Origin of the sequence: Providencia heimbachae ATCC 35613, assembly GCF_001655055.1 — a bacterium.
GTDB lineage: Bacteria > Pseudomonadota > Gammaproteobacteria > Enterobacterales > Enterobacteriaceae > Providencia > Providencia heimbachae.
Genome location: NZ_LXEW01000010.1, coordinates 1 through 115343, shown reverse-complemented (window position 1 = coordinate 115343; position 115343 = coordinate 1). Strand labels below are relative to the sequence as shown.

Below are 115343 nucleotides of genomic sequence, written 5' to 3'. Positions count from 1 at the left end.
GTAACCGCAGGCTTTAAACCTAAAAAGGGGCTATATAATAGCTATTCACAAAAAGAATTAGATCAACAAGCTAAAGTATTGCTACATGCTGCAGGCTATGGAGTACATAACCCATTAGAATTAACATTGCTGTATAACAGTTCTGAAAATCATCAAAAAATAGCGATTGCAGTTGCATCAATGTGGAAGAAAAAATTGGGTGTGCAGGTAAAACTGATTAACCAAGAATGGAAAACATATATCGACAGTCGTAATACGGGTAATTTCGATGTTATCCGTGCATCTTGGATAGGTGATTTTAACGAGCCTTCTACTTTTTTATCGTTATTAACATCACAACACAGTGGTAATATTCCTAAATTTAGTAGCCAGCAATACGATCAAATCCTTTCTTCTGCAAGCATTGAAACTAACGAAGAGCTGCGTAATAACTACTATAACCAAGCCGAAGCGTTAATTGCACAAAATGCACCAATAGCGCCAATTTATCAATACACCAATGCACGATTAATTAAGCCTTGGTTAAAAGGGTATCCGATAAATAACCCTGAAGATGTCGCATATAGCCACAGTTTTTATATTATTAAACATTAGGTAAAATCAGCCCGTACGTAGGTTTTGTATGGGCTTTTTTGTTGAAGACTAAGAATGAGGAGTTTAAATAAAGAAAAAAAACTCCTTCTACTGGAGAGAGAGAAGGAGGATCAAAAAGGAATAAACACTACATTGTTAATAATAGATAAGTCATAAATATTTTTTTGCTCGTTTGTGTCAATTTTTTCAATTTTTATAGCAAATATGGTGACTGGTGGCTCACTGTAGGGTTACGTTTTGCTATTATCTTTAGAATGCAGTATTGCGTTTTATATCAAACCTTTTCTTGAAGTTATTGCAATCTTTCTTTTATTCTACTAATAATAACTTATTGTTAATAAACGGGGATAACTGCATGGCGTTGGTTTACGGCTCGCTATTTCAAAATTCAAATCCGGTACATGCGTTTCAATTAATTGGCGATGGTGGATTACTTCCCATTGATGTGAATGCAAGCGCTTCGCAACAATCTCCATTTTGGTTGCACTATGATTATAAAAACCAAGATAGTTTCCAGTGGATCCAACAATCAGATTTATTTAACGATCAAGTTAAATCAGCACTTTCAGGTCATTCAGGACGCTGGCGTATTATTCGTGTTGGGGATGGTGTTTTATTAACATTACAGACCTTAAATACCAATGAGGGGCAACGACCTGAGCAATTAGTCGCATTTCGTGTTTTTATTAATAGTCGCATTATTATTTCTAGCCGCCATCGTAAAGTTAATTCACTAGACAGTGTTATTAATGATTTAAAAGAAGGTGTTGGTGCACAAAGTACAGGTGATTGGCTGGTTGAGGTGACTGATGCGATCACGGATGAAATAAGTGATTTCACGGATTCTTTGCATGAGCGCTTAATTGACCTCGAGGATTATATCTTACATGGTGAAATTCCTGAAAGAGGTGAATTAGCACTTCTTAGAAAACAAATTATTGTGGTTCGCCGCTACATGGCTCCTCAAAGGGATATGCTATCGCGATTAACTGCAGAGAAATTGTTATGGCTTGATGATACTGACAGGCGACGATTACAAGAAATATCAGATAGGTTAGGTCGCTGTATTGAAGATTTAGATGGATTTATTTCCAGAACGGCAATTATGTCAGATGAAATTACTAACATGATGACAGAAATGATGAATCGGCGAATTTATACCATGTCACTTATGGCGATGATATTTTTACCGACCACTTTTTTAACTGGGCTATTTGGCGTTAATTTAGGTGGTATCCCCGGAAATGAATTTAGGTTTGGGTTTAGTGCATTTTGTATTTTACTGGCGTGTTTGATTGGAACCGTATTTTGGTGGCTAAGAAAAAGTCGCTGGCTCTAAAATAGATGAGTTATTTACTATAACGGGAACTAGTTTGAGATAAATCAATAAAACTAATAGAGTTTTAAGGCACTATTAGTCCCGCAGGTGAATGCAACGTTGAGCGATGAACGTTGTGCTCCATAATTGTAGTTTTTCTCATATTGAGTTCTTATACAGAATAATTGACCACTGTAATGCCGATGTTAATTAACATCGGCTTTTTTTTTCTAAAAATTTGTGTTTGAATCCAGAATGGTGACAGTTTTGTTTATGCGTTTATAGCCCCCAACTGGAGGCATATATTTAGGTGTAACTGCATGAACTATATGAATAGATAAAATTATTTAACTTCGATTATATCGAGCCTTTGGGTATTGAAATCGGGTATGTCATCTTCATCTATTAAGCTTTGTGCTGGAAATTCCTCGCGATCAAAGGCAAGGTCACCACCATTAATGATATCATCACCATGTGAAATGTTTTTAAAATCAAACAGATTAATATCACAGAGATGTGATGGTACAACATTCTGGGTTGCACGAAACATCGTTTCTATCCGGCCAGGATAGCGCTTATCCCAATCACGGAGCATTTCTTTAATAACTTGACGTTGTAAATTTGGTTGTGAACCACAAAGATTACAAGGGATTATCGGAAACTCTTTGGCTTCGGCAAAGCGTTCAATATCTTTTTCGCGACAATAAGCGAGAGGGCGAATAACAATATGCTTACCATCATCACTCATTAATTTTGGTGGCATAGCTTTGAGTTTGCCGCCATAAAACATATTTAAAAACATTGTTTGTAAAATATCATCACGATGGTGGCCTAATGCAATTTTAGTTGCGCCAAGCTCCGTTGCTGTACGGTATAAAATACCACGGCGCAAACGAGAGCATAGAGAGCAGGTCGTTTTTCCTTCAGGAATAATTTCTTTTACAATACTGTAAGTATTCTCTTCAACAATTTTGTATTCGACACCTAATTGGTTCAGGTATTCAGGCAAAATATGCTCAGGGAAACCAGGTTGCTTCTGATCTAAATTCACTGCAATAAGCGAAAAAGTGATTGGTGCACTTTTTTGTAAGCTTTGTAGGATAGACAGCAAGGTATAACTATCCTTTCCGCCAGATAGGCAAACCATGATACGGTCGCCATCTTCAATCATATTGAAATCAGCAATCGCTTGTCCTACATCGCGGCGTATTCTTTTTTGCAGCTTATTTAAGTTGTATTGTTCTTTTTGAGCGTTCATCTATTAGGTATCGTTACTGTTTATTGTTTAACTTGCTGATAATAATTTAATTTTAACTTTATTCATCACTACTCATGACTTTTCTCTATCATCGAACTCATAGATAAATATCTTTCGTTATGAGCAATTAGAGCGAATAAACTAATGAATAAAGGTTAAAAAATATTTTCCGCAATACATCGAAAAAGAGGGACATAATACCAGAAGCTTAGGGGGTTCCGATACCCGTTACTTAAAAGAGGGTGATATAGCATTATTTTTTATTTGAAATTGCTTATATCAACATTAATATCAATGGGTTAATCATCGTGATGGTTTGTACTGTTGAGTTTATTTATGTTACTGCTTATCCTCTAAGATAAAGGAGAACCTATGCTTGCAATAAATCCTATTGATATTTTATCTTATACCTTGGCGAGTACCATAAAAATGGTGATTACGCCTATTGAGTCTATTTTTCAAAGTGGTGTGATCGGTGATATTATTTTTATTGCTTTAATTTCAATGAAATAAAACCTTTAATAGCCAAAAAGGGGAATCGAGGCTCACTTCTCAATTCCCCCTTTATCTAAAACGTTATTTCATCACAAAGTTTTTGTAATTGGTTGATAAGGCGGCCAACATGAAACCCGTCGCATACCGCATGGTGAACTTGAACGGCAAGTGGTAAGACAATTTTATCTTGCTCATAATGAAACTGACCCATTGTAAAAATAGGTGCAAAGTTTTTTGTGATATCAGCTATGTTGAGATTAAAGCTATCAAATACGACCCACGGTAATGAGGAAATATAGAAAATATTCTCTATTTGCTTAGGTTGTGGAGATAAGCTTAGGTTGTCTTTAAAAAGTGACATTTGCTGATTATAGTTTGCCATGAAGGTGCTTATATCATCGGAGTACTCACTCCATAGAGAAGAAAATGTTTCTGTATTCTGATGAAACAACGTAAAACTAGGGCTAACAACATCCCATAGGATCAGTTCCCCTTCTTTTTTGGCAAAACGAAATTCAGGGTATGAATTTACAATTTTAGATAGTAGATAGATAAGGGTCGGATAAAATGCATAGTCACTTGAATCTATGCGTTTTTTTAAAACTGTTATATCTAATTTTGTGGTTAAACTAAAACCACAATTAAGTTGAGCATCAAATAGTTGAAAATGCTCTTTGCGTTGCCATGTTTCGATATCAAATTTAATATAATTCATTTTTTAATCCCTTCTAATAATAAAAAAAATTTATTAGAAGGGTTTTCTTTCTGCTTTAGATAAAACCATATAGCCTCCACTCGTGTATGTTTACTTAGATTCAACGATTGTACGGATAGTTACCAATTTGTCTATTTATATACGCAATTCTAAGCTTAAAGTCTGATTTTGATGACATATAAGAATGTTGCTAAATAATGATAAGCTATAACCATTTGATCTTCATTATATAATATGTATCGAGTGAGTTCGATTGCCTCTCTAATTGTAATGCTTACTACTAGTATATGGAGGCTATTTCTATATTAACAGCAGGTGATTCTCGGTTGTTAAACTTGTTATACATAATATACAAAAGTAAATTTATATTATGAGTTATATTTTTCTGGGGATATATATACATCGAAACAAGTTTTTAAATCAATATTTAATATGTTAGCGAAAACAACAAGATGGTCGATATAAATTGAGAGAGTGCCGTCTTCATATTTGGAGTAGATACTTTCCGAAATGGATGCTTTTTTAGCCATTTCAGTGCTTGTTATATTGAGAGAGAGTCTTGCCGCTTTGATAAACTTACCCAGAGTCTCATTACTTAATTTTTTTTCGTCGTTCATAGTGTCAACTTCTAGTATTGAAATAAAAAAGGAATTATCATATATACAAATTTAGATTCAATGGGTAAAAGTCTGTAAATTCATCTTTTGAGCAACCAAATGTTAATTGATGTTATAAAGTATCAATTTACAATTCTAATGTGTTTAAAACAGTGTAATAAATTATTATAATGAGTAACTTTAGATTTTTATTATAATAAAAATTATTATTCAAACAAATACTTTTACCTAAAAAACACTAAATATAAATAATGTAGTATGTATAGTGAGCATCGAAAAATGTAATTTAAAAATCTATTGAACACGCAATATTTAAATCACAGGTGCTTATGTTAAAAATGATACCTACGTATAAACGACTAGATGTTTAATGCTATCTCTACAGCTTTTTGAGCATGGATAGCGGTTGTGTCGAATATATGAACAGAAGTATCTCTTTCACCGACGAGTAATGTTATCTCTGTACAACCAAGAATGATGCCTTCAGCACCTTGTTGAACGAGATTAGTCATTATCCTTTTATATTCTTTTTTTGAATTTTCGTTTATGTGCCCTAAACACAGTTCCTGATATATAACGTTATGGATAATTTTTCTATCTTCCGCATTAGGGGTTATTACAGTTAAACCAAATTTATCGGAGAGTCGTTCTTTGTAAAACGGCTGTTCCATCGTGAAGGCAGTACCAAGTAGACCCACTTTTTTAAACCCAGTGTTGACTATTTTCTCACCGGTTGCATCGGCTATGTGTAGTAAAGGAAGCTGTGTTTGAGACTCAATTTCATCTGCGACTTTATGCATAGTATTTGTGCATAAAACTAAAAAATCAGCCCCCGCTAATTTGATACTTATACCTGCATTTACTAAATACTTTGCGGCGAGATCCCATTGGTCATTAGACTGAAATTGTTCAATTTCTGCAAAATCAACGCTATATAAAATGATTCTTGCTGAATGTAAGCCTCCCAAGTATTTTTTTATACCTTCATTAATTTGTTGATAGTAGAGTTGGGTTGACTCCCAACTCATCCCTCCAATTAATCCTATTGTTTTCATGTTGTGGTCCAAAGTGATAATCGTGAATATTTTACTATACTGACTAATATTATAGAGGGTCAATATATTCCTCGTACTTCACGCTGTAAGGGAGCTGGCTGCGTAGATACTCAAATCATCGAGTTTATCCTAGCTTTCAAGCTATCTTTGTTTATCGTCTACCAGTAGCTCAAATTATTTTGAATATATAAATAATGATATAAAAAGCATCTAATATTCAATCAAAATAGGATGAGAAATGAGATATAAAATCAATGTTTTTGTGATTTAACAAATTGATTTTGTTGTTTTTTGTTGTTTTTTGGTCAGTGGGGAGTTTAAAAAGTAGATTTTAGTGTCTATAGCGTTATTATCAACACTTAGGATATATTATTATCAATAACTATTTTATGGCGACTATAAAAATGAATATATATAAAATCATCATTGCAATACTTATTTTTGGTGCTGCATTTTTATTAGGGGCGCTGTATATGAAGCCTTCCCAACTGAGTTTAGTCGAACAGGTAAAGAAAAATGTTAATGATGTCCTCGCTTATCCACAAGCAGCAAAATTCCAAAATATTGCTTATCATTTTTCAAAATACACCAATGATAATGGTAAAGTTGGTTACGTTTGTGGTGAGGTTTTTAGATATAAAAATGATAAACCTGATGGCTTTAAGCGCTTTATCGTCAAAGCTTACACCAATGATGAAGGACGAATGGATATTTCGATCCCATTTATTGAAGGCGGTACTGAAATATTATTACCAGAGCAAGTCAATTTAATATGGAATAAATACTGTTTAACACCTGAAGAAACAATAAATTGATATAGTGCGATTTATTTAATATTCATAGCCTTAAATGGGAGTTAACATGTTAATTCCTATTGCTTTTATAGTTAAATATATTTATATGTTTTATTAACTAAATTTAATTAGGTTTTATTTATACTTAATGTAAAAATATCTTTTAAAATTAACATCATCGATTTTCATTAAACATTGATTTTATCTCATTGTATCCTTTTTATTTTTTTAATGGATAAATGTTATGAATTAAATTTTTATATCTGATACACTATTTTTTTAAATATTTAGCCCTTACAGTCTGTATTGACTATTTTTTTGATATTCGAAATTTTGAATTTAAATTTTTTAGTTAAGGAGTCGATAATGGTAAGTAATAATAAAGCTCGTCGATTATTAGGAATGCCTTATAAGCAAAGCCGTTCAAAAAATAATATTCGAGTTTCATTAATTATGAAGGAAAATGCATCAGAGTTACCAGCGCATCTTCATGGTAATGCAATCGTTGCGGTACAGAAAAATAAAGCGACAGAGAAAAAAACATATCATTCAGTCACTGTATTCTACCCGGAATATGTCATTAGCTAGTTGAATGAATGTTAACCCTCTAGTCATTTCTAGAGGGTTATATAAACGTAATATGGGTAGAAATACAAATTTAGCTCCCGTCAATTATTCCTATCAGCACACCTCATCACAATTCGGATTTAGATAGAAAGCACGTATTTTTTGATAAGATAAAGTTATTACCAAATAAACTATAGTCATATTTAAAGCGACGCTATAATATTATCCATATGACAAAATTGGATCAAAGAATATAAATAAACAGGTATGTAGGATGAAATTTCAATATTGGATATTGTGCTGTTGTTTTATTGCCTTAACGGGTTGTTCTACTCAATTTAAAGCAGACGAAGAAACAAATCGCTTAAAATTTAGCATTCAGCAAGCTAATACCATCCCGATAAAAGACTCTGTAGAGACGCTTGCTGTCACTGATATGCTACCTGGCGATATTTTATTGTCATCTGCAACAGGACTCAATTCTTGGGGGATCCGCTTATTTAGTGTGAGTGGCGTGAGCCATGCATCAATATACTTAGGTTTAGGTGAAGTTGCCGAATCAGTTGGTAGTGGGGTTAGGATCATTCCACTGGATCAAGCAATTAGTGAGTCAAATAATATGGTAGTGTTAAGACAATCAGGACTAACCTCATTGCATGCAAGTAAGTTGCGTGAGTTTTCTGCGCAAAATGACGGTAATAAATATAATTATAAAGGTATTGTCATGATAGCGCCTTGGATGCTCACTAAGCGAGTTTGTGAGTTACCATTAATTGGTGAGACCGTCCGTAATTTTTGTCTTAAAACACTGGCTAAAGTGCAGTTGGGTGATGATATAGACCAGGCGAACGGATTCTTTTGTTCACAGTTTGTCTTAGATGCATACAAATATGCAGGTATGCCATTATTTGAAGGTAACTCCTCATGGATAACACCTGCTGATATTTTGCACATGAGAACGGGTGATGTACCTACATTTGAGCCAACACATCGACTGACATATATTGGTCATTTAAAAACGTGGAGCTTTAGTAGTGCTATACGTAAAAAATGATCCGCGCTAGATAAAAGGTGCGAAATGCCTTTTAATTGAGCCTGAAGAGCGGCACATATTTAATACCATACTGGCAATAAGCAAGAGTTGATTTATTTCCACTTGAGATACGTGGTTAAAATAGGGATGAAAGCTCAGTCACTCACTCAGAATAAGCGAAAAAAAAGGCCAACTTAAAAAGTTGGCCTGCTAAACTGGAAGCAATGTGAGCAATGTCGTTTGTGAAAAGCTTGAGTAATTTACTCAAGTATTCACCAAGTAAAAGATAACCATTCTCATTTAAGAAATCAACCCCTTTTTTTGTGTTTCTATTTTTTTTATCGAGACGAATGAGAATTTAATTTTGATTATTAATCAAGTGCTTGAGGTTTATTTTTTATATTTTGCTGATATTTTTTAAAAAAATATTTTAAATTTTTTCTATATTTATATTTTTCCATTCAAGAAATAGTAAAAGTCAGGTGAAAATGAGAAAACTACGCGTTGGTATTATTGGTTTAGGATCCATTGCTCAAAAAGCGTATCTACCTATACTTTGCAAAGAAGATAACTGGCAATTAGTTGGTGCATTTTCACCTAATCAATCAAAAGCTAAGCAAGTTTGTGATAGTTATCGGATCCGTTTGTTTACTGACATTAACGGGCTTGCTGGCCACTGCGACGCAATTTTTGTTCATAGCTCAACAGCGAGTCATTTTGAAATAGTAAAATCACTATTAATGCTCGGTATTCATGTCTATGTTGATAAACCACTCACTGAGACTATTGAACAGTCAGAGCAACTTATCACCTTAGCGATACAGCATAAATGTATGTTGATGGTCGGTTTTAATCGCCGTTTTTCTCCTTTTTATTGCGCGTTAAAACAGGATATTAACAACCTTTCTTCATTAAGGATGGATAAGCATCGTAGTGATAGTGTTGGACCAAAGGATGTACGTTTTACTTTACTCGATGATTATTTGCACGTTGTTGATACCGTACTTTGGCTTGCTGGACAAAAGGCTGAATTGATCAGTGGCAGTATTAGTGCAACAGAAAATAATGAATTGTTCTATGCTGAGCATCATTTAAAAATTAACAATGGTTGGATGACGACATCCATGCACCGTAAAGCAGGCTCTCAACAAGAACAGCTTATTGCGGTAGAAGAAGATACGATTTATCAAGTTACTAACATGAATCATTGGCGCAGCGAAAGTCAGCAGGGAATTATCGAAAGGCAGCCTTCAAGCTGGGATTCAATACTCGTCCAGCGCGGATTCGATGGTGCGATTCGTCATTTCATTGAGTCAGTCAGTAATAACACTCAGCCATTGGTGAGTGGGGAAGAGGTTCTTTCTGCACAAAGGCTGATAGAGAAAATGCTTTTACAAATTAAGTGATGTTAGGTTGAGTTAGTATTGAGTAGTAAAAAATAAAAATAGCCTATCATCTTGATAAATTCAATATTTTATATTTATGAGGTATTGCATGTTAAATTCACTTGATAACTCGGAAGTGCTATTTGTTGCGGGGTTTGGACCCATTACGCAAAACCAGCAGCAAAGTAGTGAATTTTATCTAAATATATTAGCTTTACCGTTGAAGCCAATGGAAGGTAATAGCCGTTATTTGACATGCGAGCAAGATCAATTAGGTGGCGTTAAACATTTTGCACTTTGGCCTTTAGATCAAGCGGCACTATCCTGTTTTTCTCATAATATATGGCCTGAAGATATAACTATTCCGCAGAGTTGGATTGAATTTGAGGTTTTTAATTTAGCGCGAAGTACTCAAAACTTTATTGATAAAGGGTATTCATTGTTGGTCGAAAATAGATTGGAACCCTGGGGGCAAACAGTCACACGTTTATTAAGCCCAGAGGGAATATTAGTCGGATTAACCGTTACGCCATGGTTAAGGGAATAGTGATTTACAATAGATTGAATCTAATTCGATAGCTAGAGAAACCTCAAAGTGAGGCATTAGTTAATAATTTATCGCTAGAGATCTCATTTATCTTTTGGAATGAGAGACATTTATGGCTAATTGTTTATAATTTTCTTGTTGATATTCATTTTTAACTTTTATCAGGAGGGGTTATGTATAAAACGATTCTGCTCCCTATAGATTTGACTGAAGAAGAATTAACAAGCAAGGCTGTACGCCATGCCGTTAATTTGGCAAAACAATCCGGTGCGAAAATACATCTAATCCATGTATTGCCCATTTCTTCTGCGATTATTAATGCCTATGCTCTGGGTTATATGGAAATAAAAGATAGAGCGACGGTGAAAGCCGAAGAAGACATGAAAATGCTAATGGATTCAATTGACTTACCACATGAAGATGTGAGTTATACCATTACGTTTGGCTCGCCTCGCGATGAAGTTATTAATACTGCGAAAGATATTAATGCAGATATTATTGTTATTGGTTCTCGTCGACCGAATATTACGACACATCTTCTAGGCTCTACTGCCGCAGGGATTGTTCGTTACGCGGCAACATCTGTTCTTGTGGTTCGTTAATTAATTTAGAGCGCCTGTATTGATACCGATACAGGCGTTTTTTAGAGCATTTAAAACATTACATATTCATTTTATTTCATGTAATAAGTTTTTTTTGTTAGTGATTAGGCGCTATTGAGTTATTTATGGAGAAATTTTCAAAAGAATTAATGCGAATTGAGCATTTTGTTCTTAGAGTTCTACGTTTTTATTGTTTAGCGTTATTGGTTTTTTTTCTTGGTCTGTTGCCTGGAATAATTGGTTTTTACTTTATTGAAGGGCACTCGGTAACGGAGTCAATGATTAATGCTTTATCTATGTTAAGTGGGCAAGCGATAGAACCCGCACCGATTACTCGAGGAGGACGTTTTTTTATCGCGATTTATGGCCTTTTCTTGCAAAGTGTTTTCATTATTAGCATTGGTTTGATTGTCACTCCGTTTATTCATCGTATATTGCATAAATGGCATCTAGAAGACAATTAGAGTCCATTTGATTTTTATTGTAATTCTCGACAGACTAGCCGTTTTTATGTCATTTAGTCACTTCTTTTAGTGAAGAAAATTAAAAATATTCACCCGCGAATCTCTTATTATCAAATCTAAAAATGAACAATGCGATGGTTTGATAAGAGGGACAACATTACTGAGAGGGCATCGTATGTATAAGACTATTTTGGTTCCCGTGGATATATCGGAAGATGTACTGACAGATAAAGCATTAAAACATGCAGTTTACTTAGCAAAAATGACTGATGCAACCATTCACTTATTCCATGCCGTTCCTGATGTTTCAAGATTTTCAATGAGTTATAGTTATCATTACGACCTGTTATCTTCTTTTGCTAAAAAGGCGATTGAGCGTTCTGAAGAGCAGCTTAAAGAAATTATCGACAAAATTGATTATCCATCGGATAAAATCTCATTTAAAGTTGAATTCGGTTCACCGAGGGATAAAGTATTGTCAGAAGCCGAGGATGTTGGCGCAGACTTAATTGTTGTGGGATCTCGTAATCCAAGTCTTTCTACCCATTTGTTGGGTTCAAATGCTTCAGGCATTGTCTCTTACGCCAAAATATCGGTGCTGGTAGTTCGATAAGATAAAGCCAATACAGCCTGAGGATCCAGGCTGTATTTTATCAATATGGGACAAGCAAAGTCGGGCTAATTATTTTTGTTCCACGGTGTCTTTTGCTTGTGCAATGGCTTTCAGCGCTTGGCTACAGGCTTGTTCTTGCGCATCTTCTGGATAACTGGCTAACGCTTTTTTCGCTTCTTCCAATTGTGATTTCATCATTGAAATTTGCTCTTCTGCATTAGGTTCATTCTTGTATTGATCTTCAGCTTGTTTAACGAGTTGGTTCATTTCTTGAAAATAAGTGTCACAGGTTTTGCCCGCATTGGCATTAAATGCAGCTACCGCTACAAATAGTCCACAGGCGATTGGAAGTATTTTTTTCATCGTATTTTCGCTTTAAGAAGTCATCATGTATTTAGGATAACATTCCATATTTAAAAAGGCATCACCAATAGATTATTAATGTTTTTACTGACAGTGATTTTCAGCATATTGGGAATATTCTGTTCTGCTGTAGCTATATTTTAAAATATATTGCGTGTGCGGATCCAATATGAAAGGTAATACAGACTGCCGCGCATTGAATAGCATATATTGCAAATTACAAATGATAATCATTCTTGACTGAAGGTAATGTTAAAGTGTACAGTCTGGTACACTTTTCGACTCAAGGATTTATCATGTTAAATAAAGTTATCGTTAATGTTCAAAATTGGCCTATTTGTACGATTAATTCATTTCCAGAAACTATGGATGAAACGCGTTTGTGGTTAGAGGAAATGGATCTTTTATTAGCAAAAAGGGAACAATTTGCATTAATTTATCCGCCCATGGCACCGAAAGGTAAACCGAGCGCTGAAGGTATGGAAGGGCGAAAATATGTTCGTCGTTGGTTAAAACATGCGAAGGAACCTATGATTGAATACTGTCGCGCAATGGTAATTACTTTACAGCCTGACGGCAGTGATAAAGATGACATGGAACGCTTAGCGCCATTATTATCTGCGTTATATGGTCCTGAGGTTTTTCTTGAAATTGATACAAAGATGGCGCAAGAGCGAGCACAATCACTGCTTGCTTAATGGTATTATGCGTTGCTTATTTTACGAATATAGCTAGCGATGATATCAACAGAAAGTGTAATTTGCTGTTTGATAAATTCATCGCTAGGCGTAAAGTCTTCAACGCAAAAAGTGGTAATAAATACATCAGCTTTAAGCATTTCCAAAAATCGTGATGAGATACTGAGTAACGTTTTTTCATCAACCTTGACTTCAGGTAATTTTGCCAACTTTTGTGCAAGAAGACGGTAGCTTTTAACGGGGCCTTGCTCAAAAAAGGCGTGGCTTATTTTGGGAAAGCGGTTGTATTCACCGAGAATTAACCGATAAAGTTGAATGGATTGCGGTTTAATCACATTAAGCAAAAAGCGTGAACCATAGAAAGACAATATAGATTCAATATTATGGAAGGTTGGCTCGCCAGTCTCAGGTTCTGCGAAAATATCGTCAATCATGTCAGCAATAACGGCTGCAAATAGGCCTTCTTTATCCCCGAAGTTTTTATATAGCGTTGAACGTGAACCACCTGCGCGTTCAATAATCATATCAAGTGTTGAGCCTTCAAAACCATATTGAAGAAATATTTCCGCCGCAGCGGTGATTAATGCTTTATTACGACGCTGGCCTTTAGGGGTTTTGGCGGCTAATGGACTACTCATTCAATATTAATCCTAGTATTTTTAGTTATAAAAAATAGACCCATCATACTTTAAACGGCATGAGTGTTAATGGTGTTCAACTGCGGGGGTCACTTAGTTTATCTAAGCTTCCTATCTATTTTTACTTGCTACTTATCGGTAACTCGAATTATTTTAGGTATATGCCGTTTACTTTATCAAAAAAATTTTAATAAAGGCATATGAATCGCTAATTTACCTGAAAGAGATCATCATCTAAGCTGTTATTTAGCTCTATGATGTTGAGTAGAGGTTACCATGTTTAAGTGAATAGCTGAACATCGTCAAATAGTGGGGGAATGATGAAAGGTGAAGTACTGGACGAGCCTAGGATTACTGGCGATGAATCTATTGATTTACAAAGAGAAATTACAAGGCTTTGTATTGAATGTGGTTTGTTGTTATTACAGCATGGAGCAGAAAGCATGCTGGTTGAACAATTGACAACACGCTTAGGGGTTGCCTTAGGTGCTAGCCAAGTTGATAGCGCAATTTCATCGAATTCACTCGTTTTAACGACCATTATTGATGGCCGCTGCCTTACATCGACACGTCGCATTATTGATAGGGGTATCAATATGCACGTTGTTACAGAGGTACAGCATGCGGTGATTTTAGCTGAACATCATTTGCTAGATCATAAGCAATTGAAAAAGAAACTGTCATCGATTAAACCATTGCGCTATCCAAGATGGCTAATGGTATTAATGGTCGCGCTATCTTGTGCTTGCTTTAGTCAACTTAATGGAGGTGGTTGGGACAGTGCTTTTATTACCTTTATTGCGAGTGGTTGTGCCATGTACATTAGGCAGGTATTGACCTCTCATCAAATGAATCCCTTGATCAATTTTTGTATCACGGCTTTTGTGGCCACTTCAGTTTCAGGCTTGTTATTAAAAATTCCCTATTTTGCTTTGACAGAATCTATTGCGATGGCAGCGAGTGTACTGCTTTTAGTCCCGGGTTTTCCGTTAATTAATGCAGTGGCAGATATGTTTAAAGGTCACGTTAATACCGGATTGGCACGTTGGGCGATGGCCAGTTTATTAACACTTGCAACCTGTATTGGCGTGGTATTGGCGATGGTGATCTGGAATTTGAGGGAGTGGGCATGAGTTTTCTATTGGCATTAATTGAAGATATGGTGCTTGCCGCGATCCCCGCCGTGGGATTTGCTATGGTATTTAATGTCCCGATAAGGGCTTTAAAATATTGTGCTTTATTGGGTGCAATAGGTCATGGTTCACGTATGGTGATGATGACATTAGGATTACATATCGAATGGGCGAGCTTTTTATCTGCGATATTAGTTGGAATGATTGGGATCCAATGGTCTCGCTGGTGGCTTGCTCATCCAAAGGTTTTCACTGTTGCTGCAGTTATTCCTATGTTCCCGGGAATAAGTGCATACGTGGCAATGATTTCAGTAGTTAAAATATCACATTTTGGTTATAGCCCTGAGTTAGTTGAAACATTAGTGACAAATTTCTTAACCGCTTCTTTTATTGTTGGTGCGTTATCTATTGGTATATCACTTCCTGGACTTTGGTTATATCGAAAAAGACCAAGTGTTTGATAATTTTCTATAAAATGGGTTATGTGATGATGAGGAATAGGCGGGTTAAGATATTACTATTTTAGCTAAGCAAAGTGACTAACTGTTTTTGTTAAATATAGAGATATTCTGATAACGAATTTAATTAGACAAAATAAAGCACACATTAATATCAAAAAAACTTATATTTCATTAAACTAGCGTGTATCTCTATAGCAAGTATCTTTGATGCTATACACTTTCGTGCCTCTGGTATGTATCTATAATTAAATTTTAGATGCAGTGGTTACGTGTTTGCTTTAATTGTTTGCTTTTTTTCTTATTAATGGTGTTATTTTGAAACAAATCAGCCTGTTTAAGTGCCAAATTTCGGTACTGTCTATTATATTGTTATTATTTTCTTTTTCGCTAAATGCAGCGCCTAATTCCTTCACCCAAGCCAAGACATTAAGTAAAAATGAGGTATATTTAGATCAACACCAACAAGGTGAGGGAACCTTATATTGTGGTTGTCAGTGGGAATGGGTTGGCAAAAGTGGCGGGCGAGTTGATTTAGCCTCTTGTGGTTATCAAACGCGTAAACAAGCAAGTCGAGCAGAAAGAATTGAGTGGGAACATATTGTTCCAGCATGGGTTTTTGGTCATCAAAGACAATGCTGGCAAAATGGGGGGCGCAAAAATTGTGTTTCTTCTGATCCGGTTTTCCAAAAAATGGAAGCGGATATGCACAATTTGGCGCCTTCTATTGGTGAAGTGAATGGCGACCGCAGTAACTTCAGCTTTGGGCAATTATCCTCGAATACACCCTACCCATATGGTATGTGCCGAAGTCGTGTCGATTTCAAACAAAAAATATTTGAACCACGAAATGAAGTAAAAGGTCAGGTGGCTCGGGTCTATTTTTATATGCATGATCGCTATAATCTATCGATGTCACGCCAGCAACAGCAGTTATTAATGGCGTGGAATAATCAATACCCCGCTAATGATTGGGAAATAAAACGTGATCAACGTATTGCCAAAGTCATGGGGCACCATAATCCGTTCGTTACCGGTGAAAGAAATTGGACGCTTGGCCATAAAAATAGTGGGGAAGGGGTCAGTAGCAAATTAGCACCTACATCCGCTAAAAGTACTCAATTAACCAAACCCTCTGAAATAAATTCACAGATAAAAGGGAATCGTAATTCGCTAAAATACCATTTAGCGCATTGCACTGGTTTTAAAACAACATCAAGTAAAAATGCGGTGATGTTTTCTAATGAGTCTGAAGCGCAATCTGCTGGATATACACTAGCAGGCAACTGTAAAGCGCAATAATCATGCTAAACCGTTATCGATTAATTATTAATCAATAACGGTTTTTTGTTTTGTACTGCTTTTTTAAAATGAAGTTTTAAGGCGGTTATCGAAAAATAGCACGTGAATTAAAAGTTAAAAAAATGTTGCATATAAAAAACAATTAGCGCTATATTATTTATTAGAATAGATAAACAACACAAACTGTCGGCGCGATTAAATGTAAATTTAAATAAAAACAGTTTGTCATGATAGTGTCACATAGATTCTTTAGTTTACGTATATTACGTTGTTAGGAGAAACTAATGGGAACTAGGTGTTTATTAAAGAATATACAAGACCGGTTATCACTCCATCATGGAATCATCATGATGAGATTGGTAACCGGTTTTTTCTTATCGGTGCTACAGACTATTTTCAGCCAAAATTCTGTGTTTTACCCTAAGAGCTTGAAGGGAGCTCCTCTCTGTTTTGAATAGTTCATCATTTGAATTGACATCACTGATACATGGAAGGGTTAATACTATGAGTAGACAGAAAGCTGCAACAAAAGAACGTCGTGAAACAAAACGTACATCACGTAAAGAGCGATCGGGTAGGTTTGATATGAATAATATCGCCTCTTTTGCTGAACTGACAGGCATTGAGCCTATCGGAATGGCAAAAGAACGTCGTGATGAAACGCCAATATTGCCACGTAATGAAGCCCAAAAACTCTATATTAATTCGATTAAACACAAGCAGCTGATCTTCGCCAATGGCGAGGCAGGTTGTGGTAAAACGTATATTAGTACTGCCTTGGCAGCGGATGCGTTGATCCATAAGGATATCAATAAAATTATTGTCACTCGGCCTGTTTTACAAGCTGAAGAAGACCTTGGCTTTTTGCCGGGGGATATGTCGGAAAAGTTCGCACCCTATTTTCGACCTGTATATGATGTGCTTGCTAAAAGGCTCGGTAGCTCATTCTTGCAGTATTGTTTACGGCCTGAAATTGCAAAAGTTGAAATTTCACCATTTGCTTATATGCGTGGCAGAACCTTTGAAAATGCGATCGTTATTTTAGATGAGGCTCAAAATGTGACTGTCACACAGATGAAAATGTTTTTAACTCGTTTGGGTGAGAATGTCACCGTGATTGTGAATGGTGATGTGACCCAGTGTGATTTACCCGAAGGTGTTCGTTCAGGCCTAGCTGATGCATTACAGCGCTTTAGCAGTGATGAAATGGTCTCGATGATTAACTTTACGATTGATGATTGTGTAAGATCACAACTGTGCCATAAAGCTTTACTCGCTTACAATAATTAATTGCATTATCACTGCCCCTAACTTCAGGATAGGGGCATATTTTTATCCTAATATTAATGATAGAGCATTTCGTGAACAATCTGTTCGTCAGTCAGAGAATAAGGATAATAAGTTGGCCAATTATCTAATTTCTCTAATAATTTTTCTTGCGATTCGTTCCCCATATAGAGATGAAAATGTCCCGATGGTTGAGGTTCAATAATATGGTCGCTGAATTGAATATATTTAGGGGCTTTTGAATTCGCATCTTGGCATTCAAATAAGTAGCGAACACCTTTTTTACCAGAGGCATAGTTAAGAATTTTGTATCCTGAATAAGCGTAGTGACAAGAATTGACGACGCCATTTTGGGTAAATTCAATGATATTATTTTCAATGCCGATCATATCAATATCGGTGGCATAACCTTTTTTATAGTATTCGCGATATTCGTCGACACTCTTATCTTTATTTTTCTGGGCTTTATGCTCGAGTACCGCATCAAGCTTTCCATTCAGTAACAGTGGGTTAATCGATTCCCAAACGCCTTGCCAGTCACTCAATTTTCTATCTTTCACCTCATTATCATTAAAGATCCCATTAGAAGCTTGAATGGCTTTTTCCGATTGTGGGTGAGAATGACTGTGGGAGCCATGGGCGAATAAGCTGAAACTGGCAAGGGCTAGAGTGATACTTAATGCCGTATTCAAAATAGTTTTCTTCTGCACTGTTATTTTTCCTATGCTTATTGAGTTTTATGTATCAACTAGGATGTTATAACATAACAAAATGGATTATGGGAAGTATTTTTTGAGTCGGGTTAGCAGCAGAGTTGAATAAATACAGGGAATTAATGGGAAGAAAATATAAAAATATTTAAATATATTAAGCTATTAAATTTTGAGAAGGTGTACAAAAGGAAAGAAACGGCCGAAGGGCTCAGCCGTTTAACGTAATATCAATGATTAATCGTCGGGGTTATCCATCACTTCATGGCGTTGATGATGATAGCCTTCTTCATCATAGCCGTGTCTCCAATAAGGGATAGCATAAATATCATCACGGCCAAATTCTTTTTCACGACGGATATAACGACGTAGATCGCGAATGATTTGATCTTCCCCAGCGATCCAAAATGCGGCATCGCTGCTCGGAATTTTCCACGATTTAAAGGTGCTAATTAATTCGGCTGTTTTATTTATATCACCACAAATCCAGATAACTTCAATGCCTTCTGGTTTAGTGAGTTTACGAATATCTTCTTGATTATCAAGGCGCAAAATAACCTTTCCCTGAGCATGTGCGGGCATCTTTTCTAATAGGGCAGCGATAGCAGGTAGAGAGCTTGAGTCTCCAGCCATAAAATAGTGCTGCCTAATCGGTAACAGTGGTTCAGGGCCGCCAGGATTAGTGATGCCCATCCAGTTACCCGGCTTAGCGTCACGGGCGAACAGATATGCAGGACCGCTTGCACCGCCATGCATGGCAAACTCAATATCAATTTCATTGATCTCAGGGCGGATTGCACGCACAGAATAAGTGCGGACAAAGGGACGCGGCTCATTTTCTGGCCAGCTGCGGCCTTTTTCAGTTAAGACAGGAAGAGCAGGCTTACTGATTAAATCAGGCGCTAAAAAAATTTTAAGGTGCCCGCCTTCACAATTATGAGGGTAATTGGCGAGGCGTTCACCGGTGAAGGTAATGCAGCGGATAGAGGGACTGATATCAGTAATCGATTTAACTTGAATGAGCTGTGGTGGCGCCGGGCGATATATATTTTTTTCAGCGGTGTTATCTGTAGCCACGGACGATCTCCTATGTTAATGATAATTTTATTATATGGTAACTGTTATCATTATCATAGCATGAATATAAATAGGGTATACCCCAAAATAATTCAGATAGCAGGGAAGGGATAAAGAAAAAATGCCGCATTAATAAGCTAACGCGGCATTAAAGATACAAGCATAGATAGTGGCGTTATTTGACCTTCATTCCTGCGGCTGTCATTAATAATTTAAACACAGAAGAGAACGCAAATAGGACTAAAACACTGCCTAACCAAATGGCGACCAACCAGCCTATTTTCTTCAACCAAGGGGATAGCGCAGTATTAAGCGCTACACTATCAGTGGTAGCCTTGGTCAGGGGTAATTTTTCCTCTGAAGACATAGTAACTCCAATAGGTATAAACCAAAATAACAGGAATGATGAATAATGCGCCGACTAGCATAAAGCCTAAGCTTTCTGGTGGCCCTGCTGCATCACGGAAGCTAATTGCAGGTGGAATAAGATTTGGCCAGATACTGATCCCAAGTCCAGTGAAACCAAGGAAAATCAAAAGTAGCGCCGCTAAGAAGGGAATACTGTCATGCAGTTGACGTTTAGCGCTCTTTAAAATCATCCAAGTGCAGCCCAATACCAATAATGGAACCGGTAAGAAGAAAAAGAGATTAGGTAATGAAAACCAACGCGTATAAATGGCATCGTTTACAATTGGTGTCCATAGGCTAATAGCTGCTATCACCGCAACCATGAGTAAGGTTAATGGGCGTAAAACACGATACATGGTGTGACGCAGATGTCCCTCGGTTTTCATGATCAACCAACCACAAGCGAGTAGGGCATAAGCCACAACCAGCCCTAAGCCACAAAAAAGCGGGAATGGAGAGAACCAGTCAAAATACCCGCCCATATAGACGCGGTTTTCAACATGAAAGCCTTGTATAAATGCACCGACGACAATACCTTGCATGAAGGTTGCAAAAATTGATCCCCAAATAAATGCATGATCCCAATGACGGCGATGAGATTCATCGGCTCTAAACCTAAACTCAAATGCAACGCCACGGAAAATCAAGGCTAACAGCATAAACGTCAGTGGAATAGAAAGGGCATCTAACACAATGGCATAAGCCAAAGGGAAAGCACCGAATAGGGCAGCACCACCAAGCACTAACCATGTTTCGTTACCGTCCCAAACGGGGGCAACACTATTCATCATTAAATCACGATCTTGACTATCTTTTAGAGCAGGATAAAGGATACCAATACCTAAATCGAAGCCATCCATGACAATGTACATCAGCATGCTAAATACGATAATGACGAACCATATGAGAGGTAAATCAATTCCCATGAGTTTGATCCTCCGTGATACCTTTACGAATTAATTTCATCATGTACATGTAACCAATACCAAAAACCCCCCCGTAGACAACAAAGAAGGCAATTAAGCTAATACTCATATGAATTTCGCCATGAGCACTGACAGCATCTGCGGTTCGTTGTAATCCGTAGACCGTCCAAGGTTGTCGTCCTATTTCGGTTGTAAACCATCCGGCTAAAATAGCGATAAGCCCTGATGGCGCCATTACAAACATAAAGCGCAAAAATGCTTTTGATTCGTAGAGATTTTTTCTATAGCGTAGCCAAAGGCTCCAGACGCCAGCGGCAATCATCAGTAACCCGAGCCCAACCATGACGCGGAATGACCAGAACACCATGAACACATTAGGTCTATCTTCTGGCGCAAACTCTTTTAACGCAGGAACTTGTTTATCAAGGCTATGAGTTAAAATTAAGCTTGCAAGATACGGTATTTTGATGGCGTACTCGGTTTTTTCAGCTTCTTGATTTGGAATACCGAAAAGAATGAGTGGAGTGGCTTCACCCGGTTTATTTTCCCAATGACCTTCCATTGCCGCCACTTTTGCGGGTTGATGTTTTAGGGTATTAAGCCCATGAGCATCACCAATAAGTGCCTGTACTGGCGCCAAAACAAGAATAAGCCACAGTGACATGGAGAACATTTTCTTCATGGCTGAGGACTTATTGCCTTTGAGTAAATGCCACGCTGCGGATGCACCAATGAAAAAGGCTGCGGCTAAGAAAGCGGCCGTTGTCATGTGGAACAATCGATAAGGGAAGGATGGGTTGAAGATAACCGCCAGCCAATCAACGGGTACGATCCGATTATCAACAATTTCGAACCCTTGTGGTGTTTGCATAAAGCTATTAGAGGCAAGGATCCAAAAGGTTGAAATAATTGTGCCGAGCGCAACCATACAAGTTGCAAAGAAATGCAGTTTTTCACCCACTCGATTCATACCAAATAGCATGACACCGAGGAAACCTGCCTCTAAGAAGAAGGCGGTGAGAACTTCATAAGTTAATAATGGTCCGGTAACGCTTCCAGCAAAATCAGAAAAGAAGCTCCAGTTAGTTCCAAATTGGTATGCCATAACCAAACCAGAAACCACGCCCATTCCGAAATTAACAGCGAAAACTTTTGACCAAAAATGGAACAGTTTTATATAGTCTGTATCACGAGTTTTAATCCATAAACCTTGAAGCACCGCTAAATAACTAGCAAGCCCAATAGTGATGGCTGGGAAGATAATATGGAACGAGACCGTAAACGCGAATTGTATACGGGCGAGTTCCAGCGCACTTAGTCCAAACATATTGACCCCTGAATGGTATCGATAATGTGCACGCGACATTTTAAGTTATTACGTCAACAGCTTAGGTGCTGATCCTTAGCTAAAATGGCAACTGCTTCCGCTAAATTACTCAGTTTTAGTAATCCAACTAAAAATGTTTTGTGCTTATAGTTAAAAAAAGTCAGGTGAATGTGTGGATAAGTAGAACATGAGAAGATAAACTATAATAGTAACAATTATTGAGATATTAACTATAACAGTTGAGGCGGCTATGACGAGATATGAACAGTTAGCAGCACAAATTCGTCAGCAAATTGAAGACAATATCTGGCAAGTTGGTGATAGATTACCTTCACTTAGGGAAAGTGTTAAACAATCAGGTCTGAGTTTAATGACCGTCGTGCAAGCTTACCAATTACTCGAAAGCCAAGGATGGGTCGCAGCGCGTCCGCAATCTGGGTATTACGTGGCAAATCGAAATAATGCGTTTGCTGCAGCAAAAGGGGGAAAAGGGCTACATTTAAATGAGAATGTAGAGATTAACGCCTCTATTTTTGGTGTACTACAAGCCTGTAAGGATCCAGATATTATCGCATTTGGCTCCGCATTTCCAGAACCTGCATTATTGGATGAGCCTAAATTAGGTAAATCCCTTGCATCTGTTGCTCGTCGATTAGCAAAATTTAATACAACGGCGAATTTGCCTCCGGGGAATGAACAGTTACGACGTAATATCGCGCAGCGTTATGCAACTCAAGGTATCCATGTCGCCCCTGATGAGATTGTTATTACCGCTGGAGCAATGGAGTCTCTCGTATTGAGCTTGCAATCGGTGACGCAGCCAGGGGATTGGGTTGTTATCGAATCCCCCGCGTTTTACGGTTCGCTACAAGCGATTGAACGCTTAAAACTTAAAGCTATTGCTATCAAAACAGACCCATTATTTGGTATTGACCTTGATGCATTAGAGGATATTGTCGATAAATACCCAATAAAAGCGTGTTGGTTAATGACTCACTATCAAAATCCATTGGGTGGAACGATGCCACCTGCAAATAAAAGACGTCTCGTGGATATTCTCAATAAACGTGATATTTCATTGATAGAAGATGACGTATATGGTGAGCTTTATTTTGGTAATAAACAGCCAATTCCAGCCAAGGCATTAGATAGTAAAGGAAATTTCTTCCATTGTTCCTCATTTTCTAAATGCTTAGCGCCGGGTTATCGGGTTGGCTGGGTTGCGGCAGGGCATCATGCCTCAAAAATTCAACATTTACAGATGATGAGCACCGTTTCTGCTAGCGTACCGACACAGTTAGCGATTGCTGAATATTTAACTCAAGGTGGTTACGACAATCATTTACGTAAATTACGTCAAACCATGGAACAGCGCCAACATCAAATGTTGGGAGCCATTGCGAAATATTTACCCTCGTCCGTTAAAGTGAATACCCCGAAAGGTGGCTATTTTCTTTGGTTGGAATTTGAGCCGTCGTTTAATGCATTACGTTTATATCAACTTGCATTAAAAGAGGGGATCAGTATTGCGCCAGGCAGTATGTTTTCGACAAGTGACCAGTTCAATCATGCTTTTCGCCTTAACGCCTCTTTTGCATGGAATGAACGCGTTGAGCAAGCAATGAAAACGTTAGGGCGCTTATGTCATTATTTAATCGACGAGAGGCGTGACTAGTCACATTATCATTGTAAATTCATTGCCTTGAAACATTAACTCTGAGAGTCTAAATATTAGGTAATATTACTCATGTAGAACTCAGGGGGAAATGTGAAAATAAAATGTTTTAATACAACTGAGTTGCCTGTTTTTGAATGGAGTGATGGTAGCGGTGCCAGCCAAGAAATTTTTTGCTGGCCCGTTGCATCCGATTATTCATTGCGAGCAAGTATTGCGACAATTAAACAGGATAGTTTCCTTAAACAGTATTCAGGCGGTGAGCGATTAGCTATCCTACTTGATAATAATGAGTTGAATATTATCACTGATGATAAATGCGGAGTGTACCGTTTAAAACAAGCCGGAGATTCAATTCAAATTGCCGCTCGTCAATACGCCAATATTAATGTTATACAGGCTCCTGCTAATTTACTGAGCTTTATTTTTCGTGCGGATCGCTGGATCGTGAAAAGTAATATTCTGACTGAAGCACAAAAACTGCCCATTAATCAGGCTGGCATGGTTTATGTGTTATCGGGTGAATGGAGTGTATCAGGTGGCAATTGTAATTTGATGCGGACTGGAGACGGAGGATGGTGGTTACCTGACATCGGGGAGGGAGAGCTAAAACCCCTTACTCGGGATAGCCAATTAATTTGGATTGAAATTATACCAAGTTAGCTAGTGGTATAACATACTATCGAAAGTCCCTTTCATTAAACGTCATATTCATCGTTTTGATAAGTATGCATGGATGCATACTATATTTATAGAAATAAACCTACTGTACTATTAAATTATAATTATAAATTTTGGCATTAAAACCATAATCATTTAATACACTAATATATGATAAAATTGAGTAGTTTTATTAATTGATTTTTTCATAAACCATTATGTCAATTTGTTCATTTCATTAATCATCGATTTATTTATGTTGCATTTTAAATAATTTTGAAAAACTATTTTACATATTGAAATATTAATTAAATTTTTACTTAAACAGTTGAAATAATCAGAGCAATTAAAGAGGTGTTTTTTGATCCTGAGCAATATCATTATATAACACTTCACTATACTGCTTATTAATCAAAGGTATGATACCCACCTTTAACCAAAAAAATATACCCGTCATATTTCAAAATATATTATATGGCAAAATTTTCACAGGTCACAGTTTGACTACATTAAATTGTGAATATACTGAAAATTGATGCTGGCGATATTTATCTATATCGAATTACTTCTATGAATGATAGGCATCATATCATTTATATTTAGCCATATATTATTCTATTACACATCTGCAAGTTTAAGGAGCGGCAGTGATCTATCCTATTACAGATAAAACTTTAGCTGCACTCAATAATGAACAATTTAAGCGTTATGCCATGCGTTACCTTAATATCGAACAACAAACGCAGCAGGCAATAATGGCATATGGTTTACGTTTTGAATCCCCCTTTGCACAGCAAAAAGAAATTAGTGAATTACATGAAAACGTTAAAGTATTAGGGGCAACTTTTTCTAATAATGGTAAAAGTATCCATACCAAATGGTTGTCAAGTGCCTGCATTCAATGTCGAACGGGTGAGGGAAGTTATACCACGTTTTTATCCTTAAAATGTCATCGTGATTGTTATTTTTGTTTTAATCCAAATCAAGAAAACTATGATGGTTTCCAACAGGAAATGCGCGATGCTAAGGGGGAAGTAGAAGCGATTGCCGAAGAAGGTTATCCCTTAACACATATTGCCCTTACGGGAGGCGAACCGTTATTATTTCGCCAAGATAGCATCGCTTTTTTTCAAGCAGTTCAACAAAAATTACCCCATGTTCATACTCGGCTATATACCGCAGGTGATCCCTTAGATAGAACCACCGCTTTGGCTTTAGCCGCTGCCGGATTACAAGAAATTCGCTTTAGTATCAAAATTGATGACCCCCAAGAGCGAATTGATAAGGTATTACACCGCATTGCATTAGCAAGAGAAATTTTCCCCCATGTTATGGTCGAAATGCCTGTGATCCCGGGTAGTGAATCACAAATGGAAAAATTGCTATTACAGCTAGATGATATTGGTATTGATGGTATCAATTTATTGGAGTTTTGTTTTCCTCTAACAAATAGTCAGGCTTACGCTGAACGTGGCTTTAGCTTAAAAAATCCACCTTATGAAGTGTATTATAACTATTGGTATGCAGGGGGATTAGCGGTTGCCGAGAGTGAAGTTGCGTGCTTACGCCTTTTAAAGTTCGCTTTAGAGAAAAAACTATCGATTGGCGTACATTATTGTTCTCTTGAAAATAAGCACACAGGGCAAGTATACCAAAGCAATGCTTTTGTTGAGACTTCGGAATATTATTGTTTTTCCTCGCAAGACTATTTTTACAAAAGTGCCAAAGTGTTTGGTGATGACTGCCAAAAAGTAGCAATAGCGCTGCAAACGGCAAATCACTCTTTTCATCAAGAATTAATTAATGGTTTTTTACAGTTTAATCCTGAATTCATTCCATCTTTAGCGTCCTTATCGAACCTACCGATTGCATTAACCTCACACATTGTTGAACCCGATGAGAAAGGCGAACCGCTCATTAAAGAAGTTCGTATTGAATTAACGACGCCTTCTGATTTTTCCCTTACTGACATCACTGGAGGTTCAAATGAACAGCGATAACCCTGAGTTAGATTACCTTTATGCCCGTCAATTTGCGTATGACGTATTACGTCGTTTGTTGATGGAAGAACCCACGGTTGAATTATTGATTTATCTACGAGATGAGGGGTTGTCTCTTTTTCCTGTTGATGGGGAATTGCCCGCAATAGAAGGGGCGATTACCGCGATGAAGCAAGATTTACAGACACGGGAATTGCAAGCAGGAACTGATGGGTTTGAAAATTTACATTGGGATTTTACCCGTTTATTTATTGGTCCTGATTCACCCCCAGCAGCCCCTTGGGAGTCTACCTATGTTTCTCGGGATAAATTGCTATTTCAACAATGTACTCTCGATGTAAAAACCTTTTATCAAAAAAATGGATTTAATTTACCGAAAGGCGATGTGGAAGCGGCTGATCATATTGGTTATGAGCTTGATTTTTTATGGAATTTAAGTGAAAGAGCGATTCAAATTTTTGAGAATGAATCCGAATTTAATGACCCTCTTTTTACGCTGTTACGCACATCGAATGACTTTATGGAAGCGCATTTACTGGCGTTCATCACTCCATTTTGCCGTGAGCTCAATAACCATGCGGAAACCGAATTTTACCGCCAATTGAGTACCTTACTTGAAGTGTTTCTAAGAAATGATGTCAAAAAAATAAATAAGCTATTGATTTTATAATAATAAAATAAAGAGGTAAGAGCAATGTCAGAAAGACACAAAGAAGGCTTAAGTCGTCGTTCATTTATAGCATGGACCTCGGCGGCATCGGCGATGGCCGCACTGCCGTTAAGTAAACGACTTTACGCTTCGACACCAACACCCGAAAAGTCGGCCGTAGATGCAGCAGCCAAAGGGCAATGGAAGCCTGTAGCATGTTGGCATAATTGCGGTGGACGCTGTGTGAATAAAGCACTAGTTGTTGAGGGAGTTGTCGTTAGGCAAAAAACGGATGACGTAGTTGCAGATACCCCTGATTTCCCGCAACAACGTGGTTGTCTACGTGGGCGTTCACAGCGTAAACAAGTATTTGGTGCTGACCGCTTAAAATATCCAATGAAGCGTAAAGGATGGGCGCCGGGCGGTGGAGATAAAAGCCTCCGTGGACGTGATCAATGGGTACGTATTAGTTGGGATGAAGCGCTGGATATCGTTGCGAATGAAACTAAACGCATTAAAGATAAATACAGCAATGAATCAATTTGGGTTACCGGTGGAAATGGCGTTGATTTCCAAAATGTGTTCGCTAAAGCAGGGGGCTATGTCGGTGATTGGGGTACCACATCTTGGGGAGCTTGGTTTGAAACCCCTGCACATTTAGGCTTACTTGAAGGTTTTTACACTTTCGGCACAAATGATCGTTTCGATATGCGTAATTCGCAGCTAATTGTGATGTGGGGTGCTAACCCTGCGTGGAGTAGCCCAGGCAGCCCAACATATAACTATTATCAAGCGAAAAAAGCGGGCGCACGTTTTATTAGTATTGATCCAAGCTATACGACAACGGCGGAATTGATGGATGCAGATTGGTATCCCATTAACCCCGGGACGGATCATGCCTTAGCTTTAGGTATCATGTCTGCCTTGTTAGAAATGGACAGTGCGGATAACCCTTTAATTGATTGGGAATTTTTACGCCGCTGTACAGTAGGTTTTGATGAAAACAACATGCCATCAGGCACTGATCCAAAAGGTAACTTCAAAGATTATTTATTAGGATCCTATACAGGTTCACCGAAAACACCCGAGTGGGCGGCCGAAATTTGCGGCATTTCTGCATCCGATATTCGTTCATTAGCCCGTCAAATTGGCGGAACTAATCGCGTTGCATTGTTAACGGGTTGGGCGCCAGCACGTGTTCATAATGGTGAAGGGTGGGTACAAGCTTTCTCAACACTGGGTTTCATGACTGGCCATATGGGGCGTTCAGGAAGAATGACAGGCGTTAGTTGCCACTTTGCTGCGGGTAATAACGGTACACGTTTAGTGATGGCCGGAGCCAGTGGATTACCTTCAGTGGCGAATCCTGTCAGTCTAAAAATCAACCATAACGAGCTTAATCGCGCATTGCTGGAGAAAAAATTTCGTCAGCGAGGTGTTGGTGATGTTGATGCAAATATCCAGATGATTTTCCATTCGTTTAACGCCACATTGCAAACCAGAGCCAATATTACCCAAGGTATTGAAGCTTATCGCAACGATGTTGAACTGATCGTCACAGCGGCCTATGTTCCGCATACCTGTGCGAAATATTCCGATATTGTGTTGCCAGTTACAACAGAATGGGAACGCGAAGGTACGATCCTCAATCCAAGCAACCGTGAAGTTATCATTGCAGCAGTGAATGTGACCCCACCACTGTATGAAGCAAGAAGCGATCAGTGGATCGCCAAAGAGCTAGGAAAACGTTTAGGTATAAATGTAGACGAAGTCTTCCCCATTTCTGAAAAACAACAATTTTTCAATAAACTGAACGGTGCAACAATTATTGGTGAAGATGGCAAAACCACAGAGCCATTACTGACAGTGACTCAAGCGGATATTGATGAATGGCAAGTGATAGGGAAGCCTCAACAAGGTCGTATTACGCTGAATGAATTTCTAACGGTTGGTAAATATCAAGTTAAGCGTACACGGGATGATAATTACGGCTACATTGCTTATGAAGACTTTATTCGCGACCCAATCGCTAATCCACGTCCGACACCAAGTGGTAAATTTGAAATTTATTGTGAAACGTTGGTTGAAAAGGCGGATGAATGTGGATGGACTAAGCTACCGCCAATTCCAGAATATATTCCTTCTGCCAATGGTTTTGAATCAAGTTTTAATGATTTTGCCAAGAAAGAAAAAGGGGATTACCCATTCCAAATTTATAACCCGCATTATTTACGTCGCTCTCACAGTACTCTGGATAATGTGCCTTGGTTACGCGAGCATTGGCCAAGCCCTATCTATATCAACGCTTCTGATGCAAAACGCCTCGATATTAAACAAGGTGAAACCGTACTAGTCACTAGCCCACAAGGCAAAATTGTGCGTCCTGCACTGATCACGCAAACTATGAAACCGGGTGTTGTTGCATTACCTCACGGTAGCTGGACAGATGTTGATGAAAAAACAGGGATTGATATGGCCGGTGCGGATAACACATTGACCATCCAAGTTGCGACGGGTCTAGGGACATCAGGCTGGAACACCATGCTATGTAACATTGAAAAATGGCAGGGTGAGCAGTTAGTTCCCGACGTTAAAATCCCACAACGGATCATCTTTTAAGGAGGCAATAAAAAATGGATAAACAAGTAGGTTTTTATATTAATGTTGCCACCTGTATAGGGTGTAAGACTTGTGTTGTGGCATGTAAGGACAAAAACGACCTTGAGGTCGGGCGTAATTTTCGTCGTGTATATGATGTTGAAGTTGGCGAATATCCGCGTCCACGTCGTTGGCATTTATCAATCGCTTGCAACCATTGTGATGACCCTCAATGTGTTAGTCATTGTCCTACCACGGCGATGCACAAACGTGAAGAGGATGGTGTTGTGCTGGTGGATCACGATAAATGTGTCGGTTGCCGTTACTGTACTTGGGCATGCCCATATGAAGCGCCACAGTTTGATGCCAGTATCGGTATGATGACGAAGTGTGATACTTGCATTGATTTGCGTGAGCAGGGTGGAAACCCAATGTGTGTTGACTCTTGCCCGATGCGAGCCATTGAGTTCGGTCTTATCAGTGAGTTGCGTGCAAAATATGGTACCAATGCAGACATTGCTGGATTACCAAGTTCAAGTATCACCAAACCGAACCTTGTTGTCGGCACAAAAGGATAAGGATAATTATCATGCATGAGTTTCCCTTGGTTATTTTTACCTTATTTATGCAGGCATCAGTAGGCTGTTTGTTAGTCTCATTGTTGTGTTACTTTCGCTTATTTGATGGTGTTAGTGAAAGTCAGGGCATCAAATGGCTAAAAGTCCCTGTTTTGATGAGTTTTATTTTAGGTTGTATCGGTCTATTAGGATCGCTTTTCCATATGGGTAATCCGTTGCACATGTTTTACACCATGCTACATGTCGCCACCTCGTGGATGAGTCGTGAAGTTTGGGCAACGGCTATTTATATGGGGCTACTTTTTCTAAGTGTGGCGATTTTGCTGTTAAAACAAAAAGCTAATGGCCCATTGTTAGTATTAAGCGCGATCGCAGGTTTAGTGTATATGTATGCGATGTCTGCACTGTATGCCAACACGTTATTTAACTTGTGGTCTGGTCTATTTACTTACGCCAGCTTCTTCGGTGCTGTCTTACTTGTCGGTGGCGTAGTTGCTGCACTATTACTGGTGACATCGTTACGAGCAGCGGGTGAAGAAGAGCGATTAAAACGCGTTGTTAAAATATCACTCGGCGTCGGCGTCATCGGTATTTTGTTGATGCTATTAGGTGCATTATCCTTACTGGGGCATGTTGGTGAACCCATCTATATGGGGATCACGCCACGTGAAATTCCAGAAGGGCTATTAACCTTAAGCATCACGCGTGTGGTATTAATTGCAGTAGGCATCTTATTTGTTGGCCGACTGTTATGTCAAAAAAGTGGTACAGCAGCAAATGCGACATTGGTGATGTCACTGGCAACACTGTGTATTTTTGTTGGTGAAGGGGTTGGCCGAGTTGTGTTTTTCTCAATCGGTGGCTAAGTCGTTTTATTAATAATTAATACGTGACCTAAAAATCTGGAAGTGAAAGCTTCCAGATTTTTTATCATACAATTATTTTGTTTTCTTCCTGAAGTTAATAAGAACGCCGCCAATAATTAGTCCGACCCCCATCAGTTGTAAAAGTAAATGCGTTGTCTGTACTTCATTAATTATATCAATCAAGAGGCTTGAAATCATTTGCCCACATATGGCTAAGACCGAAGTTAGCATGACGCCTAAAAGTGGCAAAACATAGCTATTGATGACGACAAAAAATGCTCCAATAATGCCGCCTACGAATGAAATTAATGGAATATTGATTAAATTGATGGATTGATAGTCTTTATAGGCAATGACGAAAAGCGTTAAAAATGCAAAGCCAACAATATGATTAATCATTGCGCTATAAAAAGCGTTGCGTTGTTGTGCTAGCTGGCCATTTAAAGTTCGGCTAGTGACAATACAGATACCATTAAATAGCGCAATGAGAATATAAAGTGTCATTTTAATTATTTCCCTATAATCAATAGTGTACTGCCGCTGATGAGCAACACACACATTAATATATCACTTGGTGTAATCGTGCGTTTAATAACCCCAAACCAGCCCATAATATCCACAAGTAAACTAAATAGAATTTGCCCTGTGATCATCAGAATAATACTGCCAGATAGTGCTAGTGGACTATTAACCGTTATTGCAGCGAGTAAAACGGTAAATGCACCAGGAATGCCACCTAAATACCAAATTAAATTGGTTTTCTTTTTATTCGTGAGGAAGGGCTGTTTTTTAAATTGATATAAGCAAAAAATAATAAATGAGAAAACAGCGCCCACAGCATGAGTGATCCAAGAAGCGGCAAGGGGGGTGGTAAAGCTTGCGAGATAGCTATTGCTCATAATCATCAAGGAGAGCAATCCTCCTGAAAAAAGCGCGAGTAGAGATAAAATATATTTATTATTCATGATGGTATGGGGATTTAAGTTGCATTTTAGTGTAGCTAAGGTATGCTTTTTTTTCTTTGCTTTCAAGAAAACACACTGTTTACTAATGGTAAACAATGAGGTGCAACATGACTGAGATGAATGTGTTTCCTGTATTAATAGCTGTTGCTGATAGCCTTAGTGTGACTAAAGCGGCGAAATCACTCAACATCACTAAATCAGCTGTTAGCAAAGCAATACAAGGAGTCGAAGATACACTCGGAGTCAAACTTTTCTATCGTACAACGCGCAGTATTAGCTTGACGGAAGTGGGGGGGATTTATATTGATTATATTCGTCAATCTTATCAATTAGCGGTAATGGCTGGTGACGCAGTGTCTAAATATAGTGATAAAGCCACCGGCATTATCAGAGTTTGCGCACCAATGTCTTTTGGTATACTGCATTTATCTAGAATGATCCCAGTATTTATGCAGCAATATCCTGATTTAGAGGTTGAGCTATTTTTTGATGATAAAGTGACGGACTTAATCGGTGAAGGTTATGACATTGCTGTACGTATTGGTGAGCTCCCAGATTCCTCATTAGTCGCCCGGCGCTTATCCCCGTGTCATAGTGGCTTATATGCGGCTAAAAATTATTTAGCGCAATATGAAAAACCGAAAAAGGCCTCAGAACTTAAAAACCATAACTGCCTCTCTTATTCATTTTATCAAGCCGGACAAGAATGGGTTTTTTATCATAAAGGTAAGAAATTTAGCCATATTCCTAAAGGTAATTTAAGAGTGAATAACAGCCAAGCATTAGTTCAAGCAGTAATTGGTGGGATCGGAATCGCGTTATTACCTCATTTTATTACGTCAATCGAAGATGTTGATAATCAATTAATCCCGCTACTCACTGATTATGAATTACCCGATCATAGTATTTATGCGGTTTATCCTGAAAAACAATATTTACCCAGAAAAGTTGCCATATTTGTTGAATTTTTACAAAAACAATTTGGGGAAGGGAGCGAGTATCAACAAAAAATAGAATTTCGCTAAGCTGCTGCAAAATATTAAATCCACGCGGCTAAAAATAACGACGTGGATTTTTATATTTTATATTGCGATTAATGTATAGGATTTAATATAGGCTTACACATTAAACAAGAAATTCAGTACATCACCATCTTTAACGATATATTCTTTACCTTCTGCGCGCATTTTACCGGCTTCTTTTGCACCTTGTTCACCGCGGTATTTAATAAAATCATCAAATGCGATTGTTTGGGCACGAATAAAGCCTTTTTCGAAATCAGTATGGATTTTACCTGCTGCTTGTGGCGCGGTTGCACCGACAGGGATAGTCCAAGCACGTACTTCTTTTACGCCAGCGGTAAAGTAAGTTTGTAAATTGAGTAATTCATAACCAGCACGAATAACGCGGTTTAAACCCGGTTCTTCGATACCTAAATCTGCCATAAATTCCTCACGATCGGCGTCGTCAAGCTCAGCAATATCAGATTCAATTGCTGCGCATACAGGAACAACGACAGAACCTTCCGCTTTAGCTATTTCATGAACCTTATCTAAATAAGGGTTATTTTCGAAGCCATCTTCACTGACGTTAGCAATATACATGGTTGGTTTCAGAGTTAAGAAGCTTAAATAGCGGATTGCCTCTTTATCTTCATCCGTTAAATCCAGTGAGCGAAGCATACCGGCTTGTTCTAAATGCGGTAGGCATTTTTCCAGCGCTTCTAATTCTGCTTTTGCGTCTTTATCGCCACCTTTAGCGCGTTTTTGTACGCGATGAATGGCGCGCTCGCAAGCTTCTAAGTCTGATAAAGCCAGTTCGGTATTGATAATTTCAATATCTGCTTCTGGGTCAACTTGGCCAGCAACGTGAATGATGTTGTCATCTTCAAAACAACGCACAACATGGCCAATGGCTTCAGTTTCACGAATATTCGTTAAAAATTGGTTACCGAGGCCTTCACCTTTGGATGCGCCTTTAACTAAACCGGCGATATCCACGAATTCCATTGTGGTTGGCAAAATACGCTGTGGCTTCACAATTTCAGCCAATTGATCAAGACGCGAGTCTGGCATTGGCACAACACCCGTGTTTGGTTCAATGGTACAAAAAGGGAAGTTGGCTGCTTCGATGCCGGCTTTGGTCAATGCATTAAAAAGTGTGGATTTACCCACGTTAGGCAGACCAACGATACCGCATTTAAAACCCATATGTCTCGATCCTTAATAGCAAGGTGCAGACAAATGCTGCGCCTGATGTTAGAAAATTGCCGCTGATTATACATAAAAAGTTGGTTTTGATGAAATGAAGTCTTAAACCGTGGCTTTAAAACTGTGTAAGCGGTTTATTGCTTTCTCCATGCCATCGACTAACAGGATGTCTGTGCAGCGTAATGCCTCGTCAATAGCTTCATCAATGAGCTTTTGTTCAGACATAGCGGGTTTGCCTAAAACAAAGCCAACAACTTTGTTTTTATCCCCTGGATGACCAATGCCAATACGTAAGCGGTAAAAGTTAGGGTTATTAGCAAATTTGCTTTGAATATCTTTCAGACCATTATGGCCGCCATTACTGCCGCCTAATTTCATTTTTGCCACGCCAGGCGCGAGATCAAGCTCATCGTGCGCAACTAATATTTCATCTGGATTGATACGATAAAAATTAGCCACCGCTGCAACTGATTTACCACTTAAATTCATAAAAGTGGTTGGTACGAGTAGGCGAACATCATTACCGCTGATATTAATGCGAGCGGTATAACCAAAAAATTTAGGTTCTTCTTTTAATGGTTGATTATGGCGGTCTGCCAGTAAGTCGACATACCATGCCCCTGCATTATGTCGAGTTTGTGCATATTCAGCACCTGGATTTGCAAGGCCAACAATTAATTTAATTTTGCTCACGGCTACGATTTCACTGTCAGTTTATGAAAATAATGCACTAGTTTACCTTGAGTACGTAGGGATGTACAAAATTGTCATTTATAAAATTTCACACGTTATAGTTATCATTAGAATTATTCGGATTTTATATAATTTGATGAAAAGCACTTTTTGAGTAGATTTACCGTCAAACTTCCTCTCTTGTGATAGCCATCGCAAAAAATTTTACTTAATGCACTATTATAGTGACATAAATACAAAGTTTTACCGAAGTTTTTTACAGTTGCTTGCTTATCAGTTTACCTGATATTGGAGGGAGTTATGAAACGTAAATTCGCTCATCTAGTTGGTAATGTATTAATGGGATTGGGACTTGTGTTGATGATTGGCAGCATTGGAATTAACTTATTTTCCCATGTTGTTAACTTTGGCCTCTCTGAACTAGTCACTAATGGTTCACTATTTGGCATTTTTATCGGTGCACTCGTTTGGCTGGTTGGTGCAAGAGTCGGTGGACGAGAAAAAGTGGCAGACCGTTATTGGCTTCTAAAACATCATTATCATTCACGTAATGATAACCACCGTTACCCATAAAACTTATTATAATTAATAAGTTTTATTATGAGTGTTGATAAGAGTGAAATTCGTAGAAACGAGTTCACTCTTATGTTTTATATATAAACTATTTTTCGCATCAATTAATTTGATAATCGTTCTATTATACGATTATTAATCTCCCGCTATTCGCTGTGCCTTCCCATTGACTCTGACTGTTTCCCTTGGCCGTAAAATATAAATTAATTTCGGTATATGCCGATTAATAGGGAAGCGAATTGTTTTTGAACGGTGGATGAGTATTAAATTTGGTTATCTTTTAATCGCCATAAATATAAAGCCCCTACCGTTGGATATCAACGGTAGGGGCGCTACATCTGCTATGACATTTCGTCGTGCATGAAGCAAACAGAAAATACGGGATACGAGCGATCCCGCATTCGATATTAGTGCTCGAACATCGCAGAGATCGACTCTTCATTACTGATACGGCGAATTGCTTCTGCCAGCATGCCTGAAAGGGTCAGGGTGCGAACATTGGTTAGCGCTTTGATTTCAGCAGAAAGAGGGATGGTGTCACAGACAATAACTTCATCAATAACTGAATTTTTGATGTTGTCTACAGCATTACCAGAGAAAATTGGGTGAGTAGCATAAGCAAATACGCGCTTCGCACCACGTTCTTTCAGTGCTTCAGCTGCTTTGCATAATGTGCCACCAGTATCTATCATATCGTCAACTAAGATGCAGTCGCGACCTGATACATCACCGATAATGTGCATCACTTGAGAAACGTTAGCACGAGGGCGACGTTTATCGATGATAGCCATATCCGTATCATTCAGGAGTTTAGCGATTGCTCTAGCACGAACGACGCCGCCGATGTCTGGCGATACAACGATTGGGTTTTCCAAGTTCTTCTGTAACATATCTTCAAGAAGAATCGGGCTACCGAATACGTTATCTACAGGAACATCAAAGAAGCCCTGAATTTGCTCTGCGTGTAAGTCGACGGTGAGAACACGGTCAACGCCTACACTCGAGAGAAAATCGGCAACAACTTTAGCGGTGATTGGTACACGGGCAGAACGTACGCGACGATCCTGTCTTGCATAACCGAAGTAAGGAATAACAGCGGTAATACGACCAGCAGATGCACGGCGCAGGGCATCGACCATAACAACCAGTTCCATCAGGTTGTCATTGGTTGGTGCACAGGTTGACTGGATGATAAAGATATCACCACCGCGAACATTTTCATTAATTTGAACACTGACTTCGCCGTCGCTAAAACGACCAACAGCCGCGTCTCCAAGATTAGTGTAAAGGCGGTTAGCAACACGTTGTGCTAGTTCCGGTATAGCGTTACCAGCAAAAAGCTTCATATCGGGCACGAGAAAAACCTCAGGCTTGCGTCCAGAGAGATATTGTTGACCAATAGCATTGATTAATAATGTCAGTGCTCATTGGTGCAATACACGGGTTATCCCAGCGCGGAATTTGTGCAATGGGGACTCATTGACCCCTTGGGCGATGAACCCTTGCACCCACGATGGGGCTTTATTTAACACCTTAAGGGCATCCGCTTGTGTTTCAAATTCAGAAAAAACACATGCGCCTGTTCCTGTTAGGCGAGACGGAGCGTATTGTAACAGCCAAGAAACAAGCTGTTCAACCTCACGAAAACGTTTTCTTGCAATTGTTTCGCAGTCATTAGCGTACGGAGCCAGTAATAATGCGGCTAAAGAGCGTTTTGGAGAATTTCGATTTAATTGTGGATCTGTGAAGATTGTCGGGGTTGAAATTTCAATTCCGGAGTGTGCAACTAAATACCAAATCTCTTTTGGCGATGCAGGGGTTAAAATTTCGCCAATTCCTTCAGCAAATGCAGCATGACCTCGAACAAACACGGGTACATCGGCACCCAGTACTTTTCCTAATTCTGCTAACACGTCATCTGAAACCTGAGTACCCCAGTGTTCATTTAGCGCAACAAGGGTTGTTGCTGCATTGGAAGAACCTCCGCCAATCCCACCGCCCATAGGGAGAATTTTTTGGATACTGATATCCGCCCCTAGATTACCTTCATAGCGCAGCGTGTGCCGGCAATAGTTTTGTAATAATTTGGCGGCTCGCAAAATGAGATTTTTTTCAGGTTCAACGCCTGTCATCTCAGTTAACAAATTGAGCTGATTATCTTGGCGGGTGGTGATGGTGATTTCATCGCCATAATCTAAAAACTGAAACAAGGTTTGTAATTCATGATAACCGTCAGGTCGTTGCCCCGTAATATACAGAAAAAGATTTAATTTCGCGGGAGAGGGCCAAGTCAAAGTCATTGTTTCAGTGTCCAGCTATCCATTTTTAATTTGATCAGACGGTCGCCTTGGCGTAATTCTAAGTGATTAGGTAGCATTGGTGAGGTTTTAGTGTCATAAGAAATATAGTTTAATTTCCATGTTTCACCATTTTGTTCAAAAGTGACCGTTTTCAATAAATGGTTTTCATCTAGCGTGAAATCTGTGGCGCGTCCTGGGGAACCGGTTAGCCAAGCCGTTAGGTCATCTAATGGAATTTCCATTCCAGTCAGCTGATAAATTAATTCATTTGGCACATCACTCATGTGAGTCTGGCCATCTTTAGTGGTTAATTTTGCTAAATCAGGCTCAACAGTCAATTCCAGTTCGCGGCTACCAAGTGGGTTGGTCAGTAAAAGACGATATTTTTCGGGGGTATATTGTTGCCAGAAAAATTTTGCATAGGTTTTAGTCTGCCCGCCATCATATACGAAAGAGCCCCGAGTTTGATAATCACGTAACCCAGAGAGTTCTTGCTGGTGGGTTTTCCATTGCGGGTCAGATGCAGACGCAGTGCCTTTAGTCGTTGTTTGCGAAGTCGTTACGCAAGCGGTTAAAAACACACATGAAAGTGGTAGCAAACGCAAAAAGCCACTGAGAGGACGACTGAATGATAAAGTTGGGAAAAGTTGCATATCAAGTCTCAAAATAGGATTCAGTGAAAACGCCGAACTAATGCAAATAATCATTAAAAACTGCGTTATTTACTGGATTAAGTGTGCCACTATTCACTTCAGTTTAACGTTTAATCACGGCTAGAAATATATTTTTGTGCGGTAATTAATGATAAATAGTGCGCTAACTCGATTAGTTTATCAATCAGATTGGTATTATTCATCTGCATTATTGAATATTGACCATTTGCTTTGTGTGCGAAATAATTGCATCCTTAATGCATCTTATTGTAATGAATAGTGATGTAATTAATAATTAGTTGATATACCCATGATATATCAAGTAAATCATGAATGGCGGGTTATCTTTCTGGTTATCTGAACCCTGTCTTGAATAATTTTCGGTATATGAATTAACAAAAAATACATTTTGTGTCCTATTTAACACTGAAAAACGGTCTAAATGGCAATTTTTTTCATTTATTTTTTGGTGTTGGTCATCTTTCTGGATGATAGCTGTTGGCTACCCGTAGAAAGAGGGGCACGGATCATCTACAATATAAGTATATAAACAACAATCGCGTCTATTTGTTATACACGAAACGTGGTTGATAAATAATTAGCAATGTGAGCAAGTCGTAGCGCAATGACCTTATTAGCACTAGGCATTAACCATAAAACAGCCCCTGTTGCTCTGCGTGAGCGGGTAACTTTTGGGCCAGAAAAAATTGACCATGCACTTGAGGAACTGCTTAAACAGCCTCAAGTAAGCGGTGGCGTTGTGCTGTCTACGTGTAATAGAACTGAGCTATATTTGAGCTTAGAATCGCAAGATAAAGCACAAGAACAGCTAGTTAAGTGGTTGTGTGAATTTCATGGTATAACGCCGAAAGATATACAACCAAGTCTCTATTGGCATCAAGATGATAGAGCGGTAAGTCACCTGATGCGAGTAGCCAGTGGGTTAGATTCTTTAGTGCTTGGTGAGCCTCAAATATTAGGACAAGTGAAAAAAGCGTTTGCGCTTTCGCAAGGAAATCATTCGTTATCCAGTGAATTAGAGCGTCTTTTTCAAAAATCATTTTCAGTCGCTAAACGGGTTCGAACTGAAACTGAAATTGGTGCAAATGCAGTTTCAGTTGCATTCGCGGCTTGTACATTAGCTAGGCAAATATTTGAATCACTCAAGCACTTAAATATTTTACTCGTCGGTGCGGGTGAAACTATCGAGCTCGTTGCTCGCCATTTACGAGAGCATGGCGTACAAAAAATGATGATCGCCAATCGTACTCGTGAGCGGGCTGAATTATTAGCGAATGAAGTGAATGCACAAGTTGTGTCATTATCTGATATCGATAACCGTTTATCAGAAGCGGACATTGTGATTAGCTCTACGGCTAGCCCTTTGCCAATTATCGGTAAAGGGATGGTTGAACGTGCGATGAAAGCACGTCGAAATAAACCGATGTTATTGATTGATATTGCAGTACCTCGTGATATCGAACAAGACGTCAATAAATTAAGAGATGTTTATCTCTATACTGTTGATGACCTTGAGTCTATTATTCAGCAGAACCTTGCTCAGCGCAAAGCGGCAGCGGTAGAAGCTGAATTTATTGTTGAGCAAGAAAGTAGTCACTTTATGGATTGGTTGCGCTCTCAAGCGGCAGTGTCTACAATTCGCGATTACAGAGAACAGGCTGAGGCAATTCGGGCGAGTATGACCGAAAAGGCGCTACTGGCAATAAGCCAAGGTGCAAATCCTGAGAAAGTGATTACGCAGCTATCGCAGCAACTAACTAATCGCCTGATCCACGCTCCAACCAAGTCTTTGCAAAAAGCAGCAGGGAATGGAGATATGGAGCGTCTCAATCTACTTAGGGACAGCTTAGGGCTGGACCATCAATAACCACTTTTCAATCATAGGTCTGATATAACGAATGAAGCCTTCTATTGTCGCAAAACTAGAAGCATTACAAGAACGCTACGAAGAAATTGAAGCGCACCTTGCTGATGCAGGTGTGATTGCTGATCAAGACCGTTTTCGTGCTTTATCAAAAGAATATTCACAACTTTCTGATGTGGCCAAATGCTTTACAGCATGGCGTGCGGTACAGGATGATATTGAAACAGCGGGTATGCTGTTAGATGATCCAGAAATGAAAGAAATGGCTCAAGAAGAGCTAAAAGATGCCAAAGCGCGCAATGAAGAGCTTGAACAGGAATTGCAACTGTTATTGCTACCTAAAGATCCCGACGATGAATATAACTGTTTCGTCGAAATTCGTGCGGGCGCGGGGGGGGATGAAGCTGCAATTTTTGCGGGTGATTTATTCCGCATGTACAGTCGCTATGCGGAAAATAACCGTTGGAGTGTTGAACTGATGAGCACCAGTGATGGTGAACACGGTGGCTTCAAAGAAGTTATTGCGAAAATTTCAGGTAATCATGTTTATGGCCGATTAAAATTTGAATCGGGCGGGCATCGTGTTCAACGTGTGCCAGAAACCGAATCCCAAGGTCGTATCCATACATCAGCTTGTACCATCGCGATTTTACCTGAGTTACCAGAGGCCGAATTGCCTGAGATCAGCCCAGCTGATTTACGTATTGATACATTCCGTTCATCGGGAGCAGGTGGTCAGCACGTTAACACCACTGACTCGGCGATCCGTATTACCCATATTCCAACGGGTATTGTTGTTGAGTGCCAAGACGAACGTTCTCAGCATAAAAATAAAGCCAAAGCGATGTCAGTGTTAGGCTCACGTATTCGTCAGGCTGAAATGGCTAAACGTCATGAGGCTGAAGCTTCAGAGCGTCGTAACCTGCTAGGTACAGGGGATCGTTCAGACCGTATTCGGACGTATAATTTCCCTCAAGGCCGTGTCACCGATCACCGTATTAACCTAACACTTTATCGTTTGGATGAAGTGATGGAAGGCAAATTAGACGCTTTAATTCAGCCTATCATCAACGAATACCAAGCAGACCAACTTTCTGCATTATCAGAGCAGGACTAATGCAATATAGTGAATGGCTAAAGCAGGCAGCAAAAAAACTGCCTGCCAGTGACAGTGCGAAACGGGATGTTGAAATCTTGTTGGAACATGTGACTGGGCGTAGCCGAACCTATGTTTTTGCTTTTGGTGAGACCGAACTTAGCCCAAGCGAATATCAGCAACTTGAGCTGTTATTACAACGCCGTGGGCTAGGGGAACCAATCGCTTACTTAACTGGTGAGCGCGAGTTTTGGTCGCTACCTCTCTATGTTTCGCCAGCAACACTTATCCCACGTCCAGACACTGAATGCTTAGTTGAACAAGCATTAACTCGATTACCATTACCTTTACATCAATACAGTTTACTTGACTTAGGGACGGGAACAGGGGCTATAGCATTAGCACTTGCATCTGAATTACCTAATAGTAATGTTATTGGTGTGGATTTTAGTATGGATGCAGTGGCTTTAGCGCAAAAAAATCAACAACGTTTGAATATTTCAAACGTACAATTTATGCAAAGTGACTGGTTTACTTCACTAACGATCCAACAATTTGATATGATTGTGAGTAATCCACCTTATATTGATGAACTTGATAGTCACTTGCATGAAGGTGATGTACGATTTGAACCTTCAACCGCATTAGTGGCAAAAGATCAAGGTTTATCTGACTTAACGCATATTGTGGCTGAGTCAAAAAAATATCTTAAAAATCAAGGGTGGTTACTTCTTGAACACGGCTGGCAACAAGGCTCAGCAGTTCGTGATTTATTGAAAAAACATGGGTACGCTCATATTGAGACTTGTCTCGATTACGGTGGGCGCGATAGAGTTTCCCTTGGTCAGTGGACTGGCTAAGTGAGTTAAAGCAGTGGAAAAGTAATGAAAACCATAGCGAATATTGAATTTAATACACTCCCGTTAAGTGAAGGCATCATGATGGTTTCTCAAAACATCCGCCATGATTTCCCGCTTATGAAAGTTCAAGCTCAATTAGATAGCTTAGTTTCAGCGGCGAAGGCCGCCATAGACCCACAAGCTGATAATGACTCAAGAATTGAACAACTTATCACACTATTTTATGACGAATGGTCATTTGGTGCAGCAGAAGGGATCTACTTCCTATCTGATATGTTGTGGCTAGACAAAGTATTGTCATCTAAACAGGGAACACCCGTATCCCTCGGTTCAATTTTCCTTTATATCTCCGAACAATTAGAGATTAATATCGATCCTGCTATTTTCCCAACGCAATTACTCTTTATTGCTGAGAAAAAAGATGGAACACAGTGGTTTATTAACCCAGTTAATGGTGAAACCTTATCATTGCATACACTCAGTATGTGGTTAAAAGGCACTGTCGACCCGTATTCAGAACTCTTCCACGATAAGCTTGAAGTCGCTGAAAATGGTGTCATTATTCGAAAAATTTTCGACACATTAAAAGCGGCTTTGATGGAAGAAAAGAAAATGGAATTAGCGCTAAAAGTGTGTGAAACATTGTTAACGCTTGATCCTGAAGACCCTTATGAAATTCGTGATCGTGGATTGATTTTAGCGCATTTAGACTGTAATCATGTTGCATTGAGCGATTTGAATTATTTTATTGAGCAATGCCCTGAGGATCCGGTTTCTGAAATGATTAAGATCCAAATCTATTCATTAGATAACTATCCGGTCGTGTTACATTAATTAACGCATAGACAGATGGCCTGTCTTGATATTAAAGGTAAGAGCATGCAACAGAAAGTAGTCAGTATCAGTGATATTAATGTCGCGAATAATTTGCCGTTTGTTTTATTTGGTGGAATGAACGTTCTTGAATCTCGTGATATGGCAATGAAAGTGTGTGAGCACTATGTCACTGTGACGCAAAAATTGGGCATTCCTTATGTATTTAAAGCCTCATTTGATAAAGCTAACCGTTCATCAATCAATTCTTACCGTGGTCCGGGACTGGAAGAAGGGCTGAAAATTTTTCAAGAATTAAAAAATACTTTTGGTGTAAAAATTATCACTGATGTGCATGAAGCTTCTCAAGCTCAGCCGGTATCTGAAGTTGTCGATGTTATTCAATTACCTGCATTTTTAGCTCGTCAAACGGATTTAGTCGCCGCAATGGCTAAAACAGATGCGGTGATTAATATCAAAAAACCTCAATTTATCAGCCCAGGTCAAATCGGTAATATCGTTGAGAAGTTTATCGAAGGCGGTAATGATAAAATTATTCTATGTGATCGTGGCGCAAACTTTGGTTATGACAACTTAGTCGTTGATATGCTTGGTTTTAATGTCATGATGCAAGCCTCTAAAGGCTGCCCAGTAATTTTTGATGTAACGCATTCACTGCAATGCCGCGACCCATTTGGCGCAGCATCTGGCGGTCGCCGTGCACAGGTTGCCGAGCTAGCAAGAGCGGGCATGGCTGTCGGTTTAGCGGGTCTATTCCTCGAGGCGCATCCGGATCCGGAAAATGCACGATGCGATGGCCCATCAGCCTTACCTCTTGATAAGCTTGAGCCATTCCTGCAACAAGTCAAAGCGATTGATGACTTAGTGAAAAATTTCCCTGAGTTAGATACTAGCCGTTAATTCAGGTTTCTATGCAATTAACTGAAGTTGTTTCCATGTTTGGCGCTGATCTTCAGCGCCGATATGGTGAGAAAATCTATAAAATAACCCTTCATGGCGGCTTTAACTGCCCGAACCGCGACGGCACATTGGGTCGCGGTGGCTGCACATTTTGTAATGTCGCCTCTTTCACAGATGAAAGCCAATCATCCCAAACAATAAGCCAACAAATTAATAGCCAAATTGCTCGAATTTCTCGGGCTAAACGTTACTTGGCTTACTTTCAAGCCTATACCAGCACCTATGCAGAAGTACACCTGTTAAAACAACTCTATGAAGAAGCATTGCAACAGGCTGACATTGTTGGCTTATGTGTTGGAACACGGCCTGATTGCGTCCCAGACGCTGTTTTAACGCTATTAAGCCACTATCGTGAACTCGGTTATGAGATCTGGCTTGAGCTTGGTTTGCAAAGTGCTCATGATAAAACACTGCATCGTATTAATCGAGGTCACGGTTTTGAGGCTTATCAAGCTACCACCCAAAAAGCTCGCAGCTTAGGCCTTAAGGTATGCACCCATCTAATTTGTGGGTTGCCCGGTGAAGATGCCGCGATGAATATGCAAACGTTAGATAAAGTACTGGAGTGTGGTACTGATGGGATTAAATTGCACCCTCTTCACATCGTAGAGGGAAGTGTTATGGCCAAAAGTTGGCGAGCAGGTCGATTAGATACGTTAACTTTAGATACCTATACGCGAATTGCTGGGGAAATGGTGCGTCACACGCCAACCGAAATCGTTTACCATCGCATTAGTGCTAGTGCGAGAAAACCGACACTGTTAGCCCCTCAATGGTGTGAAAACCATTGGATAGGTATGAATCATCTATATCAGTATTTTTTACAGTTTGGTGGGCAAGGTTCCGCACTGCTATAAACCATCGCAATCGATAATGATAAAGCGAAAAAATTAATGAAAATTGCTTGCGGAAAAGGCAAGCAAGATGGCAATGAAATGTATTGCTTTTAAGAATAAAAAAATACCGCCACAAAATAGTTATGTGGCGGCTTATTTATGAGTCACGCTTTTTACTTACCAAGCTTATTAAGTTCTTCCAAAGCGCTATCCATTGAATTATGGAATGTTAACACGCCATCAATGGGTGTCATTCTTGCTCTAGCGAGTGTTTTTAAAGGTTGGAATGGAATATCACACACCACGATATGGGTGTCTTTACGCACTGCATCAATAAATTTCTGAAATGCCTCTAAGCCACCAGCATCAAGAACAGGCACAGCATCCCATTGCATTACAATGGTTTCATAGCCTTCACTTTTAAGTCGGAGTTCTTCAAAAATACGTTCTGCTGCCGCAAAGAATAGCGGGCCATTAATTCTTACCACTAAACGCTTTTTATCTTCATCTGTTTCTGCGAGCTTAGTTGAACGTGTCATATTAGCAATGCGGCGCATAAACAGTAATGAAGCTAATACTATGCCGACCGTAATCGCGATAACCATATCAAAGAGCACAGTAAGTGACATGCAAAGCACAAGTACAATGATGTCGTCTTTAGGGGCGCGTTTGATCAGATAAACTACTTTGCCTGCGGCGCTCATGTTCCATGCCACAATTAACAGTAGGGCGGACATAGCCGCTAAAGGTAAATAGGAAAGCATTGGGGCTAAGACTAATAAAGTGAGCAAAACGAGAATTGAGTGAATAACCGCTGAGATAGGTGAGGTTGCTCCCGCACGTACGTTTGCAGCGGAACGGGCAATAGCCGCAGTGGCGGTGATCCCACCAAAAAAAGGCGCAGCAATATTACCGATACCTTGGCCAATCAATTCGCTATTGGAATGATGCTTTTTACCGGTCATATTATCGAGAACGACAGCACATAGAAGTGATTCGATTGCTCCTAATACCGCCATAGAAAAGGCAGCAGGCATTAAGGCCGTGATCATAGCCCAACTAATAGGCGCGCTACCAGGCAGCTCCCAAGGTAAAATGAATTGAGGTAAAATTGGCGGGATACCGCTACCTTCAGTGCCATTAGGTAATAAGTAGCTAAATTCTGAACCAATAGTTGCCACTTGCATGTCGAACAAAGAAAGTACCCACATTACCAAAGTACCAACCACTAACGCAGGTAAGTGACCCGGTAACTTTAATTTTAATTTAGGCCAAAATATCAATACCAATAAGGTAGATAAACCAATCAGTGTATCGCTATATTGAAAGGTCGGAAAAGTGTTGCCTATCGCAATGATTTTATCGACATAATTTTCAGGCACATGCGCCATTTGCAAACCAAAGAAATCTTTAATTTGCATCGTTGCAATGGTAATCGCGATACCCGATGTAAAGCCAAGCGTGACAGAAACAGGAATATATTCGATAAATTTACCGAAGCGTGCAAAACCCATGGCGAGTAAGATAACCCCCGACATAAGGGTCGCTACGAGTAAGCCACTTAATCCGAACTGCTGAGAAACTGGATATAAGATCACCACAAAAGCGGCGGTTGGCCCCGAAACGCTATAACGCGATCCCCCTGTTATGGCGATGATAATACCGGCAATTGCGGCAGTATACAGGCCATATTGAGGTGGAACACCACTGGCAATTGCCAGCGCCATCGCCAGCGGGATCGCAATGATACCCACGGTGATACCAGCAATTAGATCCTTGATAAAACGAGGAAAAGTATATTTTTCCTTCCAACATGAATCAATTAGCGCACTAAAAGGGCGCAATCTATTAATTTTTTTTGTACTCATTGTACCCTACCAAAATAACAGGGTGAAAATAAACGAAATCAAGCATATGAGAATACGCTTATCGGATTAAAAAAAATCTGTCATGAATCAATGAAAGTTTAATTATCATAACGTTTTCAATTACAAAAGTAAAAAACCCAGATTATTCGCTCAGTTTTCTTAACGTAGTGTGATTTTACGGTTAAAGTTCTAATTTGTTATTTTAAACAATGAGTTAAAAAAATATAAAAAGATATTTCTTTTTATTGAAATAAGATTTCATTTTGCTAAATTTAATCTTTAAATGATTAAAAGGAGAAAATAGCAATAGAAAATAATAGCCATACCCAAAGTGAAACGACAGAAAACAAAGCATTATTAAATAAATTTTTGGTGCCAAACCAGCATTGTTCTATGTTTTTATTTGTTTGTTTTTTAGGGAAAAAATAAAGCATGGCTTGATCAAATGCTTGAACATTACCTTGACGATAAATAAGTCTAAAAAAATGATTATCTAACCATAGTCGATAAATATAATATTGGTTAATAATAAATATCAGTGCGCCAATGAATAAATAAAACCGATTAGAAAAACCGCAGATAAATAATATAAATTGGCAAATAAAGGCCAATAAAGCACCAAGTACAAAATAACGCCAACTTGAAGTTAAAATAATAATCACATCGCCATGACTTTTATCGTTTAAAGGACTCATGAGATAACTCTCTTGGTATGAAATTGCTGATACCAAATATTTAATTGCTCAACCGTCGCTGAATTTAACACAACTTGCGGTCTGGCTTGCTCCACAATTGTAATTGCTTCGGTAATATTATTGGCTGTTCCATTATGTACTAACCATGCAACCGCCACGGTTGCACTTCGTGAATAACCAAGCTTGCAATGGATATACACTGCGCCACTTTGCGCTAATTCATCCATTGTATGTACTGATCGTTCAATGTCATCGGCACTTAGTGGTAACAAATCAATTTGCGGTTGGCTACGATAATTAAGCGCTTTACTGTAAGAATTGCGAGGCCATTCGCAAGTCATGTCGAAAACGGCTTTTGCTTGCAAGGGATAAAGCGGGCGTCCTCCCAAAACAATTTGTGCGTTCACAATACTGGGTTGCTGACAATGCTTGGCAAAGTAATGATAGGTTCCCCAAGCAATTAGACGATAGGGTAGCAATAAGATGGCAGCGGAAGGGGATAATGTGCCGTCAGGGGTCTTTTGAAAGACGGAAGCGCCAGCACCTAAATAACCAATGGTAACGAATAATAAGGCGATAGCTGGCCATAATAAAAGCCAAGCAGCGCCTTGTATAATAAAGGCAAGTGCAAAGCAGATAAGCGAACCTAGTCCGTAGTTTTTGCTCATTTTAAAACTACGACGGCTCCCAGTATAATGCCATTGCCAACGCGTTTTAATGGGAAGCAGGTAACTAATGAGTATTCCTACAGCGAAACCGGTAATAACGTCAATAACATGGTGCTGCCATGTTGTTAAGACAGAAACTAATATGAGGATTGACCAACTATGCAGTAGCCAACGCCATTTATTGGGGGTATGAGCACGAAAGCGAAGCCATAAGAGCCACAATAAAATAATATGTAAAGAAGGCGCTTGGTTAAACGGCAAATCAAACAGCTCAAGACGATTGAACATCCAACCCATGATGCCGTCAGTTTCTGGGCGAGGGAAACTAAACTTTAAAGGGAATAATAAAAATCCAGCGCAAGCCACAAGAGAGGCGGCAATTAAACGTAAACCATGGATAAATTGTTCACGGCGAGTTGTACAAATAAATAAAGATAACCCATAAAAGAGGTCAATGCTCCAATAGGGAATGATAGTCCAAGGTAAAAATGGGATTAAGTGCTCCCAAGAAAAAACAATAGAAGGCACGTTAAGCAAGGTGGCACTGTAATTGTTGACTTGCCCATAGGTCAGAAAGAAAAAAGGCGCTAGAAATACCAACCAAACAAAACCAAATAGCCAGATTTGGCGACGAGGTGAAGGTAGCTCTGGGTGATGGGTGGCCGTCATAGTGCTTGTTATATCCCTTTAGAACGATAATGTTATCGTAAGGATAGCCAATTAACTTAATACGTTAATGTTATCCATAATCTGAAGCTATGCGCGAATTAATCCAACAACATAAGTGGTTTAATGACAAGAAGCAACTGACGCAGTGGATTGGTGGTGAGTTCGTCACCATCAATCAGCCTATCCTCGTCATTCTTCGTGTCACAGGTTTGTTGACTACGTTCAGCTAGCCAAATCACCGAGCTTAACTATATTTCTGGACTATCTGTGTTGGTTAATTACCCGCAACTTGAATTATTCTGAGTGTATAGTGTGAAAAGAAGGAAAGCGATAGCCTTCCTCCTCAATTAAATTAACGGCGTCTAGCGATAGATACACTAAAGATACCCCAGTTATCAATAGATTGATTAAGCTTTTCAAATCCGGCATCTGCAACTAAAGCATCCATTTCGCCTTGGCTACGGCACCGCATCACCCAAGCTTGGCCACCTTGATGGCTCGGTAATACACGGGCTATCATTTCAACTTGGGGGTGCCAAGGCTGGCAGGTATAAATCAGTAATCCGCCCGATGGAATGGCGCGTGATAGTCCATCTAGAGAAGCTTTAATCAAATCGTTGCTTGGAAATAATTCATACAGCCCACTGACGATCCCCAATGTTGGGGAAGGCGTTACAGCAGCTAAGTCATCGGCATCAAAGGCATTACCTTCTTCAAAGCGAATTTTACCTTCCAGAAAACGCTCTTTAATATGTAATCGACCTTGTTCCACATTAACAGGACTGTAATCACGCAGTAATACAGATTGCACCTTGCCGTAATCATTAATGGCATCAAAAATATAACGTCCTTGTCCTGCCGCGATATCCATAATGTGAACCGGCTGCCCATTATCGGTTAAATCTCGTATTCCTTGGCGGATAATATTTTCGATATTTACTTTACGTTGGCGTATGCCTTGCCAGCCTATGCTGTTGAGATATTGCCTATCAATAATGCGTCCAAATAACCCCTTTCCTTGTGCTTTATCCCGATAGACATAATCAAGGGTTGAGCCAGAATCAAAACCTTTATCGTAACCAATATTAATCCCTTCAGAGGCTTTACCAAGAGTACTCATCGACTTGCTCATAATTTTGTAAGCAAGGTTTTTAGGGCACCAAGTCGGCAGAGGAGTATTTAATGTTCTAAATGTATCCGCACTAACGCTCCAGGTATCTTCAAATTGATAATCATGTTGATATAGTGGTAAGTCAAAGAGCTTACCAATAAATTCACGGATCATTCCGATAGGGATCTGACGATTTTTTTCCCCTAAAGTATCGTGATAAAACCCGGGTAAAACGTGTTTTTCTTTGATTGACGTGTTGAGTCTTTCATAAAATTGGTGCTGTGGCTTGTGATGTACCACATGGTCGCTACCTGAAATAAATAGCTGGGTAGGTAACGTAATTGCGCCTGCATCAGCCACGACTCTATCCGCAGTTTTATATAGGTCGAGTAGGATGTTAACGGCAATAGGCCGCGTGATCAGTGGGTCACGATTAAATGAATCGATGCGTTTTTCATCATGGGTCAGAAACTTGGCTTTAACATAGGAGTTCACATAGAACAGCCCCCGGATTTTCTGCATCAGCGCTAAACCACTGCGGGCAAATGGCACATAAAGTTTGACTTTAAATGCAGGGGAAGCCAAAACCATACCGCGGATTTTTGGGGCATAATCATGAACCCATGCAGAGACCAACACCGCCCCCACACTTTGGCCAATAACAATAATGTTTTCTAATGGGATCTGATACTGGGCTGAAACATAGTGAACGAATTCATCAACATCATGAATCGACGTGCCAAGAGACGGGCTATATCCCCGAGGTCCTTCATTTTCACCGTGTCCTCGGGCATCCCAAGCGAACATGGCGAAATCGGGTAAATCCAATTCATCAACTAAATGCGCAACACGCCCTGAATGTTCGTGACCACGATGAAATAGAATTATCGCTTTATTAGTGGTTTCTTCCGTCGGCCAATAACGATAAAAAAGTGAGGTATGGTCGCTTGTCGTAAAATGAGCGCTAACGACGGGGCGTTGTGTCAAATAGTCTGCCTGAACGTTCATAATTATTCCTTATTATTATCCGGTATCGTGCTTAGCTCATTGAGGGCACGACGGATACGGTTGTAACAGGTATAAAATAACAACAGAGAAAGCACAGCAAAAAGATAGCTTAGCCAATTAGAAGTTGCTAATTGTGGGAAAAGGGAAACGCATAACCCCAAAGCACCAAAAATAAAAGCGCGATCACTTTTCCCAATAGGCCCATCATACCGTCTTGAAGCGCCAATCGCTTGAGCGATAACGCCAATAAACTCCGTTAACATGGCGAGGAATAAAATGAGCAAAATCCACCAAAAGGCTTGAGGGAAGATCAAAACAAAGGGCAGATACAAGGCGGTATCAGAAATAACGTCGCCTAACTCATTCAATATCGCGCCAAAATGGCTTTTTTGGTTATGTTCACGGGCTAACATACCATCAATAGCATTGAGTGCCATGCGGATAAACAGCACAAAGGGAAGTAAAATAAATACGTGTGGATGAGGGATAAAGAACAACAAGACGCCAATAAATACAGATAAAAACAGCGCAGCTAACGTCACTTGATTAGCGGTGACTCCGGCCTTAAAAAGCGTATAAACAATAGGGCGAAGTAGATCTTGAAATTTAGGTTTCAGATCGTAAATTGTCATTTAGTTATCCTTACTTATTACTAAAATCAATATGCAGATTTGTGATATATCAATACGCTAATATTAGTAAGCCACAATAAGACCTGTCCTAAGTTATACTCATCATACTTCGAGCCGCAGGGTTGTTGGCTACGCGCATTCGCCCTAGTCACATACTTGTGTATGCTCCTCGGGTCTCATTGACTCGCCGCCTACCTGCAACTCGAATTATTTTGAGTATACTCATCATACTTCAAGCTGACGGGGTTGTTGGCTGAACTCAGCAACTCGATTTATTTTAAGTATTTGCGTCAGGCTTCAAGTTATAGGGTTGTTGATATCTTGGCACACTTGCCATAGGCATTCTCTAAACCACATATGAGATAAGTCGTTATTCATTCTTGGGTGCCAAAGAAGTGAAATACTCAAAGTTGCCATAGCAAAGGGTAATTGAAAAGTATGCAATGATTGTTTAAAGAGGGAATGGCGGATTTGACGGGTAAATCTCTCTGGTACGATGGCAATTAATTGACTTTGACTGGCGATGGTCATGGCAGTTGAAAATCCACTTACATTTATGATTGCAGATTTACTGAGCCCTGTAAGGGAATTAACACAACTACCTTGTGACTGCGGTGATAATGGCGACTGCCTTTGAACGCCGACAAAGTCATACTGACTTAATAAGTCTAATGTGATTTGTTGCTGGGTAATTGGGTGTTCTTTATGGCAAACAGCAATAAAATAGTCATTAAATAATAATCGACTCATCATTTCGATATCCGTATTATCACCAATAACACCTATCTCTGCGTCAATATCACCTTGTTTGAGTTGTTGAGTATGCTTTATTTCTTTGCTTATGATACGCAACGAAACATTTGGGGCTTGCTGTCGCATTAATGATAACAAGGCAGTGCCATAATTTTCAGCAAATCCTACTGAAGCACGTAAAGTAAATTGCTTAGCTAAATTAGCTAAGTCAATATTTTTTGGTGCAACAAAGACATGCTCAAGCTGATAAACCAATTGGGTGACCTGATCTTTAATGCTAACTGCATAAGGAGTCAGAACCATTGTTCTACCCGATTTTATCAATAATGGATCTTGCAGTGATACGCGCAACCTTGTCAGTGCTCGACTCATTGCGGATACGCTGAGGTTAGATCGCTTGGCTGCTTTCGTTACATTACATTCAATCAATAACGAATCTAGCAGGACGATAAGATTTAGATCGATGTTTAACACATTTATCTCGCTGAATAAGTAGTCTATAGTCTATACCCGTAATTCTTCAAGTTGCTTTACGCTTTGCAAAATACGTATATAAAAGTATCAGTACTATGGCTATCATCATTAAAGCTGCACTGACTGAGAAGGTCAATTGAAAACCATTGACGACACTTTGGGAAGAGACTTTTTCGCTTAATGTGTTACCTGCCGCGTAAGCAAATAATGTAGTCATTAAAGCCGCACCATTTATTAAGCCTAAATTACGCGATAAATTAATAATACCCGCGAGTAATGCTTTTTGGCTAGAATCAATATCGAAAAGAATGGCTTTATTATTGGCGGCTTGAAACGCAGCATAGCCAGATGTAATAAGAATAGTAAAAAGAATATAAAGCGCGACAGATAAGTGTTGGGCTAAATAAGCTAACAAAGTAAAGCCGGAGACCATGCAAGTAAGTGCATAAATAATAACGTTGTTAGCGCCTATTTTATCGACTAATTTCCCTGCAGGTAATCCTAAGCAGGCCGCAGCAATAGGGCCACATGACATAACCATTCCCATTTGCCATGGTGCTAATTCAAGTGTTTTTAGCAAATAAAATGGACCAATAACCAGTGTTGTCATCATGACGGTTGCAACAAGTAAACTCAATGTTGAGCCAATTAATAAAGCCGGTTGTTTGAGTAAAGTAATAGAAAGTGCGGGGTGTGTGCTTTGTTTTTCAATGATGACGAATGTAATAATCCCAATCAATGCAAGTACCATAAATACATAGCTGTATTGTCCCCAATTCACAAGACTAAATACATAAACAGCAATAGTGATGGTCAGAACGAAAATACCGAGAAAATCGATTGGCTTCCGTGGGTTTTTTGGTAACGGATTTTTAGGGATAAGACTGAATACCAGAAATAGAGCAATAGCGGCAATGGGGATGTTAATTAAGAAAATAGCTTGCCAACCCCAAAGGTTAATTAAGAATCCACCTAACGTAGGTCCCGTCGCTGTGCCTATTGCTGATAGAGAACCAATTAAACCCATCGCAAATCCCGCTTTATTTTTTGCATTTAATCCGGCAATCAATGCCATGGTTGAGTTCATCATTCCCGCAGCCGCAACGCCTTGCACAATGCGATACCCGATCAACCAATTAATCGAAGGTGAAAACCCACACAAGATTGATGAGAATAAAAAAAGGGATAATGAGCTGAGCAAAATAACGCGTAAATCAACCCTATCGGCCAGACTGCCAGTCATAATTGCCGCGCTTGTTAATGTGACGAGATAAGCCACAATCACCCACTGTACTTGCGTAAATGTCGTATCAAAAGGCAACATTAAAGAAGGTACAGCGATATTGGTAATACTGGTACTTAAAGAAGCGAGAAATATAGGTAAAGCAAGTGCCAGTATATAGTATTTTGGTAAATTGAACTTAGCCATAACGAAGCTCCTAATAAAAACTAAGAGCATGTTAATTGAGTGATTTAATCGTGAGAAGTGGCGTTATCCGCACAATAGCATTGCATTAAACGCTATTTACTTTTAATTCTACAAACAAATTGGGTTATTTTGAGTATAGATAGTATCCATTTTAAGATTATTTTTTTTATGTATATTAGCTCGCATTCTTTTGAATTGACTTGGTGTCATGGTGGTCATTTCTTTAAACTTACGACAAAAAGCACTGTGATCAGCATAAGCACATTTTATTGAGATCTCGGTAATCGAATAATTTTCTTCTAGTAATTCAATGGCATGTTCTAATCGTTTTTTCTGAATATATTGCTGAGGGGTAATCTGAAAAACGGCTTTAAATTGGCGATTTAATTGTGAAAGGGATAAACCTGAAATATCTGCGAGGGTAGTAATTTTAATTGCGCTATCAAAATGCTCACTAATAAAGCGTTCAACTTTGCTCAATTGATTATTTAATTTTTGGCTAACAGATTTTTCATCTTGCAAATCCACAGAAATACCAGCAACACCGATAACTTGGTTACGTGTATTAAAAATAGGTACTTTAGTGGTTAAACACCAGCCCAACATGCCTGCTTTATAAAGGTGCAACTCGAGTTTATTAATAACACTGATTTTTTTCTGCATCACTAAGTAATCTTGTGAGCTATAACTTTGTCCTAAATCGACATGAAAAATATCTTCTGCACTTTTTCCGATGACCTCAGTGACGGTGTCAATTTTACAGCGTTTTGCTAAGTTTTCATTGGCCAGAAGATATTTAGCCCGCCTATCTTTTACAAAAAAAGTCACATTTGGTAAGGCATTAATTAAGGGCATGACTAGCCCAAGATGATTAAGAAAAGTATTAATATTATCAACGGGAAACAACATATTTTCCTGACTAATCAACAACAATTTATTTAAATTGATCATGTTGTTCTCCAGAACATTAAACTTTTTTTGTGCGTTGTCTGAAATATTTTTAGATTATGCAGAAAAGCGCATAAGTTAATGGGAAAGATATCAAGAGTTATTAACAAAAATCAAGCATTCTGTTAACAAATAAGTTGATAGGGGTGTTTAAATGCAAGGGAAATATAAAAAAATTGAGGTTATAGATTCACATACCGCAGGAGAACCAACGCGTTTAGTCATAAATGGTTTTCCTGAACTCGGTGGATTGAGTATGGCTTCACGTTTAGGCATTTTACGCACTCAATATGATCAGTGGCGCTGTACCACCATACTTGAACCAAGAGGAAATGATATTCTTGTAGGCGCATTATTGTGCCAACCACAAAATCCTAAAGCTGCCGCAGGGGTTATTTTCTTCAATAATGAAGGTTATTTAGGCATGTGTGGTCACGGCACTATTGGTTTAATCGCCTCACTGCATTTTTTAGGGCACATCACTTACGGTGAACATATTATTGAAACACCGGTAGGGAATGTCACCGCCCATTTGCATGAAGATGATAGTGTCAGTATTCAAAATGTTTATTCATATCGTTACCGGAAAGCTGTTCAAGTTGATGTTCCTGAGATAGGTATCATTGTTGGTGATATCGCTTGGGGGGGAAACTGGTTTTTTCTCGTTGAAAATTCACCACTAGCGATTCAATACCGTGATACTAAAGCATTGACAGAGTTATGTTTAAAAATTAAACAGGCTTTAGTTAAACAAGGTATTTTGGGTAAAGATGGGCAAGAAATTGACCATATCGAATTATTTGGTTCGCATTCAACTGCGGATAGCCAAAGTTTCGTGTTATGTCCCGGCGGTGCGTATGACCGTTCGCCTTGTGGAACAGGAACCAGTGCAAAACTTGCCTGTCTAGCGGCAGATAATAAATTAGCCGCCGGAGAAATCTGGCATCAAGCCAGCGTAATTGGTAGTCAATTTCAAGCAAGTTATCAACAAGTCGATGCAAATGGCATCATTCCTACCATTCGTGGCACTGCCTATATTTGTGGTCAAAACACCTTATTAATCGATGAAAAAGACCCATTTCGTTTTGGGATCACAGTCGCGTGAGGTGCCATCATGGATAGAAAATACCCTGTAGTGGTGATCGGTGGAGGCATTGTCGGACTAAGCATTGCTCTTACCGTCCAAGCGGACGGCACAGATGTGTTACTGATTGACAAAAATGATATTGGGTCAGGTGCTTCGTTTGGGAATGCAGGGCATATTGCGACAGAGCAAGTATTTCCCGTGGCAGATCCTTCCATTTTAAAATCGATACCCGGTATGCTTCTCGACCCGCTTGGTGCATTGCGCTTAGATTGGCGCTATTTGCTACCGTTAACGCCTTGGTTACTAAAATTATTAGGCAACATGCGCCATAAGCCATTTACGCACATTCACCGTGCGTTGATCACACTTAATCGAGCATCATTAGATTCATGGCAGTCGTTCAGTAAAAAATGGCAACTCAATAATTTAGTTAAGATTACTGGCTCACTGTTGGTTGCCGAGAAAAATCAAACCTTAGATAAATTAAGCCAACATGGGGAATACCTCAACAGTATTGGTGTACAAAACCAATTACTTTCACAGTCACAACTTTTGAACCGTGAACCTGAGCTTGCAAGTAATCAACTTGGCGGGCTTTTCTATCCCAATACTGGCCATGTTGTTGATCTAGCCTCGCTACATCTTCGATTAGAACAGGCATTTCGCCAATTAGGTGGTGAGGTTTTAACTCACTGCGAAGTAACGGCAATTACCACGCAATCAAGTGATAAATCCACAGTAACGACCACATTAGGGAAAATTGAAGCTAAAAAAGTCGTGATTGCAGGGGGGGCTTTTTCTAAATCATTAGTGAGGATGGTAAGCCGTATTAATGTTCCCCTTGAAACAGAGCGGGGTTATCACCTGATGCTACCGAAGGAGATGGGACGATTAAATGTGCCAGTATCGAGTATGGATCGACGTTTTATTATGACGCCCATGAATGGCGGATTACGTCTTGCCGGTACGGTTGAGTATGCCGGATTAAAACGTCCTCCTAATATGCAACGCGCACGTCAATTCCTTCCACTGGCTAACCCAATGCTCAATAAGGCGCTTGATAGTCATCAAGCTAGTGAATGGATGGGGTTTCGTCCAACCACTGCGGATTCATTACCAGTAATTGATAAAAAAGGGCCTTATATTTTTGCCTTCGGCCATCAGCATCTCGGTTTAACCCAAGCGATTGTTACCGCGGATATTGTTAATGATCTTATTCAAGAGCAACCGACTATTGTTGATTGTTCACCGTTTTCCATCGAGCGATTTTTGTAGTTTTTAAGGAGAATTTCAATGAATTTTCATGGCATTTTAGTCCCAATCGTTACACCGTTCCATAATGACTTATCCCTAAATATCATTGCGCTAGCAGATTTAACCGAAAAACTGATTGATAAGGGGGTAACCGGCTTAGTGGTCTGTGGCACGACGGGCGAATATTACGCCTTAAGTGAAGATGAGCGTAAAACGGTGTTAACCACCGTTAGCAAAATCGCGAAGGGGCGTGTGACCTTGATTGCTGGGATCAACGATCTTTCAACTGAAGGGGCGATTAAACGGGCTGAGCAGGCAAAAGCCTTGGGTTATGAAGGGCTGATGTTATCGCCACCCGCTTATAGTTTACCCGACCAGCAAGGGGTGTATGCCCATTATGAAAAAGTGGCATCAGCGACTGATTTACCTATCATCATGTATAACTTTCCTGCACGTATTGGCATTGAAATTGAATATGAAACAGTTGTGAAACTGGCAAAAATCAAAAATATCGTCGCTATCAAAGAAAGTAGTGGCGACTTTAGCCGCGCACTGCATTTACTGCAAACTCCATTCGACGATTTTGAAGTGATTTGCGGTTGTGATGACCAACCGTTGGACTTTTTCTTTTGGGGTACAAAAAGTTGGATTGCAGGAGCTGGAAACGTGTTCCCAGCTGAGCAAGTGGCTATTTTCAATGCCACACAACAAGAGGATTGGGGTAAAGCCAAGCAAATTATGAATGAGATTTATCCCGCAATTTATTCGATGGAGTCAGGTAATTATAACCAAAAAGCCAAAGCGGGTTGCCTTAAAGGCACATTTAACGTGGGCCCGGTTCGTTTGCCGTTATCAAACATGGCAGAGCAAGAGCGCAATGCGTTTCTTTCACTGATAAAGCCGTGAGGAATACGCCAATGAAAATGCGTAAAGAGCAAGTCTTTGAACGGGCAAAAAAAGGGCAGTTGTGGGCGGGTAATTTAATCGCAAATTATCCAGAGAATTCAGACAAACTTGAAAATCGCACGCCCATCGATAATAGCCTTATTGGCTATATCGCTGATGGGTGTGCAGCAGATATCAATGCGGCAGTAAAGGTTGCAAGAGCCACCTTTAAAGACGGAAGTTGGAGTGGGTTATCACCTCAAGAGCGTAAGCTGGTGATGTTGAAGTGGGCGCAATTAATTGACACACATAGTGAAGAGCTTGCGGCTCTTGACTGTATCGATGCAGGAAAACCGATCACTGAATGCTTAAATACGGATCTACCTGCGACAATTGAAACTTTTTATTGGTACGCCGAAGCTATCGATAAATTATTTGGCAAAGTAGCACCGACTAGCCAGCAAGAACTGGGGTTAATTGTTCATGAACCCATTGGCGTGGTGGGTGCGGTATTACCTTGGAATTTCCCTGCTCAAATGTTTGCATGGAAAGTAGCTCCCGCTTTGGCGGTTGGTAATTCTGTCATTGTAAAACCCGCAGAATTGACCTCACTGAGTGCATATCGCCTTGTCGAGTTGGCTTATGAAGCAGGTATTCCTAAAGGGGCACTTAGCTTGGTGTGTGGATTAGGTGAAAAAGTTGGGGAGGCTCTTGGACGCCATGATGATGTCGATGTGGTCTCTTTTACAGGATCAACTGATGTTGGCCGCCTATTTTTGAAATATTCCGCAGAAAGTAATTTAAAAGAGATCGTTCTTGAGTGTGGTGGTAAAAGCCCTCAATTGGTCTTCGATGATGCGGATATCGATGCCGCAGTACCTCACATTATGGCTGCGGCATTTTGGAATATGAGTGAAAACTGCAGCTGTGGTTCCCGCCTTATTGTGCATGAAAGCATACAACAACCATTACTTGAAAAGTTAACGCATGCAGTTAAAGCGTGGAAAGTGGGCAACCCAACAGATCCTGAAGTTTCTATTGGCCCCATGGTGGAAAAAGCACACTTCGACAAAGTGAAGTCTTTTTTAGATATAACCCAAAAAGAAGGTGGTCGGTTAGTTACGGGTGGAAAAATCCATAGCGAGCTTGGTTCTGGTTGGTACATTGAACCAACCATATTCGAGGGAATTACCCCGAAAATGTCTTTATTTCAACAAGAGGTTTTTGGTCCAATTTTAGCGGTCACTACATTCAAAACGGATGATGAAGCCGTTGAACTTGCCAATGATACTCATTACGGGTTAGCAGCATCATTCTATAGCCAAAATATTCATCGTGTTATGAATATCGCTCGTCGTATTAACGCAGGAACAGTATCGGTAAATGGATTTAGTGAAGGGAATATCGCCACGCCGTTTGGTGGTTTTCGTCAATCCGGTTTTGGCGGTAAAGATAATGGGTTAGAGGCGTTTGAACAGTATACCCAAATAAAAGTTATCTGGTTTGTACATCATTAATCAACATTGAACTGAGCGCTAATCGAGGCTCAGTTTTTTTACCCTGCAAACACAAAATAAACAATTACAATAACGAAGGAGTACAAAATGGAAGCCATCGTTAATACACTCGTTGGTTACATCTGGGGTAATGCTTTAGTTGTATTATCGCTAGGTGTCGGGCTTTATTTCACATTAGCGACGCGGGGTGTACAGTTTCGCTATCTTATTAAAATGGTCTGCCTATTAAAGGAAAATAAAGCCTCTAAAGAGGGAATATCCTCATTTCAAGCCTTTTGTTTGGCATTATCTGGGCGTGTGGGGGTTGGTAATATTGCGGGTGTGGCAACGGCAATAGCGGCAGGAGGACCCGGTGCGATTTTCTGGATGGTGGTGATGGGGTTACTTGGTGGAGCAAGCGCTTTTATTGAGTCAACACTGGCCCAAATCTATAAACAACGTGCGGATGGTCAATATCGTGGTGGCTCTCCTTATTATATTGAAAAAGGATTAAAGCTTAAGCCTTTCGCTATCATTGTTGCTGCCGTCATTTGTTTATCATATGGTGTGCTCGTGCCGGGTATTCAAGCGAATACCATCGCTGATTCGTTCCAAACCTCGTTCAATATGCCACCGATGGTCACAGGTGCTATTGTGACAGTGTTAATGGCATGGTTGATTTTTGGTGGCGTAAAGCGCATTGCCAGTGCCGCTGATAAAATTGTGCCGCTAATGGCAATCGCTTATATCGTGATGATGGTGATTATATTAGGTAGCCATTGGGAAAAAGTGCCTGCGATGTTTAGCTTGATATTTCGCAGTGCAATGGGAATGGACGCCGTATTTGGTGGAATAGTTGGAACGGCGGTGTCATGGGGTGTTCGTCGCGCGGTATTTTCCAATGTGGCGGGAGCGGGTGAAGCGACATTCAGCTCCGCGGCGGCAGAAGTGAGCCATCCAGTCAAACAAGGCCTTATTCAAGCGTTTTCCATCTATATTGATACCTTAGTTGTCTGCACCGCATCGGGGCTAATGATCTTGGTCACCAATATGTACAACGTATTCCCTGATGGCTCGGCAACGGCATTAGTTGAGTATGTACCCGGTGTTGCAGCCGGAACCGCATGGACACAAATGGCAGTATCAACGGTATTTACCTCTGCGGGCTCAGGGTTTGTATCGCTAGCCGTGTTCTTGTTCGCATTTACCACGCTGATGGCTTATTACTACATCGCAGAAACCACTATTGTCTATCTTGATCGTAAACTTGCCTACCCCGTATTAACGTTAATTCTTAAGTTTGTTTTTTTAGGGATTATTTTTATGGGCAGTGTGCAATCGGTCAGTATCATGTGGGGGTTAGGGGATATAGGTTTTGGTAGTATGAGTTACTTAAATCTAATTGCGATTGTATTTCTAACCAGACCAGCACTTCGAGCACTCAAGGATTATGAACGGCAGGAAAAGCTCGGTGTTGACCCTGTATTTGACCCAAGAGTTGCAGGCATTGAAAATGCAGAATTATGGGAAGAAATTAGTCAAGAATACCATCAACGCGGTAGCGGTGTTGTTGAGGAAATAAGTGAGGATAAACGGATTTTAATCACAAAAGAAGAGAATAAGAGTTAGAAAAAATGGCGGTGAGAGAGGGGTTCGAACCCTCGATACGTTCTCACGTATACACACTTTCCAGGCGTGCTCCTTCAGCCACTCGGACACCTCACCGTTTTTTCTAAATCTGTTGTAGAACCAATATAAAACTAGCACTGCAACGGGGCGCTACTATAGGGAAAAGAGCGCCTTTCGTCAACTCCCTATTTATCATTTTTCCTGTTTTTGTCGCTGCTTAGCGAAATATAAATCAATTTGGTTATTATCTAATCTGAGTTGGCGATTAAGTCATCTTAGCCGCCTGCGATTAAATCGAAAATTCTTGGTTTTCGATAAATTCAAACTTCAAGTCATTCTTGCAAAATACGTTATCTACTTAACAGAATACCGATTCAGCGGCTGCTAGTTCGTTGTATTAACTTGAAAATGAGCGCCTTTCAGCACACTCTGTTAGAAACCTAGGAGGAGTTGCCATGAATATTTTATTTTACCATCCATTTTTTGATGCCAATCAGTGGATTGAAGGCATGCGCGCAAGATTACCCAACGTGAATATTCGGCAGTGGGAGAAAGGGGATAATCAACCTGCTGACTACGCAATGGTTTGGTTGCCGCCTTATGAGTGCTTAGCAGGTAGAAAAGATTTGAAAGGTATTTTTGCATTAGGTGCGGGTGTTGATGCGATTTTAAAACAAGAACAGGATAAACCCGGCACATTACCAGCAGGTGTCCCGCTAATGCGCTTAGAAGACACCGGGATGGCAATCCAAATGGAAGAATATGCAGCGGCAAAAGTTTTATATTATTTTCGCCGAATGGATGAATACCGCCAATTACAGTCACAGCGCCAATGGAAACCATTACCCGCTTACCAACATGACCAGTTTGTGGTTGGAATTATGGGCGCAGGCGCATTGGGACAAGCAGTAGCTAAGCGTTTAGTGAGCTTTGGTTTTCATGTCAGAACGTGGAGCCGCTCTGAAAAACAAATCGATAATGTGAAAAGCTATTTTGGTCGTGACCAATTATCAGATTTTTTATCGGGGACTCGAGTTATCATCAACTTGCTGCCAAGTACGCCTGAAACTAGCGGAATTTTAAACCAACAATTATTTAGCCAATTACAGCCAAACGCTTACATTATCAATCTAGCACGCGGTGCCCATCTGATTGAGCAAGACTTATTGTCTGCGTTAGAAATAGGGCAAGTAGCAGGGGCGTCATTAGACGTGTTTGCCAACGAACCGTTATCGCAAATGCACCCATTCTGGACGCACCCGCGTATTGCAATAACACCACATGTGGCAGCCTTTACTATGCCAACAGCGGCGATGGATATGATTGCGAGTAATATTCAGCGTATAGAGAGCAATCAACAGCCTAAAGGCGTTGTCGATCTGGCTCGTGGCTACTGATTAGCAGCCTTATTTAAGTCGTAGGGGCGGTGGCTGCGCTTAGCGACCTCAAGTTACATATTTATGTATGTTCCTTGGGGTAGCTTCATTTGCAGCCTTACCTATAGCGTAAATTGTTTTAGCTAATAACAACATAATTATCATCTGCAACAACTTTCTCATCTCCTAATCAGATACGCGTTACTGTTTTTTCGGTATACTTGGGTTAATAATCTTAGTTATTCGAGAGTGATAACTGAGTTACTGAAAAATAGGGATGGGTAAATGAACGAATTTTCAATCGTCTGTCGTATTTTAGGCACATTATTTCAGCGCTCACCGGATGATGCGCTGGTAAAACCGCTATTAGATATGATTGCACAAGATAAGTTAAAAGCATCATGGCCAATTGAGCAGGATGAACTCTGGTCGCGTATGGCTGCCTCTCTTGATCTCAAAGCCATTACAGCAGACTATCAAACACTGTTTGGTGGCGTGGAACCAACAGTCTCAATGCGTGCTAATCACTATGATGCTGACATTACTGAACCTGAAATCCGTGAATTTTTAACGTTAAGAGCTATGCCGCTAACCGATGCACATGCAGATACATTTGGTGCTTTGTTATTGGCCGCATCATGGTTAGAAGACCAAGCCGCAGAAGATGAAACAGCGGCTCAAGAAGAACTTTTTGATAGCTATATTTTAAGTTGGTGTGGTGCCTTCTTAGGAAAAGTCGAAGCTCATGCGACCACGGCGTTTTATCGTACATTGGCGCAAATTGCACGTGATGCCGTCATTGTATTACGTGATGAATTGGACTCGGAAGCGGAATGATTATGATTTGGTGACGTTGTCACGTCTGTATTCCGTATCAATGAGAGACGTAATTTCAAATAAAAAATAAGGCAACAGACGCGTAAACCTGTTGCCTTTTGTGCTTTTATCAATCGAAATAATTTATGGTGGGCGTTAATCAATGAGTGGTATGACCAATTTTCCCGGCTTAATTTCCAATCCTTTGGCGAATTTTTTAGCCGTTGCTTCCGCAGCACCATTATCAGGGTTCAATACGTAGACAGGCTGAGTCTCAAAGAAAGTCTCAAGAGAACTGTTTAAATAAGGGATAACGGCAGACATTGCAGTATCCATATTTTCAGGGATCACCGTATATTTGCTGATATTCAGTTCTTTTAAGTAAATTGAGCCAGTTTTAGCATCGAATATTGGGCGAGCGGTTAAGGTTAATTCAATTTTGGCATCGGCTTTACCAATTAACGAATCAAGTTTCACGGTTGCTTCACCATTTAATGAAACCTTGCCCGGTTCACTGCGACCAATTTGTGATTTTAAATTAGCGAGTTGTATATCTGCGTCGGCAAAGCCAGTAATGCCAATATTATGTTCATACTTCACTTTGTTCGCAAGATACTGATTAATTTGCGACTCGCTGATGCTAAAATCGGTTAATTGACTACAGCCTGCAACCAGCGTGAGCATGCCAACTATTGTCGCTAATAAAAACTTTTTCATAATGACTCCTTTTACAGTAACTTCGCTAGTTTAGCTTATTACTGTTCACTCAACTACTGCCCACTCAACATTGCCGTTTCTATTTTTTTGCGGTTAAACTGTTTATGTAACGCCCACAGTGTAATAAACCCGATGATGCCGAGTAAAAACCAAGGTAATTGAGGAAGGTTCCATTGATGGCCGATATCATACATCCAACCACCGCCAGTGTAGCCTACCGCGCCACCAAGGGCTAAGCCAAGACGGCTAAAGCCCATATAGCTGCCTCTGGCTCTAGGATCGGCTAATGAGGCGCTCAACGTTTCCCGTGCCGGGTCGGCGGTGATAGTACCTAAATAAAATAAACAGATAAGCGCAAATAAAGTATTGAGCGAAGTTGTCATGCCAATCGGAAACATGCTTAGGCTCATTAAAAATAAGCCTGCCATTAAACGTTGTTCTAAGCGGAAATGTTTTTCGCTCCAACGGGCGATAGGATAAAGAAGCGTAAGGGAAATAGCGGCCTCAATGGCATACATCCATTTTACTGCAGTAGGGGTGCCCGCCAGCTCGTTTACTACAATCGGGAACATCAACATGACTTGCACAGATAGCATAAAGTAACCCGCTAACGTCACTACATAAGTCACAAAACGCTTATCTTTAAGAACGCGAGTCATACCTTCTTTTATTGGCGCTCTGACGGTTGAAATACGGTATGCCGGTAATAACCACGCGTTACAAATCGCTGCAATAATAAAAACAAAAGCACCTGCCCAACAAACATAATGAAAATCATACTGTAATAACCAGCTACCAATTAGGGCACCAATAACCGCCCCCGCACTATCTTGCATCAACAATAAAGAATAGAAACGACCACGCTCATAAGGGCGGGTTAATTTAATCACTAAGGCTGTTCTGGGTGGGTCGAAGAGGGTTCCACCAAGTGCGGAAAGAATACAAGAAAGCCATAAAACCCAAGGGTCATGAGCCATCGCCATCACAGCAAACCCACTAGCTCTTAATAGCATACCAATAACAATCATCGGTTTAGCGCCAAATCGGTCAGCGATCGCCCCGCCAAAAATACCTAAACCTTGTTGCACAAATTGCCTCAACCCTAAAGCAAATCCGACAACAACTGCAGCCCAACCAAGTTGATCAACAAAGCGAATGGAAATTAAAGGGAAGACGACAAAAAAGCCAAGCACAACTAACATGTTGTCGAGTAATAAAAAATATTTACCAAGGCTTCTTGCCCGTGATACCTGTGCCATCACACACCCTATTAAAATATAACAAAGAAGGAGGGGGGTCTTACGATTTGTTATTAATGATATCAGGAGTGTATAGAGTTGATTGATGATATTTTTTTATCGTGATATCGGTATTTGCCGATGCATTTTAATTTGAAGTACTCAGTCTATAAATTGAATTAATTAGAGGAGAAATATACGTTATACTTCAAGCTTCAATTGTCTTGCTGATACAAATAGGAATTAAGGGCTAAGGATGTTTGGTTATCGAACAAATGGACCTAAAGTGCGTCTTGTTACTGAAAGAATGATTGTCCGTTTAGCCTATGAGCGTGATAATTATCGGTTGGCTGATTATTACAGTGCTAATAAAGAGTTTTTAATACCTTGGGAACCCATTCGTGATAATTCACATTTTCAACCTGCGGGTTGGAATAATCGTCTTCATCTGATGGGGGAAATGCATCGACAAGGCAGTGCATTTCATTTTCTATTGCTCGATAGTGACGAAAATGAAGTGATTGGCGTTGCTAACTTTAGCAATGTCATTCGTGGTGCATTCAATGCATGTTACTTAGGTTATTCATTAGGGCAAAAATGGCAGGGGCAAGGCTTGATGTATGAAGCACTGGTTCAAGCTAATCGCTATATGCAAAAAAACCAAGGAATGCATCGAATTATGGCTAATTATATGCCCCATAATTTACGTAGCGGTAATTTATTAACCCGCCTAGGTTTTGAGCGTGAAGGTTATGCAAAGCAATACTTACAAATTAATGGCGAGTGGCGCGACCATGTATTGACTGCTTTAACTGATTCGACGTGGAAGCCGTCTAAAGTTTAAATACCTAAACTCTTAATTTACCTTTCAATCGTAGTCAGTGATGCGCTGCGCTGTTAAACTGCTACGATTGTTTTCTTTTAGTCTATCAATCATGAATTTATTAAAATCGCTGGCAGCGGTAAGCTCCATGACCATGATGTCTCGTGTGCTGGGCTTTATCCGTGATGCTATTATTGCCCGAGTGTTTGGGGCGGGTGCTGCGGCAGATGCCTTTTTTGTTGCCTTTAAATTACCCAACTTACTGCGTCGAATATTTGCAGAAGGGGCCTTTTCCCAAGCTTTTGTACCAATACTTGCTGAATACAAAAACCAGCAGGGGGAAGAGGCGACACGCACCTTTGTTGCTTATATCGCAGGAATGCTGACACTGATACTGGCGATAGTCACGGTAGCCGGTATGATTGCCGCGCCGTGGATAATTTATGTCACTGCACCCGGTTTTACGACAGATGCCGATAAATTTACGCTAACTACCGATCTGCTTCGCGTCACATTCCCTTATATTTTCTTGATTTCATTGGTATCCCTCGCTGGGGCGATCCTTAACACTTGGAATCGTTTTTCTGTTCCGGCCTTTGCACCGACGTTATTGAACGTCAGCATGATCCTCTTTGCTGCATTTGCCGCACCGTATTTCGATCCGCCAATTATGTCATTGGCTTGGGCCGTATTGGTGGGGGGTGTCCTACAGCTTGTTTATCAATTACCCTATCTGAAAAAAGTGGGAATGTTAGTTTTACCCCGTCTTTCATTTCGCAATAGTGGTGTATGGCGAGTGATGCGGATGATGGGGCCTGCGATTATCGGGGTGTCGGTGGCACAAATTTCACTGATTATTAATACGATTTTCGCCTCATTTTTGCAATCGGGTTCCGTCTCGTGGATGTACTATGCTGATAGGCTAATGGAATTACCTTCAGGGGTTCTTGGCGTTGCACTCGGTACCATATTACTGCCTTCTCTAGCGAAAAGTTTTACCAGTGGTAACCATCAAGAGTATCGTCATTTGATGGATTGGGGGTTGCGCTTGTGTCTACTGTTGGCATTGCCTTGCGCTGTTGGGTTGGCGATTTTATCTGAGGCCTTAACGGTTTCATTATTCCAGTATGGTAATTTTACTGCCCATGATTCATTAATGACGCAATATGCGTTGATGGCTTACTGTGTTGGTTTAACAGGCATGATCTTAGTGAAAATTTTGGCGCCCGGTTTTTATTCACGCCAAGATATTAGAACACCCGTAAAAATAGCGATCGTGACATTAATTTTAACCCAGTTAATGAACTTGGCATTTATTGGACCATTGCAGCATGCGGGGCTGGCCTTATCGATAGGTATTGCCGCCTGCTTTAATGCTGGCGTCCTTTACTGGCAATTACGCAAACAAGATATCTTCCAACCGCTAGCAGGCTGGCGAGGGTTTATCTTTAAGATGCTCGTTGCGCTGGTGGTCATGATTGCCGTGCTATTTGGTGTATTACACTTTATGCCAGAGTGGGAACAAGGGAATATGCTAATGCGGATGCTACGCTTAATGGCTGTCGTCATTGCGGGTGCAGGAAGTTATTTCGCAGCATTATTTGTTCTCGGTTTTCGTCCTCGTGACTTTATGAAACGCAGTATTGCATAAGCAGTCTATTGCGTGTTCTTAATTAATCAGAAAGCTCAATACTAATGATATTGGGCTTTTTTGTTTGTTCTCATATTACTAATGTTATTTTCAAATTATTAGAGTATTATTTAATTAATCATTTTTGTTAATTATATTAGATTAAAAGGAATGCTCATGAAAAGAAAGATTTTATTTTTATTTTCCGCGGTTTTTATAGGTAATTTTGGGTATCAAATAATAGAGCTATCCAGAGATCCTTCGTTTAGTATTGCTGTGAAAATGAATAATATATTTTTGGTTATTTCAATGTTGTTTTTTGCATATATTGTTTTTTTTATGAAGAGCGCAGCGGTTGAAAAAACATTGGAAGGATATTATTCTTCTTTTAATCTAAAGTGCTTATCGATAAAAGAATATTCCTTTGACTCTTTGTTTTGTTGGCTGTTTTTTGCTTACTTTCATTACCACTTACTAACGTTTGCTGGTGCTTTAATATTTCCAATTTTATATTCATTCCCTATTATTATGGAAAGGTTAACTATTGACTTGGTCTACAATATAGACATTTTATATAGTTGGATTGTAAGAATATTATTACTCTATCCATTGCCATTTATTTTTATTAATATATTAAAAAATAAAAAATAACTTTTTTCTTAGAGGTCAATAATTTTTCTGTGAAACAGTTTCATATTAAATATCCTTTAATTTTTCCTTTAGGAAAGTAGGATAGTTCAATATATTCTATTTTCAATTCGAAAATATCATTGATGAGGTTCTATTTAGTTACCTAAATAGGATCTGTTTTCTTAGTTAATTGCCAAGCGCAATAAAAAACAGCCCACCTAAGTGAGCTGTTAGTTAAATCTAATCAAATAAATTACATTCTTTCTACGGTTTCAATGCCCAGTGTTTCAAGGCCGGTTTTCAATGTTTTTTGCGTTAGTAGTGCGAGTTTTAAGCGACTTTGACGTTGTTCTTCATTTTCTGCTGACAAGATAGGGCAATGCTCATAGAAGCCAGAAAATAGGCCTGCGAGTTCATATAAGTATGCACACATAACATGTGGCGTCCCCTCACGAGCGACAGTCAATATGGTTTCTTCAAATTGCATTAAACGTGTTGCTAGTGCGATTTCACGTGGGTCTTGTAGTGAGATTGGCAACGTAAGGTCTGATTCAGTCACATTGGCTTTTTTGAAGATAGAAGCCACACGGGTATATGCATATTGCATATACGGTGCGGTGTTACCTTCGAAAGCGAGCATGTTATCCCAATCAAAAATGTAATCAGTCGTTCTATTCTTTGATAAATCCGCGTATTTTACCGCACCGATCCCGACAACATTTGCCACGTTCACTAGCTCATCTTCCGTCATATCAGGATTTTTTGTACGAATAAGGTTTTGGGCGCGTTCGATGGCTTCATCAAGTAGATCAGAAAGGCGGACAGTGCCACCTGAGCGGGTCTTAAACGGTTTACCATCTTTACCTAACATCATGCCAAACATATGATGTTCAAGCACCATGGTTTCAGGGATATAACCCGCTTTACGCACGATGGTCCATGCTTGCATCAAATGCTGATGTTGACGTGAGTCGATATAATACAGCGAACGGTCGGCATGCAGAGTTTCATAGCGGTACTTAGCACAGGCAATATCGGTGGTGGTATAGAGGAAGCCACCATCTTTTTTCTGAACGATAACGCCCATTGGTTCGCCTTCCTTGTTCTTGAATTCATCAAGGAAAACAACGGTTGCACCTTCACTTTCGACAGCAAGACCTTTGGCTTTAAGGTCAGCAACAATCCCCGGTAACATACTGTTATACAGGCTTTCACCCATCACATCGTCTTCCGTCAATGTGACGTTTAAGCGGCGATAGGTTTCTTGATTTTGCTGCATGGTAATATCGACCAGTTTACGCCACATTTTACGGCAGTATTCATCACCGGATTGTAGCTTAACCACGTAACCACGAGCACGAAGTGCAAATTCTTCATCTTGGTCGTAATGTTTTTTTGCTTCGCGATAAAACTCTTCGAGGTCGGCAAGTGCCATATCGCTCGCATCTTCATTTTGTACTTTTTCAAGATACGCAATGAGCATGCCAAATTGTGTTCCCCAGTCACCGACGTGGTTTGCACGGATCACTTTGTGACCAATAAACTCTTGAGTACGCGCCGCAGCATCACCAATAATTGTTGAGCGCAAATGCCCAACATGCATTTGTTTGGCAACGTTTGGAGCAGAATAATCAATAACAATGGTTTCTTGTTTTACAGGTGCTACACCTAAGCGTGGGCAAACTAACGCTTTTTCTGTGTGCTCAGCAATCCATGTTGGCTCAAGGAATATATTAATAAAGCCAGGACCCGCGATTTCAACTTTAGTTGCGATGCCTTCAAGATCTAAATGGCTAACAATTTGCTCGGCCAACTGCCTAGGAGGTATCCCCATTTTTTTAGCAGCGCCCATGACACCATTAGCTTGATAGTCGCCAAACTGGGCTTTAGCTGATTGGCGCACGAGTGCATCGCTGCCTTCTGGAGCTCCCGCTGCTAGCATTGCAGCACTAATTTTATCTGAAAGAATAGCCTGAATATTCACCGGATTACCTTAAATAACGAACATAGTTACCGCATTGTGCCATCACAAGCGTAGAACTAAAAGGAAGAAGAGAAAATCGGCAGGTTTTATACCATATTTTGGGGTGGTCGTGCTACAGTCAGCGTGTTTGTTTTCCCCTTTATTATCACGGCTAACTCGAATTATTTTGGGTATAGGTTGTTATTTAAAAGAGTAATTTTAATGATTAATTTTGTAGAAATCCCAGAGTTGCAAGATTTGTGGCATGATCTACCTGAATTTGAAAAAAAACTTCAGTCCATGGCCAAAGAGTTAAACCTTTCTTTAACGGATTATCAAATTGATCATATCTCGGTACGTTGTCATCATCTTGCCACCGCATTGAGATGGCACAATGGCTTAATACAATGTGCGAATCTGATCTCTGATAATCAGATAAATGGCAGGCCGATTCGCCTCTATGAGCTTAGACAAGCGATACAAGTGGCAGGGCAAAATATCTTTATTATTGAACTGCCTTTCCCAAAAGGTAAAATTTACCCCCAAGAAAGTTGGGAACATATTGAAATGGTTATTGATGTACTGCCAAGTGCATTGGAAGAAACGGCAAGAAAATTATTACCAGACTTGCTTCCTCAAGGTTTTAGCATAAAAGTGAGTCAGCCTAAAGGCCAGCAAGAAAGACTTTCTAATCCTACATTGGCAGTGACAAATGGCATAATCACTCTTAAATACCACCCATTTTCGCTAAAAAACATAATTGAAAGTGAAAAATAAGTGATGCGATTAACGTTATTGATAATTGCTCGCAAGAAACTGCTCATGGTGTGATATCTATCAGGTAACATTTATCAATAAGTGGCATTATTAATTTGAGTGTTAACGAATAACATCTTTTCCCTATATAGAGCATAGGGTTTTAATCGCATTAGCGTTATTACCATTTTGGAGGTGAACATGGCAAAGTTAGAAATTTGCTGTTTTGGAATCGAATGTGCCCAAGTGGCTCAAGAATATGGGGCAGATCGTATTGAACTTTGCTCTGGGGCTGCCGATGGTGGCTTAACGCCAAGTTATGGTTATTTGAAACTGGCAAAAGAGAAACTTCATATTCCAGTTCATCCAATTATTCGTCCCCGCGGTGGTGATTTTTGCTATGACATGAGCGAATTCGATGTTATTCGTGAAGACTTAATCATGATTAAAGAAATGGGTTTTCCGGGAGCGGTTATTGGCATTCTTGATAAAGAAGGGCGAATTAATCTTGAAAGAATGCAGGTACTGATGGAAATCGCAAAAGGAATGAATATTACATTCCACCGGGCTTTCGATATGTGTATTAACCCGTTATTAGCCTTAGAGCAATTAAAGGCACTGGGTGTCGCACGCATTTTAACGTCCGGTCAGCAACAAAGTGCTGAGTTGGGCTTACCACTGCTAAAAGAATTGCAAGAAAAAAGTCATGAAATTGGTGGCCCACAAATTATGGCTGGTGCAGGTGTGCGTTTGGCAAATTTAAGTAAGTTTATGGAAATAGGGCTGCTCGAAGTACACAGCTCGGCGGGTAAAACCGTACCATCAACGATGAATTATCGAAAAGTCGGTGTGACGATGGCATCAAACAGTGAGACCGATGAATTCACGCATTATTGTGTCGATGGCCCGACAGTGGAAGCGATGAAAGACTTTATCTCGATCACCGAAAAAGTATCAGCATAATACAAATTGAATGTCGTTAAGGGAGGCGAAGTGCCTCCCTTAATTTTTAGGGTTTACGTGCTACTAAAATGGCACGTAGAGGAGCAGGGTAGCCTTCGATGGTTTTAGTGAGATCATTAGGATCAAGAAATTCAGCTAACGATTCTGTTTTCATCCATTGGGTGCGACGCTGTTCTTCGAGTGATGTTGCTGCTTGATCAACGATACGCACATCAACAAAACCACATTTTTCTAACCAGACTTTAAGCATCTTGGCGGATGGAATAAAGTAAACGTTTCGCATTTGGGCATAGCGATCACCGGGCAGTAGGCATTGGAACTCATCCCCTTCAATCACCAAACTTTCTAACACTAATTCACCGTCACTCACCAATTGGTTTTTAAGCTGCCAAAGATGATCGAGCGGTGAACGTCGATGATAAAGTACACCCATAGAAAATACAGTATCAAATGCATTAAGTACGGGTAATTGCTCAATACCTAAAGGTAATAAATGAGCTCGTTGGTCATCGCCTAGCAATTTTCTGACAGCTTCGAATTGACATAAAAACAGTTCAGTGGGGTCGATACCAACAACAAACTTGGCTTTTTCACCCAACATGCGCCACATGTGATAACCGCTACCGCAGCCAACATCTAACACATAACGGTCTTTTAGTGACGAGATATGCGGCAATACGCGATCCCATTTCCAATCAGAACGCCATTCTGTATCAATATTCACGCCATACAGAGAAAATGGCCCTTTACGCCACGGCATCAACTGTTCAAGTATATTATTAAGGCAACGTGTTTCTCCCGATGTTAGTTCAGGTTCACGGGTTGCGGTAACACTGTTTTTTAAATCTAAATGTGTTGGTGTCATCGATGGCAGGTTATCAAGCATTTTTTCCCATGATGAGAAGCCGCCATGCAAGCCTTTTTTCTTCCAATCCGTCAGTTGAGCAGGCAAGGTGTCAAGCCAGTGGCTTAAAGGCCCTACTGCAATTTGTTGGTAGAAACGGCCGAAATCGATCATAATTGACCCTCTTTTAATGCTAATAATGAGCCAAAATTAAAACATTGAAACCAGACTTCACAATGGGTGAATCCAGCATTATTCAAGCGTGACTTATGGGCTTCGACGGTGTCGGTTAACATCACATTTTCAAGCATGCTGCGTTTTTGGCTGATTTCTAATTCACTATAGCCATTAGCGCGTTTGAAATCGTGATGCATGTTGAACAGTAATTCACCAATCTTATTATCTTGAAAGTTAAATTTTTCAGAAAGTACCAAGATGCCGCCAGGGTTAAGACCTTGATATATTTTGTTCAACAGAAGCTGACGATCATCAGGATTGAGAAATTGTAATGTGAAGTTAAGAACCACCATGGAGGCATTTTCGATATGAATATCCCGAATATCACCTTCAATCACCTCAACCGGAGTCTCCGCTTTATAGGCATCAAGATGGCGACGACAGCGTTCAACCATCGCGGGTGAATTATCAACAGCAATAATTTGGCAATTTTCTGCGGTTAAATTACGTCTGACTGAGAGCGTTGCTGCTCCAAGTGAACATCCAAGATCATAAACTTGGCTATTAGGCGTCACAAAACGCCCCGCAAGCATACCGATCATCGTAATAATATTTGAATAACCCGGCACGGAGCGTTGGATCATATCGGGGAAAACTTCGGCAACTTTTTCATCGAATTGCCAATCACCAAGATTAGCGATTGGAGCAGAAAAGAGGCTATCGGTGTGTTTAGAATCCTGACTTGACATAAGATCTGTATTAATTAAGAAAACAAAAGTAGTGGGGAATTGTAGCAGAAACAAAGGCAACCTGAAATCAATCTGTACTGACTTGAGCAGAAAAGTCGCCGACACTTAAAAAGTGCCGTAGCAAAATTAAAGATTGAATGAAAAAATTTGGATCCAAGGCAAATAATAGGTATTAGCGATAACCATTAATGCCATAGCGAGGTAGGTTGCTACCATACCCGAACGGCGGTAGGTGTAATCATGATTTTTGAGGCCATAAGAATGCAGTAAACGGCCGGCAATCAAAATGATACCACAAATATGGATCATCCAAACTTGCGCGCCATTCATCTCCATTAACAATAATAAAACTAAGGAAATAGGGATGTATTCAATTGCATTACCGTGGACTCGAATTGCCGTTTGTAATTCATAAAAGCCACCGTCACCATAAGAGATACGGTACTCACTTCTGAGTTTCACGACATTTAACGATAATCTAAGCAGTAGTAGGGCACCAAGTACAGCATACAACGAGCTGACCATTTTTTACTCCACTATCAAATAAAACAGATCAAGAAAATGATTAAACATATAAATTTTTATAATGAATGTTGGTGATGATTGATAAAGTGTAAATCGTAACAAGCAGATCTACAAATCAAATCATACAATTTTAAGGTTTATATTGGTAACTTATTGGATTAACCCATCTTGTTTAAGTTTTGCTAACACTTTAATGGCTGTTGTTGAGCAACGTGATAGGTCATTACTATCAATCCAAGCGAGTTCCGCAATTTCGGCAGCGGGTGTTGGTATCCCGTCATAATTTGCAAAATAGCATCGGATACGGACTTTCGTTCCATCTTGTTTACCATCAGCAAGGTCAATAAACTCACCATAAAAATGAATTGAATCAACATCAAGATTAAGAGTGAGTTCTTCTTCTATTTCGCGACATAATGCTTGCTCGTCACTTTCCCCTTGCTCGCGTTTACCACCAGGAATGTAAAAAAGCGTTTTATTATGGGAACGAACCATAGCAACTTTATCATGAGATAAAGTAATCAATCCAAGTTTATCAATAATTGTCGTATTCATAATTTGATGCCCCTTGCCATAATCGCGTTAGAACAAAAGGATATTATTCATTAGTCGCGATGGCAATGCTATATAGCATAATAATAGAGAGCAAACGAAGTTCATTTATTCTCTATTATTACCAAAATTTTAGTGAAAATTATTTCTTTTCGATGATTTTTACCAATTCATACCGCATGCTTGGGGCGTCAGCTGGTGGATTAGGGACATCAAATTGCTTCACTTCTAATACGTAATTATAACCAGGCTCATAATCAAAGCCTTGAATTGAACCATAAAAGAATTGCCAGTCAGCCGATGGGCTTTCTTTTATTTTCATGCACTTCATTGGCGCAACGCCGACGCAATCAGCGAGTGAGGAATCGACATAGAAAGTTTTACTATTATCGGCAGGTTTCATTGTTTGGCATCCTGCAAGCAGCAACAACATTGATGTGGCGATTAAATACTTTTTCATTAATAATCCTTTGGTTACTGTTGTTTTAACATGTCATAAAAGGGATTATAGCAAACTGAAAACGGTAACGATTCTGAAAGCGTAAATAGGTGGTTTATAAGCCTAATTTTTAGCCGAAAAAATCGAAATAGCCTGATATTTTTTATATTTACACCAATAAAGGGAGGGGGCTCATACTTAATCAACTAAATTAGGTGAAATAAATCCTTGTGTGAATATGTACTTCATTCTCTGAGTCCCTTAAAATCATACCCGTCATATTTCAATTTTTAGGGGTGTTGGCTGCGCTCAGTCACCCGAATCACATACTTATGTATGCTCATCGGGATGGCGCTTCTCTTGCCGCCTACCTAAAATTTGAACTATATAGGGTATATACCCGTCGTATTCAATTTTTAGGGGTGTTGGCTGTGCCCAATACCTGAAACTTGAAATAATTCGAGTATAAAAATTTCTGTTGATATAAAGTCAATGAAAACGTGATTAAAAACAAAATGATTTAGGCTTTATGCTGAATAGGTAACTATTTGTCTAACAGAATTTCCGGTATAATGTCTGCCTTTTTGACATTCTGAATTTTCAGCTCAATGTTCAGCAAGATGCCAAATTTCCGCAGCAAGCAAATGCACAACAAGCTGAGTAAAAGGATATTGTATGCGTACTAATTATTGTGGGCAGTTAAACATTGCTCATGAAGGCCAAATGGTCACTCTTTGTGGATGGGTAAACCGCCGTCGTGATTTGGGTGGTTTGATTTTTATCGATATGCGTGACCGTGAAGGCATCGTTCAAGTTTTCTTCGATCCTGAGCGTAAAGACATATTTGTAAAAGCGTCAGAACTGCGTAATGAGTTCTGCATCCAAATCACAGGAACAGTACGCGCTCGCCCAGATAGCCAGAAAAATAAAGATATGGCGACGGGGGAAATTGAAATCTTTGCTGAAGATCTCCACGTATTCAATAAATCTGAGCCTCTACCGCTCGATAGCAACCAAATTAATACAGAAGAGCGCCGCTTAAAGTATCGCTATCTTGATTTGCGTCGCCCTGAAATGTCCGAACGTTTACGTACCCGTGCAAGAGTTACCAGCTTTGTACGTAACTTTATGGATACTGAAGGGTTTGTCGACGTTGAAACACCAATGTTAACCAAAGCGACTCCCGAAGGTGCGCGTGACTACTTAGTGCCAAGCCGTGTTCATAAAGGTAAATTTTACGCACTGCCGCAATCGCCTCAGTTGTTTAAACAACTTCTGATGATGTCTGGGTTTGACCGTTATTATCAAATAGTAAAATGCTTCCGTGATGAAGATTTACGTGCTGACCGTCAACCTGAATTTACCCAGATAGACGTTGAAACCTCTTTTATGACCGCGGAACAAGTTCGTGAAGTGATGGAACGAATGATCCGTCAGCTTTGGATTGATGTTAAAGACGTCGATTTAGGCAATTTCCCAATTATGACCTTTGCAGAAGCAATGCGTCGTTATGGTTCAGACAAACCTGACCTACGTAATCCGATGGAATTAGTGGATGTTGCAGATATCGTTAAAAATGTCGAATTTGCCGTATTTGCAGGCCCTGCGAATGACCCTAAAGGCCGTGTTGCGGCGCTGAAAGTGCCTGGCGGTGCAGCAATGACCCGTAAGCAAATTGATGATTATGGGCAATTTGTTGGTATTTATGGCGCTAAAGGCTTAGCGTGGATGAAAGTCAACGAGCGAGCAAAAGGCCTTGAAGGCATTCAAAGCCCGGTGGCTAAATTCCTAAATGAAGAGATTATCGAGCAACTGCTTAGCCGTACTGAAGCCGCAGATGGTGACATTATCCTCTTCGGCGCGGGTAATAAAAATGTAGTGACTGATTCAATGGGTGCATTACGCTTAAAAGTTGGTCGTGATTTTGAAATTACCAATTTAAATAGCTGGCAGCCACTTTGGGTCATTGATTTCCCAATGTTTGAAGAGAATGGGGAAGGCGGCTTAACTGCGATGCACCATCCATTCACCTCGCCAAAAGATTTCTTGCCAGAAGATTTAAAGCAAAAACCTGAAGAAGCCGTAGCCAATGCTTACGATATGGTGATTAACGGTTATGAAGTCGGTGGTGGCTCTGTCCGTATTCATCGCAGCGAAATGCAACAAACGGTGTTTGGCATATTGGGTATTAATGAAGAAGACCAACGCGAAAAATTTGGTTTCCTTCTTGATGCACTTAAATACGGTACACCGCCACATGCAGGTTTAGCATTTGGTCTTGACCGTTTAGTGATGTTATTGACGGGTACAGATAACATTCGTGATGTTATTGCTTTCCCTAAAACGACAGCCGCTGCATGCTTAATGACTGATGCGCCAAGTTTTGCTAACCCTGCGTCATTGGCAGAACTAGCTATCGCTGTTGTTGCTAAAGAAAAAGAAGAGTAAGCACTCATAATATGAAAAATTATAAGCGCCCTGAATCGGTATTAGTCATTATTATGGCTGAAGATAGTGGTCGGGTGCTTATGATGCGGCGCAAAGATGACCCAGACTTTTGGCAATCGGTTACCGGAAGTCTGGAACTTCATGAAAAAGCATATGCAACCGCTTTTCGCGAAATCAAAGAAGAGACTGGGTTTACCCCACAAAAAAATCAATTACAGGATTTGTCTCGCAGTGTCATTTTTGAAATTTTCCCGCATTTCAGGCATCGTTATGCACCGGATGTTACTCATTGTAAGGAACATTGGTTTAAAATGGTGCTCAGTAAAGAACAAACGCCATTACTGACCGAACACTCTGATTTTCGTTGGATGCGACCCAAAGAGGCGGCAGATTTAACCAAATCATGGAGCAACAGTCAGGCTATTTTAGAATTTGCTGTTTAATTATTTTATTGACGTTTTTGGAGATATTTCATGGCAGGTCATAGTAAATGGGCCAATACCAAACACCGTAAAGCGGCACAAGATGCTAAGCGCGGTAAAATTTTTACTAAAATCATTCGTGAGCTAGTGACAGCTGCACGTTTAGGCGGTGGCGATCCAGCCACTAACCCACGCTTGCGTGCGGCTATCGATAAAGCATTATCAAACAACATGACTCGCGACACCTTAAACCGGGCTATCGCACGTGGTGTAGGTAATGATGAAAACGATAATATGGAAACCATCATTTATGAAGGTTATGGACCAGGCGGTACAGCTGTAATGGTTGAATGCTTAAGCGACAACCGTAACCGTACTGTATCTGAAGTACGCCATGCTTTTACTAAAACCGGTGGTAACCTAGGTACTGATGGTTCTGTATCTTATCTTTTCACTAAACGTGGCGTAATTACTTATGCGCCGGGTGTTGATGAAGATGCATTGATGGACGCAGCGCTTGAAGCGGGCGCAGAAGATGTTGAAACTTATGACGATGGTGCGATTGATGTTTACACCACGTTTGAAACATTTGGTGCGGTTAAAGATGCGCTCGATGCTGCCGGTTTTAGCAGCGATGCCGCTGAAGTGTCGATGATCCCGTCAATAACGGCAGAACTTGATGCGGAAACAGCCCCAAAATTAATGCGTCTTATCGACATGTTAGAAGATTCTGATGATGTTCAAGAAGTTTACCATAATGGTGATATTTCTGATGAAGTGGCAGAGCTATTATAGTCATACTGCTTGCTAGCAATCAGAGCATCTGCGTAGAGAAAGCGGGCTGATGACAGTCTGTTTTCTCTAACGCCTTCCAACGAATATTCCTTTTTATTCATCTGCTTTATATCACTACGGCAAATATTCTCGCTTATTCATTCATATCCCTTTGGTTACGGTGAGTTAATCGTGATGATTAGGGTTTATCGTTGGCGATATGTTGTGATACCAATTAGATACAGCTAAGATGACATGATAAATAATAAAAGGCATCAATAGGTTTCATATGGCGATTATTTTAGGTATTGACCCAGGCTCTCGGGTAACGGGCTATGGTGTTATTCGCCAACAAGGTAGGCAGCTACTTTATATGGGGAGTGGTTGTATTCGTACCCAAGTTGATGATTTACCAAGCCGTCTGCAACGTATTTATGCGGGGGTCTCGGAAATTATCACGCAATACCAACCGGATGTGTTGTCAATAGAACAAGTTTTTATGGCGAAAAATGCGGATTCTGCACTTAAATTAGGGCAGGCTCGTGGGGTAGCAATTGTGGCTGCCGCGAATCAAAATATTCCGGTATTTGAATACGCAGCGCGTCAAGTTAAACAAACGGTGGTTGGGACTGGCGCCGCAGAGAAAAGCCAAGTACAACATATGGTTAAATCCCTATTAAAGCTTTCCGCTAATCCACAATCTGATGCGGCTGATGCATTGGCAATTGCCATCACTCATTGCCATTTCAATCAAAATCTTCTCAGAGTCGGTGATCCGCGCTTGATATTGACGCGAGGACGTTTAAGATAATGGCTGGATATGCATCCAGCTATTTTTGTGGTATAAACAGCACTATTGATAACTGTGGGCTAAAATAGCCTTAAGTCAGATTTTAACTGAGGGCATCAGCGTGATTGGTCGTTTACGTGGCATAGTATTAGAAAAGCAACCACCAATAGTGTTATTAGAGCTACAAGGTGTTGGTTATGAAGTTCATATGCCAATGACTTGCTTCTATGAGTTACCTGATATTGGTCAAGAAGCGATAGTATTCACTCATTTCGTCGTGCGGGAAGACGCGCAATTACTGTATGGCTTCAATGATAAACAAGAGCGAGCGTTGTTTAAAGAGCTGATTAAAGTCAACGGTGTTGGTCCAAAATTAGCATTGGCTATTCTATCAGGCATGTCGGCACAACAATTTGTGTCTGCAATTGAAAATGAAGCTATTGCCTCTTTAGTTAAATTACCAGGAATTGGCAAAAAGACAGCTGAACGCTTAGTTGTTGAAATGAAAGACCGCTTTAAAGGTTTAAATGGTGATCTGTTTAATCAAACCAGCGATATCAACTTACCGGATGTAAACAATAGAGTCCCGAGCTCAGCGGATATAGAAGCCGAAGCGGCAGCAGCATTGATAGCGCTAGGTTATAAGCCACAAGAAGCTAGCCGCATGGTTAGTAAAGTGGCTAAACCGGGTAGTGATTCAGAGACATTAATTCGTGATGCTTTACGTGCCGCACTTTAATACAGTGCCTTGATTGCAGCATCTTGATTGAGAGATAAAACGATGATTGAAGCAGATCGCCTGATTTCCGCAGAAATTTTACATAGCGAAGAAGAAGCGATTGATCGTGCGATCAGACCAAAACTGCTCAAAGAGTATATTGGGCAGCCGCAGGTTAAAGAGCAAATGGAAATATTCATTCAAGCGACGAAAATGCGCGGAGATGCTCTTGACCATTTGTTGATTTTCGGTCCTCCAGGGCTGGGTAAAACCACGTTAGCGGGTATCGTTGCTAATGAACTGGGTGTTAATTTACGTACAACGTCTGGGCCTGTTTTAGAAAAAGCGGGCGATTTGGCGGCGATGTTAACAAACTTAGAGCCCCACGATGTATTGTTTATCGATGAAATCCATCGATTATCGCCTGTTGTTGAGGAAATACTCTATCCTGCAATGGAAGATTACCAACTCGATATTATGATTGGTGAAGGGCCTGCTGCTCGCTCGATTAAAATAGATTTGCCACCTTTCACTCTAATTGGTGCAACCACAAGAGCGGGTTCATTAACATCACCATTAAGAGACCGGTTTGGTATTGTGCAACGACTCGAATTTTATCAAGTTGATGATTTGCAACATATTGTTAAGCGTAGTGCCCAGTATATGGGGCTTGATATTACGGATGAAGGCGCATTACAAGTCGCGATGCGCTCTCGAGGCACACCAAGGATCACTAACCGTTTATTACGTCGAGTTCGTGATTTTGCACAGGTTAAAGGTGACGGTTCTATCGATGAAACGATGGCGAATAAAGCGCTGGATATGTTAAACGTCGATGCAGCTGGCTTTGATTATATGGATCGCAAATTATTAGTCGCCATCATCGATAAATTTATGGGTGGTCCTGTTGGGGTGGATAACCTTGCAGCCGCTATCGGTGAAGAGCGTGAAACAATTGAAGATGTACTAGAGCCTTATTTGATTCAACAAGGGTTTATTCAACGTACACCGCGCGGTAGAATGGCCACTGCACACGCTTATTTGCATTTTGGTTTAACACCAAAAGAAATATAATTACTATTAACAAAAAACGCCCTATTTCATTGGATTGAATAGGGCGTTTTTTGTTGAAGCCAGACATGTTTTTATACGTTGATATTAATTTTTTGCTTTAGCAAATAAACTCAATACAAATAATACTGCGGAAACAAGGACGACCGAAGGCCCAGCCGGAGTATCATAAAAGGCTGAAAAAGTAAGGCCACCAGTGACTGATAACATACCAATGAATACCGCGATACAAGCCATTTGCTCTGGTATTCTTGCAAAACGACGTGCTGTCGCAGCGGGTATGATCAGCAGCGATGTGATAATTAATGCGCCGACAAATTTCATTGCGATACCAATAGTTAACGCAGTGACGAGCATGAGCAATAAACGTAGCCTTTGAATATTAATACCATCGACAAAAGCTAGCTCAGAACTCACTGTGATCGATAAAAGTGCTCGCCAACGATAAAAAAGCAACCCGCAAACGACAACAACGCCAATCAATATAGTGATAATATCTTCATAAGTGACGGAGAGTAGGTCACCGAATAAATATGCCATTAAATCAACACGGACATTGGCCATTAAACTCACTACAACTAAACCGAGGGATAAAGAGCTGTGAGCCATAATACCAAGTAGGGTATCGACAGCGAGTTGTGGGCGTTTTTCTAGCCAAACTAAAATAAGAGCTAATAGCAAAGTAACGGCAATAACCGCATAAAATGGGTTGATATTTAATAGCAAACCAAATGCGACACCTAATAAAGACGCGTGAGCAAGGGTATCGCCGAAATAGGACATACGGCGCCAAACAACAAATGATCCTAAAGGCCCGGCGGCGATAGCTAATAACATACCCGCTATCCAACCTGGCAATAATAATTCAATCATGTTTGCAGTCCTTGCTGTGCTGGTGTGGCGCGATAACATTACCTTCTAAATCGTGTTGATGGTTGTGCTGGTGGCGATAAACGCCCAACTGCTGGGCGCCTCGATAGCCAAACATAGCCACAAATTCAGGATGATTAGAAACAGCATCGGGAGTACCAGAGCAACAAATATGGCCATTGATACACAGGACTTTATCGGTTTTTGCCATGACCAGATGTAAATCATGTGAAACCATCAACACCGCGCAACCAAGTTCTGTTCTAAGTTGATTAATTAAGTCATAAAGGGCAACTTGGCCTGTGATGTCAACGCCTTGAGCGGGTTCATCAAGCACTAATAAATCAGGTTTATTGAGCAGGGCACGGGCGAGTAAAACACGTTGTGTTTCACCACCTGATAATTTTTGCATTGGCTGGTCAATTAGATGGGTTGCTTTCACTCGTTCAAGTGCAGGCAATAGATGCGTTGAGCGTACCCCAATTTTTAACATCATAAATCGTTTAACGGTTAAAGGCAGAGTGGTATCTAAATGCAGCTTCTGCGGCACATAGCCAACAGACAGCTTGGAAGCTCTTTTAATTGTGCCTGATGTTGGCTCCAATAAACCTAAAACAACGCGGACAATCGTTGATTTTCCAGCACCATTTGGTCCCAATAACGTCACGATATCACCTTTATTTAATTCAAAAGTGACATCTTTGAGAACTTGTTTTGCGCCAAAGGAAACGGATATTTTATTTAAATTTAGTAATGGTTGCATGTTAAAAACATCTTGCAGAATTCATGTTGTGTTATATTATAACATTTCAACATTAAAATCACGGAAAAAAGACTGCTATGATACATAAATCGAAACACATTGCCCGTAAATTCCTTTTAGGGGCAGTGGCGACCTCAATTTTAACTGCAACTATGGCCTCAACCGCCAGTGCAGATGTTGTTACATCGCTTCGTCCATTAGCATTTATCGCAGCAGGCATCGCGGATGGCGTAACAGAGACAACCGTTTTATTGCCAGATGGTGCATCGCCTCATGATTATGCGCTAAAACCCTCTGATTTGAAAAAAATCAAACAAGCAGACTTATTTATATGGGTTGGCCCTGAGATGGAAATGTTTTTACAGAAGCCTATCAATACATTAGAGCAGAATAAACGCCTAGCATTGGCAGAGCAACCAAATATTAAGACACTCCTCATGGCTGATGCTGAGGGGCATGAAGAGGGGCACTCAGATACTGATGGCGCTAACCATGATGAGGATCACGAACATCATCACCATGGTGAGTATAATATGCATATTTGGCTGTCCCCAGAGATTGCAAATTTGGCAGCACTGGACATTTATGAACGGTTACTAGCGCTTTATCCTGATCAAAAAGATAAGCTGGACGTAAACCTTCGTAAATTCAAAGAAAATATGGCGCAAAATGACAAGAATATTGTTAATATTTTAGAGCCAGCCAAAAACAAGGGTTATTTCGTTTTTCACGATGCTTATGGCTACTTTGAAAAACATTATCAATTGGCTCCGTTGGGGCATTTTACGATAAACCCAGAAATTCAGCCTGGTGCGCAGAAATTACATCAAATACGAACTCAACTGGTTGAGCACAAAGCGCAATGCGTTTTTGCTGAGCCACAATTTAGGCCCGCAGTTATAGAAAGCGTAGCACGAAATACGGGAGTCAAAATGGGTACTCTCGACCCACTAGGTAGTGGGCTGGCAATTGGACCAGATAGCTATATGCAGTTTTTGACACAACTGTCGAAACAATACGCGAGCTGCCTGAATTAGGAATAGAAGGAATTTTTTAAGTGCAGCAAATGGCTAAGGGCTTAACTCAGGTATATGGTAGCCTGTCTAGAACCCACAAAATTGTACTCAGTACGCTCACAGTAGCGACTCTGGCCGTCGCAATATGGCGGCCAGTTCACATCCCAATAACCACCGAAAATGAGGGTATCCCTGATACTATCATTCCTCTTTCATTATTACCTGCGACCGATGCTACTGACGATATTATTCAAGATAGTAGCGAACAATTACCGGATGAGGGTGTTGTTGATACTGATGCGGCCGAAGGTGATGTTGCACCTTTGCCTCATGAATATGTGGTTGCAAGTGGTGATAACCTAACAACTATTTTAACGCAATTTGGTATCGAACCGGGCGATGTTGCGACGTTATCGAACCAGCATAAAGCGTTACGTAATATGAAAATTGGTCAAGCTCTGAATTGGACCTTAACAGATCAAGGTGAATTAGAGTCATTAACTTGGGAAGTTTCTCGCCGTGAAACACGAGTATTTAATCGTGTCGGGGCAACAAACAAGTTTGAGGAAGTGAAAGAGATTCGCTCTGGTGAGTGGACTAACAGTGTAATGAAAGGCACTGTAGATGGCTCATTTGCGCAAAGCACTAATAAAGCAGGGTTAACTCGTAATGAAGGCCGAGAAGTTATTAAAGCACTTCAATGGCAAGTTGACTTCAAAAAATTAAAGAAGGGCGATAAGTTTAGCGTATTAATGAGTCGTGAAATGCTGAACGGGCGAAATGAGCAAAGCCAATTGGTAGGTGTTCGTTTGCAAACAAATGGTAAAAATTATTATGCCTTCCGTGCTGAAGATGGCCGTTATTATGACAGCGAAGGTAATGGGCTAGAACGTGGATTCATGCGTTCCCCTACAACAAAACAATTTAGAGTTTCCTCACAATTCAATCCACGCCGAGTAAACCCAGTAACAGGAAGAGTTGCACCGCATAAAGGTGTTGATTTTGCCATGCCAGTAGGCACACCTGTTCTTGCTGTAGGAGATGGTGAGGTGATTGTCTCGAAATATAGCGGCGCAGCTGGAAACTTTATTGCTATTCGCCATGGGCGTCAATACACCACGCGTTACATGCATTTACGCCAATTACTCGTTAAGCCGGGTCAAAAAGTGAAACGTGGAGACCGTATTGCACTTTCAGGTAATACAGGACGTTCTACAGGGCCACATCTCCATTTTGAAATGTGGGTAAATCAACAAGCGGTAAACCCACTGACCGCAAAATTACCAAGCTCTGGTGGCTTAACAGGTAAAGAGCGTAAAGAGTACCTAGCGGTGGTAAAAGAAACCAAACCGCAGCTCAAACTGTAATCATTTAATATTTATTTTTATATAATAGGCAGGTACTTGTATCTGCCTGTTTTCTTTGTAATGCTTCCGAAAATTACTATTATAGGCTATAAAAGATAGCCACTATTTACTTGAGTACAGCATGAATAAAGATAAAGACACTGATAGCAAAAAAGGTTACGTGCCAACATTTCATAAATCTTACCTACTTCCTAAATATTGGGGCGTTTGGGCAGGCGCCGCTATTTTTGCTGGATTAGCGTATATTCCTGTGAAAATTCGCGACCCAATGCTTGCCAAAATGGGTAAATGGGTAGGCCGGATAGCTAAGAGTGCTCGCCGTCGCGCTAAAATAAATTTACTTTATTGTTTTCCAGAGCTCACTGAAAATGAAAGAGAACAGTTAATTGATAGAATGTTTGAAACAGCACCTCAATCATTTGTGATGCTGGCAGAGCTCTGTATTCGTGGTTCACAAAGAACGCTTGATCGAACTCAATGGCATAACGAAGAAATTATTGAAAAGCTCAAACAACAGCAAAGTAATGTTATTTTTATGGTTCCCCATGGCTGGGCTGTTGATGCACCCGCTATGTTGCTTGCTGCCAAGGGACAAAAAATGGCAGCAATGTTTCATCATCAAAAAAACCCGGTCGCAGACTATTTATGGAATAAAGCACGTTATCATTTCGGTGGGCGTCTGCATTCGAGAGAAGCAGGAATTAAGCCATTTATTGCATCAGTTAGGCAAGGTTACTGGGGATTTTACCTTCCAGACCAAGATCATGGTGCGGAACATAGTGAGTTTGTCGATTTTTTTGCCACATATAAAGCAACGCTGCCTGCAATAGGTCGTTTGATGAAAGTTTGTAAGGCAAAAGTCGTTCCTTTATTCCCAGTTTATGATCATAAAACGCATCAACTGCATATTTATATCCGTGAACCTATGGATGATATTGATGATAAAGATGATGAATATATAGCAAGGCGTATGAATGAGGAGTTGGAGTATCTTGTTAGGCCAAATCCTGAACAATATACTTGGATCCTTAAATTACTAAAAACACGCAAGGAAGGGGAAACCGAACCTTATCAGCGTAAAGATCTTTATCGTTAATTCTTGGTTATAACGGTACATCATTCAAGGCTCCTCAAAATTGAACTGCACCCTTTTAAGTTAGATGCTCAGTCTGGCCGAAAGGGTGTTTTTTTATATGTAAAGAACCGATAAAAACCGCTGAAATGAATAAGAGTGATATCTCAGCCTGCTCATCAGGGCAACCAGATTCAAAAAATAGGCATGGAAAGTGCTAATTATTTCGACAAAAATCTAAAATAATAAAATTTAATATTTATGTCATTATTTAATTAAATGACTTAATTAATTGATATTAAAGCATTTAATTGAATTTTCCGATCTCAATTAAGCTTGGTTTTTATATGGATATTACCGATTAAATGAATTTAAAAGGTAGATAATTGAAAGAAAAGAGCAAAAAAATTTACCTATTTGACGAATTGATAACACTTTAAGCTGTTATAGTTATTAGTTATATTTGTTAGATGTGGGTATTATTTCAATGGTAAACAAATTAAGTCGTTAATGAATCGCTAGCCGTCACTGTATATCTCAACAAAATGTTAAGTAATCTTGTCATAAATAGATTGGAATTTTAAATCTACTTTGAGGGTTTAATAACCAAATGATAATAAAATAATTTACCTTAAGGTAACATTAAGTTACACATGGTTTCATATATTAACATCTTACTCTCATTTGGCGTATTTAGGATAAGCTACATTGAAAAGATTTAGCAGGAATAGCTAAAATTGAAGTCAATAGTATATTAGTCTTAAGCTACAGGTTAAACCACATTAAAAACAATAAAATTAAACTTCATTTATTTCTAATATAACAGTGTATAAATTCAACCTCACCGGATTATGTGGTGTAATAATTCATTTTTGCGTTGAATAGCAATTTATAATTGTATTATTTATTTCATCTTAAAAAAGCCTGTAAATTTATTAATATTTTTATTTTTATTTAACTTGTAATTTACTGACTTTTTTATTTTTATTTTTATTTTTACAGTTAAATTTTCACTTAAAAATTAATTAATAATTATTTTTGTTTTTATTGTTACATATAATTTATTTAAATATAAAATAAAGCAATTTATCTTTTCGTTTTTATTTTTACATATTGGCACGGATCATTTAACTCACTTGTGTTTTATCTGGTATTATTTAATGGTCTAAGATAATAGTTGATACTATATTAATTTTTATAATGTAGAAATGACTAACTTAAATAAATTTAAACATATGCATATAAAATAGACATTAAGTAAATGTACTTATTAACGAAGCTTAAATAAGTTGCTATATTTTTTATTAAATAATAAAAGTATGTCCAGGATAACACTTGGAGAATTTATGGAAAAAACACGTACCACATTAGATCAATGGATAACGTTACAGGCAGTCGTTGATTGTGGTGGTTTTGCTCAAGCAGCAGAAGTTTTGCACAGGACTCAATCATCAATTAGCTATACTATTAGTAAGTTAGAGCAAGTTTTGGAAATTGAAATATTTTCATTAGAAAAGCGTCGTGCGGTATTAACTCAACAAGGCGAGCAATTATTAGAATTATCTAGGGAGGTGACAGATAAAGCCATTTTATTAGAAACAAAGGCTAAATCACTGAATAACAAAGAAAATAATAAAATAAAGATTATTATTGACTCACTGTACCAAACTGATGACTTGTTAGGTAAGCTTGGAAGCTTCGTTAAAGCCAGGAAAGATTATGACATTGATTTAAATAGAGTTTGTTTGAGTAAGGCTGACATTTTTACATTAAAAGAATATGATCTACTGATTACACATCATAATATTGAATCATTGAATCCCATTTTTTTAGAAAAAGTTGAAGGGATACTCGTTACAAATCCAGGGCATAAGCTACAAAGTTATGATCAAAGTAACGTATTGAATAATCTAGAAAAAACCACACAAATTGTTTTGAGTACGTCCATAAGGGATATGATTAAAAGCATTCAAACGATAAGCGTTGCAAATGTTGAAACCGCAATTAGATTAACTGAAAATTCAGTTGGATACACCTGGTTGCCAAAAAATTTAATAAATAGAGAATTGAATAATAATTCATTAAAAGAGCTGAAAACTCCAAATAATAATGTTCATTATAATTTCTATATGTATTTGAATAAAAATTCAATAGTAAGTGATATTTTGAAAGATTACCTCATAGACAATAAGTGAATTAAAAAATAAATCATTAAAAAAATAATAAAAATCAAACATAAAATATTTCGATATAAATTAAAAAAATTCAATGTAACCATTTGTTAACTTAACTAAAGGTAAATGTTATATTTCTTTCGCACACAAAACATGAGCATGTATTATTCATGGGTGTACCAATTAATAATTAAAAAACTATTTTATAGGAACCATTATGAGTATTTTAAAAAAATCCCTAACAATGTTAGGGATTACTTTAGCTGTGACAGCTGCACCAACTGTTTTTGCTTCGGGCACAATTGAGTTTACTGGGGAAATAACGGATCAAGCATGTACAGTTGATAGTAATTCTAAAAATCTTAATGTAGATCTTGGAAAAGTATCATCAAAAAGTTTAGCGGCACAAGGTGAAGTTGCAGGTCTAAAAGACTTTTCAATTAAATTAATTGATTGCCCTGCTAATTCAAAGGTAACGGTAAGATTTGGAGGCTCTCGTGATATTACTGATCGCGATATTCTTGCAATCAATCAAATTACTGGCTCAGCAACAAACGTAGGTATCGCGTTATATGAAAAAGATGCGGTTACGCCAATCAAACTTTATGAAGATTCTAAAGACGTCACGTTTACAGGCGCTACTGTAGATTTAGATTATGTTGCTCGTTATAAAGCAACAGGTGCTGCGACTGCTGGTTTAGCAAACAGCAGTGCTGTTTATAGCATTCAGTACCAATAAAAGCTTGAGGGTAACCACGTTACCCTCTCTTTCTCTTCCTCGTTATGGCTGTACTATGAAAAGAATATTTATTTCATCCTTTTTTCTTTTACTCTTTTTCTCTAATTTATCTCATGCATCTGGAATAAGTGTAGGAGGTACTCGTTTTGTCTATGAAGAAAACAAACGTGAAATTGATATTCCTATTTTCAATGGTGATAAAGAAAAACCATTTTTAATACAGAGCTGGGTTTCTCCATTTGAAGGAGAAGGGAAAGCGCCATTTATTGCAACACCACCCTTGTTTAGAATAGAGCCAGATAGTAATGGTTCAGCGCGTATTTCGTTTATAGGCGAACCGATGGGCTCTAACCAAGAGAAACTGTATTTACTCAATATAAAATCAATCCCCCCTAAAGATGACAGTATCGAAAATGAATTACAAATAATTATAAATTCTCAGTTTAAATTATTTTTGAGGTCAAAAGACATTGAGTCATTTGATTTTGAAAAAGTTCAGCTTGTTAAAAATGAAAATGGGATAATGATTAATAATCAAACACCCTATCATTTATCAATTAAAGATATATTAATTGATGGAAAAAGTGTCAAGGGTATTGGCTTAATTTATCCGCATAAAAATGATTATATTCTTAAACGAAATACTAATAATGATAATTCAATAGTTGTCCAATTTATCAACGATTATGGCGCTATTATTGAGAAAAAAACTAAGTAAGAGTATAAAAAATGTCAGTGTCTTGCTTTAAAAATAACCGAATATATTCAAAGACCTTCATTGCGGTTTGCGTTGTATTGTATACAAATAGCGCAAACTCTGATGATGTATTTGATATTAATGCAATTAATACAGGAATAGAAAGTCAAGTTGCTGATGTTAATAGCTTGGATTATCTTTCCCATTCAGGAGGACAACTTCCTGGAGTTTATTATGTTGATGTTTATATAAATAATAAAAAAGTGGATAACCAAAGTATTTCATTTAGTTTTAATAAGCAAACTAAAAAGCTTGTTCCAGAAATTACAAAAAAAATGCTATTAGACTGGGGCGTAAAAAACGCCGCAACGGCAGATTTTAGCGAAAAATCAAATGATGATGTAATTGATGATATTGGATCGTTGATTGTAGGGGCAAAATATCATTATGATTTCTCATTTAATCGTTTAGAAATCAGCATTCCACAAATAGGCTTAGAAAATTATAGCCGTGGTTATGTTGAACCGAGTGAATGGGATGACGGTATTAATGCGGCATTTGTTAATTATACTCTAAGACATAATAAATATTGGTATAAAGATAGAGATGATAATGACAATACTTTCGTTGGCTTAAGAAGTGGTCTTAATTTTGACGCGTGGCGTTTACGTAACCATAGCACTTATAGTCGAGTTACGGGAGAAACGCATTGGAATAACTTACAAACGTATTTAGAACGTGATATTCGGTCATTAAAAAGTCACCTAACATTAGGCGAAACTTCATCTGATAATGGGGTTATGGAAAGTAACCCTTATCGTGGAATTAAATTAGCCTCCGATGAGAGTATGTTACCTCAGAGCCAGCGGGGTTTTGCGCCTGTTGTGACGGGGATCGCCCAGACAAATGCAGTCGTTACGATTAGGCAAAATGGTAGCATAATTTATCAAACAACGGTTCCGCCTGGGGAATTTGCGATTAACGATCTTTATCCAACCTCTTATAGCGGCAATTTGGATGTTACGATCGAAGAGTCTAATGGGACAACGCGCTCTTTTGTACAACCTTTTTCTGCAGTCCCGATGATGCAACGTGCTGGTTCACTAAAATACAGTTTAGATGTTGGTAAATATAACGTTGAAAGTGCTCGTCGGAAGCCTAATTTTGCACAAGCATCGGCAATTTATGGTCTACCTTATAATTTGTCTATTTACGGTGGTTTTTTAGTTTCAAAAGATTATCAAGCCTATACCGTTGGAACGGGGATTAACTTAGGGAATATTGGCGCGATTTCGACCGATGTAACACAAGCCTCAACCGAATTAATTGATAAAAAAAAGGAAGATGGGCAGTCCTATCGTATTCAATATTCAAAATATTTACCGGGGACGGGGACTTCATTCTCATTAGCATCATACCGTTATTCAACAGAAGGTTATTATGATTTTTCTGCATCAAACGATAATTGGTATGACATGGGCAGAAAAAAACAACAATTCCAAGCATCGGTATCGCAATCTCTTAATGATATTGGCTATTTGTCGGTTAATGGTTATCAACAATATTATTGGGATAAGAGCGGGGCTGATAAGAATTTAACCTTAAGTTTTAGCTCCCACTATAAGGCGATGAATTACAGCATTTCGTATTCATATACCAAACAAGAGCAAGAAAGAACCAATGATGAAATGTTGTCTTTGAATTTGAGTATTCCATTTGATTTAGGGCAAAAAAATAACTGGGTAAATTATAGCTATAACACTAGCCGAAATGGTGACTCTATCAGCTCAATGAGCCTCAATGGTACCCGATTAGATGATAATAACTTGCAGTATGATATTACCCAAAGGTACAACCATAGCCGTAAAGAGTACAGTAATTCTGTTAGCGCCAATTATATAGCTTCATCAGGGGAATATAATGCGGGCTATAATTATGACCCTCGTTATCACTCTGTAAATATTGGTGCAACGGGTGCTTTATTATTACATTCGGAAGGCGTTACGGCTGCGAGGTCTATTTATGACTCTGCAGTATTAGTCAAAGCTGAAAATATTGATAATTTAAAAGTTAATAATGCTCAGTCGCTGTATACCGATTCTTCTGGTTATGCAGTTATTCCGACGGTAACACGTTATGAGCGAAATAAAGTCAGTGTAGATACAGCCACCCTGACAGGAAATAATGATGTTACGTTGAGTACAACAACGGTTGTTCCCACTCAAGGAGCTATTGTCTTGGCTGATTTTCAGGCTAAACGAGGTGCTCGGTTATTACTAAAACTTCTTCATGGCGATAAACCCATTGCTTTTGGTTCTCAGGTTTCTGTATTCGTGAATGAAAAACTCGCAACGAGTGGAATTGTAGCAAATGATGGTGAAGTTTATTTAAGTGGTGTTCCTGAACAAAGCGTTATTACAGTTAAATGGGGCTTAAGAGATGAACAGCAATGCCAGCTACCATTAATGCTTTCGCTGGAAACGGATAAAATTCAATTTATTGAACGAACGTGCGAATAATAGGAACTGTCATGAACAAAATATTTTTTATTAGCTGTGTATCGACACTTTTATATTCGCAGCCGACTTTAGCTGAATATCGAGCTGAATTTACAACTAAAACGGTTTCGGTTCCAGCAACTATCTATGTACCAAGAACGGCACCATTAAATACGCTTTTATATACGGCTGATTTAGGAACATTCACACCATGGGTTTGGTGGAATGTAACCGGAACGACTGAAGTGGGGATTTATTTGCCTCAGATGTCAGGTAATGAAATAAAGATCCCTGGCGGAGGGTTTGTAAAAGAAATTAATAGCTCAGGGGTCGGTTTTGCTTTATATGGTTCGGTGAATACCCCTTGCTCTGCAAGTGCCTATGCCGATGGTGTGAACACAAAGGATGGGAATATTAGTAATCGACTTATTTGTAGTTCAAATCAAAGCTCAGCTCATTATTCGGTGACACTAAAAGCAGCATTTTATAAAATTGGAAACAATGTTAAAACGCAGACATTACCTAGTACTAGAGCAGCGATGCTAATTTTATATAATAATGGGTTCATCACATCAGATAGTTACGGGAATATTGAGCCTAATGTTTGGATGGGGCCTATAAATGTTGTATCAAGTGGCTGTGATGTCAAAAATAAAACCATTAATGTCCCTTTTGGCAAAGTAAACAAATCTACTTTTGCTGGGGTTGGTTCAACCAGCCCTGATAGCAAACAAAATTTTAATATTGAATTAGATTGCGACCCAATATCACCGATTAAAATTACGTTTGTTGGCACTGCGGACGCGAGTCAAACGCCAGGAACAATTGCATTAAATAACCCTGATGATGTTAATAGCGCGAGTGGGTATGGTATTCAAGTAAAATATAACAACCAGCCTATTAAGTTGAACCAGTTAATACCAATTGTGCAATCAAATAATTCGGGTCAGTATAGTATTCCACTCGAAGCCGCCTATATTCAAACCGCATCAGGGACAAAGGCAGGCAAGGCAAATGGCACTTTACAATTTAATATGCAGTACCATTAATTTTTGCCGTAATTCTATTTAGAGAGAAGATAGAAAAGGGAGCCATAATCGGCTCCCTTTATTATCACGTAAATAAAGTGATTATAGGTTATTCAACTTCAAGAATACGGCAGGTATTCGTGCTACCTACGGTGCCCATTAAGTCACCTTGAGTGACGAGCACGATGTCGCCGCTCATTAAATACCCATTATCGCGTAAGCGCGTTACGGCTTCATTTGCAGCGGCAATACCATCGGTATGTGTACTACAAAATACAGGGGTAACACCACGATAAAGTGAGCATTGGTTTAAGGTTTTTTCATGACGGGACATGGCGAAGATGGGTAGACCAGAACTAATACGTGACATCATACGCGCTGTACGACCAGATTCTGTCATTGCAATGATAGCTTTCACCCCTTTTAGGTGATTAGCGGCATACATTGTTGACATCGCAATCGCTTCTTCCGGACTTGTAAATTCAGCATCTAAACGGTGCTTAGAGACATTAAGGCCTGGCATTTTTTCTGCACCAAAGCAAACTTGAGCCATGGCAGCAACGGTTTCAGCGGGGTATTGTCCCGCAGCCGTTTCGGCAGAGAGCATAACGGCATCGGTACCATCCAGTACGGCGTTTGCTACGTCCATCACTTCAGCACGCGTTGGCATTGGGTTTGTGATCATCGACTCCATCATTTGAGTCGCAGTGATCACTACACGGTTTAGCTGACGTGAGCGGCGGATAAGCTTTTTCTGTACAGCAACTAATTCTGGATCGCCAATTTCAACACCTAAGTCACCACGAGCAACCATGACAACATCTGATGCCATAATCACTTCGTCCATCACTTCGTCGCTAGCAACGGCTTCTGCACGCTCAACTTTTGCGACAATTTGGCATTCACAGCCAGCATCACGAGCCAAGCGACGAGCGTAATCAAGATCTTCACCTGAACGCGGGAAAGAGACCGCTAAGTAATCAACACCAATTTTTGCTGCAGTTTTAATGTCTTCTTTATCTTTTTCGGTCAACGCTTCAGCAGAAAGACCACCGCCTAATTTGTTAATGCCTTTATTATTCGATAGCTGACCACCGACCGTAACTTCGGTAAATACTTGAAGACCTTTCACTTCACGGACTTTTAATTGAACTCGGCCGTCATCAAGTAGCAAAATATCACCTGGCACGACATCAGCAGGTAAGCCTTTATAGTCGATACCCACTTTTTGTTGGTCGCCTTCACCTTTGCCTAATGTGGCATCTAAAGTGAATTTGTCACCAATATTCAGGAAAACTTTACCGTCTTTAAAGGTTGAAACACGAATTTTTGGACCTTGTAAATCACCGAGAACGGCAACATGGCGTCCTAAACGAGCGGCAATTTCACGCACTTTATTAGCGCGGGCAATATGGTCTTCTGGCGTTCCGTGGGAGAAATTAAGGCGGACAACGTTAGCGCCAGCATTGATAATTTTCTCAAGGTTATTATCGCGATCAGTAGCTGGACCTAGGGTTGTAACAATTTTAGTTCTTCTAAGCCGTCTAGACATGTATTACTCCATTGACCTGTAATGGTGTTGATAAAAGGATGAAACCGTTTCATCCCATTTCGAAACCTGTTTACTGCAAATAGGGGTGCTGACACGAGCACAGCTATTATATACTGCTAATTTCTTAATGCTATCAGGTCTGTAAAAGTATTAAAGGCCGGATAAGTAAAGAAAGTGGCTTTGCGATGAAAATTTTCTGTCAGGTATTATCAAACCGCGAATCGCGTAATGCTTCTTTGACGCGTTTCAAGTTATCTCTAAATTTTTCGCCTCTTCGTAAAGTAAATCCAGTTGTTAGCACATCAATGACGGCTAATTGTGCTAGGCGAGACACCATTGGCATATACATATCCGTATCTTCAGGTACATCGATAATAATAGATAGACTCGCTTCTTGTGATAGGGGCGAGTTTTCTGAAGTGATGGCAATGACGGAGGCATCATTTTCTCGAGCAAGGCGAGCCATATCCACCAATGCTTTGGTCCGGCCTGTATGCGAAATCAATACGATAACATCCCCATCACTACTATTGATGCAGCTCATGCGTTGCATGACAATATCATCGAAATAAATGACAGGAATATTAAAACGAAAGAATTTATTCATTGCATCATGAGCCACCGCAGCAGAGGCTCCAAAGCCAAAAAAACTTATTTTTCGTGCTTGGGTGAGTAAATCGACGGCACGGTTGATGGCGCTAATATCGAGGGTATGTTTTACATTATCTAAGCCTGCCATTGCAGATTCGAAAATTTTATGGGTATAAGTATTAACCGTATCGGTTTCTTCCACATGACGATTCACATAAGGCGTACCATTTGCCAAATTTTGTGCTAGGCGCAGCTTAAAATCAGGAAACCCTTTTGTGTCCATTTTACGGCAGAAACGATTGACTGTGGGCTCACTGACTTCCGCTAATTGTGCCAATGTTGCAATGCTGAGATGGATAGCGCGTTGTGGCATCCCTAAAATGACTTCGGCCACTTTTTTTTCCGATTTACTTAAGAAATCGAGACTGGTTTTCATTTGTTCTAATATATTCATATAACGAAAGTGCCTATTTCATCGAAAGGAGAAATTTTTCTGCCATCACGATATCCTGTCATTAATGTATTGATTATTCGTTATGGGGCAGTAACTGAATTCAAAATATACTATGTGTGCGTTGTAACTTACCTAAATGTCGGTGGGAAATAGCTATTTTTTTATGAAAGTTTGACCCGTATCTAACTTTCATGACGGTAAGCAGATAACCTATTTTGTGGTTTTATTACAAATGCTGGCTCCATTCAGTCTATACTCAACAATAAGAATTGAATGATTTGAAATATAAACAGGCGAAATAACTGATGACCTGTTGTTTTTTTCAGCATAAAAACTGTGATCAGCATCATCAACATTTACTGAGCACTTGCAAAAAGGTACATTAGCGGAACAAAAGGTTACTTTTTAACAAAATTATAATAAGAGCCTATCCCATTAGGCTACTTTAATACGCTATATTGACTAACTAACAGCTCGAAACCTTGTTTTGCACTAAGGTGCACGGTTTCTTTCTATTACTAATATCTAATTTAGCTATCATATTCAGCCTAATGGGATAGGCTCTAAGTTCCGCAAATTGAGGAGAACCAATATGGCGGTAAACAATGCTGCTCAAGCTTGTGACTTGATTATTTTCGGCACCAAGGGAGACCTTGCTCGTCGTAAATTGCTTCCTTCTTTATACCAATTAGAAAAAGCAGGCTATATCCACCCTGATACACGCATTATTGGTGTGGGTCGAGCGCAGTGGAGCCAGAGCGATTATGTTGAATTCGTTAAAAATGCACTCAATGAATTTTTAAAAGAGCAACTCGACTCAACCCTTTGGGAAAAATTAAGCGCACGCTTGGATTTCTGTAACTTAGATGTCAATGAAACTGAAAACTTTGTTCGTCTTGGTGAAATGCTGAAACAGGATTGCCATCCTGCGATTCACTATTTTGCAATGCCGCCAAATACTTTCGGTGCAGTTTGTCATGGGCTTGGTCATGCAAAACTAAATAAAAAGCCAAACCGTGTCGTCATGGAAAAACCGCTCGGAACGGATTTAGCCTCTTCTCAAGAAATTAATAATGAAGTGGCTAAATACTTCGATGAAAGCCAAGTTTACCGTATTGACCACTATCTCGGTAAAGAAACAGTGTTAAATCTATTAGCATTACGTTTTGCTAATTCCCTGTTTATTAATAACTGGGACAACCGTACGATTGATCATGTACAAATCACGGTTGCAGAAGAAGTGGGGATTGAAGGGCGTTGGGGCTATTTCGACCAAGCTGGCCAAATGCGCGATATGATACAAAACCACTTATTACAAATTTTGACCATGATTGCCATGTCACCGCCTGCGGATTTGACCACTGACCGTATTCGTGATGAAAAGGTAAAAGTACTACGCTCACTGCGTCGCATTGATCATACTAACGTGCGTGAAAAGGCGGTTCGTGGCCAGTACACAGCTGGTTTTGTACAGGGTAAAAAAGTACCGGGCTATCTTGAGGAAGAAGGGGCTAACAAGCAGAGCATGACAGAATCTTTTGTTGCTTTGCGAGTTGATATTGATGACTGGCGCTGGGCAGGTGTTCCATTCTACCTGCGTACAGGGAAACGCCTGCCAGCAAAATGCTCTGAAGTCGTCGTCTATTTTAAAAAGCCTGCTTTGAATATTTTCTCTGAAAGTTATCAGGATTTGCCGCAAAATAAATTAACCATCCGCTTGCAGCCTGATGAAGGAATTGACATCGAGATTATGAATAAAGCACCGGGGCTTGATCATAAGCACCGCTTGCAAACCACTAAACTCGACTTAAGTTTCTCTGAAACGTTTAATCAAACTCATCTTGCCGATGCCTACGAGCGTTTGTTACTTGAGGCGATGCGCGGTATTCAAGCACTGTTTGTGCGTCGTGATGAAGTCGAAGAAGCATGGAAATTCGTCGACTCTATTATGGAAGCATGGGCGATGGATAACGATGCACCAAAACCGTATCAAGCCGGTACATGGGGGCCAATTGCTTCTGTTGCCATGATTGCCAGAGATGGCCGAGCTTGGAATGAGTTTGAGTAATTTATTGCAGTGCACTAGCATTTAATTGCACAAGCATATAACGCAATATATACCCCAATGTAGAATGATAACATTGGGGTATTTTTTTATTTAGATGACTAACTCGCTGCGTCCCGTTGCCGCCATATGAATAATCCCTTGCTCGATGCGTAAGCAAGCCATTTTAGCTGCATCAGGCACAGATAAACCCGCAAGGAGTTGAGCGGTTAATTCTGCACCAAATAAATCGCCAGTTCCTTTTGGGGTGACGGGATAACGTTTGTGGCGAATAACAGCTACATCATGATGAGTGACGCAAACCACTTCAATGCTGTCATCATCAGGCTGAAATGCACTGGTAATAATGACCCACTGAGTATTGCCTTTTAACAATGATCGCGCCGCGTTTACCGCATCCTCTAAGTTCTCAATTTCCTGACCGCTTAATGTGGTTAATTCAAACCGATTAGGGATAATACCCGTCGCTAACGGTAAAACTTCATCACGATAAACCGCCGCAATCTCAGGTGGAATATAAAACCCGCTATCTTCATCCCCCATGACAGGGTCAACAATGACAGGAATGTTTGGGTGTAATTGGCGCACAGAAGAGAGCCAATTAGCTAAATCTTGCGCTTTTTCTTTCGATCCTAAATAACCCGTTAAAATGGCTTTAACCGAATTTAAACTGCCGCGTTCCACAAAACCTTTTAAGTAACCACGAAACCATTCGCCTGGGAGTTCGCCACCATAACAAGTTGAATAATGTGGGGTATTACTTAATACAACGGTGGGAACGGCGGCGACACGCAAACCTTGTTTTGTTAAAGCGGGAACGGCAATACTATTGCCCACGCTGCCATAGACCACTTGTGATTGAATTGACACAACATCATAGAGAAGGGGAGTGGCATCGGCAGCATTTTGAAAACTGTTAGAGGTAAGGTTAAATGTATCCATTGATCTCTCTTACTTACAGGCGTTACAGAGGTATTACACTATAAGAATCTTGTTGGCGAAGGTTGTCAATGTTAATCAATAGATTCGCGATCTCGTCGGCTTTTAAAGAATAAAAAAGGGGAAATATATTTTTTTTCGCACAATTATTCGAGGAAAAAATGTATCTATACTGGTTGGTTATTCGAGGCATACCTGAATGCTAAAGGGTTAGTTAGCATATTAATGAATAATTATGCAATATTCCGTTCAATATAAAAGATGTTTGTATTCATTGACTTAATGAAAAATGCATGATAAAAGTAACGTGTAATCAATAATTCACATGAGGGTTCGGAGTAAATTGGGTGGATGTCCATCTGATGAAATGAATAAGATATCATGCTTAGCTCAACTAGCGGCAAGATCAGCAAGTCCCAAAAAAGAACGACACACAAGCTTTTCCTTTCAGCTATCCTGTCCAGTGAACACTACTGGTGCGGTGCATTATAGCGTCTCTCTCTGATATTCATTCCGCTGAATAAAATCAGCAACCCGTTGTTATCAATTGAATATATTAACAACTGTGCGGTTAGCAAACTCACTTAATTGTCAGTTTTGTCTGTATAAAAAACAGCCTAATGTACAGTTGTGCTTTGAGGAACTATATAATGATTTATTGGATATTTTTAGCATTAGCTATTGTTACCGAGGTTATTGGTACATTATCAATGAAGCATGCCAGTGTCAGCGGTGATTTCACCGGTATGGCAGTGATGTATGTGATGATTGCAACATCCTATGTACTATTAGCGATTGCTGTAAAAAAAGTTGCACTTGGCGTTGCTTATGCTTTGTGGGAAGGAATTGGTATTTTATTTATCACCACTTTTAGCGTGATGTGGTTCGGTGAGTCGTTATCACCGATGAAAATCGGTGGATTAGTGCTATTAATCACCGGTATTGGTCTGATTAAATCAGGTACCAAAAAAGCGACAGTTCGTCAGTCTGCTCAAAAAGTAAAACAAGTCGCAGAGCATGCAGTCAACGTTGCAAAATCAGGCGCTTTAGCACGTAGTGAAGCTAAATCGGAGGCGTAATCATGACCAGTCAATTTGAATGGTGGCACGCTGCGTTTTTAGTTTTAGCGGTTGTATTAGAAATTTTAGCGAACATTTTTTTAAAAATGTCGAATGGATTCAAACGCTATTGGTTAGGTATCCTCTCGTTAGTCGCAGTGTTAGGTGCATTTAGTGCATTGGCACAAGCTGTAAAAGGCATCGAATTATCAATTGCTTATGCATTATGGGGAGCCTTCGGTATCATCGCAACAGTCGCCGCAGGTTGGATTTTATTCAACCAACGTCTCAATTATAAAGGTTGGGGAGGCATTGTTCTGCTGTTAGCGGGGATGGTACTTATTAAGATGTCTTAATCCGTCATATTAGCCCGTTATATTTCAAGTTATGGCGTTGTTGGCTGCACTCATTCGCCCTAGTCACATACTTGTGTATGTTCCTAGGGTCTCATTTGCTTGCCGCCTAGCTATAAGCCCGTTATATTTCAAGTTATGGCGTTGTTGGCTGCGCTCATTCGCCCTAGTCACATACTTGTGTATGTTTCTAGGGTCTCATTTGCTTGCCGCCTAGCCATAACTTGAACTATTTAGGGCTAGAATGTAAGGGCTGGAAGTTAAGTGCTAAAATTTGAATGACAGTTTGATTATAAAGCTATTTAACTGCTGCAACGATTTTGATTTCAACTTTATATTCGGGCTTCATCAATGTGGCTTCGACCGTACAGCGCACGGGTGCACTTCCTGCGACAACCCATGCATCCCATGCTTGGTTCATACCCGCAAAATCCGCTTTATCAGCAAGAAAAATAGTGGCATCTAAGATTTTACTCTTATCAGAACCAACACGTTCTAGCATGATATCAATGGCAGCTAAAGTATTTGTCGTTTGTGCGATAATATCGGCATCTAAATTTTCTGGGACGCTGGTGTAGTAAATAACATCGTTGTGAATAACGGCTTCAGACCAACGGTTATCAGGGTCAATACGTTTAATAGTCATGATTATTCCTTATAATTAATGCAGAGTAAGAATATCAGTTTGTCGAGTTGATGAATATAGCTTCTCGAAATGAAGCGTAATTAGCGCAGCAGCTATAGCGAACTCATGGTAAAGTGAGCGACTTCTTTATTGTTAAATTAACAGGTTCTGTGGTGCACGACGATTTTTCATCTGATGGCTTTCTGGCTAGAACAATTCCCGGTTTCCAACCTCGTGCTGCGCAGGTTACCATGTCCAATGCCGTCACTGAGTCAATCGATGAGCAAAACGTATTGGTAGCTGAAGCAGGAACAGGTACGGGTAAAACCTATGCTTACCTTGTTCCAGCATTGCGTTCGGGGAAAAAAATCATTGTCTCGACGGGGTCGAAAGCGCTGCAAGATCAACTATATCATCGTGACCTTCCTACCATTATAGAGGCAATGAATTACACTGGGCGCACGGCTTTATTGAAAGGGCGTTCAAATTACCTGTGTCTTGAACGGCTCGATCAACAATCTCTTGGCGGGGGAAGTCTCGAACCTGAAATTCTCTCCGCAGTGGTACGATTACGAAGTTGGTCGATGGAGTCTGAGCTTGGGGACATTAGTACTTGCCATGATATTGCAGAAGACAGCACAGTATGGCCCATGGTAACCAGTACCAATGACAATTGCTTGGGCAGTGATTGCCCTAGATATAAAGAATGTTTCGTTTTAAAGGCGCGTCGAAAAGCATTAGAAGCAGATATCGTGGTGGTTAATCACCATTTATTTATGGCGGACAGAGTGGTTAAAGATACCGGATTTGGTGAATTGATCCCACAAGCTGATGTCATGATTTTCGATGAAGCTCATCAAATACCGGATATTGCGAGCCAATACTTTGGGCAGCAACTGAGTAGCAGGCAACTACTTGATCTCGCTCGTGATATGATAATTACCTATCGGACTGAATTAAAAGACCAAGTTCAATTACAAAAAAGTGCCGATAGGCTAACGCAGAGTACCCTTGATTTTAGGATCAACTTAGGTGAAAACAGTTTTCGCGGTAATCTGCGTGATCTATTCAAACTTCCCGTCGTCCAGCGTGCTTTGACCCTATTGGATGATGCACTAGAGCTTTGCTATGAAGTGATCAAAACCTCGCTTGGGCGCTCGCAATCATTAGATTCTATTTTTGAACGGGTGACGATTTATCGCAACCGACTTAATCGATTGAAGGATGTCACTCTCCCCGGTTATAGCTATTGGTTTGAAAGTTATGGGCGTCATTTTTTATTAGCACTGACCCCATTAACAGTCGCAGATAAATTCAGTGAAATGATCGCGAATACGCCAGCGAGCTGGATATTCACCTCTGCCACACTGTCGGTAAACGAAAAATTGAGCCACTTTACGGATAGGCTTGGTTTGGTATCAGCCAAAACATTGTTACTCGCCAGCCCGTTTGATTATGAAAGCCAAACACTGTTGTGTGTGCCACGATTCGCTCCGGAACCCAACCAACGAGGTAGTGCTCAGAAATTGGCTGCCATGCTGAGACCATTGATTGAAAAAAATCGGGGTCGTTGCTTCTTTTTATGTACGTCTCATCTGATGATGCGTGAATTAGCGGAAGAATTTAAAGCGACATTAACGCTTCCGGTATTAATGCAGGGGGAGATGAGCAAAAATAAACTTCTTGCACAGTTTATTTCTGCGGGAAATGCGGTGTTAGTAGCCACAAGCAGTTTTTGGGAAGGGGTTGATGTTAGGGGAGATCGCTTGAGCTGTGTGATTATAGATAAACTCCCCTTTACTGCACCCGATGATCCATTATTACGAGCAAGAATTGAAGATTGTGAACTACGAGGTGGAGACCCGTTTGTTGATGTGCAATTACCCGATGCGGTGATCACATTAAAACAAGGGGTTGGGCGGTTAATTCGTGATACCAGTGATTATGGTGTTATTGTCATTTGTGACAATCGACTGGTAACGCGGCCTTATGGTGAAGTGTTTTTGACTAGTTTGCCACCCTCTCCTCGAACGAGGAGTTTAACAAAAGCAATCGAATTCCTTGAAGCAAAAAGATCAGCAGCGGCGAGTGAGGAAAGCTAAGTCTCAGTACTTTAGTTTTTCTGCAATTACACGATGAGTCTATGATACTATAACCGTCATTTTTCAGGTCACTGCATTAGATGCGGTAACAAAAAATCATTAATTTTAATTTGCCGGAGTTAAGGCATGTCGAGTCGTATTCTTGCTGTTGATACAGCAACAGAAGCATGTTCAGTCGCACTTTTGTGTGATGGTGAAATTATTTCGCGTTTTGCCATTTCGCCTCGGGAGCATACTCAAAAAGTATTGCCGATGGTTGAAGAGGTACTGGCAGAAGCCGGAATGAAATTAAATCAATTAGATGCCCTTGCATTTGGTCGAGGGCCGGGCAGTTTTACCGGTGTTCGGATTGGTGTGGGGATTTCCCAAGGGTTAGCGTTAGGTGCAAACTTGCCAATGATAGGTGTTTCGTCACTGATGGCTTTGGCACAAGGCGCATTTCGTATAGTCGGACAAGCTAACGTACTCGTCGCTATTGATGCACGCATGTCAGAAATTTATTGTGCACAATATCAACGTAATGAACAGGGTTTTTGGTTGGGAGAAGAAACCGAAGCCGTCCTTATTCCCGATGATTTTAAAGCGAAATTTTCAAGCTTAAGGGGTCAATGGGGTTGTGCAGGTACGGGTTGGGAAGCATATCCTCAATTATTAGCTGAACAATCATTCATTACAGATAGTCAGGTTACATTACCCGATGCACAAGACATGCTACCTATTGCGTTACAACTTTGGCAAGCAGGTAAAGTCATCGCTGTTGAAGAGGTGGAACCGACATATTTGCGCAATGAAGTGACGTGGAAAAAGCTTCCGGGTCGCGAGTAGTCTTTTACGTTCAATGCTGGGCAGGGTTGTTGTTTTAATCAATAGCGACTCTGCCAAAATAAAAATATTTATACCAGCAGAATTCATTTATCTTTTAATCCATAAAGTTTATTAATTGTTTTTTGATGTATTTGATTTTATATTTTACATATAAATCAATTGTTTATAAATAAAATTCAGTTAAAACCACGTCTGCATATTTTTAGTTCAGATGATTATGATAATAAAGTACACTTTACGATATTCATTCAAAGAAGTTAATTGTAACATACTAAACAATTAATCTATTTATTACTTTATAACTTGATTTAATTAATAGAGAGTTTATTTAACATATAATGTTATGGTTTTTTAATTTCGTGTTATTATTTTAATTAACTAATTATAATATGGCTAATCGGAGGTGGTAAATGAAAATTCAATTAAACTACCGCTCTGCGCTTAAAGGCATTTTAGTTGTAGGCGCATTAGCACTAACGGGTTGTGTATCGATACCTGCATCAATTCAGGGCACGGTAAAGAACCCTACAGATAATTTAACCTCAGTTCAAAATGCGCCTGAAATGTATATTGGTCAGGAAGCGCGTTTTGGTGGGAAAGTGTTATCCGTTTATAATGAGCCGACAAAAACACGACTGGAGATTTCAGTCATGACGCTCAATAAATACGATGCTTCACCTGAATTAAATTCAGCATCAATAGGGCGCATTTACGCCTATTTGAATGGCTTCTTAGAACCTAATGATTTTACTAATCGCTATGTTACGGTAGTCGGTAAGATCACTGGTGAGCAGCAAGGTAAAGTAGGGCAAGTTCCTTATAAATATGTCACTGTTGATGTGACGGGATACCAACGCTGGAATATTGCGCAAAGTGTCCTATTGCCTCCTGCGGGGCCTTGGGGATACGGATACTACGGCGACCCGTACTATTATAACCATCCTTGGGGCTGGGGATATGGGTACCCGGGTGGCCCAGCACCTGTTCAAACTTACCTAACTGAATAACCGATTTTAATTTTATTTTCTTGAAGAGCCCCTCGTTTTTAGCGTGGGGCTCTTTTTTTGATATCTCATCATTTTTATTGGGAACACAATTGATACTGAAATGAAAGTTCCTCACGACATGGCATGGAAGTGATAGTATCATTGGCAGCCATAGATCTTTTATTTTATTCGGAATTTTTATTGTGACCTCATTTGCTGAACTGAACGCACTTCCTGCGGAACAACTTTCTAATCTTAATGAGCTTGGTTACTTAACCATGACGCCTATTCAGGCGGCGGCGTTACCAGCGATCCTCGCAGGGAAAGACGTTCGCGCTCAAGCAAAAACAGGCAGCGGTAAAACCGCCGCATTTGGCCTCGGTTTATTGCAACGTATTGATGCTAAACAATTCAATACGCAATCACTTGTTTTATGTCCAACCCGAGAACTTGCTGATCAGGTGGCGAGTGAATTACGCCGTCTTGCTCGTTATATTCCAAATATTAAAATATTAACCCTTTGTGGCGGTGTGCCATTTAGCATCCAGCGTGACTCTCTTGTTCATGCGGCACATATTATTGTGGCGACACCGGGTCGTTTGCTTGATCACTTAAAAAAAGAAACGGTCAGCCTTGATGCGCTGCAAACATTTGTACTAGATGAAGCAGATCGCATGCTTGATATGGGGTTTCTTGAGGCCATAGAGGATGTTATTGCTTGCGCGCCGAAACAGCGTCAAACCCTTTTATTTTCGGCGACTTGGCCGGAGGCAATTGCGTCAATTAGCAAACGCATCCAGCAGGAACCACTGGCGATTGAAATCAATTCAGTTGATGAGTTGCCTGCGGTAGAGCAACAATTTTATGAAATTTCCCGTCATGGTAAAATTGATTTATTACAAAAATTGCTGAGCCGTGAACAGCCAGCATCTTGTGTTGTATTTTGTAATACCAAAAAAGATTGCCAAGACGTATTTGATGCCTTAACTGAAAGTAATCAAAGTGTTCTGGCATTACACGGCGATATGGAACAGCGCGATCGTGACCAAACATTAGTACGCTTTGCTAATGGAAGCAGCCGAGTTCTGGTAGCAACCGATGTTGCTTCCCGTGGGCTTGATATCAAAGCACTAGAAATGGTCATTAACTACGAGCTTTCATGGGATCCAGAAGTTCACGTTCACCGTATTGGTCGTACTGCTCGTGCGGGGGAAAGTGGGTTAGCAATTAGTCTGTGTGCGCCAGAAGAAGCACAGCGTGCTAATGCCTTAGAAGAAATGCTTAATATGAAGCTGAACTGGCAGCCAGTGCCTAGTGGATTAAAAATTATCCCATTAGAAGCTGAGATGGCAACGCTTTGTATTGATGGTGGCAAGAAAACAAAGATGCGCCCAGGGGATATCTTAGGTGCGCTAACCGGTGATGTTGGGTTGGATGGCGCAGATATTGGCAAAATTGTTATTCATCCAATGCATGCTTATGTTGCAGTGCGAAGAAGTGTCGCAAATCAAGCTTGGAAAAAATTGCAGCAAGGTAAAATTAAAGGGAAGAACGTCAAAGCTAGGTTATTCAAATAAATTAGTTTTTTCTTTTTACCTATAAACGCCTAAATAAAAGTCCTCTACTGAGGACTTTTATTATTTTACTTTGTCATTTAACCATAAAATAGGCGAAACGATTTAGAACTTCGCCAAGAAAAATGATGCCACACGCTAGCGTGATTAAGGGCAATCCAGAAGTAAACGGTGCTGGGCGTTTTTTCCAAATACTGAATCCCAAAAGCAAAATACCGATAATTCCCCAAGACCATGCGGAAATTCTTAATAAAAAGGTTTCTGCGTAAGCATCAGCTGGTGAATGAGGGAAGGTAATCGCATTTGTTGTAATGACTGTATTAGATAGCCACTCAAGATAAAATGGTTGTATTGCCATGCGCACTGCTATCGCAATGAACACAATCGCTAATGTACTGACCACCATTTTATTTGCCAGCTCAGAGCTGATTAAGTTCTTAACTCGACCTGCGACTAATCTCAGTGTTAGTGCTGAACCTGCGGCAAAAACTGCACCAAAAAACATAAAATAAGTATTTGCATGCATCCATGTCATCATCGACGTATTAAAATAGAGCGATGCCATACAATACACATCAACTAATCCAAGCACCCCAATTAATGCAAGTATACTGCGGTTCATTTTACCTTTGATGAATACGATTAAAGTATAAAGGCATAAAGCACCCAGATAAACTGCAGCAAATACGATTTCACGGCTTAGCCAAGAGGATGAAAAGTGGCGTAGGGCATGGAACGCATTCCATGGGTATCCCATATGTGTCGTTGATGCCAACAAGCCAAGACAACCTAAAATAGCTGCAACCAGTAAAATGGGTTTCATTGCTTGGCTTGCACGCTGATTGCCAATTTCTTTTTCTACCCAACAAAAATAAAGAGCAGTTAAAATAACGATGCCTACAGAGCTTTGTACTAATAGGGTAAAGGTGACTAACGGCCATTCACTCATAATCAATTATCTCCTTTCACTATTGCACCCAAGTGGGGTTTAACGACTAGATTTGGACGCGTAATTGAGCAGTCAGGTAAACCTTGTACTTGGCTTAAATGTCCATATTTTTCACGTAGCGCTTTGATTGTGCCAAATTTAATGGCATTGAGTGGGCAGGTATCAACACAAATAGGGTTTTGGCCTTGAGTAAGTAAATCAATACAGAAATCACATTTGGACATTTGTCCTGTTTGCTCATTCATTTGTGGTGCGCCATAAGGGCATGACCAAGAGCAATAACCGCAACCGACACACTTACTGGTATCAACACGAACAATACCGTCACCGGCGCGTTTATGCATTGCTGTGGTTGGGCAGTTTTTTACACAAATAGGATCATCGCAGTGGTTACATGAAATCGTCAATGTGTATGAAAAAACATTATTTTCATATCCACCTTGGCCATTAGGAGCGAAACCACCTCCTTGAACTTCATAAATACGACGAAAGCGTCGACCCACTTCGAGATTATTTTTATCTTTACAAGCAACTTGGCAGGCTTTACAACCCGAACAGCGGGATGAATCGATAAAAAAGCCTAGTTGTTCATCACTCACAGCGGCATATTCTTTAAAGTCACTCATGCTTTGGTTACCTCAACTAAAACAGTTAGATGTGAATTACCATGAGCAAGAGGTGTCATGCGTGTTGAAGTGAGTACATTTGGGCAACCTCCATGGTCAACACCCTCTTTATCAGGGTTCCACCACGCACCCGATTGCATACCAACCACACCAGGAATAATGCGTTTAGTGACTAATGCTGGAATTTGCGAAATACCTCTATCGTTATGAATTCGAACCATATCGCCTGTTTTTATTTTTCGTTGCTGTGCATCAATGGGATTGATCCACAGTTCTTGCTGCTGTACTTCCTGTAAAACCGGATTGGAATATTGCGTGGAGTTAGCACGATTTTTGCCTTTCCATGTCAACATTTGCAACGGATAGGTCGCTGTGAGTTGGTCTTCTGGCCCTTCAATAGCCGCAACATAGTGTGATAGCGCAGGAATGTCAGGGTTATTCATGTCATACAAGCGTTTTGAGAAAATTTCAATTTTTCCTGATGGCGTTGGGAACGGGTTATTTTCAAAATCACGAATATTTTCTTCAAAAGCAATAAAATCGGTATCTTTGAATAAATAACGTCGTGTTTTTTGTAATTGATCAAAGGTTGGGAAGTCAGCTCTATCTGGGAATCTTGCCTTATTCATGCCAACAAGATATTCAATCCATTGTTTTTCTGAACGGCCTTCAGTGAAAGCATCTCTAACGCCCATTTTTTCTGCGACATCGGTTATCCAATCGTAGTCGGAACGACGTTCAAAATCAGGTTCAATCACTTTTTCAGATAAAATAAAGTAACTGCCGGTTCCCCATGTGTCACCAATATTCCATCGCTCCATAAAACTGGTTTCGGGTAAAACTAAATCTGCATATTTTGCTGAAGGAGAAAGATATAAATCACTGGAAACAATAAACTCGACTTTAGACTCATCGGCAAGTAATTTTGCCGCTGCGTTAACGTCAGGATTTTGATTAACCAGATAATTTCCGGCTAATGAAAAGATCATCTTGATATTACTATCGAGTTGTTCGACACCAAGTAGGCCATCTTCTGGGCGAACTTGGCTTGCATCTTCAGCGGCTTGCATCCAATTCATAATCGATATTTGTGCTTTTATCGGATTTTCACCAATATCAGGGCCATACATGGATTGACGATTGCCAATGCCACCATAGCCTGCTGCCCAAGCTCCACGTTTACCAACATTACCCGTAATTGCAGCGAGTAAAGTTGTACCGCGAGCGCTACGTTCACCACAAATATGTCGTTGAGGCCCCCAACCTTGGATCAATGCTGCGGGTTTGGTCATTGCATATTCACGTGCTAATTGACGGATCGTGTTTGCAGGAACTTTGGTTATTTTTTCTGCCCATTCCGGGGTTTTTGCAATACCGTCTTTTTTTCCCATTAAATAAGCGACTAAGGACTCATTTTCAGGTACACCTTCCGGCATATGTTGTTCATCAAAACCCACCACATACTTATCAATAAAGGGTTTATCATGAAGGTTTTCACTAACAATGACATACATCATCGAATCTAATAAAGCATTGTCAGTGGTTGGCAATAAAGGCACCCATTGATCAGCTAAAGATTGCGCAGTATCTGAATAGCGTGGGTCAACAACAATAAATTTTGTGCCATTATTCTTCATTTTTTGAAAATAATGATTAGTGTGGCCAAACACAGTTTCATTGGGATTATGCCCCCAAAGGATCACTAACGGCGTGTTTTCAAGGGTATCAAGAGAACTGCCGGTTTTTGCAATACCGTAAGTATAGGGGGTCACTTTAACGGTATTCCCTAAGCTGACCGAATGGTAGTAAGGCAGGTAGCCACCGGTCAGATTGAACAGCTTTTTCATCATGGTATCGCCGGAAAATATCCCGCCAGTTACCGCAGTATTCACTGTTAGGAAACGACTTGCGGCTCCATGTTTTTCGGTTAAACGTGTAATATTATCAGCAATCAGCGTGGTGGCTTCATCCCAAGTAATGCGCTCAAATTTGCCTTCTCCACGCTTTCCAATACGCTTCATTGGGTATTTTAATCGTTCCGCATCATAAACAAATTTACGGTAGCCACGGCCACGTACACAAGCACGCATAATGGGCATTGCTTCATCGAGTTCATTATCTGGTCGTGTTGTAATCCGCGTAACGACCCCATCTTTGACATGAGCTCGAATATCGCATTTCCCACCACAGTCGAATGTGCTGCAAGTGGTAACTACTTGGGAGCCATCATCTAACACATTGGTGATTGGAATTTGGGTGGTTTGTGATTGAGCATTGCTCGAAATAAACGGCAAACTGACCAGTGCCACACTAGCTTGCACAAAATGTCGGCGGCTAAGTGGCAGCCCTTCATTGTCATGCAATGCTTCATTTATTGTATTGGTAGACATAATTTTCTCATTTAACTCGCTTGATTAGGGGGGATCATAGAAAGAGAAGCGGTCGTTTATATTGACTAACATCAATGGGGAATGAGTGGTACCCGTTTGTTTCAAAATTGAAAGTAAGAACGATAACCGTTACCACTTTATCGCGCCAAACCTGCGCTAGTTAGCATTTTGTTATATCAAAAATGAAATATTGATTACCACAGTTATTATATGGTAATTAAAAGTTTAAATAATGATGAATATTTAGATATGTTTTTATGTTTATAGTGATAGACATCGGCTTCCTTTGAGCCTAACCCGTAATTGCTGCTGAAATCCTCCAAAATCCATATAGATAAGTGTATAATTAGCCAATATTGTTCAGATTAACCTCTGGCTAACCACACTTAAGATAAACAAGGCGATAGGGTTCGTCTTGTTTTGTCTCGAAGGAATGAAATTTATTTAGTGATAGACCTCTCAACCTTGACACAGTCTATTTTTCAAACTGGTACGCTGAGTTAATAATTTGTTAAAAGATAGGTTGAGTATAATATTTTCACTAAATTCAGGAGTTACATTTTGGAAAAAATCTGGCTAAAAAATTATCCAGCTGATGTGCCGGAAGAAATCAATCCTGATCGCTTCGCTTCATTAGCTGAATTATTGGAAAATGCGGTTTCTTTATATGCGGATCAACCCGCGTTCATTAATATGGGTGCGGTGATGACATACCGCAAATTAGAAGAAAGAAGCCGTGCTTTTGCAGCGTACCTACAAAATGGATTAGGCCTTAAGAAAGGCGACCGTGTAGCCTTGATGATGCCAAACTTATTGCAATATCCTATTGCTCTCTTTGGTGTATTGCGTGCAGGAATGGTGGTTGTGAATGTGAACCCGCTTTACACGCCAAGAGAGCTCGAACATCAACTCAATGACAGCGAAGCAACCGCGATCGTCATTGTATCGAATTTTGCTCATACGCTTGAAAAAATTGTTTATAACACCAAGGTTAAACACGTTATTTTAACGCGAATGGGGGATCAACTCTCACGCCCTAAAGCGACAATTGTTGATTTTGTGGTTAAGTACGTGAAGCGCTTAGTCCCTAAATATAACTTACCGGATGCCATTTCATTTCGCCGTGCTATGCATTATGGGTATCGCATGCAATACATTAAACCCAATATTACGGGAAGTGACTTAGCCTTCCTACAGTATACAGGGGGCACGACTGGGGTGGCGAAAGGGGCGATGCTGACTCATCGAAACATGCTAGCAAACCTTGAGCAAGCAAGAGCTGCATATGGTCCAGTATTGAAGTTTGGTGCCGAATATGTTGTTACTGCATTGCCGCTATATCATGTTTTTGCGCTGACAGTTAACTGCTTATTGTTTATTAATGTCGGTGGCGTTAACCTTTTGATAACAAATCCACGGGATGTTCCTGACACGGTGAAGCAGCTATCGCGTTTTCCATTTACATCCATAACTGGCGTCAATACATTATTTAATGCATGGCTTCACAATGAAGAGTTTCGTAAGCTCAATTTCGCCAAACTAAGATTATCGGTGGGTGGGGGAATGCCTGTGCAAAAAGCAGTTGCACAAAAATGGCAAGAGCTAACCGGAAAGCACTTACTTGAAGGGTATGGGCTGACGGAATGTGCACCATTGGTCACCGGAAATCCATATAATCTAACCGAGTATAGTGGTAGTATTGGTTTACCCGTGCCATCAACAGACGTGAAGTTTCTTGATGATGAGGGCAAAGAGGTTGAATTAGGGCAGCCCGGCGAAATGTGGGTTAAAGGCCCTCAAGTTATGAAAGGTTATTGGAACCGACCAGACTCTACAGCAGAAGCAATAGTCGATGGTTGGTTAGCGACGGGTGATATTGCGGAAATTGACGGCGAAGGGTATATCCGTATCGTTGATCGTAAAAAAGATATGATCATCGTTTCCGGTTTTAACGTTTACCCTAATGAAATTGAAGAGGTCGTTTCGGCACATCCCGATGTTATTGAATGCGCGGCTATTGGCGTGCCAAGTGAAAGCACGGGTGAAGCGGTTAAAGTATTTATTGTGACTAAAAATGCCAATTTAGCCTCTGACGATCTAAAAACATTTTGCCGTCGTTCATTAACCGCGTATAAAGTACCTAAATTATTTGAATTTCGTGATGAATTACCAAAATCAAATGTAGGTAAAATTTTACGTAAAGAGCTACGTGAAGAAGAAAAATTACAAAGAGAAAAATCATCAGCTTAATCGTGATTTTTAGTTAATATTAAGTACATAACGCCGGTCTCTACCGGCGTTACTTTAATCTGTAAACCGTTGCGATCTACAACCATGATCCCATCGTGTTTTAATGGAAAATATAAAGAAGAGAAATTTGTTTTGAATTATCGTTTAGTCACTACTGATAGCGAACTCGCAGAAATCTGCCAACAAGCTAGTGAAGCACCTTGGGTGGCATTAGATACTGAGTTTGTTCGTACTAGAACATTTTATCCCCAATTGGGTTTGTTACAACTGTATGATGGGAAACACGTTTCCTTGATTGACCCATTATCAATAACGGATTTTAGCCCTTTTAAAGCATTATTAACCAATAAAGCGCAAATCAAATTTTTGCATGCGGGCAGCGAAGATCTGGAAGTTTTCTTGCATGATTTTGAATGCGTACCAGAGCCAATGATAGACACTCAAATTGTAGCGGCTTTCTTGGGTTATCCAATTTCTTGTGGTTTTGCATCGTTAGTTGCGGAACACCTTGACGTAGAACTTGATAAAAGTGAATCGCGTACCGATTGGCTAGCGCGCCCATTAAGTGAAAAACAATGCGATTATGCCACTGCGGATGTGTTGTATTTATTACCTTTAGCTAAAATTTTAATGCAGAAGGTGACTGATGCTGGTTATTTAGATGATGCGAAAGATGAGTGCAAACGTGTTGTCGCGCGTCGCCAAAAAACGCTAAAACCTGAAAAAGCGTATTTGAATATTCATAATGCTTGGCAATTACGTGATGAACAGCTTGCATGCTTACAATTACTAGCGGCATGGCGTTTAGATCAAGCAAAAGCACGTGATATGGCGATTAACTTTGTGGTTAAAGAAGAACATTTGTGGAAAGTGGCTCGTTTTCTACCGAGTTCTCTAGGTGAACTCGATGGGTTAGGCTTATCGGGTCAAGAGATCCGTTGCCATGGAAAGCGCTTATTAAGTATTGTCGAAGAAGCTAAGCGACTGGATGAAAGCCAATATCCTGATCCTGTTGCGAATATTACCGAGCAAAGCCAATACAAAAGCATCTTTAAAGAAATTAAAGAGGTTGTTAAAAATATCGCAGAAAACGAAAAGTTCAATGCGGAATTATTGGCCTCAAGACGCCAAATAAATCAGCTACTATCCGTCCATTGGGGCATCAAAGAGATGTCTACTCAACCAGAACTTCTTGATGGTTGGCGTGGAAAGTTACTTGCTGAACCCATTTCAAAACTGCTTAAACAAGCATGATTATTTAAAGGCATAAAGTACGCATTTATTTTGTGCCTTTATCTAAATGATTGATTAACTATTACCCCCTCAATTTTTTAATTATCTGTTTTTTAAATCGACGATATAACGTATTTATTAATTTAATAAGACTCTAATGCTGGATATTCTTAATATTAATCTATATAGATGCTATTACAATTAATTTAAATTAAAACTAATAATTGAAAATACTCTTAAAACCG

General features: G+C 39.9%; 110 protein-coding genes and 1 tRNA gene (1 of these 111 running past the window's edge). 66 read left to right on the top strand and 45 right to left on the bottom strand.

The window, feature by feature from the left end; all coding sequences use genetic code 11:
* Both M998_RS02370 and zntB read left to right on the top strand, forming a co-directional pair.
* On the top strand, positions 1–594 hold the 3' portion of the coding sequence (locus tag M998_RS02370; RefSeq protein WP_068907349.1) for a peptide ABC transporter substrate-binding protein. Its footprint begins 1029 nt before the window's first position; the window shows 594 of its 1623 coding nt (coding positions 1030–1623); its start codon lies off the left edge, out of view; the stop codon is at positions 592–594.
* 355 nt (positions 595–949) lie between these two features.
* Complete coding sequence (gene zntB / locus M998_RS02365; RefSeq protein ID WP_068443278.1) at positions 950–1933, top strand: zinc transporter ZntB; 984 nt, start codon at positions 950–952, stop codon at positions 1931–1933.
* Positions 1934–2255: 322 nt separating this feature from the next.
* Here zntB and ttcA read toward each other — a convergent pair whose 3' ends face one another.
* A complete protein-coding gene (gene ttcA / locus M998_RS02360) occupies positions 2256–3170 on the bottom strand; it encodes a tRNA 2-thiocytidine(32) synthetase TtcA (protein WP_068907347.1) in 915 nt (304 codons plus the stop codon).
* Positions 3171–3542: 372 nt separating this feature from the next.
* On the opposite strand from ttcA, the gene M998_RS19505 reads away from it, so the two are divergent.
* The gene (locus M998_RS19505; protein ID WP_156474108.1) at positions 3543–3683 is read left to right on the top strand and encodes a hypothetical protein; all 141 of its coding nucleotides are present in this window, start codon (positions 3543–3545) and stop codon (positions 3681–3683) included.
* Positions 3684–3738: 55 nt separating this feature from the next.
* Here M998_RS19505 and catA read toward each other — a convergent pair whose 3' ends face one another.
* The 3 genes from catA to M998_RS02345 form a co-directional block, all read right to left on the bottom strand.
* Positions 3739–4380, bottom strand: coding sequence for a type A chloramphenicol O-acetyltransferase (gene catA / locus M998_RS02355; RefSeq protein WP_068907345.1), 642 nt, complete (start codon positions 4378–4380; stop codon positions 3739–3741).
* Between the two features lie 368 nt (positions 4381–4748).
* Positions 4749–4997 (bottom strand): helix-turn-helix domain-containing protein, encoded by a 249-nt coding sequence (locus tag M998_RS02350; RefSeq protein ID WP_068907344.1) that lies wholly within the window; start codon positions 4995–4997, stop codon positions 4749–4751.
* A gap of 359 nt (positions 4998–5356) precedes the next feature.
* Entirely contained in the window at positions 5357–6052 is a 696-nt protein-coding gene (locus M998_RS02345) for an aspartate/glutamate racemase family protein (RefSeq protein WP_068907342.1), read from the bottom strand.
* A 404-nt stretch (positions 6053–6456) separates the two neighbouring features.
* On the opposite strand from M998_RS02345, the gene M998_RS02340 reads away from it, so the two are divergent.
* From M998_RS02340 to M998_RS02305, 8 genes are all read left to right on the top strand, one after another.
* On the top strand, positions 6457–6867 hold the full coding sequence (locus tag M998_RS02340; RefSeq protein WP_068443290.1) for a hypothetical protein: 411 nt from the start codon (positions 6457–6459) through the stop codon (positions 6865–6867).
* 345 nt (positions 6868–7212) lie between these two features.
* Positions 7213–7434, top strand: a complete 222-nt coding sequence (gene sra, locus M998_RS02335) for a stationary-phase-induced ribosome-associated protein (protein WP_068907340.1) — start codon at positions 7213–7215, stop codon at positions 7432–7434.
* A gap of 253 nt (positions 7435–7687) precedes the next feature.
* A complete protein-coding gene (locus M998_RS02330) occupies positions 7688–8467 on the top strand; it encodes a YaeF family permuted papain-like enzyme (protein ID WP_068907338.1) in 780 nt (259 codons plus the stop codon).
* Positions 8468–8934: 467 nt separating this feature from the next.
* Complete coding sequence (locus tag M998_RS02325) at positions 8935–9852, top strand: Gfo/Idh/MocA family protein (RefSeq protein WP_068443298.1); 918 nt, start codon at positions 8935–8937, stop codon at positions 9850–9852.
* An 88-nt stretch (positions 9853–9940) separates the two neighbouring features.
* On the top strand, positions 9941–10378 hold the full coding sequence (locus M998_RS02320; protein WP_068443299.1) for a VOC family protein: 438 nt from the start codon (positions 9941–9943) through the stop codon (positions 10376–10378).
* A 173-nt stretch (positions 10379–10551) separates the two neighbouring features.
* Entirely contained in the window at positions 10552–10980 is a 429-nt protein-coding gene (locus tag M998_RS02315) for a universal stress protein (RefSeq protein WP_068443302.1), read from the top strand.
* 125 nt (positions 10981–11105) lie between these two features.
* Entirely contained in the window at positions 11106–11444 is a 339-nt protein-coding gene (locus tag M998_RS02310) for a hypothetical protein (protein WP_068443305.1), read from the top strand.
* A 175-nt stretch (positions 11445–11619) separates the two neighbouring features.
* On the top strand, positions 11620–12057 hold the full coding sequence (locus M998_RS02305) for a universal stress protein (RefSeq protein WP_068443308.1): 438 nt from the start codon (positions 11620–11622) through the stop codon (positions 12055–12057).
* Between the two features lie 69 nt (positions 12058–12126).
* On the opposite strand, the gene M998_RS02300 is transcribed toward M998_RS02305, so the two are convergent.
* Positions 12127–12420 carry a DUF5339 family protein gene (locus tag M998_RS02300; protein ID WP_068443310.1) on the bottom strand — a complete coding sequence of 98 codons (294 nt, stop codon included), beginning with the start codon at positions 12418–12420 and terminating at the stop codon, positions 12127–12129.
* Between the two features lie 296 nt (positions 12421–12716).
* Between M998_RS02300 and M998_RS02295 the strand changes: the two genes are divergently transcribed.
* Positions 12717–13118, top strand: coding sequence for a hypothetical protein (locus M998_RS02295; protein ID WP_068907336.1), 402 nt, complete (start codon positions 12717–12719; stop codon positions 13116–13118).
* A 5-nt stretch (positions 13119–13123) separates the two neighbouring features.
* On the opposite strand, the gene M998_RS02290 is transcribed toward M998_RS02295, so the two are convergent.
* On the bottom strand, positions 13124–13756 hold the full coding sequence (locus tag M998_RS02290; RefSeq protein ID WP_068443317.1) for a TetR/AcrR family transcriptional regulator: 633 nt from the start codon (positions 13754–13756) through the stop codon (positions 13124–13126).
* Between the two features lie 320 nt (positions 13757–14076).
* On the opposite strand from M998_RS02290, the gene M998_RS02285 reads away from it, so the two are divergent.
* The 4 genes from M998_RS02285 to phoH all read left to right on the top strand — a co-directional run bounded on the left by M998_RS02285 (position 14077) and on the right by phoH (position 17939).
* Complete coding sequence (locus M998_RS02285) at positions 14077–14889, top strand: threonine/serine exporter family protein (RefSeq protein ID WP_111750953.1); 813 nt, start codon at positions 14077–14079, stop codon at positions 14887–14889.
* Positions 14886–15350 carry a threonine/serine exporter gene (locus M998_RS02280; RefSeq protein WP_068443324.1) on the top strand — a complete coding sequence of 155 codons (465 nt, stop codon included), beginning with the start codon at positions 14886–14888 and terminating at the stop codon, positions 15348–15350. The genes M998_RS02285 and M998_RS02280 overlap by 4 nt, the downstream gene beginning before the upstream one ends.
* A gap of 315 nt (positions 15351–15665) precedes the next feature.
* Positions 15666–16649 carry an endonuclease gene (locus M998_RS02275; protein WP_082787547.1) on the top strand — a complete coding sequence of 328 codons (984 nt, stop codon included), beginning with the start codon at positions 15666–15668 and terminating at the stop codon, positions 16647–16649.
* A 504-nt stretch (positions 16650–17153) separates the two neighbouring features.
* Complete coding sequence (gene phoH / locus M998_RS02270) at positions 17154–17939, top strand: phosphate starvation-inducible protein PhoH (RefSeq protein WP_068443327.1); 786 nt, start codon at positions 17154–17156, stop codon at positions 17937–17939.
* A 53-nt stretch (positions 17940–17992) separates the two neighbouring features.
* On the opposite strand, the gene zinT is transcribed toward phoH, so the two are convergent.
* The 5 genes from zinT to M998_RS02250 form a co-directional block, all read right to left on the bottom strand.
* Positions 17993–18646 (bottom strand): metal-binding protein ZinT, encoded by a 654-nt coding sequence (gene zinT / locus M998_RS02265; RefSeq protein ID WP_068907334.1) that lies wholly within the window; start codon positions 18644–18646, stop codon positions 17993–17995.
* Between the two features lie 237 nt (positions 18647–18883).
* A complete protein-coding gene (locus tag M998_RS02260) occupies positions 18884–19723 on the bottom strand; it encodes a siderophore-interacting protein (RefSeq protein ID WP_068907333.1) in 840 nt (279 codons plus the stop codon).
* 175 nt (positions 19724–19898) lie between these two features.
* Positions 19899–20012 carry a DUF2474 domain-containing protein gene (locus M998_RS19770; protein ID WP_232007560.1) on the bottom strand — a complete coding sequence of 38 codons (114 nt, stop codon included), beginning with the start codon at positions 20010–20012 and terminating at the stop codon, positions 19899–19901.
* Positions 20013–20046: 34 nt separating this feature from the next.
* Positions 20047–21057 (bottom strand): cytochrome d ubiquinol oxidase subunit II, encoded by a 1011-nt coding sequence (gene cydB / locus M998_RS02255; protein ID WP_068907331.1) that lies wholly within the window; start codon positions 21055–21057, stop codon positions 20047–20049.
* Positions 21047–22384 carry a cytochrome ubiquinol oxidase subunit I gene (locus tag M998_RS02250; RefSeq protein ID WP_068907329.1) on the bottom strand — a complete coding sequence of 446 codons (1338 nt, stop codon included), beginning with the start codon at positions 22382–22384 and terminating at the stop codon, positions 21047–21049. The genes cydB and M998_RS02250 overlap by 11 nt, the downstream gene beginning before the upstream one ends.
* A 250-nt stretch (positions 22385–22634) precedes the next feature.
* On the opposite strand from M998_RS02250, the gene M998_RS02245 reads away from it, so the two are divergent.
* The 7 genes from M998_RS02245 to M998_RS02215 all read left to right on the top strand — a co-directional run bounded on the left by M998_RS02245 (position 22635) and on the right by M998_RS02215 (position 31410).
* Complete coding sequence (locus M998_RS02245) at positions 22635–24059, top strand: aminotransferase-like domain-containing protein (RefSeq protein ID WP_068907327.1); 1425 nt, start codon at positions 22635–22637, stop codon at positions 24057–24059.
* A 93-nt stretch (positions 24060–24152) separates the two neighbouring features.
* Positions 24153–24722 carry a HutD/Ves family protein gene (locus tag M998_RS02240; protein WP_068907326.1) on the top strand — a complete coding sequence of 190 codons (570 nt, stop codon included), beginning with the start codon at positions 24153–24155 and terminating at the stop codon, positions 24720–24722.
* Between the two features lie 644 nt (positions 24723–25366).
* A complete protein-coding gene (locus M998_RS02235) occupies positions 25367–26719 on the top strand; it encodes a radical SAM protein (RefSeq protein WP_068907324.1) in 1353 nt (450 codons plus the stop codon).
* Positions 26706–27389: a TorD/DmsD family molecular chaperone gene (locus M998_RS02230; protein ID WP_068907322.1), complete on the top strand. Its 684-nt coding sequence runs from the start codon at positions 26706–26708 to the stop codon at positions 27387–27389. The genes M998_RS02235 and M998_RS02230 overlap by 14 nt, the downstream gene beginning before the upstream one ends.
* Before the next feature lie 24 nt (positions 27390–27413).
* Positions 27414–29987, top strand: a complete 2574-nt coding sequence (locus tag M998_RS02225) for a molybdopterin-dependent oxidoreductase (protein ID WP_068907320.1) — start codon at positions 27414–27416, stop codon at positions 29985–29987.
* A gap of 14 nt (positions 29988–30001) precedes the next feature.
* Positions 30002–30544, top strand: coding sequence for a DMSO/selenate family reductase complex B subunit (locus M998_RS02220; RefSeq protein ID WP_068443362.1), 543 nt, complete (start codon positions 30002–30004; stop codon positions 30542–30544).
* Positions 30545–30555: 11 nt separating this feature from the next.
* Complete coding sequence (locus tag M998_RS02215; protein WP_068907319.1) at positions 30556–31410, top strand: dimethyl sulfoxide reductase anchor subunit family protein; 855 nt, start codon at positions 30556–30558, stop codon at positions 31408–31410.
* A gap of 72 nt (positions 31411–31482) precedes the next feature.
* On the opposite strand, the gene M998_RS02210 is transcribed toward M998_RS02215, so the two are convergent.
* Together M998_RS02210 and M998_RS02205 are read right to left on the bottom strand one after the other, a co-directional pair.
* Positions 31483–31914, bottom strand: coding sequence for a DMT family transporter (locus tag M998_RS02210; RefSeq protein ID WP_068907317.1), 432 nt, complete (start codon positions 31912–31914; stop codon positions 31483–31485).
* A gap of 5 nt (positions 31915–31919) precedes the next feature.
* Positions 31920–32315, bottom strand: a complete 396-nt coding sequence (locus M998_RS02205; protein ID WP_231906751.1) for a DMT family transporter — start codon at positions 32313–32315, stop codon at positions 31920–31922.
* 167 nt (positions 32316–32482) lie between these two features.
* Between M998_RS02205 and M998_RS02200 the strand changes: the two genes are divergently transcribed.
* A complete protein-coding gene (locus M998_RS02200; RefSeq protein WP_068907316.1) occupies positions 32483–33400 on the top strand; it encodes a LysR family transcriptional regulator in 918 nt (305 codons plus the stop codon).
* A 93-nt stretch (positions 33401–33493) separates the two neighbouring features.
* Here M998_RS02200 and ychF read toward each other — a convergent pair whose 3' ends face one another.
* Positions 33494–34585 carry a redox-regulated ATPase YchF gene (ychF, locus tag M998_RS02195; protein WP_068443374.1) on the bottom strand — a complete coding sequence of 364 codons (1092 nt, stop codon included), beginning with the start codon at positions 34583–34585 and terminating at the stop codon, positions 33494–33496.
* A 102-nt stretch (positions 34586–34687) separates the two neighbouring features.
* Entirely contained in the window at positions 34688–35278 is a 591-nt protein-coding gene (gene pth / locus M998_RS02190) for an aminoacyl-tRNA hydrolase (protein WP_068443377.1), read from the bottom strand.
* A gap of 300 nt (positions 35279–35578) precedes the next feature.
* Here pth and ychH point away from each other — a divergent pair, with 300 nt between their 5' ends.
* The gene (gene ychH, locus M998_RS02185; protein ID WP_068443380.1) at positions 35579–35851 is read left to right on the top strand and encodes a stress-induced protein YchH; all 273 of its coding nucleotides are present in this window, start codon (positions 35579–35581) and stop codon (positions 35849–35851) included.
* A gap of 407 nt (positions 35852–36258) precedes the next feature.
* Here ychH and prs read toward each other — a convergent pair whose 3' ends face one another.
* The 3 genes from prs to lolB all read right to left on the bottom strand — a co-directional run bounded on the left by prs (position 36259) and on the right by lolB (position 38804).
* Positions 36259–37206, bottom strand: a complete 948-nt coding sequence (gene prs, locus M998_RS02180; protein WP_068443383.1) for a ribose-phosphate diphosphokinase — start codon at positions 37204–37206, stop codon at positions 36259–36261.
* 69 nt (positions 37207–37275) lie between these two features.
* On the bottom strand, positions 37276–38151 hold the full coding sequence (ispE, locus tag M998_RS02175) for a 4-(cytidine 5'-diphospho)-2-C-methyl-D-erythritol kinase (RefSeq protein ID WP_068907314.1): 876 nt from the start codon (positions 38149–38151) through the stop codon (positions 37276–37278).
* On the bottom strand, positions 38148–38804 hold the full coding sequence (gene lolB / locus M998_RS02170; protein ID WP_068907312.1) for a lipoprotein insertase outer membrane protein LolB: 657 nt from the start codon (positions 38802–38804) through the stop codon (positions 38148–38150). Before lolB ends, ispE begins: the two co-directional genes overlap by 4 nt.
* Positions 38805–39429: 625 nt before the next feature.
* Between lolB and hemA the strand changes: the two genes are divergently transcribed.
* Genes hemA through mnmL form a run of 6 tightly spaced genes read left to right on the top strand, consistent with a single transcriptional unit; the run spans position 39430 to position 45296 of the window.
* The gene (gene hemA, locus M998_RS02165) at positions 39430–40692 is read left to right on the top strand and encodes a glutamyl-tRNA reductase (RefSeq protein WP_068443390.1); all 1263 of its coding nucleotides are present in this window, start codon (positions 39430–39432) and stop codon (positions 40690–40692) included.
* A 31-nt stretch (positions 40693–40723) separates the two neighbouring features.
* Entirely contained in the window at positions 40724–41806 is a 1083-nt protein-coding gene (prfA, locus tag M998_RS02160; protein WP_068443393.1) for a peptide chain release factor 1, read from the top strand.
* Positions 41806–42645, top strand: coding sequence for a peptide chain release factor N(5)-glutamine methyltransferase (gene prmC, locus M998_RS02155; protein WP_068907310.1), 840 nt, complete (start codon positions 41806–41808; stop codon positions 42643–42645). The genes prfA and prmC overlap by 1 nt, the downstream gene beginning before the upstream one ends.
* A gap of 24 nt (positions 42646–42669) precedes the next feature.
* Positions 42670–43479: an invasion regulator SirB1 gene (gene sirB1, locus M998_RS02150; RefSeq protein WP_068443399.1), complete on the top strand. Its 810-nt coding sequence runs from the start codon at positions 42670–42672 to the stop codon at positions 43477–43479.
* A gap of 45 nt (positions 43480–43524) precedes the next feature.
* Positions 43525–44379: a 3-deoxy-8-phosphooctulonate synthase gene (gene kdsA, locus M998_RS02145; protein ID WP_068443404.1), complete on the top strand. Its 855-nt coding sequence runs from the start codon at positions 43525–43527 to the stop codon at positions 44377–44379.
* Positions 44380–44390: 11 nt separating this feature from the next.
* Positions 44391–45296, top strand: coding sequence for a tRNA modification radical SAM protein MnmL/YtqA (mnmL, locus tag M998_RS02140; RefSeq protein ID WP_068907308.1), 906 nt, complete (start codon positions 44391–44393; stop codon positions 45294–45296).
* Positions 45297–45448: 152 nt separating this feature from the next.
* On the opposite strand, the gene dauA is transcribed toward mnmL, so the two are convergent.
* The 9 genes from dauA to M998_RS02100 all read right to left on the bottom strand — a co-directional run bounded on the left by dauA (position 45449) and on the right by M998_RS02100 (position 55533).
* A complete protein-coding gene (gene dauA, locus M998_RS02135) occupies positions 45449–47143 on the bottom strand; it encodes a C4-dicarboxylic acid transporter DauA (RefSeq protein WP_068907306.1) in 1695 nt (564 codons plus the stop codon).
* 287 nt (positions 47144–47430) lie between these two features.
* Positions 47431–47838 (bottom strand): hypothetical protein, encoded by a 408-nt coding sequence (locus tag M998_RS02130; RefSeq protein WP_068907305.1) that lies wholly within the window; start codon positions 47836–47838, stop codon positions 47431–47433.
* Positions 47835–49175, bottom strand: coding sequence for a phosphatase PAP2/dual specificity phosphatase family protein (locus M998_RS02125; RefSeq protein WP_068907303.1), 1341 nt, complete (start codon positions 49173–49175; stop codon positions 47835–47837). Before M998_RS02125 ends, M998_RS02130 begins: the two co-directional genes overlap by 4 nt.
* 98 nt (positions 49176–49273) lie before the next feature.
* Positions 49274–49414 (bottom strand): hypothetical protein, encoded by a 141-nt coding sequence (locus tag M998_RS20000; protein ID WP_156510934.1) that lies wholly within the window; start codon positions 49412–49414, stop codon positions 49274–49276.
* A gap of 113 nt (positions 49415–49527) precedes the next feature.
* Positions 49528–51294: a bifunctional alpha/beta hydrolase/class I SAM-dependent methyltransferase gene (locus tag M998_RS02120; RefSeq protein WP_068443416.1), complete on the bottom strand. Its 1767-nt coding sequence runs from the start codon at positions 51292–51294 to the stop codon at positions 49528–49530.
* Positions 51295–51296: 2 nt separating this feature from the next.
* The gene (locus M998_RS02115) at positions 51297–51926 is read right to left on the bottom strand and encodes a CDP-alcohol phosphatidyltransferase family protein (protein ID WP_068907301.1); all 630 of its coding nucleotides are present in this window, start codon (positions 51924–51926) and stop codon (positions 51297–51299) included.
* A gap of 297 nt (positions 51927–52223) precedes the next feature.
* Positions 52224–53153: a LysR family transcriptional regulator gene (locus M998_RS02110; RefSeq protein ID WP_068907300.1), complete on the bottom strand. Its 930-nt coding sequence runs from the start codon at positions 53151–53153 to the stop codon at positions 52224–52226.
* A gap of 46 nt (positions 53154–53199) precedes the next feature.
* A complete protein-coding gene (locus M998_RS02105) occupies positions 53200–54582 on the bottom strand; it encodes an MFS transporter (RefSeq protein ID WP_169817204.1) in 1383 nt (460 codons plus the stop codon).
* A 108-nt stretch (positions 54583–54690) separates the two neighbouring features.
* Positions 54691–55533 (bottom strand): helix-turn-helix domain-containing protein, encoded by an 843-nt coding sequence (locus tag M998_RS02100; protein WP_068907296.1) that lies wholly within the window; start codon positions 55531–55533, stop codon positions 54691–54693.
* 151 nt (positions 55534–55684) lie between these two features.
* Here M998_RS02100 and M998_RS02095 point away from each other — a divergent pair, with 151 nt between their 5' ends.
* The 5 genes from M998_RS02095 to M998_RS02075 all read left to right on the top strand — a co-directional run bounded on the left by M998_RS02095 (position 55685) and on the right by M998_RS02075 (position 61881).
* Positions 55685–56635: a 4-hydroxyproline epimerase gene (locus M998_RS02095; protein WP_068443430.1), complete on the top strand. Its 951-nt coding sequence runs from the start codon at positions 55685–55687 to the stop codon at positions 56633–56635.
* Positions 56636–56644: 9 nt separating this feature from the next.
* A complete protein-coding gene (locus M998_RS02090) occupies positions 56645–57892 on the top strand; it encodes an NAD(P)/FAD-dependent oxidoreductase (protein ID WP_068907294.1) in 1248 nt (415 codons plus the stop codon).
* Positions 57893–57910: 18 nt separating this feature from the next.
* Positions 57911–58777 carry a 4-hydroxy-tetrahydrodipicolinate synthase gene (gene dapA / locus M998_RS02085; protein ID WP_068907292.1) on the top strand — a complete coding sequence of 289 codons (867 nt, stop codon included), beginning with the start codon at positions 57911–57913 and terminating at the stop codon, positions 58775–58777.
* An 11-nt stretch (positions 58778–58788) separates the two neighbouring features.
* Positions 58789–60273, top strand: coding sequence for an aldehyde dehydrogenase (locus M998_RS02080; RefSeq protein WP_068907290.1), 1485 nt, complete (start codon positions 58789–58791; stop codon positions 60271–60273).
* A gap of 87 nt (positions 60274–60360) precedes the next feature.
* Positions 60361–61881, top strand: coding sequence for an alanine/glycine:cation symporter family protein (locus M998_RS02075; protein ID WP_068443443.1), 1521 nt, complete (start codon positions 60361–60363; stop codon positions 61879–61881).
* A 6-nt stretch (positions 61882–61887) separates the two neighbouring features.
* Here M998_RS02075 and M998_RS02070 read toward each other — a convergent pair.
* Positions 61888–61977, bottom strand: a tRNA-Ser gene (locus tag M998_RS02070).
* A gap of 359 nt (positions 61978–62336) precedes the next feature.
* On the opposite strand from M998_RS02070, the gene ghrA reads away from it, so the two are divergent.
* Complete coding sequence (gene ghrA / locus M998_RS02065; protein ID WP_068443447.1) at positions 62337–63278, top strand: glyoxylate/hydroxypyruvate reductase GhrA; 942 nt, start codon at positions 62337–62339, stop codon at positions 63276–63278.
* Between the two features lie 264 nt (positions 63279–63542).
* Positions 63543–64094, top strand: coding sequence for a TorD/DmsD family molecular chaperone (locus M998_RS02060; RefSeq protein WP_068443452.1), 552 nt, complete (start codon positions 63543–63545; stop codon positions 64092–64094).
* 135 nt (positions 64095–64229) lie between these two features.
* On the opposite strand, the gene M998_RS02055 is transcribed toward M998_RS02060, so the two are convergent.
* Both M998_RS02055 and mdtH read right to left on the bottom strand, forming a co-directional pair.
* On the bottom strand, positions 64230–64790 hold the full coding sequence (locus tag M998_RS02055) for a lipoprotein (RefSeq protein ID WP_068907288.1): 561 nt from the start codon (positions 64788–64790) through the stop codon (positions 64230–64232).
* Between the two features lie 53 nt (positions 64791–64843).
* Positions 64844–66049, bottom strand: coding sequence for a multidrug efflux MFS transporter MdtH (gene mdtH / locus M998_RS02050; RefSeq protein WP_068907287.1), 1206 nt, complete (start codon positions 66047–66049; stop codon positions 64844–64846).
* A gap of 235 nt (positions 66050–66284) precedes the next feature.
* Here mdtH and rimJ point away from each other — a divergent pair, with 235 nt between their 5' ends.
* The 3 genes from rimJ to M998_RS02035 all read left to right on the top strand — a co-directional run bounded on the left by rimJ (position 66285) and on the right by M998_RS02035 (position 69132).
* Positions 66285–66872 (top strand): ribosomal protein S5-alanine N-acetyltransferase, encoded by a 588-nt coding sequence (rimJ, locus tag M998_RS02045; protein WP_068443461.1) that lies wholly within the window; start codon positions 66285–66287, stop codon positions 66870–66872.
* Between the two features lie 91 nt (positions 66873–66963).
* The gene (gene murJ / locus M998_RS02040; protein WP_068907285.1) at positions 66964–68502 is read left to right on the top strand and encodes a murein biosynthesis integral membrane protein MurJ; all 1539 of its coding nucleotides are present in this window, start codon (positions 66964–66966) and stop codon (positions 68500–68502) included.
* A gap of 156 nt (positions 68503–68658) precedes the next feature.
* Complete coding sequence (locus tag M998_RS02035) at positions 68659–69132, top strand: hypothetical protein (protein WP_068907283.1); 474 nt, start codon at positions 68659–68661, stop codon at positions 69130–69132.
* A 232-nt stretch (positions 69133–69364) separates the two neighbouring features.
* On the opposite strand, the gene argS is transcribed toward M998_RS02035, so the two are convergent.
* A complete protein-coding gene (argS, locus tag M998_RS02030) occupies positions 69365–71095 on the bottom strand; it encodes an arginine--tRNA ligase (RefSeq protein ID WP_068907282.1) in 1731 nt (576 codons plus the stop codon).
* Between the two features lie 201 nt (positions 71096–71296).
* On the opposite strand from argS, the gene M998_RS02025 reads away from it, so the two are divergent.
* The gene (locus tag M998_RS02025; protein WP_068907280.1) at positions 71297–71851 is read left to right on the top strand and encodes a VOC family protein; all 555 of its coding nucleotides are present in this window, start codon (positions 71297–71299) and stop codon (positions 71849–71851) included.
* Between the two features lie 180 nt (positions 71852–72031).
* Complete coding sequence (gene cutC / locus M998_RS02020; protein ID WP_068443476.1) at positions 72032–72793, top strand: copper homeostasis protein CutC; 762 nt, start codon at positions 72032–72034, stop codon at positions 72791–72793.
* Between the two features lie 46 nt (positions 72794–72839).
* Here cutC and cmoB read toward each other — a convergent pair whose 3' ends face one another.
* From cmoB to M998_RS01995, 5 genes are all read right to left on the bottom strand, one after another.
* Positions 72840–73811, bottom strand: a complete 972-nt coding sequence (gene cmoB / locus M998_RS02015; protein ID WP_068907278.1) for a tRNA 5-methoxyuridine(34)/uridine 5-oxyacetic acid(34) synthase CmoB — start codon at positions 73809–73811, stop codon at positions 72840–72842.
* The gene (gene cmoA / locus M998_RS02010) at positions 73808–74563 is read right to left on the bottom strand and encodes a carboxy-S-adenosyl-L-methionine synthase CmoA (protein ID WP_068443483.1); all 756 of its coding nucleotides are present in this window, start codon (positions 74561–74563) and stop codon (positions 73808–73810) included. The genes cmoB and cmoA overlap by 4 nt, the downstream gene beginning before the upstream one ends.
* Positions 74564–74689: 126 nt before the next feature.
* Positions 74690–75088, bottom strand: a complete 399-nt coding sequence (locus M998_RS02005; protein WP_068443486.1) for an MAPEG family protein — start codon at positions 75086–75088, stop codon at positions 74690–74692.
* 150 nt (positions 75089–75238) lie between these two features.
* Positions 75239–75643, bottom strand: coding sequence for an NUDIX hydrolase (locus M998_RS02000; protein WP_068443489.1), 405 nt, complete (start codon positions 75641–75643; stop codon positions 75239–75241).
* Between the two features lie 139 nt (positions 75644–75782).
* Positions 75783–76100 (bottom strand): DUF4377 domain-containing protein, encoded by a 318-nt coding sequence (locus tag M998_RS01995; RefSeq protein WP_068907277.1) that lies wholly within the window; start codon positions 76098–76100, stop codon positions 75783–75785.
* 654 nt (positions 76101–76754) lie between these two features.
* On the opposite strand from M998_RS01995, the gene aspS reads away from it, so the two are divergent.
* The 6 genes from aspS (at position 76755) to ruvB (ending at position 82305) form a co-directional block, all read left to right on the top strand.
* A complete protein-coding gene (aspS, locus tag M998_RS01990; RefSeq protein ID WP_068907275.1) occupies positions 76755–78527 on the top strand; it encodes an aspartate--tRNA ligase in 1773 nt (590 codons plus the stop codon).
* A gap of 11 nt (positions 78528–78538) precedes the next feature.
* Positions 78539–78970: a dihydroneopterin triphosphate diphosphatase gene (nudB, locus tag M998_RS01985; protein WP_068443498.1), complete on the top strand. Its 432-nt coding sequence runs from the start codon at positions 78539–78541 to the stop codon at positions 78968–78970.
* Between the two features lie 30 nt (positions 78971–79000).
* Positions 79001–79744, top strand: coding sequence for a YebC/PmpR family DNA-binding transcriptional regulator (locus M998_RS01980; protein WP_068443501.1), 744 nt, complete (start codon positions 79001–79003; stop codon positions 79742–79744).
* Positions 79745–80012: 268 nt separating this feature from the next.
* The gene (gene ruvC, locus M998_RS01975) at positions 80013–80534 is read left to right on the top strand and encodes a crossover junction endodeoxyribonuclease RuvC (RefSeq protein ID WP_068443505.1); all 522 of its coding nucleotides are present in this window, start codon (positions 80013–80015) and stop codon (positions 80532–80534) included.
* Between the two features lie 100 nt (positions 80535–80634).
* Positions 80635–81252, top strand: a complete 618-nt coding sequence (gene ruvA / locus M998_RS01970; RefSeq protein WP_068443509.1) for a Holliday junction branch migration protein RuvA — start codon at positions 80635–80637, stop codon at positions 81250–81252.
* Between the two features lie 42 nt (positions 81253–81294).
* Positions 81295–82305: a Holliday junction branch migration DNA helicase RuvB gene (ruvB, locus tag M998_RS01965; protein WP_068443512.1), complete on the top strand. Its 1011-nt coding sequence runs from the start codon at positions 81295–81297 to the stop codon at positions 82303–82305.
* An 84-nt stretch (positions 82306–82389) separates the two neighbouring features.
* Here the strand turns inward: ruvB and znuB are convergent, their stop codons facing one another.
* Positions 82390–83175 carry a zinc ABC transporter permease subunit ZnuB gene (znuB, locus tag M998_RS01960; protein WP_068907273.1) on the bottom strand — a complete coding sequence of 262 codons (786 nt, stop codon included), beginning with the start codon at positions 83173–83175 and terminating at the stop codon, positions 82390–82392.
* Positions 83168–83935 carry a zinc ABC transporter ATP-binding protein ZnuC gene (gene znuC / locus M998_RS01955; protein WP_068443518.1) on the bottom strand — a complete coding sequence of 256 codons (768 nt, stop codon included), beginning with the start codon at positions 83933–83935 and terminating at the stop codon, positions 83168–83170. Before znuC ends, znuB begins: the two co-directional genes overlap by 8 nt.
* A 77-nt stretch (positions 83936–84012) precedes the next feature.
* On the opposite strand from znuC, the gene znuA reads away from it, so the two are divergent.
* The 8 genes from znuA (at position 84013) to M998_RS01915 (ending at position 94547) form a co-directional block, all read left to right on the top strand.
* A complete protein-coding gene (gene znuA, locus M998_RS01950) occupies positions 84013–84972 on the top strand; it encodes a zinc ABC transporter substrate-binding protein ZnuA (RefSeq protein ID WP_068443520.1) in 960 nt (319 codons plus the stop codon).
* Between the two features lie 20 nt (positions 84973–84992).
* Positions 84993–86318 carry a murein DD-endopeptidase MepM gene (gene mepM / locus M998_RS01945; protein WP_068443523.1) on the top strand — a complete coding sequence of 442 codons (1326 nt, stop codon included), beginning with the start codon at positions 84993–84995 and terminating at the stop codon, positions 86316–86318.
* A gap of 121 nt (positions 86319–86439) precedes the next feature.
* On the top strand, positions 86440–87414 hold the full coding sequence (lpxM, locus tag M998_RS01940; RefSeq protein WP_068443526.1) for a lauroyl-Kdo(2)-lipid IV(A) myristoyltransferase: 975 nt from the start codon (positions 86440–86442) through the stop codon (positions 87412–87414).
* Between the two features lie 1322 nt (positions 87415–88736).
* Positions 88737–89585: a LysR family transcriptional regulator gene (locus tag M998_RS01935; protein WP_068907271.1), complete on the top strand. Its 849-nt coding sequence runs from the start codon at positions 88737–88739 to the stop codon at positions 89583–89585.
* A gap of 196 nt (positions 89586–89781) precedes the next feature.
* Positions 89782–90303, top strand: coding sequence for a fimbrial protein (locus M998_RS01930; RefSeq protein ID WP_068907269.1), 522 nt, complete (start codon positions 89782–89784; stop codon positions 90301–90303).
* Between the two features lie 55 nt (positions 90304–90358).
* Entirely contained in the window at positions 90359–91021 is a 663-nt protein-coding gene (locus M998_RS01925; RefSeq protein WP_068907267.1) for a fimbrial biogenesis chaperone, read from the top strand.
* An 11-nt stretch (positions 91022–91032) separates the two neighbouring features.
* Positions 91033–93519: a fimbria/pilus outer membrane usher protein gene (locus M998_RS01920; RefSeq protein ID WP_068907265.1), complete on the top strand. Its 2487-nt coding sequence runs from the start codon at positions 91033–91035 to the stop codon at positions 93517–93519.
* Positions 93520–93530: 11 nt separating this feature from the next.
* Positions 93531–94547 carry a fimbrial protein gene (locus M998_RS01915; protein WP_068907263.1) on the top strand — a complete coding sequence of 339 codons (1017 nt, stop codon included), beginning with the start codon at positions 93531–93533 and terminating at the stop codon, positions 94545–94547.
* An 88-nt stretch (positions 94548–94635) separates the two neighbouring features.
* Here the strand turns inward: M998_RS01915 and pyk are convergent, their stop codons facing one another.
* Together pyk and M998_RS01905 are read right to left on the bottom strand one after the other, a co-directional pair.
* Positions 94636–96078 (bottom strand): pyruvate kinase, encoded by a 1443-nt coding sequence (pyk, locus tag M998_RS01910; RefSeq protein WP_068443546.1) that lies wholly within the window; start codon positions 96076–96078, stop codon positions 94636–94638.
* 199 nt (positions 96079–96277) lie between these two features.
* On the bottom strand, positions 96278–97123 hold the full coding sequence (locus M998_RS01905) for a MurR/RpiR family transcriptional regulator (RefSeq protein ID WP_068443550.1): 846 nt from the start codon (positions 97121–97123) through the stop codon (positions 96278–96280).
* A 592-nt stretch (positions 97124–97715) separates the two neighbouring features.
* On the opposite strand from M998_RS01905, the gene zwf reads away from it, so the two are divergent.
* Positions 97716–99191 carry a glucose-6-phosphate dehydrogenase gene (zwf, locus tag M998_RS01900; RefSeq protein ID WP_068443553.1) on the top strand — a complete coding sequence of 492 codons (1476 nt, stop codon included), beginning with the start codon at positions 97716–97718 and terminating at the stop codon, positions 99189–99191.
* A gap of 90 nt (positions 99192–99281) precedes the next feature.
* On the opposite strand, the gene pdxK is transcribed toward zwf, so the two are convergent.
* Positions 99282–100130 carry a pyridoxine/pyridoxal/pyridoxamine kinase gene (gene pdxK / locus M998_RS01895; protein ID WP_068907261.1) on the bottom strand — a complete coding sequence of 283 codons (849 nt, stop codon included), beginning with the start codon at positions 100128–100130 and terminating at the stop codon, positions 99282–99284.
* A gap of 647 nt (positions 100131–100777) precedes the next feature.
* On the opposite strand from pdxK, the gene mdtJ reads away from it, so the two are divergent.
* Positions 100778–101206 carry a multidrug/spermidine efflux SMR transporter subunit MdtJ gene (mdtJ, locus tag M998_RS01890; protein WP_068907260.1) on the top strand — a complete coding sequence of 143 codons (429 nt, stop codon included), beginning with the start codon at positions 100778–100780 and terminating at the stop codon, positions 101204–101206.
* Positions 101207–101208: 2 nt separating this feature from the next.
* Complete coding sequence (mdtI, locus tag M998_RS01885) at positions 101209–101541, top strand: multidrug/spermidine efflux SMR transporter subunit MdtI (protein WP_068443561.1); 333 nt, start codon at positions 101209–101211, stop codon at positions 101539–101541.
* A gap of 295 nt (positions 101542–101836) precedes the next feature.
* On the opposite strand, the gene M998_RS01880 is transcribed toward mdtI, so the two are convergent.
* Complete coding sequence (locus M998_RS01880; RefSeq protein WP_068443564.1) at positions 101837–102184, bottom strand: RidA family protein; 348 nt, start codon at positions 102182–102184, stop codon at positions 101837–101839.
* Positions 102185–102336: 152 nt separating this feature from the next.
* Here M998_RS01880 and yoaA point away from each other — a divergent pair, with 152 nt between their 5' ends.
* The 4 genes from yoaA (at position 102337) to dbpA (ending at position 107653) form a co-directional block, all read left to right on the top strand.
* The gene (yoaA, locus tag M998_RS01875) at positions 102337–104265 is read left to right on the top strand and encodes a DNA repair helicase YoaA (protein WP_068446479.1); all 1929 of its coding nucleotides are present in this window, start codon (positions 102337–102339) and stop codon (positions 104263–104265) included.
* A gap of 126 nt (positions 104266–104391) precedes the next feature.
* Positions 104392–105090, top strand: a complete 699-nt coding sequence (gene tsaB, locus M998_RS01870) for a tRNA (adenosine(37)-N6)-threonylcarbamoyltransferase complex dimerization subunit type 1 TsaB (protein ID WP_068907258.1) — start codon at positions 104392–104394, stop codon at positions 105088–105090.
* Positions 105091–105500: 410 nt separating this feature from the next.
* Entirely contained in the window at positions 105501–106097 is a 597-nt protein-coding gene (locus M998_RS01865; protein WP_068443570.1) for a Slp family lipoprotein, read from the top strand.
* A 182-nt stretch (positions 106098–106279) separates the two neighbouring features.
* Entirely contained in the window at positions 106280–107653 is a 1374-nt protein-coding gene (dbpA, locus tag M998_RS01860; RefSeq protein WP_068907257.1) for an ATP-dependent RNA helicase DbpA, read from the top strand.
* 73 nt (positions 107654–107726) lie between these two features.
* Here the strand turns inward: dbpA and M998_RS01855 are convergent, their stop codons facing one another.
* The 3 genes from M998_RS01855 to M998_RS01845 are packed head-to-tail and all read right to left on the bottom strand — an operon-like array spanning position 107727 to position 111615.
* The gene (locus tag M998_RS01855; protein ID WP_068907255.1) at positions 107727–108599 is read right to left on the bottom strand and encodes a dimethyl sulfoxide reductase anchor subunit family protein; all 873 of its coding nucleotides are present in this window, start codon (positions 108597–108599) and stop codon (positions 107727–107729) included.
* 2 nt (positions 108600–108601) lie between these two features.
* On the bottom strand, positions 108602–109225 hold the full coding sequence (locus tag M998_RS01850) for a DMSO/selenate family reductase complex B subunit (protein ID WP_068907253.1): 624 nt from the start codon (positions 109223–109225) through the stop codon (positions 108602–108604).
* On the bottom strand, positions 109222–111615 hold the full coding sequence (locus M998_RS01845; RefSeq protein WP_068907252.1) for a DMSO/selenate family reductase complex A subunit: 2394 nt from the start codon (positions 111613–111615) through the stop codon (positions 109222–109224). Before M998_RS01845 ends, M998_RS01850 begins: the two co-directional genes overlap by 4 nt.
* Positions 111616–112176: 561 nt before the next feature.
* Between M998_RS01845 and fadD the strand changes: the two genes are divergently transcribed.
* Together fadD and rnd are read left to right on the top strand one after the other, a co-directional pair.
* Positions 112177–113865 carry a long-chain-fatty-acid--CoA ligase FadD gene (fadD, locus tag M998_RS01840; protein ID WP_068907250.1) on the top strand — a complete coding sequence of 563 codons (1689 nt, stop codon included), beginning with the start codon at positions 112177–112179 and terminating at the stop codon, positions 113863–113865.
* Between the two features lie 132 nt (positions 113866–113997).
* On the top strand, positions 113998–115119 hold the full coding sequence (rnd, locus tag M998_RS01835) for a ribonuclease D (protein WP_068907369.1): 1122 nt from the start codon (positions 113998–114000) through the stop codon (positions 115117–115119).
* Positions 115120–115343 lie beyond the last annotated feature (224 nt).

What these genes read in the sequence shown, in the direction of transcription:
- zntB (WP_068443278.1), top strand. Translation starts at nt 950, where the DNA reads ATGGCGTTGGTTTACGGCTCGCTATTTCAAAATTCAAATCCGGTACAT.
- ttcA (WP_068907347.1), bottom strand. Translation starts at nt 3,170, where the DNA reads ATGAACGCTCAAAAAGAACAATACAACTTAAATAAGCTGCAAAAAAGA.
- M998_RS19505 (WP_156474108.1), top strand. Translation starts at nt 3,543, where the DNA reads ATGCTTGCAATAAATCCTATTGATATTTTATCTTATACCTTGGCGAGT.
- catA (WP_068907345.1), bottom strand. Translation starts at nt 4,380, where the DNA reads ATGAATTATATTAAATTTGATATCGAAACATGGCAACGCAAAGAGCAT.
- M998_RS02350 (WP_068907344.1), bottom strand. Translation starts at nt 4,997, where the DNA reads ATGAACGACGAAAAAAAATTAAGTAATGAGACTCTGGGTAAGTTTATC.
- M998_RS02345 (WP_068907342.1), bottom strand. Translation starts at nt 6,052, where the DNA reads ATGAAAACAATAGGATTAATTGGAGGGATGAGTTGGGAGTCAACCCAA.
- M998_RS02340 (WP_068443290.1), top strand. Translation starts at nt 6,457, where the DNA reads ATGAATATATATAAAATCATCATTGCAATACTTATTTTTGGTGCTGCA.
- sra (WP_068907340.1), top strand. Translation starts at nt 7,213, where the DNA reads ATGGTAAGTAATAATAAAGCTCGTCGATTATTAGGAATGCCTTATAAG.
- M998_RS02330 (WP_068907338.1), top strand. Translation starts at nt 7,688, where the DNA reads ATGAAATTTCAATATTGGATATTGTGCTGTTGTTTTATTGCCTTAACG.
- M998_RS02325 (WP_068443298.1), top strand. Translation starts at nt 8,935, where the DNA reads ATGAGAAAACTACGCGTTGGTATTATTGGTTTAGGATCCATTGCTCAA.
- M998_RS02320 (WP_068443299.1), top strand. Translation starts at nt 9,941, where the DNA reads ATGTTAAATTCACTTGATAACTCGGAAGTGCTATTTGTTGCGGGGTTT.
- M998_RS02315 (WP_068443302.1), top strand. Translation starts at nt 10,552, where the DNA reads ATGTATAAAACGATTCTGCTCCCTATAGATTTGACTGAAGAAGAATTA.
- M998_RS02310 (WP_068443305.1), top strand. Translation starts at nt 11,106, where the DNA reads ATGGAGAAATTTTCAAAAGAATTAATGCGAATTGAGCATTTTGTTCTT.
- M998_RS02305 (WP_068443308.1), top strand. Translation starts at nt 11,620, where the DNA reads ATGTATAAGACTATTTTGGTTCCCGTGGATATATCGGAAGATGTACTG.
- M998_RS02300 (WP_068443310.1), bottom strand. Translation starts at nt 12,420, where the DNA reads ATGAAAAAAATACTTCCAATCGCCTGTGGACTATTTGTAGCGGTAGCT.
- M998_RS02295 (WP_068907336.1), top strand. Translation starts at nt 12,717, where the DNA reads ATGTTAAATAAAGTTATCGTTAATGTTCAAAATTGGCCTATTTGTACG.
- M998_RS02290 (WP_068443317.1), bottom strand. Translation starts at nt 13,756, where the DNA reads ATGAGTAGTCCATTAGCCGCCAAAACCCCTAAAGGCCAGCGTCGTAAT.
- M998_RS02285 (WP_111750953.1), top strand. Translation starts at nt 14,077, where the DNA reads ATGAAAGGTGAAGTACTGGACGAGCCTAGGATTACTGGCGATGAATCT.
- M998_RS02280 (WP_068443324.1), top strand. Translation starts at nt 14,886, where the DNA reads ATGAGTTTTCTATTGGCATTAATTGAAGATATGGTGCTTGCCGCGATC.
- phoH (WP_068443327.1), top strand. Translation starts at nt 17,154, where the DNA reads ATGAGTAGACAGAAAGCTGCAACAAAAGAACGTCGTGAAACAAAACGT.
- cydB (WP_068907331.1), bottom strand. Translation starts at nt 21,057, where the DNA reads ATGGGAATTGATTTACCTCTCATATGGTTCGTCATTATCGTATTTAGC.
- M998_RS02250 (WP_068907329.1), bottom strand. Translation starts at nt 22,384, where the DNA reads ATGTTTGGACTAAGTGCGCTGGAACTCGCCCGTATACAATTCGCGTTT.
- M998_RS02245 (WP_068907327.1), top strand. Translation starts at nt 22,635, where the DNA reads ATGACGAGATATGAACAGTTAGCAGCACAAATTCGTCAGCAAATTGAA.
- M998_RS02230 (WP_068907322.1), top strand. Translation starts at nt 26,706, where the DNA reads ATGAACAGCGATAACCCTGAGTTAGATTACCTTTATGCCCGTCAATTT.
- M998_RS02225 (WP_068907320.1), top strand. Translation starts at nt 27,414, where the DNA reads ATGTCAGAAAGACACAAAGAAGGCTTAAGTCGTCGTTCATTTATAGCA.
- M998_RS02220 (WP_068443362.1), top strand. Translation starts at nt 30,002, where the DNA reads ATGGATAAACAAGTAGGTTTTTATATTAATGTTGCCACCTGTATAGGG.
- M998_RS02215 (WP_068907319.1), top strand. Translation starts at nt 30,556, where the DNA reads ATGCATGAGTTTCCCTTGGTTATTTTTACCTTATTTATGCAGGCATCA.
- M998_RS02210 (WP_068907317.1), bottom strand. Translation starts at nt 31,914, where the DNA reads ATGACACTTTATATTCTCATTGCGCTATTTAATGGTATCTGTATTGTC.
- M998_RS02205 (WP_231906751.1), bottom strand. Translation starts at nt 32,315, where the DNA reads ATGATTATGAGCAATAGCTATCTCGCAAGCTTTACCACCCCCCTTGCC.
- M998_RS02200 (WP_068907316.1), top strand. Translation starts at nt 32,483, where the DNA reads ATGACTGAGATGAATGTGTTTCCTGTATTAATAGCTGTTGCTGATAGC.
- ychF (WP_068443374.1), bottom strand. Translation starts at nt 34,585, where the DNA reads ATGGGTTTTAAATGCGGTATCGTTGGTCTGCCTAACGTGGGTAAATCC.
- ychH (WP_068443380.1), top strand. Translation starts at nt 35,579, where the DNA reads ATGAAACGTAAATTCGCTCATCTAGTTGGTAATGTATTAATGGGATTG.
- ispE (WP_068907314.1), bottom strand. Translation starts at nt 38,151, where the DNA reads ATGACTTTGACTTGGCCCTCTCCCGCGAAATTAAATCTTTTTCTGTAT.
- lolB (WP_068907312.1), bottom strand. Translation starts at nt 38,804, where the DNA reads ATGCAACTTTTCCCAACTTTATCATTCAGTCGTCCTCTCAGTGGCTTT.
- hemA (WP_068443390.1), top strand. Translation starts at nt 39,430, where the DNA reads ATGACCTTATTAGCACTAGGCATTAACCATAAAACAGCCCCTGTTGCT.
- prfA (WP_068443393.1), top strand. Translation starts at nt 40,724, where the DNA reads ATGAAGCCTTCTATTGTCGCAAAACTAGAAGCATTACAAGAACGCTAC.
- prmC (WP_068907310.1), top strand. Translation starts at nt 41,806, where the DNA reads ATGCAATATAGTGAATGGCTAAAGCAGGCAGCAAAAAAACTGCCTGCC.
- sirB1 (WP_068443399.1), top strand. Translation starts at nt 42,670, where the DNA reads ATGAAAACCATAGCGAATATTGAATTTAATACACTCCCGTTAAGTGAA.
- kdsA (WP_068443404.1), top strand. Translation starts at nt 43,525, where the DNA reads ATGCAACAGAAAGTAGTCAGTATCAGTGATATTAATGTCGCGAATAAT.
- mnmL (WP_068907308.1), top strand. Translation starts at nt 44,391, where the DNA reads ATGCAATTAACTGAAGTTGTTTCCATGTTTGGCGCTGATCTTCAGCGC.
- dauA (WP_068907306.1), bottom strand. Translation starts at nt 47,143, where the DNA reads ATGAGTACAAAAAAAATTAATAGATTGCGCCCTTTTAGTGCGCTAATT.
- M998_RS02130 (WP_068907305.1), bottom strand. Translation starts at nt 47,838, where the DNA reads ATGAGTCCTTTAAACGATAAAAGTCATGGCGATGTGATTATTATTTTA.
- M998_RS02125 (WP_068907303.1), bottom strand. Translation starts at nt 49,175, where the DNA reads ATGACGGCCACCCATCACCCAGAGCTACCTTCACCTCGTCGCCAAATC.
- M998_RS02120 (WP_068443416.1), bottom strand. Translation starts at nt 51,294, where the DNA reads ATGAACGTTCAGGCAGACTATTTGACACAACGCCCCGTCGTTAGCGCT.
- M998_RS02115 (WP_068907301.1), bottom strand. Translation starts at nt 51,926, where the DNA reads ATGACAATTTACGATCTGAAACCTAAATTTCAAGATCTACTTCGCCCT.
- M998_RS02105 (WP_169817204.1), bottom strand. Translation starts at nt 54,582, where the DNA reads ATGGCTAAGTTCAATTTACCAAAATACTATATACTGGCACTTGCTTTA.
- M998_RS02100 (WP_068907296.1), bottom strand. Translation starts at nt 55,533, where the DNA reads ATGATCAATTTAAATAAATTGTTGTTGATTAGTCAGGAAAATATGTTG.
- M998_RS02095 (WP_068443430.1), top strand. Translation starts at nt 55,685, where the DNA reads ATGCAAGGGAAATATAAAAAAATTGAGGTTATAGATTCACATACCGCA.
- M998_RS02090 (WP_068907294.1), top strand. Translation starts at nt 56,645, where the DNA reads ATGGATAGAAAATACCCTGTAGTGGTGATCGGTGGAGGCATTGTCGGA.
- dapA (WP_068907292.1), top strand. Translation starts at nt 57,911, where the DNA reads ATGAATTTTCATGGCATTTTAGTCCCAATCGTTACACCGTTCCATAAT.
- M998_RS02080 (WP_068907290.1), top strand. Translation starts at nt 58,789, where the DNA reads ATGAAAATGCGTAAAGAGCAAGTCTTTGAACGGGCAAAAAAAGGGCAG.
- M998_RS02075 (WP_068443443.1), top strand. Translation starts at nt 60,361, where the DNA reads ATGGAAGCCATCGTTAATACACTCGTTGGTTACATCTGGGGTAATGCT.
- ghrA (WP_068443447.1), top strand. Translation starts at nt 62,337, where the DNA reads ATGAATATTTTATTTTACCATCCATTTTTTGATGCCAATCAGTGGATT.
- M998_RS02060 (WP_068443452.1), top strand. Translation starts at nt 63,543, where the DNA reads ATGAACGAATTTTCAATCGTCTGTCGTATTTTAGGCACATTATTTCAG.
- M998_RS02055 (WP_068907288.1), bottom strand. Translation starts at nt 64,790, where the DNA reads ATGAAAAAGTTTTTATTAGCGACAATAGTTGGCATGCTCACGCTGGTT.
- mdtH (WP_068907287.1), bottom strand. Translation starts at nt 66,049, where the DNA reads ATGGCACAGGTATCACGGGCAAGAAGCCTTGGTAAATATTTTTTATTA.
- rimJ (WP_068443461.1), top strand. Translation starts at nt 66,285, where the DNA reads ATGTTTGGTTATCGAACAAATGGACCTAAAGTGCGTCTTGTTACTGAA.
- murJ (WP_068907285.1), top strand. Translation starts at nt 66,964, where the DNA reads ATGAATTTATTAAAATCGCTGGCAGCGGTAAGCTCCATGACCATGATG.
- M998_RS02035 (WP_068907283.1), top strand. Translation starts at nt 68,659, where the DNA reads ATGAAAAGAAAGATTTTATTTTTATTTTCCGCGGTTTTTATAGGTAAT.
- M998_RS02025 (WP_068907280.1), top strand. Translation starts at nt 71,297, where the DNA reads ATGATTAATTTTGTAGAAATCCCAGAGTTGCAAGATTTGTGGCATGAT.
- cutC (WP_068443476.1), top strand. Translation starts at nt 72,032, where the DNA reads ATGGCAAAGTTAGAAATTTGCTGTTTTGGAATCGAATGTGCCCAAGTG.
- cmoB (WP_068907278.1), bottom strand. Translation starts at nt 73,811, where the DNA reads ATGATCGATTTCGGCCGTTTCTACCAACAAATTGCAGTAGGGCCTTTA.
- cmoA (WP_068443483.1), bottom strand. Translation starts at nt 74,563, where the DNA reads ATGTCAAGTCAGGATTCTAAACACACCGATAGCCTCTTTTCTGCTCCA.
- M998_RS02005 (WP_068443486.1), bottom strand. Translation starts at nt 75,088, where the DNA reads ATGGTCAGCTCGTTGTATGCTGTACTTGGTGCCCTACTACTGCTTAGA.
- M998_RS02000 (WP_068443489.1), bottom strand. Translation starts at nt 75,643, where the DNA reads ATGAATACGACAATTATTGATAAACTTGGATTGATTACTTTATCTCAT.
- M998_RS01995 (WP_068907277.1), bottom strand. Translation starts at nt 76,100, where the DNA reads ATGAAAAAGTATTTAATCGCCACATCAATGTTGTTGCTGCTTGCAGGA.
- aspS (WP_068907275.1), top strand. Translation starts at nt 76,755, where the DNA reads ATGCGTACTAATTATTGTGGGCAGTTAAACATTGCTCATGAAGGCCAA.
- nudB (WP_068443498.1), top strand. Translation starts at nt 78,539, where the DNA reads ATGAAAAATTATAAGCGCCCTGAATCGGTATTAGTCATTATTATGGCT.
- M998_RS01980 (WP_068443501.1), top strand. Translation starts at nt 79,001, where the DNA reads ATGGCAGGTCATAGTAAATGGGCCAATACCAAACACCGTAAAGCGGCA.
- ruvC (WP_068443505.1), top strand. Translation starts at nt 80,013, where the DNA reads ATGGCGATTATTTTAGGTATTGACCCAGGCTCTCGGGTAACGGGCTAT.
- ruvB (WP_068443512.1), top strand. Translation starts at nt 81,295, where the DNA reads ATGATTGAAGCAGATCGCCTGATTTCCGCAGAAATTTTACATAGCGAA.
- znuB (WP_068907273.1), bottom strand. Translation starts at nt 83,175, where the DNA reads ATGATTGAATTATTATTGCCAGGTTGGATAGCGGGTATGTTATTAGCT.
- znuC (WP_068443518.1), bottom strand. Translation starts at nt 83,935, where the DNA reads ATGCAACCATTACTAAATTTAAATAAAATATCCGTTTCCTTTGGCGCA.
- znuA (WP_068443520.1), top strand. Translation starts at nt 84,013, where the DNA reads ATGATACATAAATCGAAACACATTGCCCGTAAATTCCTTTTAGGGGCA.
- lpxM (WP_068443526.1), top strand. Translation starts at nt 86,440, where the DNA reads ATGAATAAAGATAAAGACACTGATAGCAAAAAAGGTTACGTGCCAACA.
- M998_RS01935 (WP_068907271.1), top strand. Translation starts at nt 88,737, where the DNA reads ATGGAAAAAACACGTACCACATTAGATCAATGGATAACGTTACAGGCA.
- M998_RS01930 (WP_068907269.1), top strand. Translation starts at nt 89,782, where the DNA reads ATGAGTATTTTAAAAAAATCCCTAACAATGTTAGGGATTACTTTAGCT.
- M998_RS01925 (WP_068907267.1), top strand. Translation starts at nt 90,359, where the DNA reads ATGAAAAGAATATTTATTTCATCCTTTTTTCTTTTACTCTTTTTCTCT.
- M998_RS01920 (WP_068907265.1), top strand. Translation starts at nt 91,033, where the DNA reads ATGTCAGTGTCTTGCTTTAAAAATAACCGAATATATTCAAAGACCTTC.
- M998_RS01915 (WP_068907263.1), top strand. Translation starts at nt 93,531, where the DNA reads ATGAACAAAATATTTTTTATTAGCTGTGTATCGACACTTTTATATTCG.
- pyk (WP_068443546.1), bottom strand. Translation starts at nt 96,078, where the DNA reads ATGTCTAGACGGCTTAGAAGAACTAAAATTGTTACAACCCTAGGTCCA.
- M998_RS01905 (WP_068443550.1), bottom strand. Translation starts at nt 97,123, where the DNA reads ATGAATATATTAGAACAAATGAAAACCAGTCTCGATTTCTTAAGTAAA.
- zwf (WP_068443553.1), top strand. Translation starts at nt 97,716, where the DNA reads ATGGCGGTAAACAATGCTGCTCAAGCTTGTGACTTGATTATTTTCGGC.
- pdxK (WP_068907261.1), bottom strand. Translation starts at nt 100,130, where the DNA reads ATGGATACATTTAACCTTACCTCTAACAGTTTTCAAAATGCTGCCGAT.
- mdtJ (WP_068907260.1), top strand. Translation starts at nt 100,778, where the DNA reads ATGATTTATTGGATATTTTTAGCATTAGCTATTGTTACCGAGGTTATT.
- mdtI (WP_068443561.1), top strand. Translation starts at nt 101,209, where the DNA reads ATGACCAGTCAATTTGAATGGTGGCACGCTGCGTTTTTAGTTTTAGCG.
- M998_RS01880 (WP_068443564.1), bottom strand. Translation starts at nt 102,184, where the DNA reads ATGACTATTAAACGTATTGACCCTGATAACCGTTGGTCTGAAGCCGTT.
- tsaB (WP_068907258.1), top strand. Translation starts at nt 104,392, where the DNA reads ATGTCGAGTCGTATTCTTGCTGTTGATACAGCAACAGAAGCATGTTCA.
- M998_RS01865 (WP_068443570.1), top strand. Translation starts at nt 105,501, where the DNA reads ATGAAAATTCAATTAAACTACCGCTCTGCGCTTAAAGGCATTTTAGTT.
- M998_RS01855 (WP_068907255.1), bottom strand. Translation starts at nt 108,599, where the DNA reads ATGAGTGAATGGCCGTTAGTCACCTTTACCCTATTAGTACAAAGCTCT.
- M998_RS01850 (WP_068907253.1), bottom strand. Translation starts at nt 109,225, where the DNA reads ATGAGTGACTTTAAAGAATATGCCGCTGTGAGTGATGAACAACTAGGC.
- M998_RS01845 (WP_068907252.1), bottom strand. Translation starts at nt 111,615, where the DNA reads ATGTCTACCAATACAATAAATGAAGCATTGCATGACAATGAAGGGCTG.